At 38.1% G+C, this 115,343-nt stretch carries 120 protein-coding genes, 1 other RNA gene, 1 pseudogene, 1 riboswitch and 1 other annotated feature (2 of these 124 cut by a window edge); of the genes and pseudogenes, 35 read left to right on the top strand and 87 right to left on the bottom strand.

Annotated elements, in window-relative coordinates:
* The 7 genes from PQ474_RS13170 to PQ474_RS13140 all read right to left on the bottom strand — a co-directional run.
* A protein-coding gene (locus tag PQ474_RS13170) for a PRC-barrel domain-containing protein (RefSeq protein ID WP_273843974.1) crosses the window boundary here: on the bottom strand, window positions 1-426 show its 5' portion. 48 nt of this gene lie to the left of the window's left edge; only the first 426 of its 474 coding nucleotides appear in the window; it begins with the start codon at window positions 424-426; its stop codon lies beyond the left edge, outside the window.
* Between the two features lie 44 nt (window positions 427-470).
* The gene (gene recD2, locus PQ474_RS13165) at window positions 471-2,780 is read right to left on the bottom strand and encodes an SF1B family DNA helicase RecD2 (RefSeq protein WP_273843972.1); all 2,310 of its coding nucleotides are present in this window, start codon (window positions 2,778-2,780) and stop codon (window positions 471-473) included.
* Window positions 2,781-2,792: 12 nt separating this feature from the next.
* Window positions 2,793-3,446 carry a tetratricopeptide repeat protein gene (locus PQ474_RS13160; protein WP_273843969.1) on the bottom strand — a complete coding sequence of 218 codons (654 nt, stop codon included), beginning with the start codon at window positions 3,444-3,446 and terminating at the stop codon, window positions 2,793-2,795.
* A gap of 81 nt (window positions 3,447-3,527) precedes the next feature.
* Window positions 3,528-4,637, bottom strand: coding sequence for a tRNA 2-thiouridine(34) synthase MnmA (mnmA, locus tag PQ474_RS13155; protein WP_273843967.1), 1,110 nt, complete (start codon window positions 4,635-4,637; stop codon window positions 3,528-3,530).
* Window positions 4,638-4,654: 17 nt separating this feature from the next.
* A complete protein-coding gene (locus PQ474_RS13150) occupies window positions 4,655-5,815 on the bottom strand; it encodes a cysteine desulfurase family protein (protein WP_273843964.1) in 1,161 nt (386 codons plus the stop codon).
* 226 nt (window positions 5,816-6,041) lie between these two features.
* Window positions 6,042-6,461, bottom strand: coding sequence for a cysteine metabolism transcriptional regulator CymR (cymR, locus tag PQ474_RS13145; protein ID WP_273843961.1), 420 nt, complete (start codon window positions 6,459-6,461; stop codon window positions 6,042-6,044).
* Entirely contained in the window at window positions 6,406-7,101 is a 696-nt protein-coding gene (locus PQ474_RS13140; protein ID WP_337956356.1) for a YczE/YyaS/YitT family protein, read from the bottom strand. Before PQ474_RS13140 ends, cymR begins: the two co-directional genes overlap by 56 nt.
* A 273-nt stretch (window positions 7,102-7,374) precedes the next feature.
* Between PQ474_RS13140 and PQ474_RS13135 the strand changes: the two genes are divergently transcribed.
* Both PQ474_RS13135 and PQ474_RS13130 read left to right on the top strand, forming a co-directional pair.
* A complete protein-coding gene (locus tag PQ474_RS13135) occupies window positions 7,375-8,649 on the top strand; it encodes a replication-associated recombination protein A (protein ID WP_273843959.1) in 1,275 nt (424 codons plus the stop codon).
* Window positions 8,650-8,892: 243 nt separating this feature from the next.
* Entirely contained in the window at window positions 8,893-9,519 is a 627-nt protein-coding gene (locus PQ474_RS13130; RefSeq protein ID WP_273843957.1) for an RsfA family transcriptional regulator, read from the top strand.
* A gap of 217 nt (window positions 9,520-9,736) precedes the next feature.
* On the opposite strand, the gene PQ474_RS13125 is transcribed toward PQ474_RS13130, so the two are convergent.
* The 6 genes from PQ474_RS13125 to ssrS form a co-directional block, all read right to left on the bottom strand.
* Window positions 9,737-10,456 carry a LutC/YkgG family protein gene (locus tag PQ474_RS13125; protein WP_273843955.1) on the bottom strand — a complete coding sequence of 240 codons (720 nt, stop codon included), beginning with the start codon at window positions 10,454-10,456 and terminating at the stop codon, window positions 9,737-9,739.
* Window positions 10,453-11,883, bottom strand: a complete 1,431-nt coding sequence (locus PQ474_RS13120) for a LutB/LldF family L-lactate oxidation iron-sulfur protein (RefSeq protein ID WP_273843954.1) — start codon at window positions 11,881-11,883, stop codon at window positions 10,453-10,455. Before PQ474_RS13120 ends, PQ474_RS13125 begins: the two co-directional genes overlap by 4 nt.
* Window positions 11,884-11,896: 13 nt before the next feature.
* On the bottom strand, window positions 11,897-12,619 hold the full coding sequence (locus PQ474_RS13115; protein ID WP_273843952.1) for a (Fe-S)-binding protein: 723 nt from the start codon (window positions 12,617-12,619) through the stop codon (window positions 11,897-11,899).
* 128 nt (window positions 12,620-12,747) lie between these two features.
* Complete coding sequence (locus PQ474_RS13110) at window positions 12,748-14,526, bottom strand: L-lactate permease (protein ID WP_273843950.1); 1,779 nt, start codon at window positions 14,524-14,526, stop codon at window positions 12,748-12,750.
* Between the two features lie 309 nt (window positions 14,527-14,835).
* A complete protein-coding gene (locus tag PQ474_RS13105; RefSeq protein ID WP_273843949.1) occupies window positions 14,836-15,597 on the bottom strand; it encodes a tRNA threonylcarbamoyladenosine dehydratase in 762 nt (253 codons plus the stop codon).
* A 140-nt stretch (window positions 15,598-15,737) separates the two neighbouring features.
* A non-coding RNA gene (gene ssrS / locus PQ474_RS13100) (6S RNA) lies at window positions 15,738-15,917 on the bottom strand.
* Window positions 15,918-16,059: 142 nt separating this feature from the next.
* Here ssrS and PQ474_RS13095 point away from each other — a divergent pair.
* Window positions 16,060-16,365, top strand: coding sequence for a hypothetical protein (locus tag PQ474_RS13095; RefSeq protein WP_273843946.1), 306 nt, complete (start codon window positions 16,060-16,062; stop codon window positions 16,363-16,365).
* Here the strand turns inward: PQ474_RS13095 and PQ474_RS13090 are convergent.
* The 13 genes from PQ474_RS13090 to PQ474_RS13030 form a co-directional block, all read right to left on the bottom strand.
* On the bottom strand, window positions 16,342-17,574 hold the full coding sequence (locus PQ474_RS13090; RefSeq protein WP_273843944.1) for a homoserine dehydrogenase: 1,233 nt from the start codon (window positions 17,572-17,574) through the stop codon (window positions 16,342-16,344). The genes PQ474_RS13095 and PQ474_RS13090 overlap by 24 nt on opposite strands.
* 116 nt (window positions 17,575-17,690) lie before the next feature.
* A riboswitch (SAM riboswitch) is annotated at window positions 17,691-17,805 on the bottom strand.
* Window positions 17,806-17,867: 62 nt separating this feature from the next.
* Entirely contained in the window at window positions 17,868-19,655 is a 1,788-nt protein-coding gene (gene aspS, locus PQ474_RS13085; RefSeq protein ID WP_273843941.1) for an aspartate--tRNA ligase, read from the bottom strand.
* Window position 19,656: 1 nt separating this feature from the next.
* On the bottom strand, window positions 19,657-20,937 hold the full coding sequence (gene hisS, locus PQ474_RS13080; RefSeq protein ID WP_273843939.1) for a histidine--tRNA ligase: 1,281 nt from the start codon (window positions 20,935-20,937) through the stop codon (window positions 19,657-19,659).
* A gap of 258 nt (window positions 20,938-21,195) precedes the next feature.
* Window positions 21,196-21,424: a binding site (T-box leader), on the bottom strand.
* Between the two features lie 347 nt (window positions 21,425-21,771).
* On the bottom strand, window positions 21,772-22,212 hold the full coding sequence (gene dtd, locus PQ474_RS13075) for a D-aminoacyl-tRNA deacylase (RefSeq protein ID WP_273843936.1): 441 nt from the start codon (window positions 22,210-22,212) through the stop codon (window positions 21,772-21,774).
* A 10-nt stretch (window positions 22,213-22,222) separates the two neighbouring features.
* Window positions 22,223-24,409 (bottom strand): RelA/SpoT family protein, encoded by a 2,187-nt coding sequence (locus PQ474_RS13070; protein ID WP_273843934.1) that lies wholly within the window; start codon window positions 24,407-24,409, stop codon window positions 22,223-22,225.
* A gap of 246 nt (window positions 24,410-24,655) precedes the next feature.
* The gene (locus tag PQ474_RS13065) at window positions 24,656-25,171 is read right to left on the bottom strand and encodes an adenine phosphoribosyltransferase (protein WP_273843932.1); all 516 of its coding nucleotides are present in this window, start codon (window positions 25,169-25,171) and stop codon (window positions 24,656-24,658) included.
* 2 nt (window positions 25,172-25,173) lie between these two features.
* The gene (recJ, locus tag PQ474_RS13060) at window positions 25,174-27,540 is read right to left on the bottom strand and encodes a single-stranded-DNA-specific exonuclease RecJ (protein ID WP_273843928.1); all 2,367 of its coding nucleotides are present in this window, start codon (window positions 27,538-27,540) and stop codon (window positions 25,174-25,176) included.
* Between the two features lie 149 nt (window positions 27,541-27,689).
* Complete coding sequence (locus tag PQ474_RS13055) at window positions 27,690-27,995, bottom strand: LapA family protein (protein WP_273843926.1); 306 nt, start codon at window positions 27,993-27,995, stop codon at window positions 27,690-27,692.
* Between the two features lie 15 nt (window positions 27,996-28,010).
* Window positions 28,011-28,937, bottom strand: coding sequence for a cation diffusion facilitator family transporter (locus tag PQ474_RS13050; protein WP_273843922.1), 927 nt, complete (start codon window positions 28,935-28,937; stop codon window positions 28,011-28,013).
* A gap of 181 nt (window positions 28,938-29,118) precedes the next feature.
* The gene (secF, locus tag PQ474_RS13045; protein WP_273843920.1) at window positions 29,119-30,063 is read right to left on the bottom strand and encodes a protein translocase subunit SecF; all 945 of its coding nucleotides are present in this window, start codon (window positions 30,061-30,063) and stop codon (window positions 29,119-29,121) included.
* Complete coding sequence (gene secD / locus PQ474_RS13040) at window positions 30,053-31,354, bottom strand: protein translocase subunit SecD (protein ID WP_273843918.1); 1,302 nt, start codon at window positions 31,352-31,354, stop codon at window positions 30,053-30,055. Before secD ends, secF begins: the two co-directional genes overlap by 11 nt.
* A 239-nt stretch (window positions 31,355-31,593) precedes the next feature.
* On the bottom strand, window positions 31,594-31,869 hold the full coding sequence (locus tag PQ474_RS13035) for a post-transcriptional regulator (RefSeq protein WP_273843915.1): 276 nt from the start codon (window positions 31,867-31,869) through the stop codon (window positions 31,594-31,596).
* Between the two features lie 150 nt (window positions 31,870-32,019).
* Window positions 32,020-32,505, bottom strand: a complete 486-nt coding sequence (locus PQ474_RS13030) for a COG2426 family protein (RefSeq protein ID WP_273843912.1) — start codon at window positions 32,503-32,505, stop codon at window positions 32,020-32,022.
* A 210-nt stretch (window positions 32,506-32,715) separates the two neighbouring features.
* On the opposite strand from PQ474_RS13030, the gene spoVB reads away from it, so the two are divergent.
* Complete coding sequence (gene spoVB, locus PQ474_RS13025) at window positions 32,716-34,287, top strand: stage V sporulation protein B (protein ID WP_273843908.1); 1,572 nt, start codon at window positions 32,716-32,718, stop codon at window positions 34,285-34,287.
* Window positions 34,288-34,412: 125 nt separating this feature from the next.
* Here the strand turns inward: spoVB and PQ474_RS13020 are convergent, their stop codons facing one another.
* On the bottom strand, window positions 34,413-35,066 hold the full coding sequence (locus tag PQ474_RS13020; protein WP_273843906.1) for a DUF421 domain-containing protein: 654 nt from the start codon (window positions 35,064-35,066) through the stop codon (window positions 34,413-34,415).
* 81 nt (window positions 35,067-35,147) lie between these two features.
* Window positions 35,148-36,437, bottom strand: a complete 1,290-nt coding sequence (locus PQ474_RS13015; protein ID WP_273843904.1) for an ArsB/NhaD family transporter — start codon at window positions 36,435-36,437, stop codon at window positions 35,148-35,150.
* 158 nt (window positions 36,438-36,595) lie between these two features.
* Between PQ474_RS13015 and PQ474_RS13010 the strand changes: the two genes are divergently transcribed.
* A complete protein-coding gene (locus PQ474_RS13010) occupies window positions 36,596-36,973 on the top strand; it encodes a TIGR04086 family membrane protein (protein WP_273843901.1) in 378 nt (125 codons plus the stop codon).
* A 51-nt stretch (window positions 36,974-37,024) separates the two neighbouring features.
* On the opposite strand, the gene yajC is transcribed toward PQ474_RS13010, so the two are convergent.
* The 12 genes from yajC to nadB all read right to left on the bottom strand — a co-directional run bounded on the left by yajC (window position 37,025) and on the right by nadB (window position 48,669).
* A complete protein-coding gene (gene yajC, locus PQ474_RS13005) occupies window positions 37,025-37,288 on the bottom strand; it encodes a preprotein translocase subunit YajC (protein WP_273844066.1) in 264 nt (87 codons plus the stop codon).
* 71 nt (window positions 37,289-37,359) lie between these two features.
* Window positions 37,360-38,499, bottom strand: coding sequence for a tRNA guanosine(34) transglycosylase Tgt (tgt, locus tag PQ474_RS13000; protein ID WP_273843898.1), 1,140 nt, complete (start codon window positions 38,497-38,499; stop codon window positions 37,360-37,362).
* Window positions 38,500-38,512: 13 nt separating this feature from the next.
* Window positions 38,513-39,538 carry a tRNA preQ1(34) S-adenosylmethionine ribosyltransferase-isomerase QueA gene (queA, locus tag PQ474_RS12995; protein ID WP_273843896.1) on the bottom strand — a complete coding sequence of 342 codons (1,026 nt, stop codon included), beginning with the start codon at window positions 39,536-39,538 and terminating at the stop codon, window positions 38,513-38,515.
* Between the two features lie 85 nt (window positions 39,539-39,623).
* Window positions 39,624-39,842: a DUF2905 domain-containing protein gene (locus PQ474_RS12990; RefSeq protein WP_273843894.1), complete on the bottom strand. Its 219-nt coding sequence runs from the start codon at window positions 39,840-39,842 to the stop codon at window positions 39,624-39,626.
* Window positions 39,842-40,840, bottom strand: a complete 999-nt coding sequence (gene ruvB / locus PQ474_RS12985) for a Holliday junction branch migration DNA helicase RuvB (protein ID WP_273843892.1) — start codon at window positions 40,838-40,840, stop codon at window positions 39,842-39,844. The genes PQ474_RS12990 and ruvB overlap by 1 nt, the downstream gene beginning before the upstream one ends.
* A gap of 17 nt (window positions 40,841-40,857) precedes the next feature.
* Window positions 40,858-41,463, bottom strand: coding sequence for a Holliday junction branch migration protein RuvA (ruvA, locus tag PQ474_RS12980; RefSeq protein WP_273843889.1), 606 nt, complete (start codon window positions 41,461-41,463; stop codon window positions 40,858-40,860).
* 127 nt (window positions 41,464-41,590) lie between these two features.
* Window positions 41,591-42,154 (bottom strand): intercompartmental signaling factor BofC, encoded by a 564-nt coding sequence (locus PQ474_RS12975; RefSeq protein ID WP_273843888.1) that lies wholly within the window; start codon window positions 42,152-42,154, stop codon window positions 41,591-41,593.
* Between the two features lie 195 nt (window positions 42,155-42,349).
* Window positions 42,350-43,624 carry a YhcN/YlaJ family sporulation lipoprotein gene (locus PQ474_RS12970; protein WP_273843885.1) on the bottom strand — a complete coding sequence of 425 codons (1,275 nt, stop codon included), beginning with the start codon at window positions 43,622-43,624 and terminating at the stop codon, window positions 42,350-42,352.
* Window positions 43,625-43,755: 131 nt separating this feature from the next.
* Entirely contained in the window at window positions 43,756-44,862 is a 1,107-nt protein-coding gene (gene safA / locus PQ474_RS12965) for a SafA/ExsA family spore coat assembly protein (RefSeq protein ID WP_273843881.1), read from the bottom strand.
* Between the two features lie 268 nt (window positions 44,863-45,130).
* A complete protein-coding gene (nadA, locus tag PQ474_RS12960; protein WP_273843877.1) occupies window positions 45,131-46,237 on the bottom strand; it encodes a quinolinate synthase NadA in 1,107 nt (368 codons plus the stop codon).
* Complete coding sequence (nadC, locus tag PQ474_RS12955; protein WP_273843875.1) at window positions 46,238-47,080, bottom strand: carboxylating nicotinate-nucleotide diphosphorylase; 843 nt, start codon at window positions 47,078-47,080, stop codon at window positions 46,238-46,240.
* Between the two features lie 11 nt (window positions 47,081-47,091).
* Entirely contained in the window at window positions 47,092-48,669 is a 1,578-nt protein-coding gene (gene nadB / locus PQ474_RS12950; protein ID WP_273843873.1) for an L-aspartate oxidase, read from the bottom strand.
* 125 nt (window positions 48,670-48,794) lie between these two features.
* Between nadB and PQ474_RS12945 the strand changes: the two genes are divergently transcribed.
* Together PQ474_RS12945 and PQ474_RS12940 are read left to right on the top strand one after the other, a co-directional pair.
* A complete protein-coding gene (locus PQ474_RS12945) occupies window positions 48,795-49,922 on the top strand; it encodes an IscS subfamily cysteine desulfurase (RefSeq protein ID WP_273843871.1) in 1,128 nt (375 codons plus the stop codon).
* A 5-nt stretch (window positions 49,923-49,927) separates the two neighbouring features.
* Window positions 49,928-50,464, top strand: a complete 537-nt coding sequence (locus PQ474_RS12940) for a transcription repressor NadR (RefSeq protein WP_273843867.1) — start codon at window positions 49,928-49,930, stop codon at window positions 50,462-50,464.
* A 109-nt stretch (window positions 50,465-50,573) separates the two neighbouring features.
* Here the strand turns inward: PQ474_RS12940 and pheA are convergent, their stop codons facing one another.
* The 4 genes from pheA to PQ474_RS12920 form a co-directional block, all read right to left on the bottom strand.
* Window positions 50,574-51,440 (bottom strand): prephenate dehydratase, encoded by an 867-nt coding sequence (gene pheA, locus PQ474_RS12935; RefSeq protein ID WP_273843864.1) that lies wholly within the window; start codon window positions 51,438-51,440, stop codon window positions 50,574-50,576.
* Window positions 51,441-51,454: 14 nt separating this feature from the next.
* Entirely contained in the window at window positions 51,455-51,901 is a 447-nt protein-coding gene (locus PQ474_RS12930) for an ACT domain-containing protein (protein WP_273843862.1), read from the bottom strand.
* A 354-nt stretch (window positions 51,902-52,255) separates the two neighbouring features.
* Window positions 52,256-53,539 carry a GTPase ObgE gene (obgE, locus tag PQ474_RS12925; protein ID WP_273843861.1) on the bottom strand — a complete coding sequence of 428 codons (1,284 nt, stop codon included), beginning with the start codon at window positions 53,537-53,539 and terminating at the stop codon, window positions 52,256-52,258.
* A gap of 9 nt (window positions 53,540-53,548) precedes the next feature.
* Window positions 53,549-54,079 (bottom strand): Spo0B C-terminal domain-containing protein, encoded by a 531-nt coding sequence (locus PQ474_RS12920; protein WP_273843859.1) that lies wholly within the window; start codon window positions 54,077-54,079, stop codon window positions 53,549-53,551.
* A gap of 261 nt (window positions 54,080-54,340) precedes the next feature.
* Between PQ474_RS12920 and PQ474_RS12915 the strand changes: the two genes are divergently transcribed.
* The 5 genes from PQ474_RS12915 (at window position 54,341) to PQ474_RS12895 (ending at window position 57,839) form a co-directional block, all read left to right on the top strand.
* Entirely contained in the window at window positions 54,341-55,186 is an 846-nt protein-coding gene (locus PQ474_RS12915; protein ID WP_273843858.1) for an ABC transporter ATP-binding protein, read from the top strand.
* Window positions 55,119-55,874 (top strand): ABC transporter permease, encoded by a 756-nt coding sequence (locus PQ474_RS12910; RefSeq protein WP_273843855.1) that lies wholly within the window; start codon window positions 55,119-55,121, stop codon window positions 55,872-55,874. Before PQ474_RS12915 ends, PQ474_RS12910 begins: the two co-directional genes overlap by 68 nt.
* Window positions 55,875-56,014: 140 nt before the next feature.
* The gene (locus tag PQ474_RS12905) at window positions 56,015-57,025 is read left to right on the top strand and encodes an aliphatic sulfonate ABC transporter substrate-binding protein (RefSeq protein WP_273843853.1); all 1,011 of its coding nucleotides are present in this window, start codon (window positions 56,015-56,017) and stop codon (window positions 57,023-57,025) included.
* A 405-nt stretch (window positions 57,026-57,430) separates the two neighbouring features.
* Window positions 57,431-57,565 (top strand): YrzI family small protein, encoded by a 135-nt coding sequence (locus PQ474_RS12900; protein WP_273843851.1) that lies wholly within the window; start codon window positions 57,431-57,433, stop codon window positions 57,563-57,565.
* Window positions 57,566-57,695: 130 nt separating this feature from the next.
* The gene (locus tag PQ474_RS12895) at window positions 57,696-57,839 is read left to right on the top strand and encodes a YrzI family small protein (protein WP_273843850.1); all 144 of its coding nucleotides are present in this window, start codon (window positions 57,696-57,698) and stop codon (window positions 57,837-57,839) included.
* Window positions 57,840-57,992: 153 nt separating this feature from the next.
* Here the strand turns inward: PQ474_RS12895 and hemY are convergent, their stop codons facing one another.
* The 3 genes from hemY to hemE are packed head-to-tail and all read right to left on the bottom strand — an operon-like array spanning window position 57,993 to window position 61,394.
* Window positions 57,993-59,402 carry a protoporphyrinogen oxidase gene (hemY, locus tag PQ474_RS12890; RefSeq protein ID WP_390187467.1) on the bottom strand — a complete coding sequence of 470 codons (1,410 nt, stop codon included), beginning with the start codon at window positions 59,400-59,402 and terminating at the stop codon, window positions 57,993-57,995.
* On the bottom strand, window positions 59,392-60,339 hold the full coding sequence (hemH, locus tag PQ474_RS12885; protein WP_273843848.1) for a ferrochelatase: 948 nt from the start codon (window positions 60,337-60,339) through the stop codon (window positions 59,392-59,394). The genes hemY and hemH overlap by 11 nt, the downstream gene beginning before the upstream one ends.
* A gap of 17 nt (window positions 60,340-60,356) precedes the next feature.
* Entirely contained in the window at window positions 60,357-61,394 is a 1,038-nt protein-coding gene (hemE, locus tag PQ474_RS12880) for a uroporphyrinogen decarboxylase (RefSeq protein ID WP_273843846.1), read from the bottom strand.
* 344 nt (window positions 61,395-61,738) lie between these two features.
* On the opposite strand from hemE, the gene PQ474_RS12875 reads away from it, so the two are divergent.
* Window positions 61,739-62,932 (top strand): EAL domain-containing protein, encoded by a 1,194-nt coding sequence (locus PQ474_RS12875; protein ID WP_273843843.1) that lies wholly within the window; start codon window positions 61,739-61,741, stop codon window positions 62,930-62,932.
* A 66-nt stretch (window positions 62,933-62,998) separates the two neighbouring features.
* On the opposite strand, the gene PQ474_RS12870 is transcribed toward PQ474_RS12875, so the two are convergent.
* Window positions 62,999-65,140, bottom strand: a complete 2,142-nt coding sequence (locus PQ474_RS12870; RefSeq protein ID WP_273843840.1) for a transglycosylase domain-containing protein — start codon at window positions 65,138-65,140, stop codon at window positions 62,999-63,001.
* A 140-nt stretch (window positions 65,141-65,280) separates the two neighbouring features.
* Between PQ474_RS12870 and PQ474_RS12865 the strand changes: the two genes are divergently transcribed.
* The gene (locus PQ474_RS12865) at window positions 65,281-65,751 is read left to right on the top strand and encodes an antibiotic biosynthesis monooxygenase family protein (protein WP_273843837.1); all 471 of its coding nucleotides are present in this window, start codon (window positions 65,281-65,283) and stop codon (window positions 65,749-65,751) included.
* Between the two features lie 132 nt (window positions 65,752-65,883).
* On the top strand, window positions 65,884-66,615 hold the full coding sequence (locus PQ474_RS12860) for a DUF421 domain-containing protein (protein WP_420537705.1): 732 nt from the start codon (window positions 65,884-65,886) through the stop codon (window positions 66,613-66,615).
* A 92-nt stretch (window positions 66,616-66,707) separates the two neighbouring features.
* Here PQ474_RS12860 and PQ474_RS12855 read toward each other — a convergent pair whose 3' ends face one another.
* The 6 genes from PQ474_RS12855 to PQ474_RS12830 form a co-directional block, all read right to left on the bottom strand.
* On the bottom strand, window positions 66,708-67,340 hold the full coding sequence (locus tag PQ474_RS12855) for a response regulator (RefSeq protein ID WP_273843832.1): 633 nt from the start codon (window positions 67,338-67,340) through the stop codon (window positions 66,708-66,710).
* A complete protein-coding gene (locus PQ474_RS12850) occupies window positions 67,333-68,391 on the bottom strand; it encodes a HAMP domain-containing sensor histidine kinase (RefSeq protein ID WP_273843830.1) in 1,059 nt (352 codons plus the stop codon). The genes PQ474_RS12855 and PQ474_RS12850 overlap by 8 nt, the downstream gene beginning before the upstream one ends.
* Window positions 68,388-69,185, bottom strand: a complete 798-nt coding sequence (liaF, locus tag PQ474_RS12845; protein WP_273843827.1) for a cell wall-active antibiotics response protein LiaF — start codon at window positions 69,183-69,185, stop codon at window positions 68,388-68,390. The genes PQ474_RS12850 and liaF overlap by 4 nt, the downstream gene beginning before the upstream one ends.
* 14 nt (window positions 69,186-69,199) lie before the next feature.
* Window positions 69,200-70,033 carry a DUF4097 family beta strand repeat-containing protein gene (locus tag PQ474_RS12840; RefSeq protein WP_273843825.1) on the bottom strand — a complete coding sequence of 278 codons (834 nt, stop codon included), beginning with the start codon at window positions 70,031-70,033 and terminating at the stop codon, window positions 69,200-69,202.
* A gap of 98 nt (window positions 70,034-70,131) precedes the next feature.
* The gene (locus PQ474_RS12835; protein WP_273843823.1) at window positions 70,132-70,701 is read right to left on the bottom strand and encodes a PspA/IM30 family protein; all 570 of its coding nucleotides are present in this window, start codon (window positions 70,699-70,701) and stop codon (window positions 70,132-70,134) included.
* The gene (locus tag PQ474_RS12830; protein WP_273843821.1) at window positions 70,682-71,098 is read right to left on the bottom strand and encodes a hypothetical protein; all 417 of its coding nucleotides are present in this window, start codon (window positions 71,096-71,098) and stop codon (window positions 70,682-70,684) included. Before PQ474_RS12830 ends, PQ474_RS12835 begins: the two co-directional genes overlap by 20 nt.
* Window positions 71,099-71,370: 272 nt before the next feature.
* Between PQ474_RS12830 and PQ474_RS12825 the strand changes: the two genes are divergently transcribed.
* Window positions 71,371-72,087: a cytochrome c biogenesis CcdA family protein gene (locus PQ474_RS12825; protein WP_273843819.1), complete on the top strand. Its 717-nt coding sequence runs from the start codon at window positions 71,371-71,373 to the stop codon at window positions 72,085-72,087.
* A gap of 56 nt (window positions 72,088-72,143) precedes the next feature.
* On the opposite strand, the gene PQ474_RS12820 is transcribed toward PQ474_RS12825, so the two are convergent.
* From PQ474_RS12820 to PQ474_RS12805, 4 genes are all read right to left on the bottom strand, one after another.
* The gene (locus PQ474_RS12820) at window positions 72,144-72,869 is read right to left on the bottom strand and encodes an EcsC family protein (RefSeq protein WP_273843817.1); all 726 of its coding nucleotides are present in this window, start codon (window positions 72,867-72,869) and stop codon (window positions 72,144-72,146) included.
* Between the two features lie 262 nt (window positions 72,870-73,131).
* Window positions 73,132-74,343 (bottom strand): ABC transporter permease, encoded by a 1,212-nt coding sequence (locus PQ474_RS12815; protein WP_273843816.1) that lies wholly within the window; start codon window positions 74,341-74,343, stop codon window positions 73,132-73,134.
* Window positions 74,340-75,083, bottom strand: coding sequence for an ABC transporter ATP-binding protein (locus tag PQ474_RS12810; protein WP_273844060.1), 744 nt, complete (start codon window positions 75,081-75,083; stop codon window positions 74,340-74,342). The genes PQ474_RS12815 and PQ474_RS12810 overlap by 4 nt, the downstream gene beginning before the upstream one ends.
* Before the next feature lie 165 nt (window positions 75,084-75,248).
* On the bottom strand, window positions 75,249-75,722 hold the full coding sequence (locus tag PQ474_RS12805) for a PCYCGC motif-containing (lipo)protein (RefSeq protein WP_337956357.1): 474 nt from the start codon (window positions 75,720-75,722) through the stop codon (window positions 75,249-75,251).
* A 195-nt stretch (window positions 75,723-75,917) separates the two neighbouring features.
* Here PQ474_RS12805 and PQ474_RS12800 point away from each other — a divergent pair, with 195 nt between their 5' ends.
* Both PQ474_RS12800 and serC read left to right on the top strand, forming a co-directional pair.
* Window positions 75,918-76,352, top strand: a complete 435-nt coding sequence (locus PQ474_RS12800) for an HIT family protein (RefSeq protein WP_273843812.1) — start codon at window positions 75,918-75,920, stop codon at window positions 76,350-76,352.
* Between the two features lie 230 nt (window positions 76,353-76,582).
* Window positions 76,583-77,662 carry a 3-phosphoserine/phosphohydroxythreonine transaminase gene (gene serC, locus PQ474_RS12795; RefSeq protein WP_273843811.1) on the top strand — a complete coding sequence of 360 codons (1,080 nt, stop codon included), beginning with the start codon at window positions 76,583-76,585 and terminating at the stop codon, window positions 77,660-77,662.
* A 34-nt stretch (window positions 77,663-77,696) separates the two neighbouring features.
* Here the strand turns inward: serC and PQ474_RS12790 are convergent, their stop codons facing one another.
* On the bottom strand, window positions 77,697-77,891 hold the full coding sequence (locus tag PQ474_RS12790; protein WP_273843808.1) for a hypothetical protein: 195 nt from the start codon (window positions 77,889-77,891) through the stop codon (window positions 77,697-77,699).
* A gap of 78 nt (window positions 77,892-77,969) precedes the next feature.
* Here PQ474_RS12790 and PQ474_RS12785 point away from each other — a divergent pair, with 78 nt between their 5' ends.
* The 3 genes from PQ474_RS12785 to PQ474_RS12775 all read left to right on the top strand — a co-directional run bounded on the left by PQ474_RS12785 (window position 77,970) and on the right by PQ474_RS12775 (window position 79,931).
* Window positions 77,970-78,317 carry a YtxH domain-containing protein gene (locus PQ474_RS12785; protein ID WP_273843805.1) on the top strand — a complete coding sequence of 116 codons (348 nt, stop codon included), beginning with the start codon at window positions 77,970-77,972 and terminating at the stop codon, window positions 78,315-78,317.
* A 180-nt stretch (window positions 78,318-78,497) separates the two neighbouring features.
* Window positions 78,498-79,091, top strand: coding sequence for an HTH-type transcriptional regulator Hpr (locus PQ474_RS12780; protein ID WP_273843802.1), 594 nt, complete (start codon window positions 78,498-78,500; stop codon window positions 79,089-79,091).
* 297 nt (window positions 79,092-79,388) lie between these two features.
* On the top strand, window positions 79,389-79,931 hold the full coding sequence (locus PQ474_RS12775) for a DUF3267 domain-containing protein (RefSeq protein WP_273843799.1): 543 nt from the start codon (window positions 79,389-79,391) through the stop codon (window positions 79,929-79,931).
* A 57-nt stretch (window positions 79,932-79,988) separates the two neighbouring features.
* On the opposite strand, the gene PQ474_RS12770 is transcribed toward PQ474_RS12775, so the two are convergent.
* Window positions 79,989-80,579 (bottom strand): YpmS family protein, encoded by a 591-nt coding sequence (locus tag PQ474_RS12770; RefSeq protein WP_273843796.1) that lies wholly within the window; start codon window positions 80,577-80,579, stop codon window positions 79,989-79,991.
* Window positions 80,580-80,803: 224 nt separating this feature from the next.
* Between PQ474_RS12770 and PQ474_RS12765 the strand changes: the two genes are divergently transcribed.
* Window positions 80,804-80,983, top strand: a complete 180-nt coding sequence (locus PQ474_RS12765; RefSeq protein ID WP_035665177.1) for a hypothetical protein — start codon at window positions 80,804-80,806, stop codon at window positions 80,981-80,983.
* A gap of 39 nt (window positions 80,984-81,022) precedes the next feature.
* Here PQ474_RS12765 and PQ474_RS12760 read toward each other — a convergent pair whose 3' ends face one another.
* Both PQ474_RS12760 and PQ474_RS12755 read right to left on the bottom strand, forming a co-directional pair.
* Window positions 81,023-81,109 carry a YjcZ family sporulation protein gene (locus PQ474_RS12760; protein WP_273844057.1) on the bottom strand — a complete coding sequence of 29 codons (87 nt, stop codon included), beginning with the start codon at window positions 81,107-81,109 and terminating at the stop codon, window positions 81,023-81,025.
* Window positions 81,110-81,146: 37 nt separating this feature from the next.
* Complete coding sequence (locus PQ474_RS12755) at window positions 81,147-81,230, bottom strand: YjcZ family sporulation protein (protein ID WP_227937932.1); 84 nt, start codon at window positions 81,228-81,230, stop codon at window positions 81,147-81,149.
* A gap of 196 nt (window positions 81,231-81,426) precedes the next feature.
* On the opposite strand from PQ474_RS12755, the gene PQ474_RS12750 reads away from it, so the two are divergent.
* Complete coding sequence (locus PQ474_RS12750; RefSeq protein ID WP_273843791.1) at window positions 81,427-82,323, top strand: peptidylprolyl isomerase; 897 nt, start codon at window positions 81,427-81,429, stop codon at window positions 82,321-82,323.
* A gap of 265 nt (window positions 82,324-82,588) precedes the next feature.
* A complete protein-coding gene (locus PQ474_RS12745; RefSeq protein WP_273844051.1) occupies window positions 82,589-82,687 on the top strand; it encodes a YjcZ family sporulation protein in 99 nt (32 codons plus the stop codon).
* A 126-nt stretch (window positions 82,688-82,813) separates the two neighbouring features.
* Here PQ474_RS12745 and PQ474_RS12740 read toward each other — a convergent pair whose 3' ends face one another.
* From PQ474_RS12740 to PQ474_RS12710, 7 genes are all read right to left on the bottom strand, one after another.
* Window positions 82,814-83,086, bottom strand: coding sequence for a sporulation YhaL family protein (locus PQ474_RS12740; protein ID WP_273843789.1), 273 nt, complete (start codon window positions 83,084-83,086; stop codon window positions 82,814-82,816).
* Between the two features lie 60 nt (window positions 83,087-83,146).
* Entirely contained in the window at window positions 83,147-84,106 is a 960-nt protein-coding gene (gene yhaM / locus PQ474_RS12735) for a 3'-5' exoribonuclease YhaM (protein WP_273843786.1), read from the bottom strand.
* Between the two features lie 184 nt (window positions 84,107-84,290).
* Complete coding sequence (locus tag PQ474_RS12730; protein ID WP_273843784.1) at window positions 84,291-85,661, bottom strand: sensor histidine kinase; 1,371 nt, start codon at window positions 85,659-85,661, stop codon at window positions 84,291-84,293.
* Window positions 85,658-86,341 (bottom strand): response regulator transcription factor, encoded by a 684-nt coding sequence (locus PQ474_RS12725; protein WP_273843782.1) that lies wholly within the window; start codon window positions 86,339-86,341, stop codon window positions 85,658-85,660. Before PQ474_RS12725 ends, PQ474_RS12730 begins: the two co-directional genes overlap by 4 nt.
* Before the next feature lie 259 nt (window positions 86,342-86,600).
* A complete protein-coding gene (locus PQ474_RS12720; RefSeq protein WP_273843780.1) occupies window positions 86,601-86,918 on the bottom strand; it encodes a hypothetical protein in 318 nt (105 codons plus the stop codon).
* Window positions 86,919-87,313: 395 nt separating this feature from the next.
* Window positions 87,314-88,078, bottom strand: coding sequence for a membrane protein insertase YidC (gene yidC / locus PQ474_RS12715; RefSeq protein ID WP_273843778.1), 765 nt, complete (start codon window positions 88,076-88,078; stop codon window positions 87,314-87,316).
* 29 nt (window positions 88,079-88,107) lie between these two features.
* Window positions 88,108-88,380 carry a hypothetical protein gene (locus PQ474_RS12710; RefSeq protein WP_273843775.1) on the bottom strand — a complete coding sequence of 91 codons (273 nt, stop codon included), beginning with the start codon at window positions 88,378-88,380 and terminating at the stop codon, window positions 88,108-88,110.
* Window positions 88,381-88,601: 221 nt separating this feature from the next.
* Between PQ474_RS12710 and PQ474_RS12705 the strand changes: the two genes are divergently transcribed.
* Window positions 88,602-88,784 carry a YhzD family protein gene (locus tag PQ474_RS12705; RefSeq protein WP_273843773.1) on the top strand — a complete coding sequence of 61 codons (183 nt, stop codon included), beginning with the start codon at window positions 88,602-88,604 and terminating at the stop codon, window positions 88,782-88,784.
* 62 nt (window positions 88,785-88,846) lie between these two features.
* On the opposite strand, the gene PQ474_RS12700 is transcribed toward PQ474_RS12705, so the two are convergent.
* Together PQ474_RS12700 and PQ474_RS12695 are read right to left on the bottom strand one after the other, a co-directional pair.
* Window positions 88,847-90,694: an LTA synthase family protein gene (locus tag PQ474_RS12700; RefSeq protein WP_273843771.1), complete on the bottom strand. Its 1,848-nt coding sequence runs from the start codon at window positions 90,692-90,694 to the stop codon at window positions 88,847-88,849.
* A gap of 174 nt (window positions 90,695-90,868) precedes the next feature.
* Window positions 90,869-91,711 (bottom strand): Cof-type HAD-IIB family hydrolase, encoded by an 843-nt coding sequence (locus PQ474_RS12695; RefSeq protein WP_273844049.1) that lies wholly within the window; start codon window positions 91,709-91,711, stop codon window positions 90,869-90,871.
* Between the two features lie 165 nt (window positions 91,712-91,876).
* Between PQ474_RS12695 and PQ474_RS12690 the strand changes: the two genes are divergently transcribed.
* Window positions 91,877-92,062 carry a hypothetical protein gene (locus PQ474_RS12690; RefSeq protein ID WP_273843768.1) on the top strand — a complete coding sequence of 62 codons (186 nt, stop codon included), beginning with the start codon at window positions 91,877-91,879 and terminating at the stop codon, window positions 92,060-92,062.
* Window positions 92,063-92,138: 76 nt separating this feature from the next.
* Here PQ474_RS12690 and PQ474_RS12685 read toward each other — a convergent pair whose 3' ends face one another.
* Together PQ474_RS12685 and PQ474_RS12680 are read right to left on the bottom strand one after the other, a co-directional pair.
* Complete coding sequence (locus PQ474_RS12685; RefSeq protein ID WP_273843765.1) at window positions 92,139-92,492, bottom strand: YlbF/YmcA family competence regulator; 354 nt, start codon at window positions 92,490-92,492, stop codon at window positions 92,139-92,141.
* Between the two features lie 131 nt (window positions 92,493-92,623).
* Window positions 92,624-93,763, bottom strand: a complete 1,140-nt coding sequence (locus tag PQ474_RS12680; protein ID WP_273843763.1) for a DUF445 domain-containing protein — start codon at window positions 93,761-93,763, stop codon at window positions 92,624-92,626.
* 159 nt (window positions 93,764-93,922) lie between these two features.
* Between PQ474_RS12680 and PQ474_RS12675 the strand changes: the two genes are divergently transcribed.
* From PQ474_RS12675 to PQ474_RS12665, 3 genes are all read left to right on the top strand, one after another.
* Window positions 93,923-94,390 carry a hypothetical protein gene (locus PQ474_RS12675; RefSeq protein WP_273843761.1) on the top strand — a complete coding sequence of 156 codons (468 nt, stop codon included), beginning with the start codon at window positions 93,923-93,925 and terminating at the stop codon, window positions 94,388-94,390.
* A gap of 63 nt (window positions 94,391-94,453) precedes the next feature.
* Entirely contained in the window at window positions 94,454-94,669 is a 216-nt protein-coding gene (locus PQ474_RS12670) for a YheE family protein (protein WP_273843759.1), read from the top strand.
* Window positions 94,670-94,723: 54 nt separating this feature from the next.
* Complete coding sequence (locus tag PQ474_RS12665; protein ID WP_273843757.1) at window positions 94,724-94,894, top strand: hypothetical protein; 171 nt, start codon at window positions 94,724-94,726, stop codon at window positions 94,892-94,894.
* Between the two features lie 88 nt (window positions 94,895-94,982).
* Here the strand turns inward: PQ474_RS12665 and PQ474_RS12660 are convergent, their stop codons facing one another.
* From PQ474_RS12660 to iadA, 10 genes are all read right to left on the bottom strand, one after another.
* Complete coding sequence (locus tag PQ474_RS12660) at window positions 94,983-95,228, bottom strand: hypothetical protein (protein ID WP_273843754.1); 246 nt, start codon at window positions 95,226-95,228, stop codon at window positions 94,983-94,985.
* Window positions 95,229-95,346: 118 nt separating this feature from the next.
* The gene (locus tag PQ474_RS12655; protein WP_273843752.1) at window positions 95,347-95,553 is read right to left on the bottom strand and encodes an alpha/beta-type small acid-soluble spore protein; all 207 of its coding nucleotides are present in this window, start codon (window positions 95,551-95,553) and stop codon (window positions 95,347-95,349) included.
* Between the two features lie 199 nt (window positions 95,554-95,752).
* Window positions 95,753-97,687, bottom strand: coding sequence for an AMP-binding protein (locus tag PQ474_RS12650; protein ID WP_273843748.1), 1,935 nt, complete (start codon window positions 97,685-97,687; stop codon window positions 95,753-95,755).
* A gap of 21 nt (window positions 97,688-97,708) precedes the next feature.
* Window positions 97,709-99,238 (bottom strand): acyl-CoA carboxylase subunit beta, encoded by a 1,530-nt coding sequence (locus PQ474_RS12645; RefSeq protein ID WP_273843746.1) that lies wholly within the window; start codon window positions 99,236-99,238, stop codon window positions 97,709-97,711.
* A gap of 14 nt (window positions 99,239-99,252) precedes the next feature.
* Window positions 99,253-100,032 carry an enoyl-CoA hydratase gene (locus PQ474_RS12640; RefSeq protein WP_273843744.1) on the bottom strand — a complete coding sequence of 260 codons (780 nt, stop codon included), beginning with the start codon at window positions 100,030-100,032 and terminating at the stop codon, window positions 99,253-99,255.
* The gene (locus PQ474_RS12635) at window positions 100,013-100,948 is read right to left on the bottom strand and encodes a hydroxymethylglutaryl-CoA lyase (protein ID WP_273843742.1); all 936 of its coding nucleotides are present in this window, start codon (window positions 100,946-100,948) and stop codon (window positions 100,013-100,015) included. The genes PQ474_RS12640 and PQ474_RS12635 overlap by 20 nt, the downstream gene beginning before the upstream one ends.
* A 15-nt stretch (window positions 100,949-100,963) precedes the next feature.
* Window positions 100,964-101,179 carry an acetyl-CoA carboxylase biotin carboxyl carrier protein subunit gene (locus PQ474_RS12630; protein WP_273843740.1) on the bottom strand — a complete coding sequence of 72 codons (216 nt, stop codon included), beginning with the start codon at window positions 101,177-101,179 and terminating at the stop codon, window positions 100,964-100,966.
* 5 nt (window positions 101,180-101,184) lie between these two features.
* Window positions 101,185-102,528, bottom strand: a complete 1,344-nt coding sequence (locus tag PQ474_RS12625) for an acetyl-CoA carboxylase biotin carboxylase subunit (RefSeq protein WP_273843738.1) — start codon at window positions 102,526-102,528, stop codon at window positions 101,185-101,187.
* Window positions 102,529-102,544: 16 nt separating this feature from the next.
* The gene (locus PQ474_RS12620) at window positions 102,545-103,687 is read right to left on the bottom strand and encodes an acyl-CoA dehydrogenase (RefSeq protein WP_273843737.1); all 1,143 of its coding nucleotides are present in this window, start codon (window positions 103,685-103,687) and stop codon (window positions 102,545-102,547) included.
* A 229-nt stretch (window positions 103,688-103,916) separates the two neighbouring features.
* Window positions 103,917-105,086 (bottom strand): beta-aspartyl-peptidase, encoded by a 1,170-nt coding sequence (gene iadA / locus PQ474_RS12615; protein WP_273843735.1) that lies wholly within the window; start codon window positions 105,084-105,086, stop codon window positions 103,917-103,919.
* A gap of 143 nt (window positions 105,087-105,229) precedes the next feature.
* On the opposite strand from iadA, the pseudogene PQ474_RS12610 reads away from it, so the two are divergent.
* The 6 genes and pseudogenes from PQ474_RS12610 (at window position 105,230) to PQ474_RS12585 (ending at window position 109,056) form a co-directional block, all read left to right on the top strand.
* Window positions 105,230-105,532, top strand: a pseudogene (locus PQ474_RS12610) (antibiotic biosynthesis monooxygenase family protein).
* Window positions 105,529-105,735 (top strand): hypothetical protein, encoded by a 207-nt coding sequence (locus tag PQ474_RS12605; RefSeq protein WP_273843733.1) that lies wholly within the window; start codon window positions 105,529-105,531, stop codon window positions 105,733-105,735. The pseudogene PQ474_RS12610 and the gene PQ474_RS12605 overlap by 4 nt, the downstream one beginning before the upstream one ends.
* A 23-nt stretch (window positions 105,736-105,758) precedes the next feature.
* Window positions 105,759-105,902 (top strand): hypothetical protein, encoded by a 144-nt coding sequence (locus PQ474_RS12600; RefSeq protein WP_273843731.1) that lies wholly within the window; start codon window positions 105,759-105,761, stop codon window positions 105,900-105,902.
* 67 nt (window positions 105,903-105,969) lie between these two features.
* The gene (locus PQ474_RS12595) at window positions 105,970-106,554 is read left to right on the top strand and encodes a LemA family protein (protein WP_273843730.1); all 585 of its coding nucleotides are present in this window, start codon (window positions 105,970-105,972) and stop codon (window positions 106,552-106,554) included.
* A gap of 121 nt (window positions 106,555-106,675) precedes the next feature.
* Window positions 106,676-107,551 carry a zinc metalloprotease HtpX gene (gene htpX, locus PQ474_RS12590; protein ID WP_273844047.1) on the top strand — a complete coding sequence of 292 codons (876 nt, stop codon included), beginning with the start codon at window positions 106,676-106,678 and terminating at the stop codon, window positions 107,549-107,551.
* Window positions 107,552-107,694: 143 nt separating this feature from the next.
* Complete coding sequence (locus PQ474_RS12585; protein ID WP_273843727.1) at window positions 107,695-109,056, top strand: sodium-dependent transporter; 1,362 nt, start codon at window positions 107,695-107,697, stop codon at window positions 109,054-109,056.
* Between the two features lie 125 nt (window positions 109,057-109,181).
* On the opposite strand, the gene PQ474_RS12580 is transcribed toward PQ474_RS12585, so the two are convergent.
* The 4 genes from PQ474_RS12580 to PQ474_RS12565 all read right to left on the bottom strand — a co-directional run.
* On the bottom strand, window positions 109,182-110,390 hold the full coding sequence (locus tag PQ474_RS12580) for an aminotransferase-like domain-containing protein (RefSeq protein ID WP_273843725.1): 1,209 nt from the start codon (window positions 110,388-110,390) through the stop codon (window positions 109,182-109,184).
* 532 nt (window positions 110,391-110,922) lie between these two features.
* On the bottom strand, window positions 110,923-112,737 hold the full coding sequence (locus PQ474_RS12575) for an ABC transporter ATP-binding protein (RefSeq protein WP_273843723.1): 1,815 nt from the start codon (window positions 112,735-112,737) through the stop codon (window positions 110,923-110,925).
* A gap of 10 nt (window positions 112,738-112,747) precedes the next feature.
* Window positions 112,748-114,496, bottom strand: coding sequence for an ABC transporter ATP-binding protein (locus PQ474_RS12570; protein ID WP_273843721.1), 1,749 nt, complete (start codon window positions 114,494-114,496; stop codon window positions 112,748-112,750).
* A gap of 489 nt (window positions 114,497-114,985) precedes the next feature.
* Window positions 114,986-115,343 carry the end of a SpoVR family protein gene (locus PQ474_RS12565; protein WP_273843719.1) on the bottom strand. 1,055 nt of this gene lie beyond the right edge of the window, so only the last 358 of its 1,413 coding nucleotides appear in the window; its start codon lies off the right edge, out of view — the gene reads right to left on this strand; the stop codon is at window positions 114,986-114,988.

Below are 115,343 nucleotides of genomic sequence, written 5' to 3'. Positions count from 1 at the left end.
GCTTTTGACGACACTACGTCCTTCAACTAGGTCTGCGACCAACCCTTCCGTCACTTCATACCCTATAATCGTGCCCACTTCTTCTTGGAAATATACGTCCTCCAGGAGACCTAATTTTTCCCCTTCAGCTGTGAGTAGTGCGGTTCCATGAAGACGTCTCTTCCCAGTCTTTAAAGGAATCGCCCTTTTTTCATGCTGAGTCATCGGTTTTAAGACATGAGAGTCAGAAATCATTACCCCATCTGTCCCTATATTCTCAATAGACGTAACTGGAAGAAAAAGATGCTTTGTAAACCATCCTTTAGGATCTATTAGAAAACCGATCACTGTACCATCTTGATAAAGAAGATCTTGAACGTGTCCATATTCTTTTCCAGTAGATAACGAAATAATCGGTAAACCTTCCACTGTTGAAAAAGTCCGCAAAGCAATCGCCACCTTTCCAAACATCTATAGTTTGTGGCAATATTTCAAGTGTTATGTTGGTTAGCTTTTTCCACTAATAAACTTTGCAGCTTTGACTGTAACATGGAATTTCTAATTAATTCTTCTTTTTGGGTAATAGCCGAATGAATCGCTTTAAGATCTCCACACAGTAATAAATATTGCTTAGCTCTTGTTATCCCTGTATATAATAAATTACGTCTAAGCATTCTCGCGTAATTTCTCACGACTGGCATAACCACAATTGGAAATTCGCTCCCTTGAGCTTTATGAATCGAACAACAATAGGCATGTGTTATTTGATTTAGATATTTTTTTAAATATACTACCTCAATCCCGTCAAAAGAAATAACCAACTGGTCTTGTTTTTCTTGATTTTCTTTTGCATAGAATATGGCAACAATTTCTCCACGGTCACCATTGTACACATTTTCATCTGGATTGTTCACTAACTGTAAGACCATATCACCTGTTCGATAGACGACATCACCAAAGCTTAATTCTCTTCTTTGTTCGGTCTTCGGATTGAATAAATTTTGGAGCATTCTGTTTAATTCTATAATCCCTGCACTTCCTTTATACATAGGAGCTAGTACTTGAATGTCTTTTGCTGTATACCCTTTTTTCATAGCATTTTCACAAATTTGCGCGACAACCTGTTGAACGTGATCGATTTGACAAGGAAAAAAACGGCGATCTTTTTGAGGATCTGGTAAGTTAACTGGCATCGTTCCTTGCTTCATCGCATGAGCTAATTCAATAATAGATGAGCCTTCTGCTTGTCTATATATATCAGTTAAAGGAACAGTTGGAATAACCGTTGAATCTAGAAAGTCTCGAAGCACTTGTCCTGGTCCAACCGATGGCAGTTGATCCTGATCACCCACTAAAACGACTTGCATTCCTTTTGGTACCGATTTTAATAATTGATTCATTAGCCAGATATCTACCATTGAACTCTCATCTACAATTAAGAGTTCTCCTTCAAGAGGCTCATGATCCCCTTTTTCAAAACCTCCGTTACCTCCTTTCCAACCAAGCAGTCGATGAATGGTTGTCGCAGGAAGTTCAGTAGCCTCACTCATCCGTTTTGCCGCTCTACCTGTTGGAGCCACAAGTAAAATTGGAAATGGGTTTGTTTTTGTATAGGCTTTTTCATCTAAGGAAATGCCATGTAGACGTGCATATAGTTCAACAATCCCTTTAATAACAGTCGTCTTTCCTGTACCAGGACCTCCTGTTAAAATCATTAAAGCTGAAGACAATGCCGTTTGAATAGCTGTTTTTTGAGAAGGAGCATATTCCATTTTAAACTCTTCTTCTAGTTTCCCCAACGTTTTTAAAAATTCAGCTTCCGGAAATTCATCTTTTACTTCTTCACTTAAAAGCCTTCGTACACTCGAAACAATTCCTTTTTCTGCAAAGTAAAGGGATTTAATATACACTCTCGTCTCTTCTAAATGAATCACGTCTTCTTCATGCATTAACTCAATTTGCTGTTCAACTTCTTGTGTAGGTATTCTCGTTTCATAAGAAGAAAGCAATGATACAACATGAGGAATCAGTGTGTGCCTTTCAAGAAAAACATGTCCATCCTGAAGGCAAAGCTCTTGAATTAAGAACAGACACCCTGCACGAATTCGGTCAGGATGGTTCCCTGTTATCCCGATTGCGGCCCCTAATAAATCTGCCTTTCTAAAGCCAATTCCTTCAACATCAGCAATTAATTGATAAGGGTTTGTCTGAATAATATCAATCGCTTGTAGACCATAAGCTTGATAGACCTTCATTGACAACTCCACACCGAACCCATGCTTAGATAGTGTCATCAAAACTTGTTCAACACCTTGTTGATCAATGAGTTGCTCATATAAAGCATCCGCTTTTTCTTTTGGTAATTTGGGTACGACATCTAACACAGAGCGACTTTCAACGATACGGGTAATGGCGTGTTCACCTAAGACTTCAACAATAGATTCAGCCGTCTTAGCCCCAATTCCAGGAAACCGATCACTAGATAAATATTGGATGATTCCGTGTTTGGTTTGAGGGAGATCTCTTCTAAATTGTTCGACTTGATATTGAACCCCAAATTTAGGATGATCCATTATTTGACCAAAAAACAAAAAGGTCTCCTCTTGTTCTAATTTAGGTAAAACACCGACAACGGTTAATTTCTTCTCTTTTAAGTCTTCATTCGTTTGTTGTACACGAATGAGCGCAACCGTATAGAAATTTTCCTCATTGCGAAAAACAATGTGAATGACATTTCCTTTTATAAATCCCCGCTCAATGCTTCGTTCTTCTTCAGGTAAAATTGATTCTCCATTATTCACATGTCATCATCCTTACTTGATGGCTTGTTCAATTGTTTTCTTTCCATTCGCTGCTAATGCATGGTCTGGCTGAATAATGAGAGCTTGTTCAAAAACGGCTAATGCGTCTTCTCCTCGCTCGTTATAGGCGTAAGCAACACCTAAATTAAAATAAGCGTCTGCATGTTGATCGTCTAGTTTAACCACTTCCTCTAGTTCCACTATAGCTTCATTAATTTGTTCTAATTGAGCTAAGCATAATCCATATTGAAAACGACCGTCAACGTCTTTTGGCTGAAGTTCTACCGTCCTTTTAAAAGAGGCTAAAGCGTGCGGCAAAGCACCTAGTTGGTAGTAACTCATTCCTAACATGAAATGAACATCTGTTTCATCCAACTTTTCAATGAGTGCTTTTTTAAACATCTTTGTCGCTTCCTCAAATTGATCTTGTTTATAATAAATCGTTCCGGCTCCGTAATACGCTGTAGCCGCGCGCTCATCAAGTCCAATCGCCTTATCAAAGAAAGCCAAAGCCCGTTCATAATCACCTAACACCCCAAGCAGGTTTCCAAAATTGATAAAGCCAGTTGGGTCTTTCGGGTCTTCCTCAATCGCCTCATTAAACATTTTGGCTGCTTCTTCATACTTTTGCTCATTCATATAAGCAATCCCTTTTTCATTTAACATATATATGCCTCGCTTCCATAATCTGATTTCATTTAACGATTAATCATACTTTTTATGATTGAAAAAAGAAAATGCCTATAATTAGGCATTTTCCCACTTCTTAATAACATGATCGATCGTTCCACCACCAAGACAGATTTCACCGTCATATAACACAACAGCTTGTCCAGGTGTAACCGCACGTTGTGGTTCATGGAAATATACTCTTAATGTATCATTCTCTCCCGGATATACCGTTACCTTTTGATCCTCTTGACGATAGCGTAACTTCGCTGTGCAAATTAGTTCTTTTTCTACTGGTACTCCACCTATCCAGTTCATACCGATCGCATCTAACCCTTCGGAGTATAGACCTTCATGATGGAAACCTTGTCCGACATGTAACACATTACGTTCTAGGTCTTTTCCAATCACAAACCAAGGTTCGCCAGCTCCGCCAATTCCAAGTCCTTGTCGTTGTCCGAGTGTATAATACATGAGGCCATCGTGCTGTCCTTTTACTTCACCATCTAATGTTTCCATCTTGCCAGGCTGAGCCGGTAAAAATCCACTTAAGAATTCTTTGAAGTTTCGCTCTCCAATAAAACAGATTCCGGTACTATCTTTTTTCTTAGCTGTCGCTAAATCTGCTTTTAAAGCAATTTCACGAACTTCTTTTTTAGGAATATTTCCAATCGGGAACATCGTTTTCGATAATTGCTTTTGCGAAAGCGCATTTAAGAAGTATGTTTGATCTTTATTGTCATCCACACCTCTAAGTAATACAAATTCTCCGTCTTTCTCTTCTACACGTGCATAATGACCTGTAGCAACATAATTAGCACCAAGAGCCATAGCGTGATTTAAGAAAGCTTTAAATTTGATTTCTTTATTACACATCACATCCGGATTTGGTGTACGTCCTGACTTATATTCTTCTAGAAAATAGGTGAACACCTTATCCCAATATTGCTTTTCAAAATTCACGGCATAATAGGGAATCCCAATTTGGTTACACACCCGAATGACATCTTCATAATCTTCTGTTGCCGTACAGAACCCATTCTCATCTGTATCATCCCAATTTTTCATAAAAATCCCGATGACATCATAGCCTTTTTCCTTAAGAAGTAGTGCTGTTACGGAGGAGTCTACTCCTCCAGACATTCCAACAACGACTCTTGTTTCTTCAGGTCGCTTGTTCACACTCATCCACCGCCTTTCTCCTTCTAGCTGATAAATTCACCTTGTTGTCCGAGCCGTTTTACGATTAAAGCTGTATCTTTAGCAACACGTTCCATCTGTTCAATAGTATTACCTAATCCAAAACTAAACCGAACCGCTGATTGAATCCGCTCACTTGAATCCCCAAACATAGCTACAAGAACATGTGAAGGTTCAATTGAACCAGCCGTACAAGCAGAGCCACTTGATGCAGCAATTCCTGCTAAATCTAAATTCATCAGCAACGATTCAATGTTCACACCTGGGAAACTTACATTCATGACATGAGGCAACCGCTCATATTGATGTCCATTAATAGAAAATAGGACCTCTTCTTTTGTCCATGTATCAATTAAAATCCTTGCAAACTGGTGATAGAGTTCTTGTTTTTCTTTAATAGACTCAACTGCAATCTCCATGGCTTTCGCAAAGCCGACAATGGCAGCCACATTTTCTGTACCTGCTCTTCGCTTCCTTTCCTGCTCGCCACCATAAAGGACGGGCCTTAGTTTGATCCCCTCTCGAACGTATAAGAGACCAATTCCCTTTGGACCATTGATTTTATGAGCAGAAACCGAAAGCATATCTATAGGTAATTCATCCAATTGTAAATCGACTACACCACATGCTTGAACCGCATCCGTGTGGAACACAGCTTGATGATCGTTTAAAAGCTCACCAATGTCCTTAATAGGTTGAATCGTTCCCACTTCATTATTTCCAAACATCAAGGTAACAAGAATCGTATCATCCCTCAGGGCTGTTTGTACATCATTTAGCTTTACTCTCCCCGTTTCATCAACGGGTAAATAGGTCACTTCAAACCCGCGTTTTTCAAGTTCTTGACAGGCATGTAATACAGCATGATGTTCAATTTCTGAAGTAATAATATGATTTCCTAACTTTTGATGTTCCAATGCGTAACCGATGATCGCCATATTATCCGATTCTGTCCCACCACTTGTAAACACTAGGCTTTGTTCGGAAACTTTAAGCTTTCGAGCAATTTTTACACGTGCTTGGTCTAACGCTTGTCTTGCTTGCCTTCCTACCTGATGAATACTTGAAGGATTGCCAAAATACGTATGAAAATAAGGAAGCATCGCTTCTATCACATCTGGATGAAGTGGCGATGTTGCAGCGTGGTCAACGTAAACTACTTCCACGTAAAGTTCACCTTCTTTAAATAAAATGAGTTCGTGTTGTTTCAAAAAGGTTAAGACCGTACCTTTTTGATTTAAAATTACCTTATTCGAAGAGGGCAATGGCTTCTCGCGCTGCACGCCTGTTATGAGAAGAGCGCTCATAACTGGCTTAAGAGCTTGCTGCGGTTCCGCTCATTGCTTCGTGTTGTTTCAAAAAGGTTAAGACCGTACCTTTTTGAAACAACACTTAAATATAAAACATATAATATTCTTGTTCTCCTGAGTCTTCGTAGGTGGCTAGGTCTTCTAGTGTTGTGTTGTCTAGTACATCCTTGACAGCATCGCGGATTTTTATCCAGAGGTTTCGTTTGGCTGGTTCTTCATCATCCATTACTTCTACTGGACTAATCGGGCCTTCGAGAACTCGAATAATATCTCCAGCTGTTATATCTTTAGCGTCCTTTGCTAGCATATAGCCACCATAGGCACCGCGCACACTTTTAACCAGCATGGCATTTCTAAGAGGAGCGATCAACTGTTCTAAATAATGCTCTGATAAGTCGTATTCCTTTGCAATCGATTTTAATGAAATTGGACCATCACCAACTTGTTTAGCTAACGCCATCATGATGGTAAGTCCGTAACGCCCCTTTGTTGATATCTTCATTCTTTTTCCCTCTTTCCATAATTAAATCAAATATTCTCTGGCACTGTGGCAACGTGATCCCTAGAACAGAGCCGATTCCAAAACAAAATAATAAGGTACCAATAAAAACCGTCCCCCCCATCATCCAACCGAGGGTAAGCACAGCTATTTCCATTAATCCTCGAACATATTGCACTTTCCAACCTGTTTTTTCTTGCAAAGCTAACATTAAACTATCACGTGGGCCCGCTCCACACCTAGGAGCTATATAGATCCCAATCCCAAAACCAATAATTAAAATTCCAAATCCAAGCATTAAGTATTGAGCAATCATATTCGTAGGAGTAGATACGATCCACAAAAAAAGGTCTATATAAATTCCTAGAAAAAGCATATTTAAAAAAGCACCAATTTGTGGCCATGACTTTGTTAAGAGAGCTGTTATTCCTAAAACAATTGCCCCCATAATGATCGACCACGTTCCCACTGTTAAACCAAATTGTAAAGTTAAACCCAGATGAAGTACATCCCACGGTGCTCCTCCTAGTTCTGCACGAATCATCATGGCAATCCCAAGCGCCATCACCATCAATCCGAACATAAACGCACCCCACCGAATAAAAAATGTACGTTTACTTTTATCATATCTATCTCTCTCCAAGGGTAACCCTTCTCTCTACATAAGTCTTTGCCATTATAGCATGAAAATCAAACAATTTGGCTACAAGACGCTTAAAACTACCGTTCGATAATCTGTCCACATTTTATTTCTAAAGTCGCGTCGGGCACCTAAGTACCACTCAGTCATTCTAGGTCAGTTGAAGGTACAAACTCGTACCTTTCTCATTTAAACTATTTTCTATCGTAGCGTTTAGTTGGCATTTGGAATTTCATCCATTACACTAACAATAGCATGTATGATGGAGGCTAAAACATGAAGAAACAACCCCTTGCATTTCGAATGCGTCCAAAAAAAATAGAACATATTATTGGCCAACAACACTTAATTGGTGAAGGCAAGCTATTAAGAAGGATGGTAGATGCTGGCCAATTATCATCAATGATTTTATATGGGCCACCTGGAATTGGAAAAACATCGATTGCCAGTGCTATTTCAGGATCAACAGGTACCCCCTCTAAAATGCTTAATGCGGTTGTTAATAATAAAAAAGATATGGAGATTGCTGTAGAAGAAGCCAAAATGTATGGGCAACTTATTCTTATTCTCGATGAAGTCCATCGACTAGACAAGGGCAAGCAGGACTTTTTATTACCCTATTTGGAGAATGGCCTACTTATTTTAATCGGAGCAACAACAGCCAACCCTTTTCATTCCATTAATCCAGCTATTCGAAGCCGCTGTCAAATATTTGAACTTGAACCATTAACAGCTCCTGATATCGAACTCGCTTTAAACCGTGCTTTGCAGGATGAAACAAATGGGTATGGAAGAGAAAAAATCACTGTAGTGGATGAGGCTCTAGAACATTTAGCATTAGCATGTGGTGGAGATGTCCGTTCCGCCCTCAATGGTCTAGAGCTTGCTATCTTGTCAACTTTCCCAAATGAGTTAGGTGAAAAAGTAATTTCCCTTTCTACAGCAGAATCCTGTATTCAAAAAAAGAGTTTTCAACATGATAAAGATGGTGATGCCCACTATGACGTTCTTTCTGCGTTCCAGAAATCGATTAGAGGAAGCGATGTCAACGCCGCACTTCATTACCTTGCCAGATTAATTGAAGCAGGTGATCTCATTAGCATTCATAGACGACTGCTCGTAATTGCCTATGAAGATATTGGACTGGCAAGCCCGCAAGCTGGATCTAGAACTTTATCCGCGATTGAATCGGCTGAACGTCTTGGATTACCAGAAGCCCGTATTCCACTCGCTAACGCCGTAATTGAACTATGCTTGTCACCTAAATCTAATTCTGCTTATAAAGCTCTTGATGCTGCTTTGACTGACATTCGAAATGGTAAAATAGGTGTGATTCCGAAACATTTAAAAGATTCTCATTACCAAGGAGCCACTCAGCTCGGCCGCGGGATGGACTATAAATACCCACATGATTATGAGCATGGTTGGGTTAAACAGCAATACTTGCCTGATGCACTTAAAAACAGCTCGTATTACCAACCAAAACGAACTGGTAAATTCGAAATGACATTAGCTGATGTATATGAACGACTCCATAGAAACCCAAAATAATTAAAATTCTACTAGTCATCCTCTTTGTTGCCAGTTTAATGGAATTTTGTTAACGTGATGGTCAAATGAAAATATAAACTATTTATATATTTCTAGATTCATTTTTTTACACTCGTGAGAGATTACCTCATGAGTGTATTTTCACTACTTTCATCTTTTTCTATCAGCCTTGTATAAATATAGTTTTTTCTGGTTAGAATTTGTATCAACTAGAAAACAACAACTATTTAGGAGATGATAAGAATGAAAGTAAGACAAGATGCTTGGTCACATGAAGATGATGTATTGTTAGCTGAAACCGTCCTTAAACACATTAAAGAAGGAAGTACACAGCTTCGTGCATTTGATGAAGTAGGAGACGAGTTAAACCGGACTTCTGCCGCTTGCGGATTTAGATGGAACGCCGTTGTTCGTAACCGTTATATGAAGCATATTGCAGAAGCGAAAAAAGAGCGCAAAGAAAGAAAGAGAGCTGCCTCTTTCTCCTATTATCCTCAAATGAGACCGATGTGGACAGCACAACCAACTATGGAACAAATGACACAATCACTAGATAGCGAGATGTCGTTGGAATCTGTCGTTCAATATTTACAAACAATGATTCAAACAAACGCACAATCCCCAGCTCTTGAACGCGAGAATGAAAAACTAACTAAAGAAAACCGTGAATTACAAGTACGCAACCAAGAGTTAGAGCGTGAATTAAAGAAAATTAAACAAGATAATAGTATCATTGAAGAGGATTATCAATCTCTTATTCAGATTATGAATAGAGCTAGGAGGATGGCTATTTTAGAAGATGAAGATTCTTTGTCTACTGCAGCTTTCAAAATGGATAAAAACGGAAATTTAGAAAAGCTAGCTAAATAATTTAATCTTTCATGCTGAGCAACATCAAGAATAATATTTCTCACTCTTTGGGACATCCCTTGTTAATTCTTAATGCTATAAAGCAATCATAGAAGGTTAGATTAAGCTAATTCAGTAAAAAACTGCAATGGTTCGAATCCATTGCAGTTTTTTTGACTATATTTTTCAAATTAATGTGTTTCTCCCTAGACGATAAACATGTAAGGAGGCAAAAAATCTACCTGTCCTCCACAACAATGTAACAAGCTCTAACTGGTCCATGGACTCCGACAACTAAATTCATCTCAATATCAGCACTATTACTTGGTCCAGATATAAAGTTTACACAAGAAGGGAACTGACCTTCTTTCTGAGCAAGATCATGAAGCTTTTTTGCCGCCTGTGTCATTCTCGGAACAATAGAGCTCTTAGGTATAATGGCAATATAACTAGTCGGTAATAGACTAACAGATCTACCTTTATTCGCATCACTTAACAAAACAACTGTTCCAGATTCAGCTAATGTCATATCAGAAAATGTAATCCCGATATCTGCTTTTTCTGCTAGAACGATATTTTCTTTCCCTCGTTCAGGATCCCATGTATGGATATCCTTCCCTTTCCTTGTCAAATCAAAGAAAAGAGAATCTAGCCCAAATTCTGCAAATCGTTCATCTTTCCAACTAACTATTCTTTCTCCCTCAAATATGGAAATAACTTCCTCAAGTACTTGCGGTAATGACTCGGCTTTCGTCATTTCAAAACTCGTATGGATTCGTTGGCATTGCTCTTTTAAGCGTTCAACAAGTTGATCCTGAGATTCACCCTTATAGACATTGTACTGTGGTTGTTTCTTCCAAGTTGGCCGAACCACGTTTTCTTTACGTCGATCTCTGCCTAGGCTACTTGCAATGTTATTTAAAAAAGCTTCTTGATTTAGAACTGAACCTCTTGTCATTGCGAATCCCCTCCCTTTTCACGGTTTTTAAACCATTTTCTAAAAGATTCCTTACTAGGTTCAGGGAAGTCACGAATATCTGTCCAAGGTTTAACCGGACCAGGTCCTTTAGAAATTTTGCCATCTTTCACTAATGGACTCATCATTGATGGTGCCATCTTCGTTCCAGCATTATATATCTTTGGTGAACTAGCAGCTAAGGCAAATCCCTTCATTGCCAATTTTTCACCGAACGCTGCTTTCCCTTGTTCCTCAACCATATTACGACGATGTTTGACTAGCAGTTCATGAAGAGGGATCTTCACCGGGCAAGCATCTGTACAAGCAGCACATAAACTTGAAGCGTATGGAAGTTCCTTGTAATCATCATATCCTCCTAGCAACGGTGACAAAACAGCGCCAATCGGTCCAGGATAGATCGAACCATATGAATGTCCACCAATATGGCGATAAATAGGACAAACATTTATACAGGCCGCACAACGAATACACTGTAAGGCCGATTGAAATTCAGTTCCTAAGATTTTAGAACGCCCATTATCTACAATGACTAAATGAAATTCTTCTGGCCCGTCTACATCTTCAGCTTCTTTTGGTCCTGTTAGTCCTGTAATATAACTCGTTAACTTCTGTCCAACAGCACTTCGACAGAGCATGCTTACTAATACTTCTAACTCCTCCCAAGTGGGAACAATTCTTTCCATACCCATAACAGAAATCTGCGTTTTCGGCAGACTAGTAGCGAGTCTTGCGTTTCCTTCATTTGTAACAAGTGAAATACTACCAGACTCCGCCACTGCAAAATTACAACCAGTAATACCGAGATCTGCTGTCAGAAACTCCTCGCGCAGCTGCTCACGAGCAAAAAGAGCTAATTCCTCTGGTTTCGAAGAATGCTGATACCCTTTTTTCACTTGAAACGTATCTCTAATTTGCTCCTTATTTTTGTGAAGAGCAGGTGCCACGATATGAGAAGGAGGATCATGGTCGTCAATTTGCAGAATATACTCACCAAGATCCGATTCAATGACTTCACAACCCACTGACTCCAATGCTTCATTCATACTTATTTCTTCTGTAACCATTGATTTTGATTTAATAATTTTTTTGGCATCTTTTTCTTTAACAATTCTCTTAATATAGTCATTTGCCTCTTCCGCTGTTTGGGCAAAAAAGACATGTCCACCTTTAGCTGTTACATTATTAGCCAATTGTTCTAAATAAAAATCAAGATTTTCTAGCGTATGCTGACGAATCTCTTCAGATAACTCGCGCCATTCTTCCCAATCACCAAGCTCTTCAGCCGCATTCAGACGACCATTCTTCAATCTTTCTTGAGCAGAGACCATCGCATTTCTCATAAAATCATTTTTCAGTCCCTTATCAACCCGTCCAAAAAATTCTTCATTTCCAATTTTCATTGCCATGCTATTTCACCTCCTACTTTGTTTGTTGATTCAATACTTGTGCAATATGCATTACTTTAATTGGTTTACCTTGTCTATCAATCCGACCACCTATATTCATTAGACAACCACAGTCTGCTCCTATTAGTACCTCTGCGTTTGTACTTTCTATATGACTGATCTTTTCATTTACCATTTGCTCTGAAATCGGTACCATTTTCACAGAGAACGTTCCTCCAAAACCACAGCAGTTCTCCTTATTCGGTAAATCAGTGAACTCTAAGCCTTCTACCTTGTTTAGTAACTTCATTGGTGCTTCTTTTACGCCTAGCAAGCGTGTCATATGACAGGATGTATGGTAGGTTGCTCTCATAGAGCAACTAGCTCCTACATCTTCCACTTTTAACACATCAACAAGAAATTGTGTAAATTCAAATGTTTTTTTTGCTAATTGTTCTGCTCGCTCTTTCCATTCTGGCTCATCTTCAAATAAATGAGGATATTCAAGTAACATCGAAGCACACGAGCCTGATGGTGTGACCACGTACTCTGAGTGTTCAAAAGCACGAACCATATTTTTAGCAACTTCTTTTGTTTCCTTATGATATCCACTGTTATAAGCAGGCTGCCCGCAGCATATTTGAGCAGCTGGAAAATCCACTTTACAATCTAGGCGTTCTAATACTTCTACAACGTCTTTTCCTACTCCCGGATAAAAAACATCAGCCAAACAAGTGATAAATAACGAGACATTCATTTACTCTCCCCCTCAAAAGATCAGGTCATCAGATGACTAAACTAAATTTAGTGGGTAACTACTCATAGTCACCCACCTAATATCTACTAATAGTATAATATGTCTATCCTATAATAGAAATACCAAAGTTATGCCACACGTCTATTTTCATCAAGCTCTTTTCTCTTTTTGCTTCCTTGCGTAAACGCATAAACAACACCTAACAAGACAATTGCAACCATTAGCGTACCTAAATTGAATCCAAATCCATTTAAGAACACAAATCCTATACCTCCTGCCAAAAACACGTAAAAGAATGTAGGAATAATCGTTTTTCGTATAATTAATCCTTCTTTTCCAAGTAAGCCTGCAGCTGCTGACGCTGCTACAACATTATGAACACAGATCATATTTCCAGCTGCACCTCCTACTGCTTGAAGAGCAACGACAGTTGAACCCGTTACACCAATATTATCGGCTACTCCGAATTGGAATAATGAAAACATCATATTGCTAATGGTATTACTTCCTGCTACAAAAGCTCCTAACGCTCCAATCGCTGGGGCGACAGCAGGCCAGTTGTCCCCAAGTAAAATAGATACACTCTCAGCTAAAACGATTGGCATACTCTCAAATCCACTAGAATTAACCCCTGAATTAAGAAAAACTTGGACCATCGGCACAGCAAAGAGTAACGCTGGTGCAGCACTAACAACGGTCCCAAACGATTCTTTAACAGCACTCTTATACTCTTCAGGTTTCATCCTATGCAGAAAATATACAATAATAGAGACGAAAATTAGGATTGAACCTGGCAAATGTAATGGTGTACTAGAAAACGAAATCGTTGTGCCAAATAACTCTGTCACATTAATTTTTACAACTTTTAACCAATCTCCAAAAGGAAGTGAGTTCACTCTAGTTAAAACAAGGATCACACCCACAATAATATAAGGCAACCAAGCCATAAATGGAGAAACACGTCGACCTACCTTTTCATTAGACACTTTAAGTCTACCAATCCACTCTGGGTTCCAATTCTCTTTCTTATCAAAATCCCAAACGTTTTTCGGTACTAAAAATCCACGCTTGGCAGCTGGAACAACAATAGCTAAACCAATTAATCCCCCAAATAGTGAAGGAAATTCAGGGCCTAAAATATTTGCTACAAGAGCATATGGAATAGTAAAAGCCAAACCGGCAAAAATGGCAAATGGCCAAACCGCTAATCCTTCTGTAATTGATCTGTTTTTTCCAAAGAACGTTGTTAACATCGTTACCATGAATATAGGAATAAACAAACCAACTAGTCCATGAATAATGGCTACCTCTCCACCAATGGAACGGATATAAGCATCATATGTCAATCCTAAACTTGCTGCTGTTTCACGTACGAGTGCTGATTCTCCTAAACCTGACTCAACCCCTATCAATATAGGTGTTCCAACCGCACCAAACGAAACCGGTGTTGATTGAATAATTAGGGCTACGACTACAGACGCCATCGCTGGAAAACCAATGGCTACTAGAAGTGGAGCTATAATAGCAGCAGGTGTCCCCCACCCTGATGCACCTTCGATAAAAGATCCAAATAACCAACAAATTATAATCGCTTGAATACGACGATCAGGTGAAATATCGGTAAACCCTTGACGGATCGTTTGAATGGCACCGCTTTCTTTCAATGCATTTAATAACAAAATAGCACCAAACACAATCAATAACACTTCTAAAGCTGTAGTAACCCCCCGTATACTAGCTGCCGCTATTTGATTTCCTGGTACTCCCCATATAAAAAGTGAGACAAGCACCGTAATCAGGAAAGACAAGGGCATTGCTCTTTTGGCAGGCCACTTTAATACTACTAAAAACAAAAAAACGGTTAAAATCGGAACAAGTGCTAATATGGCTAATGCTCCTAAACTCATTTTTACTCCCCCTATATGTACACATATCAAACTTCGTAACCTCAGGTCATCAGATGACCTGTTGTAAGTGCTTTCATTATAGTAAAAAGTTCATAAATGATTCAACACATTCTAAAAAATTAAGATATATTACAAAGGTTTTTGTATGAACATACAAAAAGAGGTTCTTTTTAGGGATCAACCGTTTTAGTTCTTTTACTTATCCATCAGCAAAAACGCATCCATCCGAATGCGTTTCCGTTCCATTGTGCATATATGATCATTTTCCATTACCAAAAATCAATAATGACTTAGCTCTACTACATTCTATTAACGATTGATCTCAATATCTTTCAATAACCTCGTAATCACGTGCCCTCCCATAATTAAACCAGCAACTGACGGAACAAATGCATTCGAGGAAGGAGGCATTTTTGCTTTACGAATGCTTCCCGCTTCGGCTGCTTCAGAAACGATCTTTTTACGAATTTCTTCTCGAATTTTAATCGGTTGTTCATCAGAATAAACGACTTCAATCCCTTTATGTATACCATCTTTACGTAATCGAGTCCTAACAACTTTTGCAATAGGATCATGACTCGTTTTTGAGATATCAGCAATTTGAAAACGGGTCGGGTCCATTTTATTAGCTGCACCCATACTTGAAATAATCGAGATCTTTCTCTCTAAACATTGTTTCATTAGATGAATTTTATACTCTATCGTATCACTAGCATCAACCACATAATCAAGTCCATAGCTAAAAAATTGTTCGTACGTTTCCTCTGTATAAAACATCTTTAGAGCTATGACTTCACACTCAGGATTAATATCATGAATACGTTCTTTCATAAGCTCCACTTTTTGTCTTCCAACCGTTGATAATAACGCATGAATTTGTCTATTCACATTTGTAATATCAACATCATCTTTATCAACAAGTACTAGACGACCGACTCCTGATCGAGCTAACGCTTCCGCTGAAAAAGAACCTACTCCTCCTATACCTAATACGGCAACAGTACTATTTTTTAAGACCTGTAATCCATCGTGCCCAATAGCTAATTCATTTCGAGAAAATTGATGCAACATTGATCTGACTCCTTCCAAACTTGTTTACGGAATTGACTATACCATAGCGTTTGGTAAAAGTCTAAATGCGGAAAGTTAAGAAACAACAAAAAAACAACTTCTACAATCAAAGAAATTGTTTTTTCATTGTTATGTATAGAAAGAATCCCAAAAGTGCCGTTTTACCTATGGTTTTTGAACCTGCTCCTAAGCAGGTGGGTGCTCTGTGAAAATGATTTTACTTCCATACGACGAAGGCATGTAATCACACTTTCAACTCAAGCTCCCGTTCCATTACTGTTGGCTCAAAACGTAAACGTATACGTACACCTTAGGAATCTTTCCTTGTTGGGTTTATTGTACCAAAGTCTACTGCATTCGTCAATCAATAAGACAGAAAATTCTGTGTTATAATCATTTTGAAAACTGTTAATCCTATGTTACAGTTATATACTATAAAAAACCTGAGAGGAAGTGCCTTGCATGAATCTCCTTGCTTCACAAACATGCGTGGAAGTACATCAAGAAATAGGTTGGACTGAAAAACGAATTGTCGAAACTACGTTTGATATCAAGTTATTTGAAGATCAGTTAGTTGTTAAGGATGATGTTTTCCCATTAACCTCTATTTTTGATATATCATATCGAAAAAAACCAGAACAAGGGGCAATGGGATTTCTCTACTTACATACAAATCGAGGCGTCCGAACCTATTATATAAAAGAAGATGCCTATTTTTTAGTCAACACCTATCAAAAGCTAAAGTCAGAACGCCCCGAACTGCGTTGAGTGCATTGTTTTTGTTCGTTTACGCAAAGCAACGTCCCCATAGATTGGATATTCCTTAAACGGTGAAGGTAGATTTTTTTCACAGATGATCCACCCTTCACCTTCTGGATGATCACATGTATCAATAACAGCTATCTTTTGATCTTTTACCCAATCCAAAGCTTCTTCTCTTTGTGAATGTTTTATGAAAAGAAGAGCGTGTGCAATTGTCTCTTTTTCCTCTTCCACATCTAAATTTGTAGTTCGATTAACGGACTTTACACGCTCATGAAAAATAAAATCTTCAACCATGCTGTTAGATGTAGCTTCTTTTCCAGCTCCAGGTCCAATAAATAAAAGCTCGTTGATCGATTTACCCTCAAGCGTAATTCCATTCATAACCCCTCTGACGTTTGCTAATGGTTCCGTTAGAGTCAAAAAGGCGGGAGTGACACGACCTTTTACTTCAGATTTAGATACACATGCCTCACCAATTAATTTTATTTTAAATCCAAAACGTTCCCCAATCTCTACATGCCAATCTTCAATCTCAGATACCCCTTTTCTTGAAAAAGTTTCTTCAGTAGGCCATTCTCCAAAACAAAGATGACTTAAAATCCGAATCTTATACCAAGCATCATAACCTTCAATATCGTCAGTTGGATCCGCCTCAGCGTATCCTAATTGCTGTGCTTCAATCAGAACATCCGTAAAACTACGCTGATTTTCAATCATTTCCGTTAACATATAATTAGTCGTTCCATTTAATATGCCAGCTACTCTAGAGATAGAAGTCGTCATTAACGTTCCTTTAAGAGCATTAATGATCGGAATTCCGCCCGCAACTGCCGCCTCGTACCCATAATAAGTCGATTGCTCTTCTGCCATTTTCTCAAGAATGCTTCCTTTTTCTGCTACAAGTTTCTTATTGGCTGTAATGACAGGAATCCCTCTTTGTAACCACTCTGCCGTGTAGGAAAAAGCAGGTTCAATTCCACCTATTGCTTCAAAGATAATATCATATTGACCGATTTGGCAAAATTCTTCCCAATTAGTTGTGACAACCGCATCAACATCTAATGCTCTTTTCTTTTGACGATCTTTTACTAAGATCCCAACAATTTTAATTTCCTCACCTAATAATTGTTCAATGTGCTTACTTGTAGTTGATAGGCGTTCGTATACCCCACTTCCCACTGTTCCATATCCAATTAACCCTATTTGCAACATATTCGTGTCCCCTCTTTCAACTTCTATACTTAATTCTAACTAACACATGGTTGGCCGTTGAATTGAGCCTCTATATGCAAAAAACCTTTCCAATAAGGAAAGGTTTCAGCAGCCTTTACTTATCTTTCAGAATGGTACCATTCTGCTGAATGTAGCACCTTTTTTTGCATGGCTTGCAAAACGGTTGCCGGGCTTCACAGGGTCAGTTCCCTCCGCCTCTCTGGATAAGTTTGATTATTCAAACGTTCATATTAATTTATAGTGATTATATGTTATAAGTTATTTTCTGTCAATTATACATTCACTTTTTCAGTTTTTTTTCCAATGACTGATAAATTTAAGTCGATTAGTTGCTCGACACTTACTCCACTTGGCGCATTCGTTAATAAATCACTCGCACTTGCTGTTTTCGGGAAAGCGATCGTGTCACGTAAGTTTGTACGTCCAGCTAGCAACATAACTAAACGATCCAATCCTAGAGCAATTCCACCATGTGGAGGAGTTCCATATTCAAACGCCTCAAGTAAGAAGCCAAATTGCTCGCGCGCTTCTTCTTCAGAAAAACCTAATGCTTTAAACATTTGCTCTTGAATATTACGTTGATAAATACGTTGAGAGCCTCCTCCAAGCTCATAACCATTTAACACAAGGTCATACGCGTCTGCACGTACACTTGCAGGGTCCGTTGCTAGAAGTTCTAAGTCTTCTTTCTTTGGACTTGTAAATGGATGATGTAAAGCCACATAACGCTTAGCATCTTCATCGTACTCAACAAGAGGAAAGTCAACAACCCAAAGGAAGTTAAATTGATTTTGATCTATCAGATCAAACTGCTTACCGAATTTCAATCTCAATGCGCCTAAGCTATCAAAAACAATTTGTTTTTTATCAGCTCCAAAGAATAATAAATCTCCAACTTCGGCTTGAAGAGCTACTTGTAATGAAGAAACTACTTCCTCATCAAAGAACTTTGCTATTGGTCCCTTTAGGCCTTCCTCTTCTACTTTTAACCAAGCTAGGCCTTTCGCTCCATACTGCTTTACAAAATCAGTTAAAGCATCTATTTCTTTACGAGATAGCTTATCCGCTCCACCTTTAAGGTTAAGCCCCTTGACCGTTCCACCACTAGCTAATGCACTTTGGAATACTTTAAAATCAGCATCCTTGACCACATCAGAAAGCTCGATTAGCTCCATTCCAAAACGAAGATCTGGCTTGTCCGAACCAAAGCGATTCATCGCATCATCATATGTAAGACGAGGGAACGGCAATGAAATATCAATTCCTTTAGTCTCTTTCATAATCTTAGCCATCATGTTTTCCGTCATCGCTAATAAGTCTTCTTTATCCATGAAAGATGTTTCAATATCGACTTGAGTAAACTCAGGTTGACGGTCGGCACGTAAATCTTCATCACGGAAACAACGAACAATTTGATAATAACGTTCAAAACCTGATACCATTAATAATTGTTTAAACAATTGCGGAGATTGTGGCAAGGCATAGAACTCACCGTGATGGACACGACTTGGTACTAAATAATCACGAGCTCCCTCGGGTGTACTTTTCGTCAACATCGGTGTTTCGATCTCCATAAACGTTTCTTCATCTAAGAAGTTACGAATTAACTTCGTTGTCTGATGGCGCAGTTTAAATGTTTCTTGCATGTCTGGACGGCGAAGGTCTAGATAACGATATTTTAATCTGACATCTTCTGATGCATCTGTATTAGCTTCAATTTGAAATGGTAGAGGCTTAGAGGCATTTAAAATACTCACTTTAGTCGCATGAATTTCAATGTTACCTGTAGAGATCTTATTATTAACTGTTTTGGGGTCACGCAAAACGACTTCTCCCTCAACCTCAATTACATATTCATTACGAATTCTTTCTGCAGTTGAAAGAGCTTCTTGATTCACCTCAGGACTAAAAACAACTTGAACGATTCCTGAACGATCACGTAAATCTAAAAAAACGACCTGCCCTAAATCACGGCGTCTTTGTACCCATCCTTTTAATTCAACCTTTTCACCTACTTGTTCTTCTCGAAGCATTCCACAATGATGTGTTCTTCCTATCATCTTACTTACCCCCTACTGTTTTCTCTTTTATATAATTTATGAATGCACCAAGTTCAACTTCAACTTGATCACCTGTTTCCATGTCTTTCACATTAATTTTCCCCTCTGTTAACTCATTATCACCAAGTATCGCTGTGTAACGGGCTTCAAGGCGATCAGCTGCTTTAAACTGAGCTTTCATCTTTTTGTCTAAGTAATCCTTATCTGCACTAAGTCCTGCTTTTCTAAGTTGATGCACAAGCTCGACCGTTTTATCCTTCGCTTCATCACCTAACGAAACGACATAACAGTCTAATTTAGGAGCTGAAGGGATCACTTGATTTTTCGCTTTTAATGCCATAATTAAACGTTCAATACTGAATGCAAATCCGATCCCAGGTGATGAAGGACCTCCTAATTCTTCAACCAATCCCGTATACCTTCCACCGCCACAAAGTGTCGTAATCGCACCAAATCCTTCTCCCTCAGCCATAATCTCAAAGGCTGTATGGTAATAATAATCAAGACCACGTACAAGAGTTGGATCAACCACGTAAGGAATACCGATTTGATCAAGATGATCCCTTACTTTTTCAAAGTATGTCTTTGATTCTTCATTCAAATAATCAAGAATTGAAGGTGCCGTCGACATTAGTGGATGGTCACGATCCTTTTTACAGTCTAAAATTCTTAGTGGATTTTTTTCTAAACGATTCTGGCAGTCTTCACAGAATTCGCTAATATTAGGTTTAAAATGTTTGATTAACGCTTGACGATGAGCGTCTCTACTCTCTTTATCGCCAAGGCTGTTTAATACCAATTTCACTTCTTTTAATCCTAATTCTTCGTAAATACTCATCGCCAATGCAAGAACTTCCGCATCAATAGCTGGGTCTGAACTACCAATTGCCTCTACTCCAAATTGAACAAATTGACGCATCCTTCCTGATTGTGGACGTTCATATCTGAACATAGGTCCATTGTAATAGAGTTTTGTCGGTTGATTCGCTTGTCCATACATTTTTTTCTCAACGTATGATCTAGCGACACCAGCAGTCCCTTCAGGACGTAATGTGATACTTCTCTTCCCTCTATCTTCAAACGTATACATTTCTCGTTGGACGATATCGGTTGTGTCACCAACACCTCTTTGAAATAAATCTGTATGTTCAAAAATAGGTGTTCTTATTTCTTGATAGTTAAATCTGCGACAAACATCTTTAGCCTTTTCCTCGATATACTGCCATAATTCGATTTCACCTGGTAAGATATCCTGCGTTCCACGCGGGATTTGAATACTCATTTTGTTTCCTCCAAACTTTTTGCGATAAATGGTTTCATGTGGTGCTCACCTATAAAGAATTAAAACCTGCAATGCCCGCGCCCTTTCTGAGCCTTGGTTTGAACTAACTCACACAATATTTAAACTGAGCATTTGCTTGATCAGAGTTAAAACCTGGCAATGGCTCCACACGCTGTGCTCATTGCATTTCATTTCCTCAAAAAGGTAAAAGACGACCTTTTTGAGGAAATGAAAAAACTCCCGTCGCTGATGAAAATCATCAGGGACGAGAGTTAAACCCGTGGTACCACCCTAAATTGAAGCAATCTACTGCTTCCACTTTGTACAGTTAACGCCTGCATACGTTTTTTCCTATTAGTCATATGACGTTCAGAAAAACTCCTCATAGGTGTTCATTCGTTAAGACAAATATGGAGGGCTCTCAGCCATGACCTCTCCTCTCTTTCTATCTGCTCCCTTAACTACTGTGCCTCTTCGTCGGAATTGTCTTTGTTTTGTAATTAGTTGTTTATTATCATACGAATGTTCAAGTCAACTGTCAATAGGTTAATTGCGATTTAATTTGTTCTTTAATAATTTAACATCTCTTAATGACAAACCAAATTCTGAAGCTAATTCCATATTAGTATTCTGACTTTCTCTCTCGACAAAGTTATGATAGTCCATATTAAAAAGTGGTTGCAAACTGTTGTGATGCATTTGTTGACGCATACTAGAGCGCATATTTTTCAATCCTTCCAAATCTTTTCTCTTATTTTGCCCTTTTAAAGAGAAAAAATTACATGCCAGAAGAATTTTCTTTTTACACTACTAGAATTGCAACAGAATTTAGCTTTATTTACTTTCAATAATCAACGTAACCGGACCATCATTTGAGATCGCGACGTCCATCATCGCTCCAAATACTCCTGTTTGAACTTTAATTCCTTTTGAACGTAGAATCTCATTAAATTGATTATAAATGGATTCTGCTACATCAGGTTTAGCTGCAGCCATGAAATTAGGACGTCTTCCTTTTTTGCAGTCTCCATAGAGGGTAAATTGGGAAATAGATAATATATCCCCTCCAACGTCGATCAATGAATGATTCATTTTCCCAAACTCATCTTCAAAAATCCTCAAATTTACAATCTTATCTGCTACATATTCAGCATCTTCTAATGTGTCTTCGTGAGTCACACCTACTAATAAAGTTAAACCAAAGTCAATTTGGCCGACCACTTCATTATTCACTGTTACAGAAGAATTCTTTGACCTTTGAAGGACAACTCTCATTTCCTCACCTCTAATGCATCACTCTTCGAACTGAGTATATATCTTTTAGTTGTTTAATTTTATCTACGACTTTGTGTAAATGGTCTATATTATGAATCGAAATGGTCAAGTGAATGGTTGCTACCTTTTGTTTATGATCAGAACGTCCAGAAACGGCATTTATGACCGTCCTTGATTCAGTTATCGCTTGTAATACTTCATTTAACAGACCATTACGATCAAAGGCCGATATTTCAATATCGACATTATAAGATTTACTTTGTTGAACATCGCCTTCCCATTCTACTTCTAGTAATCTTCCCTGTGCCTCTTCATTTTGAACATTTGCACAGTCAGAGCGGTGAATGGAAACTCCACGTCCCTTTGTTATATAACCAATAATCTCATCACCAGGAACAGGCGTACAGCACCTAGAAAGACGAATTAGTAAATTATCAACACCTTTAACCGTCACACCTGAGTTCACTTTCTTCTTTGGTCTATGTGTTTGTACATCGGAAAGCGCAGCTTGTAAAGATTTTTCTTCTAATTCTTGATCTTGTTGCTTCCTTAACTTCTCCGTCATCCGATTCACAATCTGTTTCACGCTAATGCCACCATAACCTGCAGCGGCAAACATATCTTCTTCTCCAGTAAAACTAAATTTATTGGCTACGTCTGAAATATTTTCAGCCGTTAAGACATCCTTTGGTTCAAAATCAAGGGCTCGGATTTCTTTTTCAACGAGCTCTCTTCCCTTTTCGACATTCTCTTCTCTACGTTCCTTTTTAAACCACTGTCTAATTTTATTTTTTGCATGTGATGATTTGGTGATTTTTAACCAGTCTTGACTTGGTCCATACGAATGTTTAGACGTTAGAACCTCAACGATATCTCCCGTATTTAATCGATGATCAAGCGTGACCATTTTCCCATTCACTTTGGCGCCAATACAGCGGTTACCAATTTCACTATGAATCCGATAAGCAAAATCTAGCGGGACAGAGCCTGCGGGTAATTCAACCACATCTCCTTTTGGAGAGAAAACAAAAACCATATCCGAAAATAAGTCCATCTTCAAAGATTCCATGAATTCTTGCGCATCGTTCGTTTCTGTCTGAGACTCAATGACATCCCTGAACCAACTAAGTTTGTCCTCAAACGTATTCTTATTTTGAGAGACTTGCTTGCCTTCTTTATAGGCCCAATGTGCTGCCACCCCATATTCAGCGATTCGGTGCATCTCTTCTGTACGAATTTGGACCTCAAGCGGGTCACCAAAAGGACCTACAACGGTTGTATGAAGAGATTGGTACATATTTGCCTTAGGCATCGCAATATAATCTTTGAAACGACCCGGCATCGGTTTCCAACACGTGTGAATGACACCTAGGACTGCATAACAATCCTTGATGTTATTAACCATAATCCGTACAGCTAATAGATCATAAATCTCATTAAACTGTTTGTTTTGCATAATCATTTTTCGATAAATGCTATAAATATGTTTTGGACGCCCTGATAATTCTGCCTCAACCTGTACTTCTAACAGATTTTCGTTAATCGTTTCCATGACCTCAGATAAGTATTTCTCTCTTTCAGCTCGCTTCTTTTTCATTAAATTAACAATTCTGTAATATTGTTGCGGATCAAGGTAACGTAATGCGGTATCTTCTAATTCCCATTTAATCGTTGATATCCCTAACCTGTGCGCAAGTGGCGCAAAGATCTCTAACGTTTCATTTGAAGTAACACGCTGCTTTTCTGGCGGCATAAATTTCAGCGTACGCATGTTATGCAAACGGTCCGCTAATTTAATCAAAATGACACGAATATCCTTGGCCATAGCAATAAGCATTTTTCGATGATTTTCAGCTTGTTGTTCTTCCTTGGACTTATACTTGAATTTCTTTAATTTCGTTACACCATCAACTAGCATAGCGACTTGTTCATTAAATTCTTTCTCAAGTTCATCTACGGTAACGTCTGTATCTTCAACTACATCATGTAAAAATGCAGCGGCCACTGTGTTGGGGTCAAGTTCTAACCCCACTATTATTCCAGCTACTTGGATGGGATGTAAAATATACGGCTCACCTGATTTACGATACTGTCCTTCATGGGACTTCTCCGCAAATTCATATGCCCTTCTTAAAAAAGCCACGTCTTCTGCATTTAAATACTGACTAGCTTTTTCTAATACTTGATCTATCGTCATGGAATCACCTATTTACGATTCAATATTTCTTTATATTATGGGTAAGTTTCAGACCTATGTAAAGGAAAAAGAGTGAAAAAGTAATGGAAATAATAAAGAGGCTACTGAAAAAGGGGTGGTTTTTCCTTTTTCAGTGGCTACATAATAATATAGGGTGACTCACTCGACATTTTAAGCCTTTAAAAGATTAATTTCGCACAATCCTTTTACAGTGCTAAGTGTCCTAAAGTCACCCTTTTATGATCATTAATTATACGTCATTAAAGAGAACAAGTCATATTGATCCAAACGAGCCCGTCCATCTAAATATCCTAATTCAATCATAAATGCTATTCCAACTACTACTCCACCAAGTTCCTCTACCATTTTAACAGTAGCTTCAATCGTTCCACCTGTAGCTAACAAGTCATCAGCAATTAATACTCGCTGTCCTTTTTGAATAGCATCTTTGTGGATCGTAAGGCTATCTTTCCCATATTCGAGACCATAGTCTACGGAAATAACCTCACGTGGCAATTTTCCTGCTTTTCTTACAGGAACAAAACCAGCTTCTAGCGTGTATGCAATTGGACAACCGACTACAAAGCCGCGCGCTTCTGGTCCGACAACGACATCTACTTCTTTATCTTTACCAAAAGCCGCCATCTCATCAATCGCAGCTTTGTAAGCAGCTCCATCTTGCATGAGTGTTGTGATATCTTTAAAGCGAATTCCTTCTTTTGGGTAGTTTTCAACAATTTGAATATATTTCTTAAAATCCATTTTTACACCGTCTCCTTGATCGTCTTTTCATCTAGTAATTTTTCTTTTACCACTTGTGAGAACCATTGCTTTAAATCCATGTAGGATGAGTATACAAAATCATTCTCTATAAAGGCTTGCTCTTGTTTTCTTCGATATGTCTTTGATTCATCTAAGCTCTTTTTTTCTGGATTTTCAGCTACGTTTAAGATTCCATCGTCTATTGTAACAAAACCAAGCTCACAAAACACCTTTGACATGAAATCAATCGTATGGCGCGACCAACCCTTATATTTGGCTAACTCTTCACTGTGCTTTTTTATATTAAATGATTTTCTCTTTAAAAGAAAAGCATAGAACCACTTGAAATGTTCACGATTAGGATTCGATGTAAAAAATGAGTCCTCCTCATGGTGGAATATCGCATAAATCCGATTTGGTGCTTCATAAGCAGAAAATAGTCTTTTTAATTGCTCTCGTTCTTCTGGTATATCTAATAAAACAACTGTTTTATTAGATAGGTCCTGCTCATTAGTATTCCCATCTATGTGTGTGATATCAAACTGGTGAAGTCCTAATGTATCCTTCGTATTTTCTCGAAAAGCAAGTAAAACTCTGTTTTCTGCAGGAATCGTTGAGAGTCTTTCAATTAATCTGTTTCTCTGAATGCTACGCCAGTCAAATAATTGCCACTCTAAAACCGCAACATCTTCAATCATTAATTGGGGCTTTATATGGTTATTCCATTCATTAATGGACAAGGTCCCAACAGCTGAGACTTTAGCTTGTGCTGTAATTTCCTCACTTAAATAACCAAGATGAAACCCAATTCCATCTAACGTCGCTCCATTTTGAGTGAAGCCTACTTTTAAATGATTAGACTCACTACCAATTTTTCTCATTTGATCCAAATGAACGTCTTGAATTAACACTTTAGGAGTAGGATTTGAAACTCCAAAAGGAGCAAGTTGTTCTAGTTGCTTAATGACATTAACTGAAACATCATCTACACTTGCCACTAAATCAATCGATGTAACCGGCTTAAAGTCATCTACTGTCAATACTTCTCTTGCTTGCTTGCAAAGTCTTGTTCGTAACTCTACTAAATCATCTGCATTCATTGTTAAGCCTGCTGCCATTGGATGTCCTCCAAAATGTGGCAAAATATCACGGCTCTTTGATAACTCTGCAAACATATCAAAACCTTCAATACTTCTTGCTGATCCTTTGGCAAGTCCTTTTTCAGCATCGATACTTAAAACAATTGTCGGTCTGTAATATCGTTCCACAAGACGTGACGCAACAATTCCAATAACTCCTGCATTCCAGCCTTCCCCAGCGATGACTAAAACTTCATTTTCATTAGGGGGGAATTGATCTTCAACCACTTGAATAGCAGCTTCCGTAATGTCGCTCACAACTGCTTGTCTTTCTTTGTTTAAATCATCAATCTCAGAAGCCAACTGTTCCGCTTCTTCATGCGACTCAGATAAAAGCAAAGCAACAGCAGGATCGGCCGAATCAAGCCGTCCTGCTGCATTTATTCTTGGACCGATTCCAAATCCAACATGGTCTGCTTGTACGACTTGAGATGAAATCCCACACTTTTTCTTTAAAGCGATTAAACCAGGCTTCTCTGTAGATTGAAGAGCATGAAGGCCTTCCATTACGAGTAAGCGATTTTCATCTACAAGTGGAACGAGATCGGCAACCGTGCCAATAACAACAATATCTAACCATTCTTTTGGAATTCTTCCGAGTAAGGCATGCGCTACTTTAAAAGCGACACCAACCCCAGCAAGTCCTTTAAATGGATAAGGGCAACCTGGCTTTTTCGGATTAACAATGGCATAAGCATCAGGTAATATAGGTGGAGCTTCATGATGATCAGTTACAATAAAGTCAAGGTTAATTTCCTTTGCTACATTTGCTACATGAACAGCAGCAATTCCTGTATCTACCGTAACGATTAATCCATAGCCTTGTTCCTTCGCTTTTCGTATCGCTGGTTCATTCGGTCCGTAGCCTTCCGTAAATCGATTTGGTATATAGAAATCTACAACGGCTCCAAGTGACTTTAAAGCACAATACATAACTACCGTACTACTCACTCCATCGGCATCATAATCTCCAAAAATAAGAATTTTCTCATTCTGTTCAACCGCCGATTGAATTCGAGTAACGACTCTTTCCATATCATCTAATAAAAATGGGTCATGATAAACCATTTCATCTTTATATATAAATCTTCTTGCTGACTCCACCGTGTCAAAGCCTCGATTAATTAGAAGCTTGGCAACTAAAGGCGCAATATTCAACTCGTTTACTAATTGATCGACTTGACTGGATGCTTGTTCTTTAATTTTCCATCTTGCTTTAGATTTTAACATCAAAAACACCCCTTGAATCTCTCATTATACAGGAGCATTCAAGGGGTTACAACGACCAATCAATGAGGGTGAGCTTGCTTTGTTTGAAGCTTCTGTTTCAGCAACTCTATTTATGTTTAACTAGGAACTATTTCGTCTTAGCACTCCGTTTAGGAATTGCCCTTATCGATTGCTCCCTCTTTAGAAGGTGATGCTGACTCGATCGCATTCGAATCTGTTACACTTTGTTTTTTTACACGTTTTATTTCTGCTTGTAATTGGTAAATTCTAAGCATTCCTACCGTTCCGGCCACAATAGCTCCCATAAAAACAGATCCTAAAATAACAAGAATTAATGGCCATTCTGCATGACCAAATAAATAATTTACTCTTACTGCATCCACATTAATGACGGCAAAAACAGCAATAAGAATGGCGACAATTAATCCAATAATTAAGCTCCACTGTCCCCTCATCACTCCATCCCCTCTCTAAGATTCTAATTTCTTATACGGGTTAATATGCACTAGCACATCATGAACATTTTTCTCTTTTAATAACCGCTCCTTTACTTGTTTACCAATGGCATGGCCTTCTTTTACTGTTATTGATGGATCGACTGCCACTTTAATATCAATGATGACATAATGTCCGTGCTCTCTTGCAAAAAATTCATCAATATTAAGGACACCTTCCACATCATTAGCAGCTTTAATCATTTCTACCGTATCCTCTTCATGCATCACATGGTCCAAAGCATTGTGAATCGATTGTTTCCCTAGAGACCAGGCCATTTTCCCAATTAGGATCGCAACAAAGGCACTAGCTAGCGAATCACCGTATACGAGCCAAGGGATATTTAAATATCCACCAAGTAAAGCAGCCCCTATCCCAATTAGCGCGGCAAACGAAGAGAAGACATCAGAACGATGATGCCACGCATCCGTTATTAAAGCTTCACTCTTATATTTTTTACCCAAATTATACTTGTATCGAAACATTAATTCTTTTACAACGATCGAAAAGATAACGGCATAAATAGCAATAATCTTTGGAACTTCTACCGGTTCAAAAAAAGACTTAAATGCCCCCAAAGCAATTTCAAAACCTACAATAAATAACAATACTGACACAATAATCGCTGCCACAGACTCTGCTTTCCCATGTCCGTAAGGATGATCTCGATCTGGAGGTAATTTAGCAGCCCGGACTCCTATAAGTACAACTACAGAACCGACTACATCTGATGCGGAGTGAACCGCATCCGCCACTAACGCACGACTGTTTGACATAATCCCAATCACTGCTTTAATAGCTGCTAATATGATATTTCCAATAATCCCAACCCATGCAGCGAACCTAACTTTCCGATAACGTACATCTGCTTCAGACAAACAAACACCTACTTTTATCTTCATTTTTAGTCTATGCCTATAATCATAAATGCTGTACTTATTTTACCATCATAAGTGAACATCATTCTATTTTCCAAAAAAATCGGTTTAAATTAAACTTGAATAAAGGTCTTATTACGACACTGAAAACAAAAAGACCAAATCTTTAGTACGCGACTTGGTCTTCTTGGCTGCATTCCCTAATTTATATAGTTGGTTCTCCTTCAGGTTGTTGCTTTGCATTGAACTTATTTTTCTTTATTTGTTTCGCTTTCCAAATCAACCAAAGTTGAGAAGCAAGAAACATGGAAGAGTATGTTCCAGCTACGAGCCCAACGAGTAAGGCAAAGGCAAAAGAACGAATGGCTTCTCCACCGAAAATAAAGATTGCGGCAGCTGCAAATACAACTGTCAAAACGGTATTGATCGAACGAGCTAGCGTTTGAACTAAACTTTTGTTCACAATGCTTGCTAAGTCATTAAAGTCTTTGACTCGTTTGGCCAGTTTCATATTTTCTCTAATTCGATCAAAGGTTACAATGGTATCATTTATCGAATAACCCACAATGGTAAGTACTGCAGCTATAAAAGGAACATTGACTTCTATTTGCAGTAAGCTGAAAACGGCAATGATGAAAAAAGCATCATGCAACAAAGCCACAATTGCAGCAACCCCGTATAAAAACTCAAATCGAATTGTCACATAAATGATGATTCCGACTGACGCAATTAAAACGGCAAATAAAGCATTTCTTGCTAGTTCCTTACCAATAATAGGGTCAACCGTGCTAATGCTAGGCTCTGCCCCATATTTATCACCATAATATGATTGAATTTCAGCTATTTCCGTTGGAGTTAATACACCAATAAAACCAACACTAGCCATTTCATTATTATCACCAGCAAGCTGAATGTCGTCAGGCGTGTAACCTGCACCAATTTGAGAAAAATCCTCACGCACTTCCTCGGCCGTTAATGTATTGGGAGCTAATAAATCTACTCGTGATCCACTTTCAAAATCAATGCCAAGGTTTAATCCTAATGTAAGGAGCAAAATAACTCCTAGCAATGTAAAGGCACCTGAGAAAATAAAAAACTTCTTTCGATGCTTGACGAAATCGATCTCCTTATTTTGAAAATTAAAGCTCACTGATTTCACCTTCCTTTACACCGAACAAACGATATTTCTTATTCAAAGCTCGGCTATTTATCCACAACCCAAGAAGGAGCCTTGAGCCATACACAGCCGTAATAAAACTCATTAATATACTTACTATTAGCATCACTGCAAACCCTTGAACAGAGCTTGTCCCATAAGCAAATAGAACAGAAGCCGCTAAAATCGTTGTAATATTCGCATCTAGAATGGTTGAAAGTGATCTACGACTTCCTGATTTGAACGCAGACATAATTGATTTTCCTGAACGAATCTCTTCTTTAATTCGTTCATACGTAATAATGTTGGCATCGACCGCCATACCCACCCCTAAGATTAACGCGGCAATACCCGGTAATGTAAGAACGGCATTCATCCAATTAAATACAAGTAACACAAGATAAATATAAGTCGTTAACGTGATAACAGCAATAATACCCATAAAACGGTAATAGAAAAGCATATAGATAAAAATTAACACTACGCCAATAAATCCAGCGTATACCGTTTTTTGCATGGCTTGTTCTCCTAAAGAAGCACCAACGGAATTTGAAAATAACTCTTCCAGTTTAACCGGTAACGCCCCTGCGTTTAATACCTCTGCTAAAAATTGTGTTTCTTCAACAGTGAAATTACCTGTAATCGTTGCCGTATTCCCAGGGATCACACCCATGACAGTTGCAGCTGATAAATATTTAGGATCTGCTTTCATCGCTTCATTCACATAAGAGTCCACACCCTCTTCAAAATCAAGCCACATCACTAACAAATTCTCAGCTGGATCTCTTGAAATCATATCTCTTGAAATTTGCTCCATTTGGCGAGCATCCTTAAGTGTTAGGGTCACAATTGGATCATTCGTGTCGGGGTGAAATGTAGCACTTGCACCGTTTTGACTCAAATCAGCCCCATCTACTAACACTTCATCATACACATCTCGAATTGTTAGACTTGCTTCTGTTGCAAGGAGTTCACGTGCCGTTTGTTGATCATCCACCCCTGCTAATTGAACCCGGACTCGGTCATCCCCTTCAATTCGAATATTCGGTTCTGATACACCTAGTACGTTAACCCTTTGATTAAGTGCACTTACCGTAGCTCTTAAAGCATCATTATTAATAATATCTCCCTCATTGGCTGGTTTGACTTTATACAAAATCTCAAATCCACCTTGAAGATCTAGCCCAAGCTTTATTTCCTTCGCAATCCCCATAACAGTTGTACTAATTAAGCCTGCAAGGATTGCAACTATCAGGAAAAAAGCGAAAATTCGCCCTTTTTTCATATTCCTCTTATTCCTCCTTAGAAAAACTCACCATCTGCTAAAAAGATTTTAAGCAGTGTCTTGTTTTTTCTTACCTTTCAATCTCTAGTACATAAAACGTAAATATTAGTAAATCATTCTTAAACCTCAAACTAAGAATGCTTGTCCTTTATTATGTAAAGATGGTCATCTTGAACCCGTTTCATTCCAAACACAATACTACTATTATAGCTTTTCCAGAAATTCACTGTCAATTTCCTCTAACCTTCATATTTAGCAAACCAATCGCTTGGATCAGAATAAGCTTCGATTGTAAGCCAGTTCATAAATGTTTGAGGCTTAAGTGTTAAGACCTCATTCACAAAGTGGTGTAAATGCATAAATTCTTTTTTCTTTCTAAGCTGATGCAGCACACAATTCCAAACATCATCAACGGTAGCACGATCATAACCAAGGAAATGAAGTTCATCTAATTTACTGATTAGAGCAGGTTCAATATCACTACGCCATATTTCAAATTGCTGTTTTTCTCCCATTATTTATCCTCCTCTAGTAACATTGACATCACTAGACATGGCAAACCTTCTCAAATAAAACAAGGCTTGCCATGTCAGCAAGGTCTTTGACCTTTAATAATTTGTCAAACAAGTTTGAGTTCTCAATGATAAACGAAAGGATAAACTTTCTTAAAAGACAGAATACATGAAACTCGTAACGGCAACACCTGCAATTACAACCCCAGTTGCAATCGCCGTAAAGGCATATCGAAATGGAATAAAGAAAAGAATCGCAGCTAGACATGCAGAGTAAGCACCCGTAGTAGGAAGCGGAACCGCTGTAAATAAAATTAATCCGATGGCACCGAACTTTTCTACTTTATCACTTTTTCTCATCGTGCGGTTGTATAGCCAATCATAAAAACGTTTATAAACAGTAAATCTCAACATCCATTTGCTAATCGGTTGAAACAGCAAAAGGATTGGGATAATCGGTAACAAATTTCCTCCAATTCCATAAATGAGGGCTTCCCAATATGAAAAACCCAATTGGTGAGCAACTGGTATACCTCCGCGTAATTCAAGAATAGGTAAGGCCGAAATAAATACAACCAGTAATTCAGGTGGTAAAAATGCAAAATGGTCAAATATAAACTGTTTAATGGCTTCTTTCAATTTTAATCTTCCTCTCTAAAGTTGAGATCTCCTAGGAGTTGTATGCCAATTTTGTGTTGACTACACTTAACGCTTTTATAGTTCTTCTAAAAAAGAAAATGGTGTTTCTGTAATAAACTATCTAACTACTTGTCATGCTTGCCCCACTATTAAGCATATAAATAATAGCGCAAAATATCCATCATTTTTTTATGAAGGTAGGGGCTATACATGACGAAGCAAACATTTCTTAAAGGAGCATTCATTTTAATTATCGCCGGTCTTATCACAAGATTCCTAGGCTTCGTGAATAGAATCGTTGTTGCTAGAATAATGGGTGCAGAAGGGGTCGGACTTTATATGATGGCCGTACCAACTTTGCTCCTCGTCATTACCTTAACACAACTTGGCTTACCGGTTGCCATTTCAAAGTTAGTCGCAGAAGCAGAAGCGAAAAATGATCGACAAAGAATTAAGCGTATCCTTGTTGTGTCACTTACGCTTACGAGTATTTTAAGTATTGTTTTCACAGTAGTCATGATTGCCTTTGCACCATTTGTGGCTAATTATCTTTTAACAGACGCACGAGCTTATTACCCATTAATTGCCATTGCTCCTATTGTTCCAATAGTTGCCTTATCCTCTGTCATGCGTGGGTATTTTCAAGGTCGTCAAAACATGAAGCCCACAGCTTATTCTCAAGTCATTGAGCAAGTTGTCCGAATTACACTCGTTGCGCTCATGACAACAGCCTTCCTCCCAATGGGTATTGAATACGCAGCAGCAGGAGCGATGATTTCAGTTGTGATGGGAGAACTCGCGTCTTTAATTTACATGATCTTTATGTTTAAGCAAAAGAAACGTTTCAGATTGAGACGTCACTTTTTCTCTTATGCAAAAGAAGGAAAACAAACCTTTCGTGACTTAATGGCCATTTCTCTTCCTGCAACAGGAAGCCGGCTGATTGGGTCTATCTCTTTATTTTTTGAGCCAATTGTTGTTGCTCAAAGCTTAGCCCTTGCTGGAGTAGCTACGGTCATTGCAACAAGACAGTACGGAGAATTAGCTGGATTTGTTATACCAGTTCTCTTATTACCAACGTTTATAACCTATTCTTTGTCTGTATCGCTTGTTCCGGCCATTAGTGAGGCGGCTGCCAATAATCATTATAAAACCATTCACCATCGCTTAAACCAAGCGCTAAGATTAGCCTTGTTATCAGGCGGAATATCTGCAGTGATTCTATATGTATACGCTGATGTAATTATGGATTTAATGTATGATGCTCCTACTGTTGCTTCTTACTTAAAGCTAATGGCTCCATTTAGTATCTTTTTATATTTTCAAGGCCCCCTACAATCTACCTTACAAGCACTTGATCTAGCCAAAGCTGCAATGATGAATAGTTTATTCGGTGCAGTAATCAAGATAGCGGCCATATTTGTACTTGCTTCAAGGCCAGAACTAGGAATTATGGGAGCGGCATTAGCGATAGTGATAGGCTTTGTTTTAGTCACATTACTCCACTTTGCTTCTGTTGCGAAGACAATTAGCTTTACCATTGACACAAAGATGGTAGGAAAATCCATTATCCTCATCGGGGCTTCAACTTGGGTCGGTTACCTCCTTTCACAGTTTGCCTTTCCTTCGTTCACTCTATTGTGGCAAACATTATTAGCCATTGGCCTAACTACTGTATTCTACAGCACTTTAATGCTTATTTTAGGCTTAATAAAGCATGAAGAAGCACTACGCATTCCTATTATCGGAAAATGGGTTAGCTCCCTTATCCCGCGTTCATAAAGTCATCAATAAAGAATCTAAATGTTGCCTTTTTCACCTCGTGAGGCTTGGGATGAAAAAGGCAAATCTCATTCTCACTTAAAAGCTCTGCCCTTTGACCAAGAGTCAAGAGGCAGAGCTTTTTATCATCTTTCATCTTTTAAATCCACAAAAAATGTATCTTTGTCTTTTAATGCACAATACGAAATCTTTTTTATATCCCGATATCCCAGTTTACGCATTTGCTGACGTAGCCATAACGGAGTTTGTTTAATTTGGTTTAAATGTTCGTCTTGAACTTTGCCATCTAATATTAATGGCAGTGGCATCATAGGCTGATGCTCTTCACCCTCTTGCTTCTCGATAACGGATAGTTTGCCAGAAGGCTCTAAAATAGCAAATTCCACATCCGAAAGTTTACTGATCTTATTTTGTCTAAGTTGTACGAGAAGGTCATCAAAATTATACCTTTGTTTTCTCATTTCTTTCTCATCAATCTTCCCCTCATTGATTAAGACAGAAGGTTTCCCGTCAATTAACTTTCTTAAGTGATTGTTTTTTAAAGAAATTAGAGCTAATGCTATTTGAATGGTCGATAAGATTACAATCGGTATAATGGAATACATCATCGGAACATCAATATTTTCTATAGATACAACAGCAAGCTCGGCAATCATAATTGAGACAACAAAATCCAAAACAGACAATTGTCCAATTTCTCTCTTCCCCATAAATCGCAGAACAAAGAGAATAATGAAGTAAATGAATATGGTTCTTAGCATGATTGTCATGTAATCCATTAAATTCTCCTCCTTGCGACATATCTAACTTTAGTATGACCGAAGGAGGAGAACACATGATTTGAAGCTTTTGGAAAAAGCCTACATAAACTGACTTAGATAGCGGAAATATAAGTACACAGTAGAAATAATGAAAGATACGATGGCAACTGGCAAGCCAACCTTTAAAAATTCCCAATAACTAAATGGGTGTCTCGCTTTCACTGCCATTCCTGCAACGATTACGTTCGCAGTCGCTCCAATTATTGTCGCATTACCGCCTAAACAAGCACCTAAGGCTAAAGCCCACCACAATGGCTCAAGATTATTCATTCCAAATTCCTGAAATTCTAATATGACAGGAATCATCGCAGCAACAAAAGGTATATTATCGACAAACCCAGATAAAATCCCTGATCCCCAAAGTATGATCAACGCTGTTTTAGGTAGGTCACCTTCTGTAAAATAAATAATCGATTTGGCAATTTCATCAATGATTCCTACTTCCTTCAATCCACCCACAAGCATGAATAACCCGATAAAGAAAAAAAGTGTTACCCATTCAATAGAACGGAAAACCTCTTCCATTTCTTGCTCTTCATGGGTGATTAACATTAATAATAGCGCCCCAACCATCGCAATACTTGTTAAGTCAACTTGGATAAACGGTTGAATAACGAATCCTAAAGTTGTTAAAGTTAGCACAGATACTGATTTAATAAGAAGTTTTCTATCCTTAATATATGTAGTTGGATTAATGGCAAGAATTTTAGCTTGATCCTCTTTAGATATGACCAACTCCTTTTTGTAAAGAGCCACTAATCCTAAAATAACCACGGCAAAGATTAAGATGACTACCGGACTTAGATGAAAAAGAAAATCATTGAACGTTAAGTGGCTCACAGCTTGACCTATCATCAAATTGGGTGGATCGCCGATTAAAGTCGCTGTCCCTCCTATATTCGAAGCCATTACGATTGTGATTAGAAATGGAACAGCCGGAAGCTTAAGTAAGGATGTTAAGGTGAATATAATCGGAACAATTAACAAAACCGTTGTAACATTATTCAAAAAAGCTGATCCAAAGGCTGTTAACGTCGAGATCATAATAAGAAGCGGTACAGGTCTCCCCCCTACCGCTTTCGCTAAAGAAACGGCTACATACTCAAAGAAACCACTTTGACTTGTAATAGAAACTAAAATCATCATTGCCAGTAAAAGAGTAATCGTATGCCAATCTATATGGTGCAAAAAGGCAGCATTAATCTCATATACACCAAATACAAGCATGAGTACCCCACCAAAGCAGGCAATGACAGCTCGATTTAATTTCTCAGTAATAATAAAAAAATAACTACATAGAAAAATGATTAAAGCTAAGGTTACCCCCATGTTTGTACTCCTCTCCTCACATTTCTACCATCTTATGACAAGCTCGTTTGAAACATGTCCAAATTTCACTAGACAAACAAATAATGCGTCTATTTTGAACAAGCCTGAATAAGCTGTAATAAGCAGATGTAATTTTATTATGAAAGGAGAGAAGTGTTTTGACTTATCGTGGATTTATTCCTGCCGTTTTATTTGGGTTAACAACGATTCTCGTGATCGCTCTTTCTTTTAGTCTTGTTGTTTCACTTGTACTAGCGTTTACTTCCTTCACCGAACACTCAGTGAAATGGCTTATAACCAGCGTTGCTTTCATTACTATGTTTTTAGGGGGAACCATTTCTGGGGCGAAAGCTAAGGAAAGAGGATGGATTGCTGGAGCTGTAACGGCCATGTTATTCTCCTTGTTAACATTTCTTATTCAGTATTTAGGGTATGATAATAGCTTTACGAGCGAGCAGTATATGTATCATGGAGGCTATATTGCGGCTGCAGCTATCGGAGGCATTATTGGAGTTAATCTTTCAAGTAATAAGTAATTAGGAAAAAGAAAAGCGCAGCGAAATCGCTGCGCTTTTCTTTTGTACTAATCAATCAGGATTTACAACTTCACGTACAGCTGCACGATCAAAAGTAAGCTTACGGTTATCGTTCACAAGAATGACCATTACATCTTCATCAACTGAGTCAATCGTACCATGTAGCCCTCCAATGGTAACAATCTTGTCCCCACGTTGTAATGAGTTATGCATCTCACGAATTGCCTTTTGCTTCTTTTGTTGTGGACGAATTAGTAAGAAGTAAAAAATCGCAAACATTAGAATTAGTGGTAGCAATGTTCCAAATATCTCCATCATTTTCCCCCCCTTCATTAATTAAACATGTTGAATAGGACAAGCTCAATATACTTTTTGATTCCTTATAGTTAGAAATTTTTCGCATTTGGTTTATTAAAACCATATTGCTCAAAGAACTCTTCTCTAAAATCAAGTAATCGATCTTCTCGTATCGCTTGTCTAACCTGCTCCATTAAGTTTAACAGGAAATAGAGATTATGATAAGAGGTTAGTCTAAATCCGAACGTTTCTTCACATTTTACTAAATGACGAATATAAGCTCTAGAATAATTTTGACAGACATGGCAATCACAATTTTCATCAAGCGGTCTAAAGTCTCGAGCGTATTTCGCATTTCGTACAACAAGTCTTCCTTCGCTTGTCATTAGAGTTCCATTTCTTGCAATTCTAGTTGGTAACACACAATCAAACATATCAATACCGCGAATCGCTCCATCAATTAATGCATCAGGAGATCCAACCCCCATTAAGTATCGAGGTTTATCGGTCGGTAAATGAGGAGTTGTAAACTCAAGGACACGATTCATTACATGCTTTGGCTCCCCTACAGAAAGGCCTCCTACTGCATAACCTGGAAAATCAAGGGAAACCAAATCCTCTGCACTTTTTCTACGTAAGTCCTCGTATTCTCCACCTTGAACAATACCGAATAAACCTTGGTCCTCTGGTCTTGCATGGGCCTTCACGCAGCGCTCAGCCCAACGACTTGTCCTCTCTACTGACTTCTTCATATAATCATATTCAGCTGGATACGGTGGACACTCATCAAATGCCATCATAATATCAGATCCTAATGCATTTTGAATTTCCATTGCTCCTTCTGGACTTAAAAATAACTTATCGCCATTTAGATGATTTCGGAAATGGACACCCTCTTCTTCAATCTTACGCAAGTCACTCAAACTAAAGACCTGAAATCCTCCTGAATCTGTTAGAATCGGACGGTTCCAGTTCATAAATTTGTGTAACCCTCCTGCTTCTTTAATGATATCATGACCAGGTCTTAACCAAAGATGATACGTGTTGCTCAAAATAATTTGCGCGTTCATATCATAAAGATCTTCTGGACTCATTGTTTTTACAGTAGCCAATGTTCCCACAGGCATAAAAATCGGTGTTTCAAAACTCCCATGCGGTGTATGAACCCGTCCAAGCCTGGCTCCTGATTGTTTACATGTCTTAATATGTTCATACGTAATTGCTGCCATGTTCCTTCCTCCTTTAGCGGATAAACATCGCATCTCCAAAACTAAAGAAGCGATATCTCTGTTCAACTGCGTGTTTATAAGCATTGATGACAGGATCCTTACCTGCCACCGCACTAACAAGCATAACTAATGTCGATTTAGGTAAATGAAAATTGGTCAATAAACCATCGAAGCCCTTTACTTCATACCCAGGATAAATAAAGATGGACGTCCAACCAGAAGCCTCTTCATAGTCACCGTGATCTCGAACGATTGTTTCAAGCGTCCGAGCTGAAGTGGTACCAACAGCTATAACTCTTCCTCCATTTTCCTTAACCGATTTTAACAGTCTGGCTGTACCCTCACTCATCTGGTAAAATTCAGCATGCATTTCGTGTTCTTCCACATTTTCAACGCTTACTGGTCTAAACGTCCCTAATCCAACGTGCAAAGTGATAAATGCAAGATGAACTCCTTTTTGCTGAATTTGTTCAAGAAGCTCTGTAGTAAAATGCAATCCGGCCGTTGGCGCAGCTGCTGATCCTCGATTTTTAGCAAAAACGGTTTGATAACGCTCTTGATCAGGAAGCGTTTCCTTTATATAAGGTGGAAGTGGCATTTCTCCTAATTCATCTAAAATTTCATGGAAGATCCCCTCGTATTTCATTTTGAGAAGACGTCCACCATGCCCAGCTTCCCCTGTACATTCCGCAGTAAGCCGACCATCCCCAAAAGAAATAACGGTTCCTTCTTTTACTCGTTTGGCTGGTTTGACAAGCGTCTCCCACTCATCACCCTCTGTTTGTTTCAATAGTAAAACCTCTATACTTGCCCCCGTTTCATTTTTAGTCCCATATAACCTCGCTGGCAATACCCGTGTATCGTTTAACACTAAACAATCGCCAGCATTCAGTTCATCGATAATGGAAACAAAGTCTCGATCTTTTGTTTCTCCTGTTTTTCGATCAAGGACAAGCAAACGAGACGCCGTCCTATCAAGAAGCGGCGTCTGGGCAATTAACTCTTCTGGTAAATGAAAATCAAAGTCTTCTACATTCATATTCTGATTCACCTTTTGCTTTTTTTAATAATCCGTCCATATACATCTTTGTAATCATACCGAATCTCATACTACGTTGCAACACTTAACGAAATCGACCAATGATAAAAAATAATAAAGATAAAACAATACTTATGACGATACTGGTCACAATTGGAAAATAAAATGTTGAATTTTCTCTTTTTATTAAAATGTCACCTGGAAGTTTCCCAAGTGGAATAAATTTTCCGACAACAAGCGAAATCACACCGATAAGAACCAAAAAAATACCGATTGCTATTAAAATTTTGGGAAACGAATTCATTACTTAGGAACCTCCAGATTGAAGTGTTCGTAACAAGCAGGTGTAACGACTCTTCCTCTTGGCGTTCTTTGAATAAACCCGATCTGCAGTAAATAAGGTTCATAAACATCTTCTATCGTGTCAGGTTCTTCCCCAATTGTAGCTGATATTGTGTCTAAACCAACAGGTCCACCACGATATTTTTCAATCATTCCATATAATAATTTATGGTCAATATGATCAAGCCCTAATCTGTCTACCTGTAATTCCTCAAGTGAACTCTGAGCTAATTGCAAAGTGATTCTCCCATTTCCTTTAACTTGAGCAAAATCGCGTACACGCCGAAGTAGACGATTTGCAATTCGTGGGGTTCCTCGGGATCTTCTTGCAATTTCTAAAGACGCTCCCTCTTCGATCTCAGTTTCAAAAACTTCTGCCGTTCTCTTTACTATGATGGCCAATTCTTTTTCTGTATAGTACTCTAAACGAGCTAAAACACCAAAACGATCTCTTAAAGGCGAAGACAACATTCCGGCTCGTGTCGTTGCCCCCACTAACGTAAATGGAGGTAAATCAAGCCGGACAGAACGAGCTGTTGGACCTTTACCTATCACAATATCTAAACAAAAATCCTCCATGGCAGGATAAAGAACTTCTTCAACCATACGATTTAACCGATGTATTTCATCAATAAAAAGGACATCACCCGGCTCAAGTGCCGTTAATATAGCAGCTAAATCGCCAGGGCGTTCAATCGCAGGACCTGATGTCGTACGCATTTGAACCCCCATCTCAGTAGCAATAATACCCGACAACGTCGTTTTCCCAAGACCAGGAGGCCCATAAAAAAGCACGTGATCTAAACATTCTTCACGCATTTTAGCCGCTTCCATAAAAATTTGAAGATTATTCTTAACTTTTTCTTGGCCAATATATTCCTCTAGTTTTTGGGGTCTTATTGATTGATCAAGAACGTTTTCTATACTGTTAGCCTCGGCCGAAATCATTCTTTCTTCCAACGTTATACACCTCCAGACTAAACCTTCAACATCAACTTAAGAGCTTTTTTAATATAACCATCAATTGACATTTCTTCTTCCTCTAAATGAGGACGTACCTTTTTAAGCTCCTTCTCCACATAACCAAGTGCACGCAAAGCCTCAAGCGCTTCTTCTAAAGATTCATTTTCTTTTGACTTTAAAGTTAAGGCAACCGTTTCTTGCTTGAACAAATTAGGAGCAAAATCATCTAGTTTTCCTTTTAAGTCAAGAATAATTTGCCTTGCCGTTTTCTTTCCTACCCCCGGGAATTTCACAAGATAAGTTTCATCTTCCTCTTCTATAGCCTGAACAACATGTTCAGGCTGTCCTGTGGCTAAAATAGCTAACGCTCCTTTAGGTCCAATGCCTGATACATTTAACAATTTCTCAAATAAGGCTCTTTCTTCCTTTGATTTGAAACCAAAAAGTCGAATTAAATCTTCTCTTACATAATGATATGTATAAATGAGCACATCCTGCCCGACATTTGTTTGATACGTATATGGGTTAGGGCAAAAAATTTGATAGGCTAAACCATGGTGATCTACGACAATGTATTGTGTTTCAATATCAACCAATTTGCCACTTATATATTCAATCAACTGCTTACTCCCCTTTATTATGCGAACATTTATTTCTATTTTAGCATAAAAAACGAGAAATCGTCATTTATACAGAAAGAGGTGACTGAACAATTTTGTATTTACAAAATTGTTCAGTCACCTTCGATTACATTTGTTTAGATTTATATTGCCCAAAAACTTGAAGTACTTCTTCGTAATGTTTAAGATCTTGAACTGGGATGCCCCTCATTAGATCTGAATGTTGTTGACTTTTCAATTTAGCAGTATCTAATTGGAAAAAGGATTGAATGACTCTTTCTTTATTTGGTTCGCCTTCATAAATGGAAAGAATACCTTCTTCGGTAATTCCAAAATAACCATTCATTTTTAAAAGAGGGGAAATGTCATCAATTTCCTTTCTAAAAATCATTTCGTTTTCATTCTGGTCGACGAGTACCCAATCTTCATAAAAAGCCCAAAAATCTTCAGTCGACCAAATGGTTTCCTGAACTTTCTCTTGGCTTGTTTCTCCATCTAAATATACACGTTCAAGAATCACATTAATTGTTTGTGGTCCCATTACAGTGACGGTTTTAGACTCTTGACTCTCTTTTTCCTTTTGACTTCCTTCAATTACTGCTGAATTCCAGACCAAAAAACCTGAAATGGCAATGATCACGCAAAGAAAAAAGGAGAATACACTTCGCTGAATTCGTTGAAATTGGTTCATCAGCTTTTCACCACCATCGAATAATTTACAAACTTAACCAAAAGTTACAGAAAAATAACTTCCATCATAGGCTAATGTTGCCCACAAATGGAAGTAACCATTCATTTATTTTTACTTAAATTGACATTTCGATTTTGAACGAATTACGTCTAAAAAAGAGCAGTAGGTTTTAACCCTACTGCTCTTCATTTATTATTAGCGAGAACGTTCAAATGGACGTTGTGCAGCTCGACCTAAATCACCTAGCATTTCTGTAAAGGTTGCGCCAATCTCTTCGAAAGCCGTACCAGTACGTAATCGGTTATCCATCGTTCTAATACGTCCAACTGCATCGTTATCAGTAACAACACGTACATTTTTATTATCAGCTAGACCTTTTGCAGTTCGTTCAACTTCTTTCTTTACATTATCGATATCATCTTTGGCAGTAATACCAATAACAACATCGTTATCATGTACGATAACACGAGCTTCGTCTACACCATCGACATCTTCAATTCGATCTACCATACGTTGAACTGTTTGACCGTCATAATCTTTATGGTAATTTACTGTACCTTGACCTTGGTGAACGCCCGTACGGTTACCAAGCCCCGTTGTTCCACGTCTTGTTTCAGTTCCTCGATCTAGACCCATACCTTGATTTGTTGTGCCTCGTCCCTCCAAGTTCATAGCACCATGACCTTGACGACGGTGTCCTTGAGTAGTCCCTAGAGCTCCAGCTCCTCCACGTGCTCGACCACGTAAAATTCCGTCTTCATCCACCATACCAGGACGGTTTCCACCAGTTAACCCTGCACGTCCTGCCCCTGCATCTGTACCTTGGCGACCGAACATACCTTGTGCACCTTGAGTTCCAAATAAGCCTTGGTTTGTTGTACCCACTGTATCGCGCCCAGTATTGCTATAATGAACACCATCACGATTTCCACGTGTTTGGTAATTGCTCAAATGGGTACGCGCACCTTGACCTCTGCCATCTCTTTCTAAACCGAAGAACCCACCAGCTCGACCTTGACCTACATCTAAACCAGTTGTTCTTCCATATCCTGTAACACCTTGACCAGTATGCCCTGTACCTTGTCCACCAAACAAACCACCTTGGCCAGCGCCAGTTCCTGCGCCACCTTGGCCACCAAATAAGCCGCCACCTAGACCGGTTTGTCCAGTACGACCTTGTCCTTGAGTTGTACCTGTACCAAATCCACCACGCTGACCTAAACCATGTTGACCAGATCTGTCTGTCCCTAACCCAGTGGTCGTACGATTATCACGAGTCATCATGTCTGTTAATGGTCCTTCTCCCTGGTGACGACCTGTAGCGGCCCTACCATCACGCATATCCTGCGCTCTAGCCCCTGTCTGATAATTGTTAGCACCCATATCTGTTGCTTGATTATCTGCGCCACACCCTGCAAGACCACCTAATAGCATAGTTGCAGCCGCGACTGACATAGCGATTTTTTTCATTTTTGAATTCCCCCTTTCACCACTTATCATGGCTTCATCAATGGTTCTTTACACTGTTAGTTCTTGGTTTTGATTCCATAACAAAAGAACCATCTATGTTAGATGGCTCTTCGGTAACACTTTATCTTGAATTAATCATCATAATCATCTGATTCATGATAGCCTTGCATGAAAAATGGATCCTGAGCCGACATCATTTGACCATTTGGTCCATATGTTACCTGATGAGAAGGTCCGCAACAATCATTTGTCTGTCCAGGAAATTGTGGTTGCGACTGATGAGGCATCGCTTGTTGCATCGGCATTTGACTTGTTGGAAAGTATGGCATTTGTTGCTGTGCTTGGTAAGGTGGTTGCATCATTGGTTGCTGCTGTTGTGGATAGAAAGGCATCTGTGACTGGTCTGGCTGATAACTTGGCTGTTGCTGTGGAAAATGTGGCATTGGCTCTTGATATGGTTGAAAAGATGGTTGCATTGGTTGTTGATAAAATGCTTGTTGTGGTGTTGGTCCACACCCAGGCATTAATGGACTTATTGGTTTTAAATGATCAGGCGGACAAATTGGCGGTTGCATTTGCGGTTGCATTTGCGGTTGCATTTGCGGTTGCATTTGCGGCGGCATTTGCGGTTGCATTTGCGGTTGCATTTGCGGCGGCATTTGCGGCGGCATTTGCGGCGGCATTTGCATTGGTGGTTGCATCATTGGTTTCATTTGCGGCATTGGTTGTTTGGGCGCATAGTGTTTAGGTGCATACGTTTCCTTTTTGATAGGCTTAACTTCTGTTTTAGGTTTAACCATTTCCTTTTTCGGTTCAACCTTCTTGGACACAGGTGGTTTTTGAACGGTCGGCATTTTTGGTTTTGGTTTCGCCTGTTGTTGAGGTGCATAAAAGTTTACATTTGTCTGATAGGTATTCACGTCAATTTTCTTTTTAGTTGGTTGCATCATTTGTTGTGGCATAACTGGCATTTCCATATGTGGTATTTGCGGCATTTCCATTTTCGGCTCTTCTTTTACTTGCGGCGCTATTTGAACTTCTTTCTTCGGTTGTTCTTTAACTTGTGCTTCTTTCTTAACTGGCACACTTCCTGTTGGCACTTTAATTTTCATTCCAGGCATTATCATATCTGGATTCGACAGTTGAGTATTGGCTGCCTTCAACTGCTCAAAATCGACTCCATATTTTTGTGCTAATTTCCAAAGAGTATCACCTTTTTGTACAATATGAATTTTCACGTTTACATCCCCTCCTCAAACCGTTCTTTACATCCTATGTGGCTGTAGGCGAATTGACACGCAACTTTACCTAATTAAAGTTAATTAAAATCAAGGAAAGACTAATAATTCAAGGGTCTCAGCACAGCTTATGTCGGAAAAAATAGGTTTATGCCTAATCAGAATAAAAAAGGCCAAAGAAAAAGGATTCTTACCTTTCTTTGGCCTCGAAAGTAAACATGTATATGACTCCCGTTTTACCTTCTTGCATATTTTGTTCTGTTTACACTCAAGAAGGACGATCAAGCATCCTCTTTAGTGCCAAATTCCCTTCTAAAGTTGTTGTTTCATCAACTGTAATTGGATAATGAAGATTTCCAACCATTAACTCTTCTAAAGACCAAAGAAGATGATCTAGATCAATCCTATTCATTGTTAGACAAGGACACATGGTCGGATTTAAAGAAAAGATTTTTTTATCAGGATGTTGTTGCGCTAAGCGGTTAACTAGATTCATTTCCGTCCCAACAGCCCACGAAGTACCAGGTGCCGCTTTTCGGATCGTTTCAATAATATAATGAGTTGATCCATTCATATCGGAAGCTTGCACAACTTCAAATGTACATTCAGGATGAACAATGACCGTTGTTTCTGGTGATGTAAGCCTTAATTCTTCAATTTGGGCAACTGTAAATTTCTCATGGACAGAACAATGCCCTTTCCATAAGATCACCTTCACATTTTCGATTGGACCTTCACAAACAAGTTCATGCTTAATTGGATCCCAAATAGCCATTTCATGCAATTCTATCCCAAGATCGTAAGCAGTATTCCTGCCCAAATGCTGATCAGGGAGAAATAACAATCTTTGTTTTTGAGTAAATGCCCATTCAACCATCGCTTTTGCATTCGACGATGTGACGGTTGCTCCACCATTTCTTCCGCAAAATGCCTTGATCGCAGCTGTACTATTCACATATGTTAACGGCAAAATAGTGTCCCCGTAGACTTTTTGTAATTCAATCCATGCTTTCTCCGTTTGAGCGATGTCTGCCATATCAGCCATAGAACAGCCAGCTTTAAGATCTGGTAAAATAACGTGTTGATTATTAGCTGTTAACATATCAGCCGTCTCTGCCATAAAATGAACGCCACAAAAGACGATATATTCAGCGTCTCTATTTGCTTTTGAAAGTTGCGCCAACTGAAGAGAATCTCCTGTAGCATCAGCAAATTCAATGACTTCATTTCGTTGATAGTGATGACCGGGAATAAATAACCGATTGCCTAAAATACGCTTTATTTCATAGATCCGTTCACGTTTTTCATCATTTGACATTTCTCTATACATTTCAGGTAATCGATCAAGTGTAGCTACTTTTTCTAGAAAATTCATTTAATATGCCTCCCCTTCTAATAAGAAACTCAAGTCGATGGATTTGACAGAATGTGTTAAGCAACCTAAAGAAATATAATGAACACCACAACCATTAAAAGAAGGTAGAGATTCCAGGTTAATTCCCCCCGAGGCTTCAGTCGTAATTCCACTTGGTACCAGTTTTACATATTCTTTAATTTTTTCTGGAGTTGCGTTATCAAACATGATCACATCGACCTTAGCTTCTATTGCTTCAAGTACTTCTCGTTCATTTGTTGTTTCCACTTCAACTTTTACCATATGGCCAATTTTTTCTCGTACTGCATTTACAGCTTTTTGTATTCCTCCCGCAGCAACTAGATGGTTCTCTTTTAAAAGTACTGCATCACTTAGATTTCTACGATGGTTGAAACCACCACCACAACATACCGCATATTTCTCAAGCATTCTTAGTCCGGGCGTGGTCTTTCTTGTATCACAAATACGTATGCTCTTGTCCTCTAATGCACTTATGGCTTTCGTGGTCATGGTTGCGATACCAGACATACGTTGCAAAAGGTTTAATAAAACTCTTTCACCCGCCAAAAGTTGGATCACATTTCCTTCCATACTGGCTATGACGTCACCCTTTCGAAATAGTTCTCCATCGGCAATATGACACGTTACCGTAATGGTCGGATCTAATATGTGATAGCCTACAGACAAGAGAGCCATCCCTGCCATGACACCATCTTCTTTAGCTTTGATATAGGCTTTTCCTTTTGCATTAGATGCAATAGAAGATTCCGCTGTAATATCTACTTCACCTAGATCCTCAATAAAAAAATGCTCAATCTGGTTTCTTAACATTAATTTATTCACTCTCTCTCCCCCTACAAGCTTGTGCTTACGATTTTCGTTTGTTTCCTTTTAGTCACAGTCGTCAAACCGTCTTTTTTAGAAATAAGCAAATAACGCCCCATCCACTTATTGTCGTCCCGCTCTGGATTATCGGTACGATAATGTCCTCCTCGGCTCTCTGTTCTAAAAAGAGCAGCCTCTGTTATCAATGAGGCGATCACTATCATATTTTTACGCTCTACCAAGTCACTGTTATCACTGTTATAGATGCTGCTAGCCTTTTCTACAAATGGTTTTAGCCATTTTTTCATCTGTTGCAACCCTTCATTGTTCCGCTCTATTCCAACTAAATGGGTCATCTGTATTTGAATTTCTTCTTTACTAGGCAAATCCCCACTTGGATCTTCATTTTCATTCATTCTCACTAATAATAGATTAGGTGCATACGTGGTTTGAGAATGTGACAAAATATGTGTAACCATTTGTTCAGCAAAAACCATTCCCTCTAATAATGAATTGCTAGCCAACCTATTAGCCCCATGAACTCCAGTACAAGCTACTTCACCTACAGCGAATAATCCATCTACTGATGTGCGCCCAACTGTATCTGTTTGAACTCCCCCACTTATAAAGTGTGCTCCCGGAGCTACCGGTAGGAGAACGTCTTTCGGATTAATCCGCAATGCCCTACACCGTCCTGCGAGTCCTGGAAACCTTTTGGAAAAATGATTAATATCTCTACAATCCAGATATATTTTCCTCCCGCTTCTTAAAGCTCTGTGAATCTCTCTACTAACTACATCTCTAGGAGCTAATTCTTTAGCTGGATGTTTCTCCATTAATCGATTCCCTTTTTCATCAATTAATTTTGCTCCTTCGCCTCGAACAGCCTCACTAATTAATTCAAAAGCATCGGATCCTCTATCCGCTAACAAGGTTGGGTGGAATTGGATAAATTCCATATCTCTAAGAACCGCTCCTGCGCGATACGCTAATGCAAAGCCATCTCCAGTCGCTTCTTTCACATTTGAAGTGTGCTTATACAGTTGCCCTAAACCACCGGTAGCTAGAACGACCGTTGTTGCATATATCATTTCTTTATTCGTTTTCACACCTATTACGCGTCCATTATTTAAGATGAGCTCGTATACGTGTGTATGATCAAGAATCGTTATTCTATCTTTAACAGCATTTAATAAAGCTTTTGTAAAAGCCTCACCCGTCTTATCTCCGTTAACATGAACGATACGCCTTTCTTGATGAGCTCCTTCCATTCCCAGAAGAAGACTACCATCACTTTTCCTGTCAAACGGAACCCCTAATTCTATTAACTTCTTCACCATTTCAGGTGCTCGTTTTACAAGGATTTCGACATGATTATAATTATGATGGTCTTGCCCTGCTTTGATCGTATCCATCAAATGCTTCTGCCAATGATCTTGGGGGCCAATCGCAGCTGCCATCCCCCCTTGCGCCCAGCTTGAATTACTTGTTTCCGCATTAGACTTTGTGATAATCATCACATTTAAATGATCAGCTAATAAATGGGCTGTCATAAGGCCAGCAATACCGCTACCAATGACGATAACATCTACTGTTTTATCAGCCATTTTCATTCCCCCATGTAATTTACAGTTGTCTTGTCACCTATCTTTACATAAAATAAGAATTGTGACAAGCGGTTTTTAACATTTAATTAAGGAATTAATTGGATCGATAAAGGAGGGATAATGAGATGATTTATCTTGACTATAGTGCTACCACACCTATGTCTTCATATGCTTTAGAAACATACAATCAAGTTGCTACTGATTTCTTTGCGAACAGTCGTAGTTTGCATAGGGAAGGGCTTGAAAGTGATGACGTGTTATCCTTAAGTAGGCGAACGATTGCCGAATTATTATCTGTAAGACAAAATGAGATTTATTTTACTGGTTCTGGTTCAGAGGCCACCTTTCTTGCATTATCGGGATTAGCCTTTGCTAATCAGCATAAAGGTAAAACCATTATAACAACTGCTGGTGAACATCACTCTGTTCATCAAACCATGTCGTATTTAAAAGACCATGGCTTTCACATCATTCATGTACCTGTTAATGAATATGGACAAGTTTCGACTGATTCATTACGTTCAGTTCTCTCAGAAGATACCATTTTAGTGTCGATCGCTCATGCTAATAGTGAGATTGGAACGGTTCAGGATTTAGTATCTTTAGGTGAATTATTACAAGAAAATGGTATACTTTTTCATAGCGATTGTGTTCAGACTTTTGGTAAACTTCCTATTCCAACACACTTATTAACAAGCGCTAGTTTTTCTGCACATAAGTGCTATGGCCCTAAAGGTGTTGGTGCAGCTTATCTAAATAGCGACACCCATTGGGAACCCTTCTTTCAAGGCACAACTCATGAATTTGGCTTTAGAGCAGGTACTGTTGATGTCCCTGCTATCGCAGCGTTTGCAGCAGCCATTGATGAATATTCCCCATTGGTTGCAGAGGATATGAAACGTCTTACCCATTACAGACAATTAGTCTTAGACGCGTTTCAAGGAGAGAATCGAATTTATTTTGAGGGGCACCCTACGAACCGATTGCCTTTTCACATTAGTATGAGGATGAAAGGAATTGAAGGGCAATTAGTAATGCTAGAATGTAGTCGCAAAGGATTTGCTATATCAACAGGATCTGCTTGCCGTGTAGGTGACAGCCATCCATCTAATACCATGATGAGCCTAGGACGCAGCATAGAAGAAGCACATGAATTAGTAAGAATAACATTCGGACGCTGGACAACAGAGGAAGAAGTTTATAAACTTATCAACAATCTAAAGCAATTATTGATCGAAATTAAAGGGGTATGATGTAGGTGGCACAAGGAAAAAAAATTCTCGGAGATGAGCGAAGAGACTTATTGATTAAATGGCTTTCGAGTAGCGAACAACCGCTAACTGGAGGAGAATTAGCGAAAAGAACAAACGTAAGTCGGCAAGTTATTGTTCAGGATATCTCGATTCTAAAAGCAAAAAAGTACCCTATTATCGCAACAGCACAAGGATATATTTTAGTTCAAACTCGTCCTACACAAAGGGTCAGCAGAATCATAGCTTGCAAACATTCCCCCAAAGAGACAAAGGAAGAATTATTTATTTTAGTTGATCATGGAGTTACTGTAAAACAAGTCATTGTCGAGCATGCAATCTATGGAGAAATTACCGCATCCCTCATGCTTACGACTCGCCAAGACGTTGAAAACTTTTGCTCGAATATTGAAAAAACCCAATCTGCTCTACTGTCAGAGCTAACAAATGGCGTTCATCTACACGTCATTGAAGCAGAGAACAACGATCAACTCGAAAAGGTTGTTCAAGTACTAGATGATAAAGGCTTCATATTGAATGACTAAGACAAAACCCCTTACCTGTTTTTAGGCAAGGGGTTCATTTAATGAGAGAGCCGTTCTTTGATTACCACCCAACTTCACCTACTAAGCAAGGGCTGCTCCCTCTTATAAATCATCTCATCTTTGCTTCATTTTTAACTAGAGTGTAGCATGGATAACTTCCAAGAATATCCACTCCACAACCAAGCGCTTGTAATTCTGAAACAACTCCCGGTATTAATACATCATCCATTAATCCTTCTACATCAATAATAAAGAAATAATTCCCAAGTCCCGTTTTAGTTGGTCTTGATTCAATTTTGGTTAGGTTTAATTTTCTCCAAGCAAAAGCAGAAAGGACTTGATGTAAAGCTCCTGAGAAATCAGACGGCAACGTAACCATTAGCATTGTTTTATCCTCTGTATGCAAAGGTCCTGAAAAACGGATGGCTTCCGCATTCTTACTTAACACAACAAAACTTGTTCGATTGTTAGGAAAATCATGAATATTTGAATGAGCTATATGCAAATCGTATGCTTTGGCCGCTCCTTCATTAGCAATGGCTGCAATGCCTAATTCAGGGTGCTCTTTAACAAACTGAGCAGCTGCACCTGTAGAATTCATGTACTCCCATTCTGCATTGGGATATTGTTTTTGCAAAAATTCATGACATTGTGCAATCGCATGTGGGTGCGAGACTATTTTGTTAATCTCTTTTGTCCCCTTATTAGGGTTGATTAGCAAATGTTGTTCAATTGCAACTGTTATACCTCCTACGATAGGTAAACGTTGCTTATGAATTAAATAATCAAGTGTTAAATTTACTGACCCTTCTATGGCATTCTCAATCGGGACTACAGCAAAATCCACTTCACTGGCTTCAACAGCATCCATACAGGTTGGAATGGTACGAAACGGGATTAACTCTCCCTGTTCAAACATCCCCCTTGCCGCTACTTCTGTAAATGTTCCTCTTGGTCCTAAATAAGCAATTTTCATTCTGTGACTCCCTCCTAAGAACCAGTACCTACTAGTTCTACCTTCTTCACGGATTCCAAACTTTCTAGCCAATCCATTAATTCATCTAACTCTAATTTCATCGGCGTGGTATCAATTGATAATGTCATATGCGCTCTTCCTTGCAAAGGAATTGTTTGATTAATCGTCAGCACATTGGCACCGGTTTCAGCGATTTTACCAAGCAATTGTGAAAGAGAACCAGAACGATCAACTAAGATAATGGAAAGTGTAATAATTTTTTCTCTAACCATTGTATTAAAAGGAAATATTCCATCCTTGTATTTATAAAAAGCACTGCGACTAAGTCCTACCTGATTTACGGCTTCATTTATCTTTTTTACTTTGCCTGATTGAAGGAGCTCTTTTGCAGCTAGCGTTTTTTCCATTGCATCTGTTAGCATATCCTCACGTACTAAATAAAATGATTTTCTTGTTGTCATACTTTATTCACCTACTTTCAAGATGCACTATCACCCTATTATAAAATTGACAAAACTTTTTGACAACAAGTCTTTTCAAAAAATGTCTATTATCAACGAAAAACTGTCCCTACTGGAGGGACAGTTTTTCGACTATTTATGTTTCATTCGAGTCAAAACTTCTGTTAGTTTAACAGGAAAACCGCCCTGTTGAAACCATTCATTTTTTATGGTCATACATGAGTTTGCATTGGCTCCGCACGCTGCGCGCTCTTTCTGAGAAGAACACTCAGAAAAAGTTTAAAACATTGCAGCGGCTTCGCTCCATGCGTCGGTACTGTTCCAACAGGGAAAACTGCCCTGTTGAAACAGTACCTAGTCAATAAATTCAAATTCGAATTTCATGATGCGAACTAGGTCGCCGTCTTTGGCTCCTCTTTCTCTAAGGGCGTCATCTATTCCCATTCCGCGCATTTGTCTAGCAAAACGTCGAATTGATTCATCATGAGAAAAGTCAGTCATTTTAAATAATTTTTCTAATCCTGCTCCTGATAATACAAAAGTTCCGTCATCATCTCTAGTAATTACGAATGGCTTTTCTTCTTTTTCATGACGGTAAATAACACGTGTTGAATCGTCTGTTTCCTCATGAAGCGGGAATTCAGGTGTTTCTTCAATTTTATTAGCAATGGTTAAAAGTAAGTCACGTAGACCCTGCTTTGTAATGGCTGAGATTGGGAAGATTGGATAATCATCCTCAAACTTTTCCTTAAAGGCTTCAAGGTTGGCCTCAGATTCAGGCATGTCCATCTTGTTAGCCACAATAACTTGAGGTCTCTCTAACAGACGCATATTATATTGTTTTAGTTCATCATTAATTAAGAGGTAATCTTCATAAGGATCTCGTCCTTCTAGAGCAGACATATCTATTACGTGGACAATGACTCTTGTACGCTCAATATGTCGTAGGAATTGGTGACCAAGGCCAACTCCTTCATGTGCCCCTTCTATTAGACCTGGTAGATCTGCCATGACAAAACTACGGTTATCTTCTGTTTCAACTACACCAAGATTTGGGGTAATTGTCGTGAAGTGATAATCGGCAATTTTCGGCTTTGCTGCAGATACGACAGATAAAAGCGTTGACTTTCCTACACTCGGAAATCCCACTAGCCCAACATCAGCTAACACTTTCAACTCGAGAATAACGTCTCGTTCTTGCCCTGGCTCACCATTCTCAGCTATTTCAGGAGCTGGATTAACCGGTGTAGCAAAACGAGTATTCCCTCGACCCCCGCGTCCCCCTTTCGCAATAACCGCTCGTTGACCATGTTCAGTTAAATCGGCTATTACTTGTCCCGTTTCATCATCAACAACTGTCGTTCCAGGTGGAACTTTTACAATCATATCTTCTGAATTTTTTCCGTGTTGGTTCTTTGGACGTCCATGTTCTCCGCGAGGGGCCTTAAAGTGACGCTTATAACGAAAGTCCATAAGTGTACGCAGACCTTCCTCTACTTCAAAAACAACACTCGCTCCTCGTCCACCATCTCCACCAGCAGGTCCACCATCGGGTACATATTTTTCTCTGCGGAAGGAAACTTGTCCATTACCACCGTCTCCACCTTTTACATATATCTTTACCTTATCTACAAACATCTCTTCACCTCAACTTCTCGTAAAACTTGCTGTTAACACACATTCGTGCTCATTCATTTCCACAAGCTTTACGTTTGACTCCCATTTTTTTAAAAATGATGGCCAATCTTCTTTCTTTTGTAATTTTCCTTGAAAATCAAATGTCAACTCACATTTATGCTCCGTAAATAAAAACGTTATGAGTAAGTTATTTTCTGTATCTATCGTGCACTCATTTGTTAGTTTCTCCGTAATTTCTTCACATAATCGCAAAAGATGCACTTCATTTTTTTCTAATGAAAATACTTCTCCAGCTACATCTATTTCTAGTTTCATTTTGCTGCTGAACCAATTATACGTTAATAGAAAATACACAACACTTGTTGCTTGTATTTCTGATATTTTACTTTCGCAAATCGATTGTTGCGTCACCTGTTCAATAATTTCTTCGATGCGATCATAACGTTTAAGTGCTAAGTTTCCTTTTATTAACTGCATAACGTTCAACCAATCATGACGCGTCTGCCTAAGCGCTTTTAATACATCTAATTGGTTAGTCATCTCAGTTCTCTCCTTGTCCTTCCCGAAAATATAGAGCTCGCTCATCTTATTTACATGGATTATCTTACCACAAAGTTAGAGTCAGAAACCATGTTAAGCGAAATACACTCATAAATGTACACTTTTTTTGATTCAAGAGAAATCTTGAACATTTGTCTAAGTATTGACAGATAATCTTCTACTACATATACTAAGTAAAGTTAAAACCAACTAAAATGATGTGAATTATAAATTTACTATATATTCATAAGGAGGATGAAAATGGCAGAAGTCAACATAAACCATGTCGGTAAGACGTTTGAGAATAAGACAGAACAGACGACCTACACTGTATTTGAAGATATTGACTTACATGTGAAATCTGGTGAATTTGTCTCTTTGCTCGGACCCTCTGGTTGTGGAAAATCAACGTTACTAAATATAATTGCTGGTCTTGATCAAGCAAGTTCTGGAACTGTGTTAGTAGGCTCTAAAGAAGTGAAAGGCCCAGGAGTTGACCGAGGTGTTGTGTTTCAAGAGGCCGCTTTAATGCCTTGGATGACAGTCCTTGATAATGTCATGTTTGGCATAAAAAAGCGTTATAGCAAAGAAGAAGCACGAAATAAAGCTATTGAATATCTGAAACTAGTGCATCTTAGCAAATTCATAGATTCCTATCCACACGAACTTTCAGGTGGAATGAAACAGCGTGTATCCATTGCACGAGCACTAGCTATGGATCCGGAAGTTCTTTTAATGGATGAGCCATTCGGAGCACTAGATGAACAAACGCGTTCCATGCTCCATAAAGAAGTCCAATATATTTGGGAACAAACGGGAAAAACCATTATTTTCGTTACTCATAACATCCGTGAATCCATTTTGCTGTCAGATCGTATTGTTTTAATGGGTGTAAGACCAGGTGGAATCATAAATATCTTTGATGTCCCCCTTCCAAGACCAAGAAAACCTTCTGACGAAGCATTTGCGCGTATTGAGGAAAATATTAGTAAACAACTTGCTGGAGAAATTGAAAAAGTCATGAAGGAGGAAATGGGTGATGATTACCATAGTCAGAAGGCTACTCTTCTTTACAGCTCTCATCGCGATATGGGAGATCATATATAGGCTTGATGCCTTTGGTACAAGAATGTTTCCGTCTCCTCTCCTCTCTTTCGTGGAGCTTTATAAGGGATTTTTTGAGACAGGAATTTTAACTGTCGCTCTTACGACAAGTTTAGGCCGTATTGGTCTCGGGTTTGCTTTAGCTGTCATCATCGGTTCCCTTCTTGGAATTATTTTAGCTACTTCTAAACTTGCCGATGAAACGTTAGGTTCGCTTGTTGTGGCGTTACAATCTGTACCAAGTATTGTCTGGTTACCACTCGCACTTGTCATGTTTCAAGGCGGAACAACAGCTATTCTTTTTGTTATCGTTTTAGGTGGAACTTGGCCAATGACAATGAATGTCAGAATGGGAATCAAAAATGTGCAGCCTTTATTAATTCGAGCTGCGAGAACTATGGGATATAAAGGCACTGAGTTAATATGGCGTGTCATGATCCCAGCCTCCATTCCCTCAGCATTAACAGGGGTTCGATTATCATGGGCTTTCGGTTGGCGTGCTCTTATGGCTGCTGAATTACTCGGACGTGGCGGACTTGGTAGAACACTGCTTGACGCCAGAGACTTCTTTAATATGGAACTCGTTATTGCCATTATGATTATTATTGCCGTCATTGGGTTAATTGTTGAGTATTGTATTTTTAATCCAATCGAACGCAAAGTTCTAACTCGCTGGGGATACGCGAAATAAAGAAAAGCCCGTTTTTTACCTTTTTCTTTATTTTAAGCAATGTGCAAAGACGCTGCCATCTTCGAATATACAAAGGTTTTTCTTTAAGGATTAGCTTATGTTCTAACCATTACACAAAGATAAAAAAGGGAGAGAATAATATGAAAAAATGGTTTAAAGCAACAGGAATCGCTTTAGTAATTGGAGCATTAGCAGCTTGTGGTGCAGGAAATACAAGCGGCACATCAGAGACAGAGAGTGATGTCCGAATTGGTTACTTTCCAAATCTTGATCATGCTGCTGCTATTGTTGGAAAAGAAAAAGGTTATTTTGAAGATGAACTAGGTGAAAGAGGAGCAGAGTATACTCACTTCCCTAATGGAAATGACTTCATTGAAGCACTTGAAACTGGAAATCTTGATATCGGTTATGTCGGACCAGGTCCAGCTATTAACTATTTCTTAACCGGTGGAGATATTGTTGTACTTGGTGCTGCTGCTAATGGAGCTACATTGATCGTGGCTAGAGACGGATCTGGAATTGAAACTCTTGAAGATTTTGGTGGGAAGTCATTCTGTACTCCTGGTAATGGATGCACACATAACGTTCAGCTTGAAATGATGCTAAAAGAAATTGGCCTAGAATCCAACCGTGTTGGTGGTACAGTAGAGCATCAATCTCGCATTGCACCAGCAAATATGGTGGCGATGTTTGAACAAGGACAAATTGATGCTGCAGCTGCTCCAGAACCTTGGGGAACTTACCTTGTTGAAGAGTTAAATGCACATGTAGTAGCGGAATGGGATAATGTCTTTTTAGGAGAAACTCTACCAAGTGTAGTCGTAGTAACATCAAAGAGATTCCTAGAAGAAAACCCAGAGGCAGTTGATGCTGTCTTACGCGGACATCAAAAAGCAGTAGAGTTCACTCAAGAAAATACAGAAGAAACACTTACAACGATTAACGATCATTTGTTCGACTTAACTCAAAATCGTTTACCTGAAACAGTCCTTGAAAAGGCTTGGAATCGTATGGCTGTTACAACGGAAACACATGCAGACGCTTTACAAGCATGGGCTGATGCTTCTTACGAATTAAAGTTTATGGATAAAGAACCTAATCTAGATGGTTTTGTTGATACTTCTCGTCTAGATGCTATCTTAAATGAATAGAAATGAAGAACCTGCTCGAATTCCGGTGAATTCGAGCAGGTTTTGTCTACTGTCAATACTTTTATATAATTAGGCAATAAAAATTCAAATTTATAGTTTACAAAATCGCATAGTTTGGATATAATTCCTTATGAAAGCAAAATTTGAGAGCAAAGGAGGTTGAACAAGATGATTAAAGGAATTTCGAAATTAAACACAATTTCATATATCATACGTTCATACCCTGCTAGCCTCAATCGATTTAGCTTTTGATATCCATTTATCAGAATAGCAAAGCGCAGGCGAACGTTTCCCCTGTGGTTTATTATACTTTTATCACAGGAGCGTTTTCCTGTGTTTTTTTTGTCTATTTCGACTGGTAAATAATGGATGTAATTCAAATTTATTAAAAAGGTGGTGATTACTATGACATTTACTTTTTTACTGTTTACCATATCAATAAAAAAACGCAAATATACTGGTGAAGACTTAGAACGCTTAGTACGACAACAGAAATTAGCTGAATATCAGGATCAACAAATTCATAAATTAATGCGTTAATTTAAATAAAAAAATAAAAGGAGGTAATGAAAATGATTTTTCTTAAAGGATTAATGTTACAAGGTTGGTATGAGCAGGTGAAAGGCCTCACCTGACTATTTAAGAGTTTCTTTGGGAGGGCTATAAAGCTATGACATTTCATTTTATCTTATTTACGATTACAATTAAGAAAAAAACGTATACAGGTGAAGAATTACAACGTATAGTCGAGCAACAAAATTATCAAGCAGAGCGTCAAGAAAAATTAGATCATCTGCGATATTGGAATCGTTAATCAAGTCAGACGAATAGCCTGTAGGCTATTCGTCTTTATGTTTGAATACGTTGAGTTTCATATGGAATTTGCCACTATTAATTACAAAAGAGGATAACTCTAGAGCCTCCTTCTAAAACTTGGAATAAAGCTTCATTATCCTCTTTCATTTGATTATCTTTTTAAAATCTGATCTACTACAGCTTCACCTTGGTCAATACAATCTGGTAATCCAATCCCTTCGTATCCTCCACCAGCTAAATACAAGCCTGATACATTTCGAGCCATATCTTCTTTTATCTTGCTCATTTTAAAAGTGTGACCGACATTGTATTGAGGCATGGCTTCTTTCCAGCGTGACACAATGAAAAATTCTGGCTGTTTCTCAATTTTCATTATTTGTTTGAGATCATAAAGAACAGCACTTAAAATTTCCTCATCTGACCGTGAAACAATCGCAGAATCACCCGCTCTTCCAACATAGGTACGAAGCAAAGCATACCCTTCAGGCGTTGAATGTTCCCATTTCTTATGAGTCCAAGTACAAGCTGTAATGGCATGGTTACTTTTCTTAGACACAACGAATCCTGTTCCCTCAAAAGGAATCGTAATGTCTTCTTCTTTAAACGCCATTGCAATTGTCGCTACAGTTGTTGCCTCCATTTGATCTAGATAATCAAAATAAGGGTAATCAGCTAATAGTTTTGCCGAAACTTTTGGTGGGGTTGTAACAATGACTTCATCGTAATGTTTAATATCCCCATTTTCAAATACTATATGGAATTGACCATCTTGCTTATATATCTTTTCTATATCACTGTTCTTATGAATCGAGTTCCTATCTAATTTAGATTCTATTGCTTCGACAAACGATTCTAAGCCGTTCCTGAAAGTTAGAAACATCCCCTTAGCTTTCTTTGGTGTTTCTACTTTTGGTGAAGTTTTCTTAGGCTTAGAAAATTTCATACCTCGAATTAAACTACCATGCTTTTGTTCAACCTGCTGAAACTGTGGAAAAGTTGCTTTTAAACTAAGCTTATCGAGATTTCCAGCATAAATCCCTGATAGAAGAGGTTCAATCAGATGATCCACCACTTCATTTCCAAGTCTCCGTCTGAAAAAGTGTCCTAAAGAAATATCTTCGTCTTTTGCCGTTATTCGCGGATAGAAAAAATCACCAGCTGCACGTAATTTGCCAATAGGCGAAAGCAAACGAGTATTAACAAATGGCTTTATTTCAGTAGGAATTCCCATAATCGCTCCACCAGGAATCGGATATAACTGATCTCCTTTTAGAACATATGCCTGTCCAGTATCATTAAAGAGCAAGTCATCTTCTAAGCCAACTTCCTTTGCAAGTCGAGTCATACTTTCCTTCCGGGCAAGGTAAGAGTCTGGTCCGCGTTCTATGACAAATCCATTTTCCCGTTTCGTTTCAATTTTCCCACCTAAGCGATTTGTTTTTTCATATAAATCATAGGCAATGGCCAATCCTTTTTCTTTAGCTTTTTCTAGTTTATGTGCTGCTGCAAGTCCTGTCATTCCACCACCGATTATAGCAACCCGTCTTCCCTCATCCCTCACTAGATTCACCATTCTCTGCAAGTTTTTTCTTCACGACTGTTGCTAGACACTCAAGGAATTCAGGCTTTGCATTTGGCATTTCTGGACGATAGTAGTCAATGCCCAGTTCATCTGTAACGGCTTTGCATTCAAAATCATTATCATAAAGAACTTCTAAATGGTCAGCTACAAACCCTACTGGACAATAAACCATTGACGTATAACCATGCTTCTCATGAAGATCTCTTGTTAAATCCTGGACATCCGGTCCAAGCCACGGATCAGGAGTATTCCCCTCACTTTGCCAACCAATTGTATAATGTTTAATTCCAGCTTCAGCAGCAATCAGATCAGCGGTTTCCTGTAATTGCTGTGGATATGGGTCTTTCATTTGGGTAATTTTCTCAGGAAGACTGTGAGCAGAAAAAATAACACAGGCTTTCTCTTTATCTTCAATCTTCTCCATTGTATTCTTGACTTGTTTAACCCAATAATTAATAAATAGGGGCTCATCATACCAACTATCTATACTATAAATCGTTGGACCTGAGATATTTTCAGACTCCGCCTGTGCTCTTCCATTATAAGATTTCACACTATAGGTAGAGAAGTGAGGTGCTAAGACGAGGCTTACAGCTTCCTCGATTTCATCTTCTTTCATTTGTTTTACAGCATCTTCAATAAATGGATCAATATGCTTCAATCCAAGATAAGATTTAAATTCAATATCATTAAAATCTTTATTCAATTGATCTTGAAGACCATAAGCTTGATCCTCCGTAATTTTAGCTAAAGGGCTAATTCCTCCTATAGCCTCGTAACGCTCTGTCAACTCTTCTAGCGCTTCTTCCGAAGGCTTTCTGCCTCTTCTGATATGAGTATAATAAGGTTCAATTTCTTCTTTTTTTCTTGGCGTTCCGTAAGCCATGACAAGTAGTCCTATTTTTTTCTTAGTCATTTCAGATTCATCCTTTTTTATTTATTCATTGAATAATCATGTACAAAAGCAGTAAGACGCTTTAATGTTTCTGGATTTACTTCTGGGAACACACCATGACCTAAATTAAAAATAAAGTTAGGGTTTTTCATGCCTTGATCTAAGATAGCTTTCGTGCGCTCTTCAATCACTTCCCAAGGTGCTAAGAGAATGGCTGGATCTAAATTTCCTTGAACGGTTTTCTTAATACCTAAGTCTCTAGCTTCTTGAACAGATAAGCGCCAATCCAAACCAACTACATCTAAAGGCAAGTCATTCCACTCATTTGCCAAATGACTAGCCCCCACACCAAACATAATAAGCGGTACATTCTCTTGTTTTAATTCTGCAAATATTTTGTTCATTACAGGTTTTACAAACAATCGATAATCCGAAACATTTAGTGCACCAACCCACGAATCAAAGATTTGGATAGCCTGGGCACCAGCTGCGATTTGTGACTTAACATATGTAATGGTCATTTCCCCTAACTTGTCCATTAGTAAGTGCCAAGCTTCCGGTTCAGCATACATGAATGCTTTTGTTTTATTATAATTTTTTGATGGTCCACCTTCGATCATATAACTAGCTAATGTAAAAGGAGCTCCTCCAAAACTAATGAGCGGGACAGTCAATTGCTCTCTTAATAATTTAATCGTATCAAGAACATACGGTACATCCTGTTCTGGGTGAATCGTACCTAGTCTCTCAACATCAGCCTTGGAACGGATCGGATTATCAATTACAGGTCCAATTCCTGATTTTATCTCAACATCTACACCAATTGCCGGTAACGGTGTCATTATATCTTTATATAAAATAGCTGCATCATTGTCGTACTGATCCACTGGTAATTTGGTTACATACGCACATAGTTCTGGTTGATGAGTAATTTCAAAGAGTGAATATTCTTCTTTGATTTTTCTGTATTCAGGTTGAGATCTTCCTGCTTGTCTCATATACCAAACAGGGACATGATTATGCTCTTCTCCTCTACATGCTTTTAAAAATGTATCATTAAATGTGTTCTGATTCATTATGCCACTCCTTCTTATTCCTTCTTATTCATATTTTACTTGATAGCGCATGAAAATGCATTTTCTACACCTTTTAAGATTTTGGAGAAAGGTATATTATAAATGACAACTTTTTATATAAGAAAGCTTTCATCTTTTTCCCTTTTTTAAGATACCTTTACTATAGTGATCCATTAATCTTCTGTATAGACCATCATTTAAACTGTCATAAAATTGATGAATCTTGCTCAGTTTTTAACAAGAAAACGTTGTCAGATTTTCGCACAAACCTAAACCACGAAACCATTCTTTTGTTAGAATAGATACCAACCACTACTTAGATTAAGTGAGAACGGGAGGAAATAATGAAAAACTCTTTAACATTACCTCTTTCTGTAAAAAGCATAATCCCTTACTTCCAACCTATTATCGGTGCTGATCAACGTTCTGTAATAGGATATGAGATCTTAGGCCGATATGTAAATCATGAGTCTGTCCTAAGTCTAGGAAGTTTTTTTCACAGAGACAGCATTGATATTAAAGAAAAATGCTATGTAGACAGATGGGTACGTACCAAGGCTTTAGAAGTATTGAAAGATGGTTCACACAATCAAAAACTTTTCTTCTTTAATATTAGTCCTGATTTGTTCACGACAGAAGAAGACCACTTCTTTTATGAACAACTTCATACATTTCAACTAACTAGCATTTTACAGCCAGATCAAGTTGTATTAGAAATCACAGAAACCGATTATTTTATGAATGAAACACTTTTTTTAAGTAGATTAGAAAAATATCGCACACTTGGCTGCAAAATTGCTGTTGATGATTTTGGCAGAGGGTTTAGCAATCTTAAGAGGGTAGCCTTACTAAAACCTCACATTCTTAAAATAGACCTACACATCGTCCAAAAAAGTATTGAGAGCCAATCTCATAGGGATATTTTACATTCACTGTCCATTTTGTCGCAACGAATTGGTGCTCAACTGCTTTTCGAAGGCATTGAAACAACCCAATTGCTTGAGACTGCCTGGAAACATGGAGCTCAATATTACCAAGGATATTTATTGGCTAAACCTTCCCCAAGCCCGGCTGTAACCATTGAATGTACGCATGTGTTTCGTGACCAACTTGAAAACATGATTCAAAAAGAAATATCCGCTCTTCAACTCAAATACAACTTTGAAGAAAAATTAAATCATCTTGTAAAAGAAAGTTTGCCCACAATAAGTCTTACTAATGATTATGATCAATTTGTCGAACACATATGTAGACGATTACCAGATCTCTGCTTTCGTGTTTATATCTGTGACCGTCTAGGCTATCAAATCTCAGGTAATCATTTAAGAGATGAGTCAAATAAATGGAATGTGTTCCTCAAATATTTAAATAAAAATTGGAGTTGGCGTCCTTACTTTCTACAAAATATCGTAGCGATGGAGGTCAATCAAAAAGGGTTTCTCTCCGATGTCTATACAGATATTGAAACAAGTGCATTAATTCAGACATTCTCTTATCCCGTACATAAAGATATCTATCTTTTCATAGACATCATGTAAAAAAGGTTGTTAAAAGATGATCTTTTAACAACCTCAATATTCATTTTTTGGGAAGGTATTATACATTTAATGTACACCAAATTTAAATTTCACATCCGCTATATTAGAAGACTCCCCTATTTGTTCCGTTACGGAATCGTAAGGAACGATCTCATACCGTTTTGACGTAAAAGGGTTTGTACGATTAATAAAATACTGATTGTCACCAACAACTGTTGCTATTCGCTGCTTCACATCATTGTCGACTTCATAAATATGATAATAAATTCGCTCATCATCACTGCCCGTCCAGTTCAAACGAATACTTGATAAGCCGCGTCCTCCCATTGAAAAAGTCGCCGTTAAATCGGTGACTACTGGTAAGCGAACTGGTGGATCTAGCTCCTTAACGTCAGCCGGTTTAATGAAGGCCACTTCTCGAAGTTCAGTAGGAAGTTCATTTAGAATGTCCTTGAATAAAATCGTTGGATAAGAGCTTCCACCATTAAGATAACGCTCGCTTGAAGTAATATCGTATCCCATCCATACAGAACCCACTACCGCCTGATTATAGCCAACAAACCAAGCATCCATTGTAGCACCAGCTATTTCTGAGTAAGAGGTCGTACCTGTCTTCCCTGCCAACGGAGCCTGAAATTCTCCTTGACTACCTGTTCCTCGTTCCACAACAGACTCAAGCATTCTAGTCATATACCAAGCTGTTTGCGGTGCAAGTACTTCTTCTTCCACTAACGATTCTCCTTTTAGCCTTTCACCATTCTCATCATAAATTGCCTCAATAAAATATGGCTGTACCCTCTTCCCCTCTTTTGCAAAAGCTCTATAAGATGAAGCCATTTCAAGTGGTGTTACTCCTTCTGTCAGACCGCCAAGGGCAATAGCTAAACCACGATCTTCTATGTCAAAGTGAAACCTTTTTAACACATCAATTGATTGATCCATTCCTAATTCATTTAACAACCAAACTGCTGGCGCATTGGCTGAATACGTTAGAGCATCGTGCATGGTCATTTTCCCCGAGTAAACTTGATTATAATTACGAGGGGAGTAACCATCATAATCGCTTAATTCATCCATTAACATTGTATAAGGGTGACTTCCATGCTCTAACGCAGGAGCGTATACGGCTAATGGCTTAAACGCTGAGCCAGGCTGTCGCTTAACATTGACGCGATTAAGACCTTTTCTTACATACTCACGCCCTCCCTGAACAGCAAGTACTCCCCCTGTTTCAACATTTATTAAAACGATAGCCGTTTCCGCATCGTTATTTCCACCAGGAAAATAACGATCTTCTTTCATTTTTTGAAAGGAAACTTCTTGCATATGTCTATTAATCGGAACGACTATTTCATAGCCTCCCGTGAGCACTTCTTCATTAGTTAAATGAAATCGCTCAGCGGCTTCATCGATGACCATATCTATATATGTAAGATAGGCATCATTTACAGACCATTGATTTAGAGCAATCGTGACTGTCCTACCTCGTAATTTTTTTGCTTCTTCCGCACTTAATTTCCCTTGCCTCTCCATCACAGTCAAGACGAGATCACGCCTTTGTTTACTTCTCTCAGGACTTGTTATCGGAGAATAGGAATTAGGTGCTTTAGGCAATCCAGCAAGGAGAGCACCTTCTTCTATAGTTAACTCTTCTACACTTTTATTAAAATACAGTTTTGATGCTGCTTGAATCCCATAAACTCCGTGCCCAAAGTAAATTCTATTTAAATACATCTCTAAAAGTTCATTTTTGCTATATCGCCTTTCTAAATTCATTGCAATCAAAACTTCTTTTGTTTTTCGTAACAAAGTCTTCTCATTCGTTAAGAAAACATTCTTAGCAAGCTGCTGTGTAATCGTGCTACCTCCTTCAACGCTTGCTCCTGCTAAAACATCACGATATAAGGCACGACCAATTGAACGAAAATCAATTCCTTGATGCTCTCTAAATCTTGTATCCTCAATGGAAATAAACGCATCTTGAACATGTTCAGGAATATCGCGAATGGACACAAGTTCCCTATTTTCAATAAAAAGCTGAGTAACCAATTCTCCATCTTGATCCACCAAAGAGGTTGTCGCCTTCATAACTAACTTTTGATCATCAATTGCATAATTCCCTACTAGTAAAATAATTAAATAAATGATAAGAGCTAATAGAACTGACCCTAAAACACTAGATAATCCTATAACTAATTTCCTTTTCATGTCACACCTCCCCTGTAGTCTTACTATACCCTTTCAGAAGCAGTTCATAACAGTTGCAACTTAAAACGATATTAGGCTACACTTATCTACGAATCAACGATAATAGTTGTTTCACAATAAACGATAGGAGGATTCTCTCAATGAAAACGGCTACTATCCTTAAAGATGCTAATGACACAGTTCAATTAGAAGGACTTCGTTTACAAGGGGAAACAGGGAATGATCTCTATGTAGAAGATTCAATAGATCATCCAACTGCAAAGCACTATGAGATTTTTGGTGAGACAGGTTCTTTTAAAAAAGAAGGATACGTTGTGATGAACAACATCGCTGTTGTAGAAAACGGAAGAGGGACTTTTGAAGAACGTTTTCGTAATCGAGCAGGTTTAGTAGAAACAGAGCCCGGATTTCAGGCAATTCGTATTTTACGACCACTAGACGATGATACATATGTAATCATGACGGTTTGGGACAATGAGGAATCCTTTAAAAGTTGGCAAACGTCCAAGTCTTATGAAAATGCTCATAAAAAACGTGGAACACAAGCCGCTTTGGCAACAAGCATATTTCCACGTCCTTCTTTTGTAACCACTTTTTATTCTAAGGGGTAATTAAGCCTGTACTAACTCCCAACTTTCACCTTATTCTTTGGTAGAAAAGAGTATTATTATATTTAGTCAGCACAATGTAATAAAATCCATCCAGCTTACACATACTTTCCATTAAAAAGGATGGAGATTGTTCTGGATATTACCAAAGAATTAATCATTCTTTTCTTTAGAGTGATCACTATTTTGCCGCTCATGCTCTTTGTGACTCTTTTAATGGGAAAACGCTCGATTGCCGAATTACCCGTATTTGACTTTTTGATCGTCATTACACTTGGCGCTGTGGTCGGTGCTGACCTTGCCGACCCTGCCATTAAGCATATTCATACAGCTGTTGCTGTTGTATTGATTGGTCTGTTTCAAATCTCAGTCGCAAAAGGGAAGATTATTAACCGAACATTCGGTAGGCTCATCACGTTTGAACCTACCATCGTGATTCATAATGGGGTTTTTCTTGTTAATAATTTAAGAAGAATTCGTTACTCGATTGATAACATTCTCCAAATGTTAAGGGAAAATGATGTCTTTGATGTCAGCGATGTAGAGCTAGGTATTGTCGAGGCAAATGGCCAATTAACAATCCATAAAACAGCTTCAAAGTCTACTGTCACCTTAGGAGACTTAGGGCTTGATAAATCCTCGACTGATCTATCTTTTCCTGTTGTCATTGATGGAAAGATTTATAAAGATGTATTAGAAACCTTGGATTTAGATGAAGAGTGGCTCCGTCAGAAATTAACGGGGGTTGGTGTTAGCGATATGACAACTGTGTTCTTTGCATCTTTAACGAAGCAAAAAGAGTTGCACGTTTCCTTAAAAGATAACCAACTACAACTACAGAAAAATTTACCCCCTATTTTTCATTGAATTTTGTGAGCAACTACATTCATATCACTTATATCATGCTTAAAACGATCCAAGAGAGCTATGCATCCGGAACAGCTCTCTTGGATCGTTTTCTATTTCGCTAAACCGAAGCGATGAGCATATACAGCCATTTGTGTCCGATCCTCTAACTCTAATTTTTGTAAAATGTGACTTACATGTGTTTTAACTGTCTTGATTCCAATAAATAGATATTCCGCTATTTCTTGATTGCTTTTGCCTTCACCTACTAGTTCAAGTACTTCTCGTTCTCTTGGAGTAAGATCATCATGTAAATGTTTGGGCTTACCATTCCTCATGCGGTCCATCATTTTGTTAGTTACTTTCGCTTCAACCACTGGTGTTCCAGCAGATGCACTGCGAATTGCATCTGCGATTTCAATAGCTGATGATGTCTTTAATAAATAGCTAAAAGCACCAGCTTCAATCACAGGATATACTTTCTCATCATCAATAAAGCTTGTAAGGACAATGATCCTAGAAGAGGGGCGCTCTTTCGTAATTGCAGCTGTTGCTTCTATTCCGTCCATTTTCTCCATAACCAAATCCATTAAAACCACATCCGGTGAAAGAGCCAAAGCCTTTTCAACGCCTTCAACCCCATTGCTCGCTTGCCCAACTACACTCATATCTGGCTGTGTTGATAAATAAGCTGATAACCCCATTCTGACCATTTCATGATCATCCACTAAAAGCACTCTAATCATCCTTTTCCCCCTTCCAAGCAATTGGAATATTCGCTTCGATTTGTGTTCCTTTATTTGGTACAGAAACGATTTGGAGAGTTCCTCCAATCTCGGTAACCCGCTCACGCATGGTATGTAAACCATAGGAGCTTTGTTGTGCCGTCTTCGGATCAAAACCAACTCCATTGTCTATGAGTTTAACTTTCACGTCTTGGCCCGTCTGCTTCAGTTGGAATTCGAGTTGATTAGCTTTGGCATGTCTTAATACATTTGAGATTGCTTCTTGAATCATTCTAAACAGTTGATCTTCAATGCCTTTTGGAATCGTAAGTTGTTCTTCAATCAATACATGTACGTCCATTTTATATTTTTGTTTTAATTCATTAAATAATTGATTTAACCCGTTCGCTAAGCTTTTTCCTTCTAAATGAGCAGGTCTTAAATGTAGTAATAACGCTCTCATTTCAGCTTGTGCTGTATTGGCCATATTCTCAACCATATTCACTTGCTCAATAGTGGAACCAGACATATGTTGAATGTTTTGTTTAATGGCGGCAGTCATCATTGAAATGGCAAATAATTGTTGACTAACCGCATCATGAAGGTCTCGTGCTAATCGCTGCCGTTCCTCTGTTACCGCTGCTTTCTTAACCGTTTCTTGCATTTGTGCACGCTCAGAGGAAAGTCGTTGAAGAGAAGCTACTTGATTTTCAATATTTTGAGCCATCCCGTTTAAGCGGTTGGCAAGCTCTCCAATTTCATCTTCCCCGTCTACCTCAACTCGGTGTGAGAATGTTCCTCTTTCGTAACGAAGTGCACCATGCACCAACTGATCAATCCTTTTTCTTATTGGCATTGCCTGAATATAGCCACTTATTAAACCGGTGATGAGAATGATCATAACGATCCACAACGCAATTGGAATTCCCAATAATTGCCGATCAAAAAGAAGCAATAGACCACGATTGTCTTCATATGTAATGAAGAACAGTATAAAAAAAGAGGTTAATCCCGTTACAATACAACTATGGCGGATAAACTGCCATTGCAACCGTGCTAACTGTCTTTTCATATTGCCCTCACCTTTACTTCCCCGATGACCGTTGACAATATAAGCTTGACGCGCCTTGGAGCTTCTTTATATTGACGAGTCGCCATACTTAATTGCTGATTAATCCCCTCATGTTTCTCATGAAATAATGAAACTTCTCCAATAATGGTAGAAGATTGGATGGTGACAGCTAAGTCCTCTGGTATATAAAAGTCTATTTGTCCAATGATGCATTGAACAATAATGACTATCTCCCCCTCTGGTATGATCGCTTTTGATAAATCAATACGAATGTCTCCGATCCCATTCCAAATGGTCAAGTCGTTTAGATCAAAGGACTCACCCGTATAATGAATATCACCTATAAAACTTCTTCGTATAATCGGTGTAAAAACGATACGCTCTCTATCTTCTTCTGCTTCTAGATGTCCTTTGGGTTTCATTGAGTCTGCTTTTTCATGCTGCTTTTTTTCGATTACTGTCTCTTCTGCTTGCTTTCTCAAGTCTCTTTTTAATTCTTTTGCCTTTTTCGTCTTAATTGGAGACCTGACCAAACGAATCCCATAGTAAAGGGCTAAAATAGCAATTAGCAAGGAGAGAAAATTCAGACCTAGTAATTGATCAAAGAAAATGCTCATACTCACTATAAAGAAAAGCATACTTAAAAAGGTATGCTTACGCTTATAAAAGAAAAGGCCTAACATGAAAAAAATGAGTGGGGCAACGAAGGTTCCTGATGAAAGGTTCATTGAATTAAATAAAAGGTTAAGCCCAATGATGACGATGATTATTCCAAAAATAGTTTGTTTCTTCATGCTCCCACCCCTTTCTATCTTTCCGTTACACGAATATCTCCTGACGTTGTGCTTACCGTTACTTCAGCCGCACTATCACCTATTTTACCAGTAAAACCAGGATCGACAAATATTTTTCCTGATACAGTTTTCATCGTTAGATTCGTATTCTCTTTATACAATTCTATATTGACATCACCTGAAACGGTCTTTACACTAGTTCTGTATTTTCCCTTTAAACCTACTCGAATATCTCCTGATACTGCGTTCACATCGAGTTCACCTGTCAGTTTCTCAATCAAACTATCACCAGAGACATTGTTTAATTTTACTGTCTCACCATCTATATGTTGTATATGAATATTTCCAGAAGTCGTATTAATGTCTGTCTTAGTAGCTGAAAGATCTCTCGTCAAAACATCTCCTGATACGGTTTTAACCCTCCAACTCGATAGATTCAAGTCATCATTTATATGGACATCCCCCGAAACCGTTTGAACCTTTAGAGCATTCTCATATCGAATAGGCAATTGAACATGCACTTTGTTTCGTCCCTGAAAATTAAAGGAAAACAACTTAAATCCCTCTTCTTTTATTTCAAGTTTTAATGTATCTCCTTGCTGCCGTGAATGAATATTCACCTGCTTATCGTCATTTGAAAGTTCCACGATGATCTCATCACCACTATACCTTTGAATGTCCCAATCTAGACTCGTACTTGTAAGATCAATGGTCTGAAAGGAATCAACATTTTCACTATATCGGTTTCCTTCATTTAGTGTCTTACCAGACGAAAACAAAGAAGAAATAGTCAGTGATAAAAAGCCACAGCCTATAACAATTAATCCTAACCCTATAAACTTTTTCATTTACCTACCTCCTGTCTCGCTCCCCTTTATACTATATAACTTTTCATCATTAGCCTAGAAAAAAGGGAATGCCTAACATGATAACCCTTCCCTTTCTTTCATGATTGTATTTTTGCTTTTAACAAATTAAGTTCATTCTCAATATCGACATCCTGTTTTTTCTGATCCCATTCATCCTCATGTTTGCTTGATGTTTTATATTGTTCGGATTCCTCAAATCTTTCCATCTGATTCCTCGCTTTTTTTTCTAGCCTTACATCTACATTTCTTTCTTTTATTTGTTCATACTTGATTTGACTATTCTCAAGCTCCTCCTTCTGCTCCTTTAAGTCTTCTCTCGTTTTATTTATTAGTTGTTCATATTGCGTCATTCGTTCCCAGACTCTCTTTTTGCTAACTAGGATTTTTCGAGCAAGTTCATCTTCACCTGCTTGAATGGTCATTCTTGCTTGCTCTTCCCTTCGAAGAAAAAGTTTCTTGGCTTCTGCTAATTGATGAACTAATTTCTTTTCATGTGTTTCTTGTTTCTTAATGGTTTCTTCTAACTGATCCATCTCTCCTTGGATGTCACGCATGCACTGCTTAGCCATTAACATCGGATCTTCCAATTTTTCTAACCCCTCATATACGTACGCTTTTATGATACTACTAATTCTTTTCATGACCATTTTTTGCTCCCCCTTCCCCGATTAGTTGGGCAAATTCCTCATCAATATTGTCATAAGTTGAACTTGATTTAACTGAGCGGGAAATCTCAGATTCTTCGACTGTCTCCTTTGTTTGGAGCATTTTGTATCCACCGTAGACAAGGAACGCTCCAATGACTAAACTAACAACACCACCGATACCTCCTAGAAAAATGACAGTTCCTAACGCCACCAGTAAAATGCTCATAATAGACCATTTTCCTTTATCTCTAGAAATGGAGTAGCCCCAATAAATGAAGCAACCACCAATCACAAGACCGAACAACCCACCTAAATTTATTCCAAGCATTCCAAGCAATATACTTGCTCCTATGAAAACGAGAAGAATACCTCCAATTACTTTTCCTGTTTGTTTCATAATACTTATCCTCCTTCTTTGAGCTACTTTCATTGTAAGATCATTGTTCTTTTATGAAGACGACCTCCAGAATGGTTTGCTCTCCGCCCTAAGACTGATCTTTTTCTCAACCTTTTGACCTTTCGGTGAACGTTTTTACTTTTAAGTACTAGTAAAGGGATAATTAGCTATAATGAAAAGAATGAGTTTAAATATTTGATTCATAACTTTCTAGTGGACTAGAATAGACTTTAGTAAGCTCTTGTTTTTAGATTTATTAAGGATGTGTTGATATGACTGAAGTTACGATATGGCTTGCCTTCCTAGCTGGTATTGTTTCCTTTTTATCACCTTGTATTTTCCCATTAGTCCCTGCTTACCTAGCACAGCTAACAGGAACCAATGTAGTTGATAATCAAATTAGTGCAGAGAGAAAACTTATATTATCTCGAAGCATCGGCTTTGTTATCGGCTTCACCTCTATTTTTCTTCTCCTAGGAGCTTCCTCGACTTTTATCGGTCAAGCCTTCTGGGGCAATAGACAATTGTTTGAACAAATTGGTGGGATTATCATTGCCGTTTTTGGTCTTCAGATGATGGGGATCATCTCGATTCGAATGCTTATTAGCGAGAAAAAACTTCATGTGAAACCTAAGAAAACAACTAGTTTCGCCAACTCCGTCCTACTTGGATTTTTATTTGGAACTGGTTGGTCACCATGTATCGGGCTTGTTCTAACATCGATTCTTTTATTAGCTGGGAGAGAAGAAACGATGTGGGCTGGGATGTTCATGCTATTTATTTATTCGATTGGTTTAGGTATTCCTTTTATCCTCGTAGCCCTTTTATGGTCTCGTTCCTTAGATAAGGTTAGACGACTAAATAAATGGCTTCCTGCTATTCAAAAAGTAAGTGGAGGCATTATGGTTGTTCTCGGAATTTTACTTTTCACTGGACAATTTGCCGTTATTTCAGCTTACCTAGCAAGGTTCGTACCGTTTTCCATTTAATGTAAAAAGAGGTGGATCGACCGATTTAATTATCAGTCGAATCCACCTCTTTTATTTCATTCCGAAAGCCACCTAATCCGATACCCATTCATAGCCGTCTCACCAAGCACATCTATAAAATGGTAATTAGCAACAGCTCCAACTACTGCTCCAACGCCCGGAATCAGTTGTAACATCTTAGGCAAGTCAATATAATCACGATAATCAAGTTGAAACGCCTTCCAGTCGAAGGTAGCTAAATACTCCTCTTTTTCAGGCAACCTCTCTTTTTCGAAATCCCACTTTTCTAACTTCTCAACTAACAGCGAGCGCTTCTCTTCTCTTGCAAATGCCAATTGAAAAAGATAAAGCACAAATAAACGTTCTCGATAATCTCTCACATCATACCCATAGGCCGCTGCCGTATCAAATAAAAATTTCATCTTAATACTTAAAAGTAACGGAAAATCAACCATTCCGAGCAAGATTCCTCCTGCTCCTGTTCCAGCTCCTTCAAGAGCCGCTGTTCGCTTATAAGATTTCATGATACTAAATACTTTCTCTTCGCGTTCTTTTAAGCTTAAGGCTTCTTCTGGTTGTTTCTTAGTCGTATATTCAGAGCCAACTAATGTAGCATGAACCATATTCTTAATACTAGCTGTAACTACACTATGAACTTTCTCGGGTATTAATTTGTTCATCTTCATTTGTAAGCCTTTTGTATAACGTCCTACCATTGAAGGTCTTTTTTCTAACTTTCGCTTCCACCTCGAAAGCTCCTCAGCAACCTGTGTTTCATACATCGAGACCACTCCTTTACAGAAAAATTATCTCTTCTGAAAAACTATAAGCATATAGCAAGGCCACTTACTTTTGCTGTCTTTAATCATGTATAGGCTACTTAAAGCACTTTTGAGTACTTATATTTTTCTTTCACGCCTGTTTTACGTACCTAAACCTCTCTTTAAATACTTGTTGCCATATTTAAGCATATCGTACTCTCTATTTCCACCTGTAATGAAAACAGAAGGTTCTGCATCGGTCAGTTTCTGTTTTAAGTCATGACTACTTTCTTCTTTTATGAATGAACTTCTGACTGCCAATAAAGCTATAGGCCCCACCTATTAATAAGGCGGCAATTGTAATTTTCCATGTTGACGTAACAATAAGAACTCCAAGTTGAATACCTGTCATAATGAGAAGCAACCGAAACGATAGTTGAGTTAAGGCATCTTTTTTCTCGTTAAGTTCAACTGGGTAAAGGTCGACCCACATATTTGTATCATAGTGATACCAAAGAGTGGATAGTTGGGTCGTCACCATATGCATAAATAATAGAAAGACAAGTAGCTGTAGCCAACCACTTGGTAAAGCAATCAAAACAACGCTAGATATCAGGATAAGTCTAATATAGATACCACCATAATCATTTGAACGTAAAAAAGATCTAACAAACAAGAAGTGGTAAACTGATTTGTTAGAATCGGTGATCCCCTTCAATAACCAGCTTAAATAGTTTCTAGGTCGAACTTTATTCTTAAGTTGAGGGACATCCGTAAAAGAATTAGCAATACGGTAAAAGAAGAGCAGCATACTTTGCTCAACTTCAACCAGATGGTCCCACTTAATTGATAGCTGTTGCGCTAGCTTTTTATAATACAATTGATAAAGACCTAACATGATCACAAATATTGCCGCAATAAAAAGGACATTAGCTCCTGAAAAAAGGAAGAACGTAAAAATGATATTAACAATCCCTCTTAAAAGGAAATGAGTATTTCTCTCATAATCACTTTGAAACCGTTGTTCTTCCCAACTAGCAAAGATATTCCAGCCTTTTGCCATAATTAATATCCATAAAACAAGAAGTAAACTGCCCGCATCACTGGCTAAGTACTTTCCAAATAAAGGTGAAAGAACAACTAGGACTAATAATATTACGGCACTTTGCAAAGCAAGTGAGTACCATTTTGATGCCTGAAAATAAGAACCTAACTTAGATTCATAAGGTAACAGAAACACAACATCAGCTTGTTTTACAAATGTACGAACACCGCTTCTCGTTAACAAATGGGCAAACACAGCGACAAAAATCCATACAGCAGGAAATGAATCGGGTAACCAATCTAACAACACACTATAATAATAACTACCTATGATAATCAACACATATAATGTAAATAAGAATCCGCTATTTCCTATTAAGCGCAAATAACGAATGGCCATATTCCAATACGCGCTAACCCTCTCTCGCCATAACGTCATTCCATCCTTCATCGTAAATCTTCCTTTGTCATCTCAATATATATATCGTCTAATGTCGCATTCGGAAGCTTTAATTGATCACGCATCTCCTTAAGTGTTCCTTCTAACACCACTTTTCCTTGATGTAAAATGACAAAGCGATCACAATAGCGTTCAGCTGTTGCCAAAATATGTGTAGACATGAGAACAGCTGCCCCTTTATTTTTCATATCACTAAGAAAGTTTAAGAACGATTGAATGCCAAGAGGATCTAATCCGACGATTGGTTCATCTACGATATAGACAGGTGGCTCAATCAAGAAAGCACTCATAATCATAACTTTTTGGCGCATCCCTTTGGAAAAATGACTTGGGTACCATTTTTTCATCTTCTGCATTCTAAATTCAACTAAAAGTCGTTCTGCCCGTTCTTGAAAAAGATTTCGGTCAAGCCCATAAGCAAGCGCAGTTAACTCTAAATGTTCCCATAAAGTTAACTCATCATAAAGTATGGGTGTTTCAGGTATGTATGCATACGAGCGTCTATAGTCATTTACATGATCTTGAAACGTTCTTCCCCCTATTGTAACCTGGCCCTTTTCTGCTTGGAGCAAACCTAAGATATGTTTAATTGTTGTACTTTTCCCCGCTCCATTCAAACCAATTAAACCAACGATCTCTGCTTTTTTGACCGAAAAACTAACGTTATGTAATACAGGTTTCTTAGGATGATATCCACCCGTAAGGTCTTTTATTTCTAAGACATCTGTCATTTTCACAACAACTCCTTCATCTTCTTCTATCTTACCAAAAGTAGGGAAAGATTCTCTACTCAAATGACAAAGGCTTGCTTCGTTCGACATGTTTTCTTTTAGAAACGTTCTCTCTTTCACTTTTTGAAAGAAACCTCCTACGACTGTAGGAGGTTTCTTTTTACATTAAAGGCTTGGTGTAGCAGTTGGGGCTGCATAGCCTTCCTTATAACGTTCGTCAATAAAATTTCTAATTTCTTCAAATCCGGCTCCTTGATCATGTAACTCCATTGAAAAAAGAGCAATCTCTAGACAGACTCCGCACTTCGCCCCATGGTCATCCCAGACAACTGAACCGTCTTCTTTATGCTCACTTATAAAGCAATCATACGTATGTCGATGCCCGACAGATCCCCCACAACCACAGTAACATGGAATTTGTTCTAATAAATCTTGATAGTGGGGAACTTCTTTATATATATCTACAATTGATTCATGGTAATGGTCTAAAAACTTTGGATGTTCATTTGTAGAGGCTGTTATTTCATGAAGATCCCCGATAGAAATTTCATGTCCAGTATGCACCTCATCAGAAGCTTGATTCACTGATTGGCAACCTACCAATATGAAAACGAACAAACTAAGCAAAGTAATTATCATTCCTAATTCTCGCATTATATTCACCTCGGATTTGAAGTCAAGATGAAATCATTATAGCATAACTCCCCTCTTCGAAATGAAAACATCTTGTGAAGAAATAGAACCTCTTTCCTGTATTGGTTTCTCTGCAACTTGAATGAGGACAAGCACTCATGTATAGTTGTTTTATACTAAATAATGGGAAAGGTGATCCTAATGACGCTTGATCAAAATTGCGTGTTCTGCAAAATTGTAAACGGTGAAATTCCAGCTTCAAAAATCTATGAAGATGAGCACGTGCTTGCTTTCTTAGATATAAGTCAAGTAACTAAAGGTCATACACTTGTAATACCCAAAAATCACCATACTGATCTATTTGATTTACCTCAGGAAACTTCAAAGCATATTTACTCGGTGGTGCCTAAACTTGCTTCAGCAATCAAACAAACCTATAATGCTGAAGGTTTAAACATGGTTAATAATAACGGAGAAGTCGCTGGACAAACGGTCTTCCATTACCATGTTCATTTAATTCCTCGATATGGCAAAGGGGATGGCTTTGGAGCTGTTTGGAAAGATCATAGCGCAGAATATAAAGGTGAGGACCTCAAACAAATGGCTACAAAAATCACCGCTTTTATAAAAAAGTAGCTAGCCATACTGACTGTAGAAATAGTCGATACATTCATTGCTCAACAATGGCAAGCTCTTTTTAAGAGGTTGAATTAAGGGTCACTCATACCTTTTAAATTCATCCTCTTTCTTTATAAAATGAAAAATTTCAGAAAACATAAAAAAACAATCCAAACAGATCGGAATTATGGTACGATAATGAGAATCTTAGTGATTAACGTGGTGAAGAGATAAAGGAGTGGAGAGAGATGAAAAACGTTTATAATTTTAACGCTGGGCCTTCAGCCTTACCTAAGGCTGTATTAGAAAGAGCACAGTCACAATTGTTGGATTTTAAAGGCACTGGGATGTCTGTAATGGAACTCAGTCACAGAAGCAAGGAATACGAGGAAGTTCATCAAAATGCAATCAACCTTTTAAAGGAATTGTACGACATTCCTGAAAACTATCAGGTTCTTTTTCTTCAGGGAGGAGCTAGTTTACAGTTTTCAATGTTCCCTATGCAATACCTTAAAGAAGGCTTGGTTGGGAACTATATCTTAACAGGATCTTGGTCAGAAAAAGCTTTAAAAGAAGCTAAAATGATTGGTGAGACTAAAATAGCTGCATCATCAAAAGACAATCATTATAAGTCTATCCCACAATTCTCTGACTTTCAATTTAATGAAAATGATGCCTATGTGCATTTAACTTCTAATAACACGATTTATGGGACACAATGGGCCGAGTATCCTCAGATCACACATGCTCCACTTGTGGCAGACATGTCTAGTGATATTCTCTCTCGTCCAATTGATGTTCAAAAGTTTGGCCTCATTTATGCTGGCGCTCAAAAAAACCTAGGTCCATCTGGTGTCACTGTAGCTATCGTCCGTGATGACCTACTTAGTGAGAATGTTGACCATGTACCAACAATGCTTCGTTACCAAACGCATGCAGAGACAAATTCTCTCTATCATACGCCTCCTACTTTTTCTATTTATATGCTTAACGAAGTCCTTACTTGGGTAAAGGAACAGGGTGGCGTCGAAGCAATTGAAAAACGAAACATGGAAAAGGCAAAATTAATTTATGATGCTATTGATGAAAGCAACGGTTTTTATCAAGGTCATGCGGAAAAAGAAGCACGATCTCTAATGAATATTACTTTTAACTTACCAAGTGAAGAACAAAACAAGCAATTTCTTGCAAAAGCAAAAGAGCTAGGGTTTGTCGGTTTAAACGGACATCGTTCTGTTGGTGGTTGCCGTGCCTCTACTTACAATGCAGTACCTTTAGAAGCTTGTCTCGCTTTGCGTGATTATATGAATTCTTTTCGAACAGAATAGTTATGTAAGTGGTTAGGATTCATTCCTAACCACTTTATGAAGAAAAAATAAGGAACAGCACAGAAGTTCCGCTAATTAACAAAAGTGTTAATAATACAAAAAAGGAATTTCTAAACTGTCCTCTCTCTTCTTCATTTCGCATATTTCCAACTAATCGAGAAGAAACATAAATGAAACCGTACGTGGATAATAAACAAATAGAGATTAATAACAGGATTAGTGCCTCCATTTAGCCCCCTCCTTATCCTTTATCTATATGCAAAAAGGATATTGAAAAGAACAATTACTTAAAAGGCGGTTGATTAGAATGAAAACAAAATCATTACTTATGGGAATTGTTGCAGGATCTGCTATCATAGGTGGTTTAACTCTGTTAACAACACCTAAAGCAGGGAAAGAAATGAGGGTTACTTGTAGAGAAAACATTCAAAAAGTTCGTAACGGTTTAGATCAATTGACTTACGATAGCAAAAAAGCTTCCTTACAGCTTAAACAGACAATTCAAGTAGGAAAAGAAACATTTTCTACTGTAGGAGAAGAAATCAAAGGTTCAATTGATGATTGGAAGACCGATGTCGAGCCTTCCCTCGTACAATTAAAAGAAGATATCGAAGCTTTGCAACAATCGGTTAACCAAACAAAGAAGATTACTTAAAGTATCAAGTATCCTTTAAAAGTTAAATCAGATTAAATTTTCAAAAAGTTTATAATACACTAATATTTCTCTTCCCTTTTTGTTTAATTGTTGTCATAATGTAGAGAAGAAAAAATATTCAGAAATAATATTAAAACTTAGACAGAGAAACTAGAAATACAAAAAATAGGGGGGAGAACGATGGATCAACAAATACCTAGCTCATTAAAACAATCAGTTATGTTTAGTCACAAGGTAGCGCAATTAAGTAAAGCACTTTGGAAATCTGTGGAGAAAGATTGGCAAACATGGATAAAGCCATTCGATTTAAACATTAATGAGCATCATATCCTGTGGATTGCTTATCACTTAGATGGTGCATCAATCTCAGATATTGCCAAATTTGGAGTTATGCATGTTTCGACCGCATTCAATTTTTCAAAAAAATTAGAAGAAAGAGGTCTACTTCATTTTTCTAAAAAAGAAAATGACAAGCGTAATACCTATGTTTGTCTTACAAGTGAAGGAAATGACTTATTCTTAAAAACTCTTGAGGCTTATCAACCAAATACATATGGTGTATTTGAAGGAGCCCTTCCAATAAGAGACCTCTACGGCAAATTCCCAGAATTATCGGAAATTACTAGTATACTAAGACATATATATGGACCAGACTTTATAGACATCTTTGAACAATCGCTCTCAAAGTTTAATGACGATTTCGAAGAAGAAGATGGCCGACTTACTAAATTAGATCATGGAGAAAAGAAAAGTTACTCTAATGAAGGAGCATAGTTCTTCTTTTAAAAAAAACAACTAGTAGTTCCTTTAAGCGTGTTGGGATGCCACTTCCCAATGCGCTTTTTTATCGTTGCAACATACATCTAATTGCGTATCCATTCCTCTTTTATTCATTCTTTTAACATAGTAATTATGTCATCTTCTTATCTCTATAACGTTAACAATTTTTTCTCTAATTGTCAGGAATTCTATTCATTATTGTCGAAATCATTTTATTTTTGTCGATACTATTGATTTTTCCTTCAAATGAGAGTAAATTTATCACTTAGATTGAGGAGGTGCAGCATTTCTATGAACTGCTGGAAAACTATACGTGTAAACCGTGAGTACGGTACGTTGCGCCTAATGATGTACTCTGGATGCACGATGCTTTTTTCATTTTTATTTTATTATTTAGTAGTAAGTATTTTAATTCCGACCCCTGAACTAACTAATATTGGTCTATTGTTTTTTATTTTTAGTATTTTAATCTTAGTTTTTATCCATAAAGGACTCCATTTAATCCCTATTTGGTTGTGTGGAAAAAGAGCTACTTTCAAAGTTCAATGGGCTTATCTAATCCCGATTTTAACAATAAAAACATCGAAACCATTATCTCGTAATCTTTATTTAACTGCCTTATTAACACCTGTATTTGTCATAACGACGATCGGAGCCTTTGCTTCAGCTATGTTTCCGATGTATATAGCAATTATTTCCATTCTAAGCTCAATCCATTTTGGTCTTGCTTTTTATGATATTGTTTATGCATCCTATCTGATTAAAGCTCCTAAACGAAGTTATGTAGAGAACCATGAAGAGGGATTTCATATTCTCATTAAACAAGCTGTGTAACAAATAAAAAAGGATGGATAAAGCATCTATAAATATGCTTTTACCATCCCTTTTTGTTTACTCTACAATCATCTCTAATTCAATTATGTCTTGCTCAAGGTCAAAACGAGTAAAACGAAAATGCATGGTGTCCTTTTCATTTACTCTAATTTCAGTGACTTTTATTTCGACCAGTCGATCGACAGGGTACGTCACGACCCAATCCGCGAAATCAATCCAACCACTTATTAGTTGGAGAACTTGTTCTACTGGTAAGCTCAATAAGCCTAGCGAAAAAGTTTCTACTTTTAATAATAAATCACCATTAGCTACAACTTCCGGTAAAAAATTTACCGTAACAGGAATTTCCTGACCTAATACTCTAAAGGCGGATCGGAATTGGACTTTATCTTCTTGAAGTTCAACCATATACGAAATCTCTGAAGGAGTTTGTTCAATTCTTGATGCAATCAGTGAATTCAGACGTCCTTTATTCGTTTGAATGGTAAAAGTAGCTTCATCCATTGATGGTGATTGCTGAATAAAATGATCCTCCGACACTTCTGGAAAGTGTTTGTAAAAAAGCAGTACGACTGTAATCACTAAAAGAAGTACCAAACCACTTAGAGTAAAAAAAGCAATTTTCCATTTATTGGCGTTTTTTCTCATTCGTTCACACCTTTCTTGACTTCCTTTATTGTATGGTTCAAAATTGTTTTTTTCAATAATGACGTGACTCTCCTCTTACAACGTGTGGCTAAGATCATCTCCTCCTGCATTTCGTATTATCTTGAGTTTGATTTGTGAAAACAAATTTAATTAAGCATTTATCTATCTTTTTTTCAGGATTTTTGATAAAGTTTATATATCATTGCTCGTCAGGAGGCAACTGCATGCTCTTCTTTACTGTACTTTTTGCATTATTTATTTTGTTCGTTATTAATTCTATGACAGATGCTTTATGCTTAAAGCGGGAAATCCCTTCAGAAAAGCAACCTAAATTATTTCGAACTATTAATATTCTCATGACTATTTTATTAACCTCAACATATGTAAAAATCTTATTCACATAAAAAGAGTGAGTGACTTAATGTCCTCACTCTTTTTTTATATTAGTACATCCAAGATGCACCGATGATTACTAATAGGATAAACAACACTACTAACAGCGCAAATCCTCCGTGATACGTGTGAGTCATGTTAATCCCTCCTTATTTTTGGATCGTCTTGTTATACTTATAGCCAAGCTGCCCCTACAATAACTAGTAGGATAAATAGCACTACAATTAACGCAAATCCTCCGTGGTGTACATGTGACATAGTGACACCTCCTCATTGCTTTGTTAAAATATCCTATGCAAGCTCGAGTAATTTGTACTGGGCACTTACCTAACTTTTCAACTAATTACGACTAAAGATATTGAAATTCTTTCTCTCTAAAACGAAAATATGGTATAGTTATGTCTGTGAATGATACAGGCTCAGGCTTGAGCATGATACCCGAGGAGTGGAATAAATGAAAAAACAAATGATTGCTGTTGTAGGCCTTGCATGTATGACAGCTTTAGTAGCTTGCAACAACGACGAGGGAAAAACGAATGGAACACCAGTAGCTGTTGTTGCTGGACAAGAAATAACAGAATCAGAATTTGTTGATACCCTCAAGGAGAGATATGGCGCTCAAACGCTTGAAATAATGATTCAAGAAATGATTTTAGACAATGCCATTGAAACTGTTGGTGTAACAGATGAAGAAGTTGAAGAGGAATTGAATACTCTTCGTACTGAACTTCGTGCAGAAGACAATGATGCACTATTAAATACGTTGGAAACACAATTTAACCTTTCGTTTGAAACGGTTGATGATTTTATTGATGAATACCTACGTCCACATCTTGTTGTTCAAAAATTAGCCACTGAAGGTGTAGAAGTAACAGAAGAAGAGAAACTTGCTTTTTATGAAGAAAATGAAGAGCAATTTCCTGAGAGAATTAGAGCGAGTCATATTTTAGTTGAAGATGAAGGAACAGCTAATGAAGTGTTAGAAAAGCTAGAAGCCGGAGAAGACTTCGCAGAACTAGCCATCGAATATTCTACTGACCCTGGTTCAGGTGCACGAGGTGGAGATCTTGATTTCTTCGGTCGTGGTCAAATGGTTCCTCCATTTGAAGAAGCTGCGTTTGCATTAGAGATTGATGAAATAAGTGAACCTGTTGAATCAGATTACGGCTTTCATATTATTAAATTAACAGATCGCCAAGACTCTTATCAGGACTATGCAGATCAAATTGAACAAACATTAATCGCACAACGTTCTAAGTCAAGAGAAGCTGTTATGGCAGAGCTTCTAGAAGAGACAAATGTAGAAATTAAAGACAGTCGTTATGCTGATTTGTTTAAAACAGAAGAATAAGTAAATTTTTTGGGGGTGTCTCAACTGGTCTATTTTTGACCTTTTGAGACATCCCCTCAGCAATATAGAGGCCACTTATAAAGGTAATGTTTTTCACCTTTTTTCAATGGCCTTTAAGCGATGCGCGGAACGTGTGGTGCCATTGCTGTTTCTGCTCCGGCTTATAAGACAGTCCTCTTTTCCGCTTGTGCCTAGAACCAAATCTAGGCCTCTGCATATGTTGTCATTAAGGGATGACCTAATTCAGAAGGAAGGATGATGGATGATGTCAGGAGCCGTTTCACCAACTCATGGTTTTAGCTTTCCTCTACTTGTCGTACTGTTTATCTTGCTTATTATCATTGGAACAGCATACGTGTGTTAAAAGAGTAACAGAGGCCATTGAAAAAGGTATGTTTTTCACCTTTTTCAATGGCCTCTGATTAACATAACGGGTTTTTAAATTATTGAATGAGAAGAATTCACTCTAGGAACGATTCTGTTGCCCATGTTAGTTCATTCCACGACGCTCTTTTTCTTCTTCCATTCGAGCTATATATACATTACCTTCATTTTCAATCCATTCTTGTTCTGTTCGTTTATCTTCAAGTGTATACTTGACTGATAAATATCCACTATAGACAATGCCGGCAAGGACAAAGTAAACCCACCATGGGCTAGACAGTAAGACATTTCCGACTGTTGTTTGTGTGAGAATAAATCCAACGGCAAGGGTTGCTAGTAGGAACAGTGCTAATCGTTTACTTGATGGTTTGTTTTTCATGTTTTCCCCTCCATGCTTATATCTTTACTTTAAGATATGTACAAGCATGACAAAGTAGAACTAATAATCTAAAGGTGGCTCATGAAAACTTGGTTTGTAAAAGCTGCGATTGTCCATTGCAAAAACGCGTTCAGAGAATTCTCCTGGTTGAACCCGTTCTAACGCCCTGTCCATCATGTTCATTTTTGCATCAATGTTATCAATCATATGCAAAACTTCTGCTTCACGGATGACAGGTACTTTTGGACTTCCCCATTCCCCTTTTCCATGATGGCTCAAGATTAAATGCTGAAGCATCAGAACTTCCTCGCCATCAATCGTTAATTCCTTAGCTGCTTCTGCTATTTCTGTAACCATAATAGAGATATGTCCAAGCAATTTACCTTCTAGTGTATATGCCGTATCAATAGGTCCTGAAAGTTCTCTAACTTTACCAAGGTCATGCAAAATAACACCAGCATACAGTAGATCTGTGTCTAATGTCGGATATAGTTCAGATAAACTTTTGGCTACTCTAAGCATGCATACAACATGATAAGCAAGCCCTGACACAAACTCATGATGATTCTTCGTCGCAGCTGGAGACTCTAAGAATGATGGCTGATGTTTTTTTAATAAATGACGAGTAATCCTCTGGATGTTAGCATTTCTCATGTCAAATATATATTGATTAATCTCTTCTAACATATCTGCTGGTGAAACCGGTGCAGATCGAACAAAATCAGCTACGTTCACTTGATCCATAGCTGATGTAGGACGGATGCTACTAATCTTCATCTGCATTCGACCACGATAATCCGCTACTTCCCCATGAAGGAACACAATGGCTTGACTAACAAATGTCACTTCATCATCAGGTGAACACCCCCACAATTTTGCTTCAATGTCACCAGTTTGATCACTTAGTATTAAGGTTAAAAAAGGCTTACCGTTACTAGCAGTGCCTTTTGTTGCTGATTTAATTAAGTAATAGGACTCAACTCGATCTCCTACTTGTTGAAACCGGATCCCCTTGCTCATTTGCTGTCACCTCATCTTAATAATTTCATAATCTTATATTTTAGTATAGCATAATTTAAACGTTCGCAATGGGAATTAGACTGGTATCAAAAAATGGACCCAGACTAGATAAGTCTGGGTTTGATTGGCTTACAAAATATAGTATTCAAGTATTAGACTAACTTGGTAAAAGTTGTTTTAGAGGCTATTTTTTCTTTTTAGTCTTGTTGATAACATGGTTTCCTTTAGGGAAAGTGATGGTAAACTTCACACCAACCTCACTGTTTTCAACTTTAGGACTTCCACCATGTAGTTCTGTGATTCGTTTAACAATTGCAAGACCAAGACCAAACTTCCCCTTATTTCCTTTGTAAAATGGGTTAAATAGTTGAGGTAAGTCTTTAGTTGGAATGGGATCTCCGTTATTTTCAACGGTAATAATAATCGCATCGTCTGTTGTTATTGCTTTTATCCAAATGCGATCCCTTGCATAGCGTAATGCATTCTCAACTAAATTTTCTAGCAGAACTTCAAGTTGTTCCAAATCACATAATAACTCGGTTTTAGCGCCATCCACTAGAATTTTGACATCTTCACGTTGCACCCGGAATCTTTCTTCTATCTTAAAGGCGATTTGCCCAAAGAGAATCTTTTCGTGCTTTGGACTTTCCTCTTTCAAAGAGTCTAACTTCGTATAGTAAAGCATATCAATGACACGTCGCTCCATACGATTAGCCTCTTCAATGATTACATCCATCGTTCTTTCCATGTTTTCTTTAGGTAATATGCCATCTTTAACAGATTGAGCATAACTTTTTATGACCATGATTGGTGTCTTGAGTTCATGGGAAGCATGCTGAATAAACGTTTTTTGTGACCTGTCGTATAGGTTGAGATTCTGACGCATTCTCTCAAACTGATCTGAAAGTCTTTGGAAATCTTCGTCCCCTTTCCATTTAAGAGGTTCCTTCCAATCACGATTGGCAATTTGCTCTAAATGATTTCCAAGCACAATAAGTGGTTGTCTTAAATAGTGCTTTAACCACATTGCTGGTAATAAACTTAACGCACTAGTCAGCAGCAAAATATAGGCTAGTCTTTCCCACAAGCGGTTCACCATCTGATCACGATACGTGTCCCACATATAAGAAATATGAAAAGCAGGGTGTTCATCAATTTGAGCTTTTGCAATTACATAAAAAACGGTTGCCCCTCCATATTGTATCTCATAACGCCCTCGACTGGCTTCTTGCTTATACGCATTTTGTGCCATTTCCTGCAATACGTCTTTAGGAGGTGGGTTTCCTTCAGGAGGGAGTCTTGGAGACTCATAAATGAAAAAATGGCCCACCGAACCAGCTTCTCGGTCTGTAAAATCACTTTCACTTCTAGGGTTAATTAAATCCCATAGAGGATAAGCTAGCCTGAATTGCTCGTGTTCAATAATACGATACGTTTCTTCTGTTAAGGCCCCTCTAATCGAAATAGGGTAAATAATGATGATTGAAAGTCCTACCAAAACAATAATTGAAATAAACGCAAGCCATATTCGTTGCGTTAAATTCACTTTAATCATGAAGAAAGAATCCTATAGCCGTATCCATATAACGTTTCTAAATGAATTCGCGGCATCTTCTTTCGAACTCTTCGTACAACGTCATCGACAGCACGCTCTGATCCAAAGTAATTTTCTCCCCAAACATGTTCAATTATTTTTTCACGTGAGAATGCCTTTCCAATGTCCCCTGTTAAAATTAAAATAAGGTCCATTTCCTTCGTTGTTAAATCTACTAAAGGATCATTTTGTGCTTCTTCGTCCACGACTGTTCTTCCAACCGGATCTATAATATATTGATTTAATTCAACTTTCTTTTGTTCTTGTGTCGTTGTCCCGTAGACACGGTTCAACAGCTTTTTAGCTCGTATAATTAACTCTTGTGGTAAAAATGGTTTCGCTAAATAGTCATCGCTTCCCATCTCAAGTCCTAGAACTCGATCTAAATCTTGGTCTCTAGCAGATATAAATATAACAGGCGTGTCCGCTTCTTCTTTTATCGCCTTTAGAAGTTGATAGCCATCTGTTCCTGGTAACATAATATCGAGAATCCAAAGATGAGGCTGCTCTCCTATGACATCACGAGCAGCATCTCCATCATTGAAGACAAGTACATTCCAACCCTCTTTTTGCAAGTAAGCTTTTAATACTTCTGATAAATTTTCTTCATCTTCTACGAGATAGACGAGATATTCACTCATACCTCATTCCTCCTTCTATAGAACCTACTTTTTAGAATTCTTAATAGACATTGTATCCTATTTTAAGCTGTGACACGAGTTCTAAGCACTATCTACCACAATAATTATGTACATTTACATTCTTTCTCATAATCCACTTAATAAAACATTATTCGATATTTCCCGGGTAAAACTGCCAAAATTATTACATACATTCATCATTCGTGAAATTTCATTTCCTCAAAAAATGACTCCGTATTAGAGTCATTTTCGGTCAATCTTATCGAATTATAAAGCAGCTAGAGCTGTTAAAGCCGCTAGAGGTAAAATCAAGCGGTTCCAACCTCCTTGGTCTAGCAAATGGTGCATACGGATAAGGATAAAACGGAAATGATTTATAATAGCCTGGGTAATATGGAAATGCTGGCGGATAAAATGAATATCGCTGGTCATCTTCTGCTTGTCTTGCTAAAGGCTGCTGTGGTTGGTGATAAGAGGCTTGCTCGGGTGAATATTCATACATCAACTGCGCATTTATTCCTTGCATAAGTTGTGCTAAATCCATATATTGTCCAGTTTCATCAATTGGTACCATCAAATAAACATGTTCATCATCAACATATTTAACAATCCTACTATAATTATGTTGGCCGTGTACTTGTATCTGTACTGGCTTATTTAAATGCTCCTACACTGTGACATCATATTTTGAGATTGACTCGTTACAACCATCCTCCTTTTGATACATTAGCCTATTCAACATAGCGCGTATAGGTGATTGCTGTTCTGTATATCATTCTTTTTATCGACCTTTCCTACCAAAAGCAAGAGACATAGGACTTCATTCAACTCTTTGACTATCTCGATCTGTAAAACTAGATCCTAAAGGCTTCAATTGAACCCTTTAGCTATCCTTTCAATCCCCCAAAAAAGAGGGCTTTATGCCCTCTTCATCGACTTTCTAACAAAAAATTCAACTTTCTTTACAATTTATTACGTTTTACTTACTTGTACCGTTTGTTGTTCAAACTTCGTAACTAGAAAATACGTTTGAATGATCATAAATACATTTCCCACGACCCAGTACAGGGAAAGAGCCGCTGGTAAGGTTACACCAGCTACAATGATCATTATGGGCATAATATAAATAATCATTTTCATTTGATCATTTAATTGAGCAGAAGTCATCTTTACTTGAATAAAAGTTGTCATGCCTGCAACAAGTGGCAATAAATAAAACGGGTCTGGATTCCCAAGGTCAAACCATAAAAAGTTGTGTAAGGCAATTTGCTCCGTTCTCATAATAGCAAAATAAAAGGCCATTAAAACAGGGAGTTGCACAAACATTGGCAAGCATCCGGCCATAGGGTTTACCCCATTACTCTTATAGAGAGCGAAAAGTTCTTGTTGCATTTCTTGCTGTTTCTTTGGATCTTTTTTTGATGCTTCTTTATATTTCTTTTGAAGTTGCTCCATCTCTGGACGAAGTGCTTGCATAGCACGTGTACTTTTTTGCTGCTTTAATGTTAAAGGTAACAAACATAAACGAACAAAAACAGTTACTAAAACAATCGATAATCCGTAACTTCCATTAAATAGTTCGGCGACATAAATAAGAAGCCAAGACATTGGAAACACAAAAAAGTGATTCCAAAAACCTTGTGTTTCAGCCGTTATAGGTACTTTTTCAACTGCACCACAAGCTGTAAGAAATAGGGTTAAACTTACTATCATAAATAAAAACATATATTTTTTCAAAAGATTTCCTCCTCGTGTTTTTAATATCCTTAGATAAAAACACGTAGAGGCTTCTCTTCATCATCTTGGCTATGATGATCACTATTTGAAGGGATTTTTGGTTTATATTGCTTTCTACTTAGGTGGATGAGCATTGGGCTTACTGGTTCTTTGACCTCAGCATATACAAATTGATTTTTCCAGTCTGTACGAAGCTCCCATTCTATTAATAGAATATTCGCTTTTGTCATTGCCGCTACTAATAAAACTGTCATAACAACACTTATCCACAAAGTAGTCATATCGGTTATAATCTCAACCATTGTCATCCACCTCCTTCTTCGTAATTATATGTTGATAATATCACAAAAACATACGCTTACCAAGCGTACAGAAAAAGGAATTTATTTCAACCTCTTTACTAGCCTTTACTATTTAACTCAAAAAATTCTCCTCTTGTCAATGTAAGCGCTTTACAGTAAACTATAATTCATATAAACGTTTTATGTCTTCTACTTTACAAAGATCAACGGGGTGAAATCATATGTACGAATATTTTTTAACAGTCTTTAATCCTTCCGGAGAAATAGCGTTTGAAGAACGTTTTGAAGCTGAGTCTGATGAGGCTGCGAAGAAAAAGGGAGAAGCATTACTCTCTGAAAAAAACTATTTAGAACATACTCACCGATTGACTCGATCTGGTAAATTACTATTATTTCACCGTTAAAAGAAAAAGAGGATGTTACAAAGGTACTTTGTAACATCCTCTTTTATTTACGGAGTCTAATATTAATAAAATCTAAGCAAATCCCCATAAAGAAGTTTATCCGACAATTTTAATTCTAGTGCTCCTCTTTCTCTAAAAGGGTCACAATTCAATTGATCTAACTCTTTGCCATCTATTTTTCGGTAACAGCTTCCCTTCGTGTACACAACATGATCCGTTATGACACTTCCGTCTCTTAGAACCGCATACGAAGATCGTTCAGGCGCAAATAAATCTGTACCAAATTGTACATCGAATGTCGTATCTAAACCAAGTAAATGCATAATAGTTGGCTTGATATCAATTTGACCCGACACAGTGTGTTTGATTTCATTGTTTGTATGTCCAGGAATATGAACATACATCGGCACTCTTTGTAATTGAACTTGGTCAAGATCTGTAATCTCTTCTTTGTTCAAAAATAAACTCATGGCTTTGTTATGATAGTCCGAAATACCATAATGATCGCCATACAAAATGAAGATAGATTCTTCATAAATCCCCTCTTCTTTTAACCGGTCAAAAAATTGCTCTAGAGCATGATCCATATAACGAACGGTTGGAAAATAACGATTTAACGTACCGCTATTTGAATCAAATTCATTAATAAAACGATCTTCTTCCTCTAATTCAAATGGGAAGTGATTGGTGAGCGTAATAAATTTTGAATAATAAGGCTTTGGTTGACTTTTTAATAGTTCAATAGACTGTTCAAAGAAATCTACATCTTTTAATCCCCAACCCACTGAATTTTCTTCATTCACATCATAATAGGTGATATCAAAAAACTGATCATATCCGAGTGAGTCGTACATAATATCACGATTCCAAAAGCTTTTATTGTTTGCATGCAAGACAGAGGCATAATATCCAGATTCTTTTAGAATTTCAGGCAAAGCATGATACTCATTTCCCGCATGTGTGAAAAAGACAGAACCACTATCTCGTGCGAATAAAGAATTGGCTACTAAGAATTCAGAATCCGACGTTTTCCCTTGCGCTGTTTGATGATAAAAATTGTCAAAATAATAGCTATCATTAATCAAATCATTTAAGAACGGCGTAATTTCTTCCCCATCAAGCGTCTCGTTAATCACAAAGCTTTGCAAAGATTCTAATGAAAGCACAATCACATTTTTCCCTTCTGCAATCCCGAATAAGTCAGGATCTGGGTCTTTTAAATTGTCCTTTCTATAATCAAGGATTTCCGTAATATCCGAACTATCAGCAAAAACACGTTGCGCTCTTGATTGCGATTGGATATACCCATCATATACATGATAATTTAGAAGTCCAATATTTTTAACCAACATCTCGCGGTCAAAGGACCGAGTTAGTAATTGTGGTCTTTCAATTTGAGCAATACCTAAGTTGACCATAAATAAAACAAACGCTAATGTGACTATATAAATACGTTCACGCTTTACTGGTGCTTGAATGGGGACTACCCGTATAACAACCAAGAAGATAAGAACCATGATATCTAGTAGTAATAGGAGGTCTGCAAATTTAATAAGCTCTGTTATACTTCCCGATAAATCTTTTGCATTACTCGTTTGAAATAAAACAGGCCATGTAAGAAAATCCGAGAAAAATCGAAAGTACAATAGATTCAAATATACTACGAGCGTAGCAATAAAATTAGTTAAAATGATGACTATATTTCGAGTCATACCTGTAAAAAAGAAGCTCAATCCGATTAACAGCACCGCCGAACTGACTGGGTTAATCATTAACAAGAATTCTTGCAATACATTCTCTGATTGAATATTAAATCCGCTTTTGTATAAAATGTATGTTTTTAAACATAAAAAAAAGACTGCTATCAAGAAAAATTTATACGTACCTAATTTGGCTTTCAGTTTAGCCATCTTTCTTTCCCCTTTCAATTAACAAAAAATTTACAATTCATAACTATTCCTTCTAATATCTTAAACTTTTCTTGTAGCAAGTCAATATAAATATTTCCTTTCCCTTTATAGATACGACTAAAAAAGCACCCCCCTAAGGCTGATGCTTTTTACATATTAGTGTTTTAAGTAGAGTTATATTTTTAATCTTAATTGCTTTCTAAAAACTTCTCGAATCATATAGGAAACCCCATTTTGCTCATTTGAACGCGTTAGCCAGTCAGCAACTTCTTTTACCGAATGAGTAGCATTCCCCATCGCAACACCGAGCCCCACTTGGTTAATCATATCAACATCTGAATCATCAGATCCAATCGCAACCATCTCATCTGCTGAAATTCCAAGATATTGCCCTAATGTTTGTAGACCTCTCGCCTTTGAAACGCCAGCACTCACGATATCAAGGCATCCTAATGCAGATTCAAAAACCCTAACACCGGCTACTAATGACTCTAATTGTTCAACGGCTCTGCGTTCCTCTTCTTTGTGAAAAAATTGAACTTGAATTTTAGGAGGGGCAATTGGTTCTTGCATAAGTTGGTCACACACAGAATCAACAAAGGTAATTGGATAAAACAATGGATCCCCTACCCCAATGGTCATTTTCGCAATTAGATGATTTCTTTGTCTCACTTTATTTCCTATTGAATACGAATCATGCATAACTCGAATATGACATTCGTAGCGTTCGAGGATGTCAACAATTTGAAGTGCTTTTTCTTCTTTAATTCTTCGCACAAAAATCGGTTCCTCTGTGGATGAAGCAATAAAAGCACCGTCACTTGTGATTAAGCAATTATCTACTTTAAGTGATTTAGCAATTTTTTTTGCAGCTGGAAACGGCCTAGATGTGGCGAGGGTCACATACACCCCTTTATTCTTCACATATTCAATGGCATCCTTAGTTTGCTTTGTAATCCGCGCATTTGATTTAAGAACGGTCCCGTCGATGTTTAGGGCTAGCAATTTGTATCTCATTGTCGTAAAGTCCCCCTTCTTCATGTTGTCCATAATCAAGCATCCTTGGATAGGCTTGCTCTTTATACATAAGACTATGAGAATAGACGACTTATTAGAACCTAGACGCACACGTAAATCTTTTCTATACTTATTTGAAAGCAATAACTACTTAAGGAGTTCATAATGAAACGAGTCTTGTCATATTATTATTTACCAGTCGTTTTTTTCTTGCTATTATCTTTATCTCAATTAACGGAACGAGATAGTAAAACCATCTTCTTAACGATTCTTGCCTCCGTTGCTATTGGTTTATTTTCCGGTTTCGTTTTACATCTGGTGACATTGGTAATGAAGAAAGTCTCAAAATAAAAAAAAAGCCGACCCCTTTTCACCTGGTCCTTGGCCACTTAAGTGGTCAGGGGCAGGTGAGTTGGGAGTCAACTCTTTATTCTTGTCCAGAATCTCCGTAGATTTCTTCTAGAGGCTCTGTAATGATTTTGTTGATGTCTCCAATAATGACGCTTAGACGTTGCTCAGCGTCCATTAATTTTGAGATTAATTCATGTTGCTGAACAAGCTCAAATTGTTGCTGTGCTTTTTGTGCTTCTTCCTCTGTAATTTGAATCCCTTGCATTTGCTTTTGTTGAAGTTCAAGTTGAAGCTGACGAAAATTGTTCAACATTCTTGATGCCACTTCATCTGCTGCAATTTGTACATGCAAAGATTTCAAACCTGTAAATTCTTCACTTTCTGCAAGCGTGCGCTTTAATTCATGGGCCTTATCGTAAACATTTGACATATGTACGTCCTCCTAAAAAATTAGTCTTACCGACTATAACATGTTCAATAAAACATTTCATCCGATAAGCCATGATTGAAAATAGTAAATACACATTTATTGACAAAATCCTTATGTTTAGGATAGAAAAATCAGCCTATAAAAAGGACAATAAAGCTTTGTATAAATCCAATAATACCACCTAATAATGCACCAAGATACGTAATCATTTTAAATTCTCGTTTCGAAATGGATAGTACAAGTTCCTCTAAACGCTCTACAGAAAAAGTTTGTACCTGTTCACTAACGATATCCTCTAAATGAAAACGTCTGAGCAATTCTTCTAAATGTGTAGACAGTAAATCTAAAGTGAGGTCTACTCCCCTTGGAATTACTTGCTCCTTTATAACATCATGGTAGGTACCACTCCATTGTTTCATTGGTTGGTCCAGCCATTCAAAGACAGGCACATTGGATTCTATCGTTCGAACAATAAAGGAAACGACTTCTTTTTCATTTAAGTGACTTTCGATGTCCTTAAACCTTTTCTGTTGAATCTTATTCCATTCCTGTTCTAACAGTTCAACAAGTAATTGATTCGTCCCTTGATCTCGTAGAAATTTTAAAAGCTCTGGCTGGACTTTATCAACTAAGCGATCATTCCCAAGAAACATGGATATCATGTTACCAAGCGTTCCTTTTTGAATCAGAAAACGATCAATCATGACACTAAGTTTCTCTTTCCCTTCAGGACTCTCAAGGAAGGACTGTCCACGCATAAGAATGTATTCTGCTGTTGTTGGTATCATTGTATTTACTTTTTGTTTTATTGCAGAGGGTAATAACTGTTCCAATGTCTTCTCACGATTATTCTCAAGAAGTCTTATGTAACCCTTTTTTACAACATCCTCTGTTTTAGTTAAAAGAAACTGTCTGGGGTTTTTCATTCCAACATGTTGCTCAATTAACTCGGTACCACTTTTTTCACTAATCAACAGTTTTTGTACTTCCGTCTTTAACCAACTTGTCATTGCTTCAGTAAAAACTGTACTTTTTAGCTTTTTCCCTAACCCTTCTGCTGTAATTAAATAGTCAACAACCATTTTTCCTAGCTGTTTAGCGAGTTCATCGTGTCGTTTAGGAATGAGACCAGGAGTAAAAGGCACCCTCCAGGATCCCAATCTAATTTCTTTATAAGGTCGAAATAACATTTTTATTGCTAATGAGTTCGTTAATCCCCCTATAACCGCACCAATGATCACCATAAAACCGATAAGATATATTGTTTGCAATGGTCTAACACTCCTTCAACATTCACCAATTAGGCATCTATCACATAGTATAATATACGTCGTTTTTCCTCGCTAGTTCTCAAGCATTGCTTTAAAAATATGAAACCCTTATTAAGAGACTGGGTTATCGTTTTCCCATCTTAAAAGGAGGTAAAAAGCATGAAGATTATCTCGTTAAAAAGTCAGCAATGGGAACAATATCGCAGACCCGTTTTGAACTTTGTCAAACGCTACGATCCTTGTGGCTTAAAATCTAATTATTCTTGGCTCTTCAAAGTTAAGAAACATCATCTACATCATCATGGAACGAGTATTCAATTAGCTTTTTGGGAAGGTAAAATTATTGGCCTAGCAGCCGTATCAGATTATGGCACAACTCAATCAACATTTATCGTGGCGCCTAGGTTCTTAAAAACTCAAATTCCGGTTAACCTGTATACCTCTTTGATTGACGAATTAGGTGTTTGTTATACTAAGATTCATTATGATGATAAACAAAAAATCAAATTTGCCTTACAAGCTGGGTTAGTATGCTTCGCTTATTTAAAAGGAGAACAAGACGATATCTATTTATGGTTCGGTGGGGGGCATTGGCATACAACCGATATCACGGAAAAAGAAGCTTAACGTCGAAATAGATCCTCATGGTATAATGAAGTAAGCGCTTTTATTGTGAGGAGGGGATTGAAAATGTTATCACATTTTCAATGGAAAGAATTACGGAATAATCTTGTACGGCGGGAGTGGGCCTTTTCTTTTTTCTTTGAAGGAACTTACTTAACTGGTGTTTACCATAAGGATGGTTCAATCGATTGGGGCAACGTAGAAATATCAGATCAAAAAAAGAAAACCTTAGAACCACAAATTCATGATTTAATGTTATTTCATGTATATGAACAACATTAATTTATGCATAATTGTAACAAACTAAAACCACTCTAATGAGAAAGGAGTGATTTTATGACAAATAAAGAAAAAGGATCTGAATATGAAGGTCGCGATAAGAAATTTGTAGACGTAGATCGGATGATTAATGAGGGACTTGGCGGCGGTACCGTACACGGGCATCAATCAGGACTAATTGAAGAGTCTAGAGGAGACCTTGAACAAGAAGATCCTCCTAGAACGTAATATAAAAACGAACAGTGGGATGGTGGCTAAAGTCACCATCCCTTTTGTTCCTCAAGGAAAGACCTTGCGGCACATTTTATACAACATTCTATTGCTCTTTTACTAAGTAGACGGACGTCTTTCCACACTGGCTACAAATGATATAGTGTGGACAAAGCTCATCTCTTTCATCATTTGCAATTCCATTATTCATTTTATTTAAGTCAATAGGCATATACGCTTCGTATTTTCCATAGTAGTCCATAACTCTTCCATAATCGATTTGCTCTTTTTGACAAATGTCACATGTGAGTTGTAGTGAATTTAATCCATTGCAAATTGGACACATTCCCATGTTCCTTACTCCTTGTTCTTTAAGATTCACTCTTCTTTATCCGTATTGGAATATTCTCCTTAAAGTTGCAGAAAAATAAGGGGTGAGCGAACTCACCCCTTAAAGCCATGATATAAAATTATTGTTGTGTTCCGCCCATTTGTTGTTCAGCCATTTGAACTAGGCGCTTAGTGATCTCTCCACCTACAGATCCGTTAGCACGAGCTGTAGTGTCTGCTCCAAGGTTAACACCAAACTCAGAAGCGATTTCATACTTCATTTGGTCAAGTGCTTGTTGTACTCCAGGTACTAACAATTGGTTCGAACTGTTGTTGTTACTTGCCATGTGTCTCACCTCCTTGTGTACTTATAGTGTGGTTTTTTTGTTGAATGTTATGTGAAAATATTATTGATAATTTATGGTAATTACCAAGAATGTCTTTTAGTTGCCTTTACAATGGGTCAAAAACATTATAAAGACTACTGAAAAAGGTTGATTTTCACCTTTATTAGTAGCCTCTCTAAATTAGCGTTATCATCTTGCTTCATTCTTTTAACTCAGCTATTTTATTAAGAATCGTTTTGTTTTCTATTGCAGACACATCTCCTAATGGATAGTGTAAGTAAGCATTTTTTAACATTCGTCTCATGACCTTCCCGTTTTTGGTCTTAGGAAGTTCCCTTATAAAGTGAATTTTCTTTGGTTTGAGTGCTTTCCCCATTTTAGATCCCACATATTCAAGAAGTGTCTGTTCCAATTCAATTGTTTCATGAATCTTCTTTTGTAAAACAACAAAACATACAGCCGCGTCTCCCTTTTGTACATCCGGTACTCCAATGACCCCAGCTTCATGCACAAGGTCATGACTAGCTAACACCGTTTCCATTTCACTTGGGCCCATTCTCTTTCCTGCCATATTAATGATGTCATCCGAACGACCTGTTATTTTAAAATAACCGCTTTCATCAACAATGACCCAATCTCCATGTACCCAGGTGGATGGCCATCTTGACCAATATGTTTCAATATAGCGTTTTGGCTGTTCCCAAAAACCATTAGTCATTCCCACCCATGGCCTCGTTAATACAAGTTCTCCTACCTTATTTTGTACTGGCTTACCAGCGTCATCGTATACGTAAGCTGCCATACCAGGTAGAGCTGCGTTAAAGGTACTTGGCGTAATAGGACGAAGCAAAATATTCCCTAGAATTCCACCAGCGATTTCTGTTCCACCAGAATAATTAAAGATTGGGACTCTTTTTTTACCGACCTCTGTAAAAAGCCATAACCATGAATCATCATTCCAAGGTTCTCCTGTTGATGCAATTACACGTAAGCTCGGAAGCTCATTAGCTGGCAGTCCTTTTTCTCCGTATTTCATCAGTGTCCTAATTAGAGTGGGCGAAATTCCTAGATGGGTGACTTGATAACGTGAGACCAATGTCCATAATCGATCTGGCTTAGGAAAGTCTGGGCTCCCTTCATATAAAACAATAGTGGCTCCATTTATTAAACCTCCATATACTAAAAATGGCCCCATCATCCACCCCATATCAGTGTACCAAAACAACGTGTCCTCTTGCCTAAGGTCCATCCCAATCCCTGCATCAAAAGCTGCTTTAATTGGAAATCCTGAATGGGAATGCACAGTTCCTTTTGGTTGGCCCGTAGTACCTGAAGTATAAATCAACATTAATGGGTCCTCACTCTGCATCATTTCTGGTGAAAGAGTGGGATCTACTGAATAAAGGTCCTCCCATTTATATTCTCTCTTTTCTTCTTTTCTTGGAAGCCCTAATCGACCAACCACAACCACACGTTCTACTAGAGGACAAGACACCAGTGCATGATCTAACTCCTCTTTCATTAAAACCGAATTCCCTTTTCTTTTAAATCCATCGGCTGTAATAACAAGCTTTGCTTTTGATGCAGCAATACGCGTTGCGATCGCTTCCATTCCGTATCCAGAAAAAATAGGAGTAAAGATGGCCCCAATTTGAGAAACTGCCATCATCGCTATCACAGTTTCTGGCAACATGGGCATATAAATGGCTACTACATCTCCACGTTTTAAATTTAAACGTTTAAGCCCAAAAGCAACTTTTTGGATCTCACCTGAGAGTTCTTTAAAGGTATAACGCTTACCCTCTCCGTCTTCCCCTTCCCACACTAGGGCTTCTTTTTCCTTCATTGTAGGATGTTTTGCCCACTTATTTATCGACAAGTCCATTGCATTTAGTTTCCCATCCACAAACCACTTCGTCCACTCAATTCCTCTTGATTCGTCAATCACTTGACTGTAAGCCTGATACCATGGAATCTCCAGTTCCTTTTCTACTTCTCTCCAAAACCAAGCTGGTTCATCTATCGATCTCCGATAAAACGAATCATAATCATTAAACCCAAGCTTTTGCATCCATTTAAATAATCTTGTGCGTTCAATAAAATCATTAGAAGGGATCCAGTATCTTTCAGTCATATTCAAAGCTCCTCTCCAACATCAGACAGGATAAACTGGATGTTTCCGCTCCGTAAATTGAATTTCCTTTGATCCATAAGCTTTAAAACGTTTCACTAATTCTACGCGCAACGCATTGCCCTCAACAATACCATCGATCACCATTTCAGATGCTAGTCGATACACATCAATATTTTCTTTGTATTCCTCTCTTTTGGATTGAATAAAGGTCATTCGTTCCTCTTCAGGAAGTTCAGCAATTTTGTTGGCATATACAGCATTGACTGCTGCTTCTGGTCCCATTACCGCAATTTGCGCTTGAGGCAGGGCTAGGCAACAATCTGGTTCAAACGCGGGTCCTGCCATGGCATACAAACCAGCGCCATAAGCCTTTCTCACAATGACAGAAATTTTTGGCACCGTTGCTTCGGACATTGCTGCAATCATTTTAGCCCCATGGCGAATGATGCCAGCTCTCTCCACCTTCGTTCCAATCATAAAACCAGGGATATCTGCTAAAAATAAGAGTGGAATGTGATAGGCATCGCAAAGAGTGATAAATTTGGCGGCTTTATCAGCTGAATCAGGAAATAAAACTCCACCTTTCGCTTTCGGTTGATTTGCAATAATTCCAACTACTTGCCCATTCAATCGAGCAAACCCTGTAATTAACTCAGGAGCAAATAGTTTCTTTATTTCAAAAAACGATTCATCATCAATTAAACGCTCGATAAGGTCATACATGTTAAATGGTGCATTTTGGTTCGATGGAATTAACTCTTCAATTGATTGTTCAAATTCTTTTACGGCTTTGAACTCAGAAGTTTTTGGTTTTTCTTTATAACTCGCGGGAAAATAATTAAGGTACTTGCGTGCAAGTGAAATGGCTTCTTCTTCTGAAGCTGCAAGAATATCTCCACAGCCCGAAACGGAACAATGCATACGTGCCCCTCCCATTTCTTCGAGAGAGACTTTTTCTCCGATGACCATCTCAGCCATTCTTGGAGAACCTAAGTACATAGAAGCATTCCCATCAACCATTATGACCGTATCACAAAAAGCTGGAATGTAAGCTCCACCCGCTGCAGATGGACCAAATAAAAGGCATAACTGTGGAATTCGACCGGATAACTTTACTTGATTATAAAATATCCGACCTGCTCCTCTTCTGCCTGGGAACATTTCTACTTGATCTGTGATCCTAGCTCCAGCAGAGTCAACTAAGTAAAGCATGGGAACATGGAGCTTCTCTGCAGTCTCTTGAATCCTGATTATTTTCTCAACCGTTCTAGCTCCCCAAGAACCCGCTTTCACAGTAGAATCATTGGCCATTACACAAACCGTTTGACCATTAATCGTACCCATTCCCGTGACAACTCCATCAGCTGGCAATCCTTCTGCCATAGCATTAGCAAAGAAACCATCTTCTAACTCAGTTTCCACGTCAAATAAAAGCTTGAGGCGCTCACGGACAAACAGTTTCCCTTTTTCATTGTTCATTTTATGGTATTTAGTCGATCCCCCTTTAGTAATTTGATCGACGTAATCTTTATATGATTTCTTAGCATTCATATCCCTAGTCCCTCCTACTGCCCTTTGTAATGAGGTTTTCGTTTTTGTTCAAAAGCTAGCAGTCCCTCTAGCCGATCTTCTGTTACAATTGTTTTTTCGTACGCATTGGTCTCAATCGTCAAGGATGTATTTAAATCTACTTCAATTCCTAAATTAATGGCTCTTTTGGCTTGTCGAACTGCTATAGGCCCATTTTCAGCAATTAAATGAGCTATTTTTAATGCTTTACTAATGACTTCTTCCTGCTTTTCTACGTGCTCAACTAATCCTACCTCTTTCGCTTCTGCACCCGTTATTTTGGTAGACGTGAAAATCATTTCTTTCGCTTTACCTGTACCAATCAAGCGGGATAACCTTTGAGTTCCCCCTGCTCCTGGTATAATGGCAAGAGATGTTTCTGTTAATCCATATTGACCAAGTAAACTGGCAATCCGGATGTCACAAGCCAAAGCCAATTCTAGTCCCCCTCCGAGGGCAGTTCCATTCATCGCTGCGAGTGTAGGTTGCTTTAATGCCGCAATTCGGTTGATGGTCATTTTAATTTTCTGAACCGAGAAACGTACTTCTTGATCATTCATTCCCTTTCGTTCCTTCAAATCTGCTCCTGCACAAAATACGCGTGTATGTGCACCCGTAAAAATAACTACTCTAATCGATGAATCATTTTCAATACTTGACAAAAAATCATTTAATTCTCGCAGCAATTGGATAGAAAGAGCATTTGCTTTCTCTGGTCGATTTAGTGTTGCAATGACGATGCCGTTTGGTTTCTCCTCAATAAGCAGTGTTTTCATCGACAAAACCCTCCCTATGATCTTGAGCCATTGCCAGTTGCAAATGATGGCTAGGAAGGTTTCTTCCTAACTTTCTTTGAATCCATTTCGCACTTTCCAATAATTTCTCAAGGTCAACTCCCGTCTTTGCACCTAATCCTTCAAGAAGATAAATCAGATCCTCAGTTGCGACATTCCCCGAGGCCCCAGGAGCATAGGGGCATCCGCCAAGTCCAGCGACAGAGCCATCAAATGCTCGGACCCCTAACTGATAGGCCGCAAACACATTCGCTAAAGCTGTTCCCCTTGTATCATGGGGATGAAGGGCCATTTTCTCTAACGATACTTCTTTTGAAATGGCTTGGATGACATCTTCTATCTGATTGGGTGTCGCAACCCCAATCGTGTCTCCAAAAGAAATTTCTTCTACACCCGCCTCCATTAACTGGTAAGCAATTTTCCTAGTTTGATTGACATCCACGTCTCCTTCATATGGACATCCAAAAACCGTAGATACGTAGCCTCTAATTGGTTTGTTTGATTTTTTTGCACGTTCAATTACTGGTTTAAGCACCAAAAAAGTCTCATCAATCGATTTATTTATATTTTTTCGATTGTGCGTCTCACTTGCCGATAAAAATACAGCAATCTCATCAATCCCTACTTCTAATGCTCGATCCAATCCTCGTTCATTTGGAACTAGAGCTCCAAAAATCACATTTTTGTTTTTTTTCACTCCCTTGACTACTTCACTCGCATCAGACAAAGCAGGAATCCATTTCGGATGCACAAACGAAGTCAATTCAATATAAGAAAGTCCAGTTTCTGCTAGTTGGTCAATCCAGTCAACCTTATCTTGCGTCTCAATCCACTTTTTTTCATTTTGTAATCCGTCTCTAGGTCCTACCTCTCTAATTCTTACTGAAAGATTCGTCAATGCCTCCCTCCTCACTTAGCTCTCAAGTTCAATCAAGACTTCATCCTCGTCGATAAAATCTCCCTCTGCTTTTTTGAGGGCCTTAACTATACCACTTTGTAGAGCTTCTACAGGGATTTCCATTTTCATTGATTCTAATATTGCCACTTCTTGCCCAGCTGAAATTTTATCCCCTTCTGCTACAAGTATTTTCCATATATTACCTGCCATCATTGTTTTAATTACATTCATTTCCATCATCCTTTTTTATAATGTTCTCCGACAAACCCTGTTGTTACTTCGCCCAATTTAAAACTGGAATGCCTAAATATTTCTTGAAGCATCGGGATATTTGTTTTTATTCCTTCTATTTGATAGTCTGCTAAAGCTTCTTGCATTCTCCCAATTGCCTCTAGTCTTGTTGTCCCTTTAACAATCAGTTTAGCAATCATAGGATCATAGAAAGGAGTCACAACACTGCCTTCTTCCACGCCATACTCATGACGAATATGGCTAGCATAAGGCTTCCTTAGTTTTGTAATAGTTCCTGGTGACGGATAAAACGTCTTCGGATCTTCTGCATAAATTCTCGCTTCAATCGCATGACCATCACGTTTAATCTCTTCTTGACCGAACTGGAGCTTTTCCCCTGCTGCAACCCTTATTTGCCACTCAACCAAATCTAGTCCTGTCACCTCTTCCGTAACCGGATGTTCCACTTGAAGACGGGTGTTCATTTCAAGAAAAAATATCTGTTTCTCCTGGTCAACCAAACATTCAATCGTTCCTGCATTTGTATAACCAAGGGCTCTTGCGGCTGTCACTGCCAACTTCCCCAGTTCATTTCTTAATGCCTCATCAATAAACGGTGAAGGGGATTCTTCAATTACCTTTTGATTCCTTCTTTGGACGGAACAATCTCGTTCCCATAGATGAAGAACCCGACCATATTGGTCTGCTAGTATTTGAACTTCAATGTGCCTCGCTTCGTCAATCGACTTTTCTAAGAACATTTCATCATTGCCAAAAAACATTTGTGCACGCTTTTGGTTAGAGGCGAACGCTTTTATTAATTGTTCATCATTTTCGACTAATTGCATACCAATCCCACCACCACCAGAGGATGCTTTTAACATTACTGGATAGCCAATCGCTCCGGCTGCTACAATTGCTTCTTCTACATCCGCAACAGGGGAGTCCGTTCCAGGAACTATAGGAAACCCTGCGTTTTTCATCGCTTTACGTGCGGCTACCTTCTTTCCCATTAATTCAATCAATTCTACACTTGGACCAATAAAGATTATCTTTTCTTCTGCACAGCGTCTCGCAAATTCAGGATTCTCAGACAACAACCCATAGCCTGGATGAATGGCTTCAGCTTGACTTTCTTTGGCGACTTCAATTATTTTATCAATATTTAAATAGCTCTCACTCACCTTAGGTGGACCGATTAAGAAAGCATGATCCGCTTTCTTAACATGAAGTGCGTCTTGATCTGCTTCCGAATAAACGACAACCGTCTCAATACCTAGTGATTTACAAGTTCTGATAACCCTGACCGCAATTTCACCACGATTTGCGATTAATATTCGCTTAAACATCTCATCACCGCCTTCATTAACACCCTAATTGTCTAGCTATTACGAGTCTTTGAATTTCTGAAGTTCCTTCTCCGATCTCAAGCAACTTAGCATCTCGAAGCATTCTTTCAACTCCATATTCTTTCATGTACCCATATCCACCATGAATTTGTAGAGAATGGTTACAAACTCTTGTTGCTGTTTCGGATGCAAACAATTTTGCAAATGCAGCTTCTTTAGAAAAAGGCTTTTTTTGATCTTTTAACCAAGCTGCTTTTAATACCATATTTCTCGCCAACTCAATTTCCATCGCCATATCTGCCAATTTAAACTGGATTGCTTGGAAATTTGAAATCGTTTTTCCAAATTGCTTTCTTTCTTTTGCATAAGCAAGTGCTTTATCAAAAGCTGCTTGAGCAATTCCAATACCTAAAGCACCAATGGAGATTCTCCCTCCATCTAGCGTATAAAGAAATTGTTTAAACCCTTTTGTTGGATCTCCTAGTATGTTTTCTTTTGGAACCTTGACATTTTCTAAGACTAATTCACATGTATTGGAAGCTCGAACACCCATTTTTTCGTAATTACAACGAATCTGAAAACCCTCAGTTCCAGTCGGCACGATGAATGCTGAAATGATATTTTTTCCTCTATCGTCCATGCCTGTTTTCGCCGTAACAATCACACACTTTGCATATCCGGCGTTTGTAATCCAACATTTCTCCCCATTTATCACGTAGTACTCTCCATCTAACATGGCCGTCGTTTTCGTACCTCCTGCATCAGATCCAGCATTGGGTTCAGTTAGACCAAATGATCCTAAAGATTCACCTCTTGCAAGGGGAACGAGATATTCTTGTTTTTGTTGTTCCGTTCCAAAGTAAAAAAGTGGACTTGCTCCAAGTGACACAGCTGCAGCGTAACTTAATCCCGTACCTCCGCATGCACGCCCAATTTCTTCAACGGCAATTGCGTAAGTAACAGTATCTCCACCAACTCCTCCATATTCCTCTGGAAACGGTAAACCTAATAAACCTAACTCCCCCATCTTTTTAAATACCTTTTCGGGGAAAATTGAATCTTTATCCCATCTCTCAGCGTTCGGCTCAATTTCCCTTCTGGCGAAATCTCTAACCATTTCCTTTACTATTTTTTGTTCTTTTGTCCATTCAAAATTCATCTAGCTTCCCCCTCGATAAGTAGTGAGCGATCGCTCAGTTCAAACAACTACTTCTCTCCACTATACGTAAGCTATATCTTGATCATGACAACAATGTAAGCGTTACCATAATCCTATCATAAATAACATACCAATTGGTATAAAAAAGTGTATATGACCAAAAACTAATCCATTTCATAAAAAATGACATTACCTTAACTTAGGTAATGCCATAAACGTTCATTTATTCTTATTCAAAAGTACCTCTCATTATTATCTCTTTATTTCTAACCATCGTTCTTCCTTTAGCCAAAACAGTTTCAACCTTAAGATTATTTGAAAGTAAGACGAGATCAGCATCGTTTCCTATAGTAAGCTCGCCTTTCTCTTTTAATTTAAGGATAGAAGCTGGGTTCTTTGTAATAACATGTAACGCTATCTCTAGTGGAATGTTTTCCTGTAGTACGGCGTCACGAACTTCATTAAACAAAGATTGCATGTCGCCTATCTTCAATCCGATAAACTTCCCTTCAGAATCAAACGCAGGTAGACTTCCCTGCGCATCAGACGTAAATGTAATTTGACTATGAGAAACCCCTTCATCGAGCATCTTCTTAAGAGCCCTACTACACTTCGTCTCACCTTCTTCTAAAAACCGGGGAATGGTACTTGTCGTAAAATCAACATATCCCCCTTTTTTAGCGTAGACCACACCCGCTTCAAACAATTCTACATTTCGATTTATATGTGTCGGGACAAATTGACTGATTGGAATATCAGTTGTTTCAATAACCTCTTCAAGGAGAGCAAGCTTTTGCTTTCCATCACCTACATGGACATTTACAATTCCACCCTTACCTGACAACATTCCTCCGACTCTTGCTTCTGAGGCAATTCGGCTCAACTCATTTACAGTTGGCTGCGACGACCGATGGTCTGAAATAGCCACCTCACCGACACCAATGATTGAATCAATTAACAAGAAATCACTTTGGATGGATCCCGTTAATGATTTAATTGGTACTTGATAAGAACCTGTATGTACAAAGCAGGAGATCCCTTCCTCGACCAGTCCTTTTGCCTTAGCAATTAGATCTGGCATCGTTCTCGTTGTCCCATCAGTCCCAATTACTCCAACAATCGTTGTCACACCTGCTGTCGTTGCTTCGCTAAGCATTAATTCAGGTGTTCGCGTTTGATAACCACCTTCTCCCCCGCCGCCAATAATATGGACATGACTATCAATGAAACCTGGTACAACTAAATGGTTATTTGCTTCTATTTCATTCACTTCTATATTTAAAGAAGTCACATCAATATGATCGTCAATTGAAATAATTTTTTCTCCTGCAATCAAGATATCCTTCTTTCCTATGTAATCAGGTGTATATACCTCACCATTTCTTATAATTGTAACCATTCTATCCCTCCTGTTCTTATAGATTGTCCCATATTTCTCTGTTTTTGTTTACTCCCCTGTGAAAAAACAAAAAGTTTTTATCAACCTGTTTAAAAGGGATAGGATTAAGATGTTGTAAAGAGAATAAAGGAAGAATTCAAAAAATGTATATTGTACACTCAACCTTTAAAATACCTGAAGAAAAAGCTCAAGAAGTCATTTCCATTTATCAAAATCGCTCAAGGTTAGTTGATCAAGCAAAAGGGTTTCAGTAATTTCGACTCTTACAAAATGACAAAAGAAAAGGCGAGTTAACGGTTCATCTTGAATGGGATACGAAAGAGAATTATTTAAGGTGGGTTCGAAGCGAAGAGTTCAAACATATTCAGAACTTGAAAAAATACCCTGATCAAGAATTAGCTGCAGTCATTCCAGAAGTTAGACAATACGAGGTAGTAGCAGAATGACTAAATTTCCATTTCAACAATTCCCCTCTTTAGTAGATGAAATTGTTTCATCCATTTATGATAAATACCCCGAGCTTGAAGAAAAATTTGGGAGCGCGGGAAAACTAAATGCCGAGAAAATAACGAGCATCATCTTAATTATCTTGAAACCGCTTGGATTATGGGTCAAGAACGGATATTTACGGATTACGCTCTCTGGTTAAATAACATCCTTTTCAGCCGGGGTATGTTGACAGATCACCTAATTGATAATTTTGAACGTATTCAATTCGCAATTCAACATTTAGGTGAAGACCGTTTTGCAGCTTACGATCAGTTTCTAACTGCTGCTATTCCTTACCTTTTAAAAGAGAAAACTAGAACAGGTTAATCAGTAACTCAGTGAGAATAATATTAATGATTGAAATATGAAACCTAACCATAAGGAAGACCGTAGAATGAAAGGATCGAATGAGAAGGAGTGGTTTAAATTGGGTTTTATCATCTTAATTGGAATTGTCATTATCGGCATTTTATTTTGGGTTACTAGCTACAATTCTCTTGTTAAATACCGAAACTGGGTTGAAGAATCATGGGCTCAGATCGATGTTCAGTTAAAACGTCGTTTTGATTTAATCCCAAATCTTGTTGAGACCGTGAAAGGTTACGCAAAACATGAACAAGAAACACTCGCAAAAGTTGTAGAACTACGTAATCAAATTACCGCTCCACAAAACAGCAGGCAAGAACAAATTGAGGCGAATAATGAATTATCGGGTGCATTAAGACAACTTTTCGCTCTGAGAGAAGCCTATCCCGATTTAAAGGCAAGCAGTAATTTCAACATGTTGCAAGAAGAACTTTCCGGAACAGAAAATAAAATTGCTTATGCCCGCCAGCTCTATAATAAAACAGTTATGGAATATAATACCAAAATACAATCCATACCGACTAATTTAGTCGCATCCGTACATGCATTTACGAAGCGTGATATGTTAGAAATACCTGTTGAGGAACGTGAAAATGTAAAAATTCAGTTTTAAGGGTGTTTTACATGGGCACTTGCCGCATTTTGCGCCTACTTATTTTCTCATACCTTTTTTAACAGTGCTTTAGTAAAAACTCCCTTTTAGCTATTTTTAATGAAATGGGGAAATAATTATGATTCTCTATAAACAAATTGAACGGAATAAGCGTAATACCGTCTTTATCGTTTTCGGGTTTATTGTCTTTGTGTTAGCTATAGGGGCGTCATTAACGTATATGATTTCAGGAGATTACTATAGTGGAATGATTCTTGCTACCATTATTGGCGGTGTCTATACAGTAATGATGCTCTTATCAAGCACGAATGTAGTGATGAGAATGAATCATGCGAAAGAAGTTAAATCCAAAAACGATGACCCTTTTTTGTGGCATACCGTAGAAAACCTTGCAATGGCTGCTCGCATTCCTATGCCTAAAATCTATATTATACAAGATCAGAGCCCGAATGCATTTGCGACTGGAACTTCTCCAAAAAAAGGCGCAGTTGCAGTCACTACGGGATTAATGAACCGCTTAAATCGTGAAGAAATTGAAGGCGTCCTTGCACACGAGGTCGCACATATTCGTAACTTTGATATTCGCTTAGCAACCATTGCCGTTGCACTTGTATCTGCCGTTGCTATATTAAGTGATTTAGGGACAAGAATGATGTTTTTTTCAAGAGGGAATCGAAACCAAAAGCAACACCCTGCTGTGCTAATTCTAGCACTATTGCTTTTAATTCTTGCCCCTATTGTTGCTACTCTTATCCGCTTAGCCATCTCTAGGAATAGAGAATTTTTAGCTGATGCAAGTGCTGCAGAGTTAACACGTAATCCGCATGCTCTTGCTTCCGCACTTCAAAAAATAACAGGAGAAGCTACTCCAGTTAGGGAAGCTTCAAGCACCTCTGCCCCTTTATATTTTGCAGATCCGTTAAAAAAGAAAGCCGCCAATCTTTTTTCTACACATCCACAACCACAAGAAAGAATTCGTAGATTGCAAAATATGTAGCTAGTTATCCTCCTGAGATGACTAGCTTTTTTACTTTCTTTCACAAAAAAAAATCATTGTCAGAAAATTTACTATTCATTTTAAATTTAGTGTGATATAGTATATTCACAAAACATTTTAGCAGATTAAAGGAGGAATACGTCGTGTCGATAAAGCAAGAACCAGGACGCGAACAGTGGGCATCAAGGCTTGGATTTATTTTAGCTGCAATGGGCTCAGCTGTGGGACTCGGAAACGTTTGGCGTTTCTCATATGTAACAGGAGAAAATGGAGGGGCTGCATTTTTACTAATTTATATTGCTTTTATCATTTTAATTGGTATCCCGATCATCATGGCTGAATTCACTATCGGTCGAAAAGCTCAAAGTGATGCAGTAGGTTCTTTTGAAAAGCTAGCACCAGGAAAACCTTGGAAAGTAGCTGGTTTAATGGGGGTAGCCGCAGCATTTTTAATCTTATCGTTTTATGGTGTCATTGCGGGTTGGATTACTTACTACTTTACGAATTATTTGACTGGTACATTATGGACAGCACCAGCTGAAGGTTATGAATCTTTCTTTGTTTCTTTCATTACTAATCCAGTGAAACCATTATTTTGGCAATTTTTATTCATGGCTTTAACAATCGGAATTGTATTTGTTGGAGTTAAAAAAGGAATTGAACGTTCTAACAAAATTTTAATGCCATTATTAGGAATTCTTCTTATTGCTTTATCTATTTACAGCTTAACACTTGGTGGTGCGCAAGAAGGACTTGCTTTCTTGTTCACGCCAGATTGGACTGCATTAACAGATCCTAATATTTATTTAGCTGCATTAGGTCAAGCGTTTTTCTCTTTAAGCTTGGGAATGGGTGCTCTTATTACTTATGGTAGTTACCTTTCCAATAAAGAGCGTCTTCCTGGTGCTGCAGCAAGTGTTGCTACTTTAGATACATTATTTGCTATTATTGCAGGTTTAATGATTTTCCCTGCAGTCTTTGCTTTAGGAATGGACCCTGCAGGTGGACCTGGGCTAGTATTTATGGTCATGCCGGATGTATTTGACAGTATTGGATTTGGTGGTAGTATTTTTGGGCTTTTATTCTTCTTCTTATTAGCTGCAGCTGCATTATCTTCAGCTGTATCATTATTAGAAGTTGCGGTTGCTTATTTCATTCGCAAATTTTCGTGGTCTAGAAAGAAAGCATCCCTGATTATTGGTTCAATCATTTTTGCACTAGGTATCCCGTCTTCTCTTGGTCAAGGTGTCCTATCTCATATTCGCATTATTGGTGATCGTGATTTTCTTGACTCATTCGACTTTATCGCATCAAATATCTTCCTTCCACTTGGCGGATTAATTATTGCGTTATTTATGGGCTGGGGCTGGAAGAAAGCCGACGCACTTCGTGACTCCGACTTTGGGGAAACAACACTTGGTCACATTTGGTTATTCTTACTAAGATTTATTGCACCAATTTTTATCTTCCTTGTTTTCTTAAGCTCGATTGGACTATTTGGATAAGAAACAAAAAAGCAGGACGAATGAATCGTTCTGCTTTTTTATTCGTGCTAAGTTGGAAAAGGACAATAGTGCAAGCCCAAAAAAGAACCATAAGTCATTCATTATGGTTCTTGTCTTACTGTAAACTACTCACCAATTTCAACTAGATGCTTATTCATCTCAGTTGATATAACATGAGTAAGCAAGTTCATACCTTGTTTAATCTTTTCTGGCGTAGCATGTGTGAAATTTAATCTCATTGTATTTTTCTTTGGATTGCCTGCAAAAAATGGTTCTCCAGGAACGTAAGCAACCCCATGCTCAACTGCCTTATCTAATAAGGAAGTCAAATCAATTCTTTCATCCACCTCAATCCAAAGGAACATTCCTCCTTTAGGCTTAACAAAATGGACATTAGGCAGATTGGCTACTTCAAGACATCTAACCATTATTTCCATACGACTCTTGTAAACTTCAATCAAGTGCTTGATATGAGCATCTAAATCATAATGAGTACATAATTCATATAAAGCTTGCTGAGATAATGAATTCGAATGTAAATCGTTTGCTTGTTTGGCCTGTGCCATCATACGAATAATTTGATAAGGACCAGTAATCCAACCTGTTCTTAGTGCAGGAACGGCTGTTTTAGAAAACGTACTTGTGTACATAACGCGTGTGCCATCATCAAGGGCAGCAAGTGGAGTATATACTTCATTTTCCGTGAATTGAAGTTCCCCATAAGGATCATCTTCAAAGACCACCACTTTATAACGATGAACTAAATCAATTAACTGCTTACGTCTCTCTAATGCCCACACACGACCTGCGGGATTTGAAAAAGTCGGAACCACATAAACACATTTTGGATGATATTGCTTTAATTTTTCTTCTAAATCGCCTGGAAGCATTCCATCATCATCAGATTCAACAGCTACTACTTCGGCTTCATAGGATTTAAATACTTGTAACGCCGCTAAGTATGTTGGATCTTCTGTTAGAACTACATCACCAGGACTTAACATAATTCTCGAAAATAAATCAATCGCCTGCTGTGATCCCGTTGTTATGAGGACTTCATCAGAAGTAAAACCAGAAATACCCTTTTTAGCCATTCGGTGTAAAATAACTTCTCGTAAAGGGCGATACCCTTCTGTCTCCATGTATTGTAATGATTTCTTCCCTGTCTTAAAGACACGGTTGAACGCATCTTCAATTCCTTCTAGTGGAAATAAATCATCATCGGGTAAACCTCCAGCAAAGGAAATCACATTTCCTTGACCAACAATTTTTAAAATATCTCTCACTGCAGAAGATTGCAAATGACGAACGCGATTTGCAAAAGCATACTTCATGATGGCACCTCTATTATTATAAAATTTAGAATATTATTTATATACTACCTGATCTCATCTAAATGTCAACAAAAACAACTCAGAATGAAGAGCAAAATTAACATCTAAAGTATTTCTCTATAATTTCTCTTACGATTATTATACTTTAAACTGTCAAATAACCTCTTGTAACCCTTCTGCCATGTGAGTTAATGATTCTGCTGAAGAAGTAATTTCCTCCATTGAAGCCATTGTTTCTTGAGCAGCCATACATCGTCTTTAGCACCTATCCTCTAATCACACAAAAACAGAGACCAATCTCTTAGGATTAGCTCTCTGTTTTTCCAAAAAACCTTTTCAATTGTCTTAGTCGTCCATTTCACTCGGCGAACCTCTCCTGTATAAGCATCAAGTCAACGTCTACATTACGGTCATCTCAAACTTGATTTCATCACTTAGCTACTTGAGTAATCGATTCAGTAGATTTTGATAGAGACCAGCTTCTTCTAACAACTCAATATCCATTTTGTACTGAGGTGTTTCCTACGCCCTTTTAAGCTGAGTGATCCACCATTGCTGCGTATTGTGATTTAACAAGATTATAATAGGCACCTTGAGACTCCATTAATTCTTTATGTGTTCCTGCCTCAAGTATATTGCCCTGTTCCAATACAACAATTTTATTAGCATCGCGTATCGTTGATAGACGATGAGCAATCATAACAGCTGTTCTACCTGAAAGTAATTTCTTTAATCCTTCTTGAACTTTTAATTCAGTCTCAGTATCAATACTTGCCGTTGCCTCGTCTAAAATTAAAATTCTTGGATTAGCGAGAAGTGCTCTTGCAAAAGACAACAACTGTCTTTCTCCAACAGAGAGCACATTTCCCTTTTCTTCTACTTCTGTTTCATATCCCGCTTCTAATTTTGCGATAAATTCATGTGCACCAATTGCCTTTGCCGCTTGAATGACCTCTTCATCTGTTGCGCTTGGTCTTCCAAAACGTATATTATCCATAATCGTTCCTGCAAAAATAAACGTGTCTTGTAAGACATAACTTACGTTTGAACGAAGGTCATCTAATCGAATATCTCGTAAGTCCACTCCATCTAGTGAAACTCGACCTTTCGTTGGATCATAGAAACGACTCATCAAATTAACAATGGTTGACTTCCCTGAGCCTGTATGGCCCACAAGAGCAATCGTTTGACCTGCTTCAAAAGTTAAATTAATTTGATGAAGGGCCTTTCTTGATTCATCATAAGCAAACTCTACATCTTCAAATACAATCTTACCGTTTACATCCTGCAGAGATTTCGCATTCTGCTTCTCTGGAACAGAAGGTTGTTCATCAAGAAATTCGAAAATTCGTTCAGAAGATGCCATCCCCACTAGTAATTGATTGTAAACTTGACCTAGCCTAGAAATTGGTTCCCAAAACATACCTAGATAAAAGGCAAATGAAACAAATACTCCAATAGTAAGGGCACCTGACTGTATTAGCGTCGTTCCATACCAGATTAACACCACAGCCCCAACGGCACTTGACATCTCTACAAATGGTCGAAAAATGGCATTCATACGTGTTGCATGTTTCCAACTTTCATAGTTATCTGTGTTAATGTTATTAAAGAAAGCCATGTTTTCCTTTTCTTGGGCATACGCCTGAGTCACTCGAATTCCTTGGATACTCTCATTAAGGTGTGAATTCATTTTCGATTGTCTCACCCGTACCGTTTGCCAAGATCTACGAATTTTCCTTCTTAATTTCGTGGAAATAAAAAACATTAATGGAAGGACAATTAATATCAATACCGCTAGTTCTGGACTAAGCATAAACAAAATGATCACAATTCCTACTAACATGACAATGTCCATTAATAAATTGACGACTCCATTTGTAAACAGATCTTGCATCGAGTTCACATCATTAATTACCCTTACAAGAATTGATCCTCCCGACCTCTGATCAAAAAATCGGTGCGACAAGCGTTGGATATGATTAAAAAGAGCTGTTCGAATATCAAAAATCATATGCTGGCCAATTTCATTCATCCAACGTATTCGAAATACGTTTGCTACCCACGAGATTGTGTATAAACCAAGAACCACGCCGGCAAAAAGATAAAGCAAGTTTTGATCGCCAGGGATAATAGCATAGTCAATGGCGAGGACACCGATAAAAATAGGGACTACAATCCTAACGGCAGTGACAATAAGCATTACAAAGATCGTTTTAGGCAGTAAGGTCCAAGCGTATGGCTTCATATAGCTAAACAATCGAGCCATTTGTGACCAGTTAAATGGCTTTTCGATGATTTCTTCCGTTGAATAATGAAATCTAGATCGTTTTTTTGTTTGTTCCATTTATATCCTCCTATGCCTGCTGCAAGACATACTCCTGGTCTTGATTTTGAATATCATAGATTCTGCGGTAAATTCCATTTGAATTTATTAATTCCGTATGTGTTCCTCTTTCAGAAAGTTCCCCATCCTCAAGGACAAGAATTTCATCAGCTAGTTTCACAGAGGAAATACGATGGGCAATAATGAAAGTGGTTCTCCCTTTCATTACTTCGCGGAATGCCTTTTGAATTTTCACTTCCGTCTGCATATCGACGGCACTCGTTGCATCATCAAGAATTAAAATCTTCGGATCCATAATAATAGCTCGAGCGATTGCAATCCTTTGCTTTTGTCCACCAGATAACCCTAACCCACGTTCTCCAAGAACGGTATCATACCCCTTAGGAAGAGTCACAATAAACTCATGAGCATCCGCTCGTTTAGCCGCAGCAATAATGTCATCCATCCTCGCATCAGGCTTTCCATAGGCCAAATTATCACGGATCGTCGATGAAAAGAGGAATGTCTCTTGTAGGACGACCCCAATTTGACTACGAAGATCTTTCAGAGAGTAATCATCAATGGAGCGCCCGTCGATCAGAATCTGCCCTGAGCTTCGTTCGTAATACCTTGTAATTAATTGAATAATGCTGGATTTACCTGATCCCGTTGCTCCAACAAGACCTATTGTCTTTCCTCTTGTCGCCTCAAATGAAATCCCTTTTAAAGCAGGTAAATTCTTTTCTCCATATGTAAGCGATACATCTTTAAAAACGACTTCTCCAACTAAATTAGGCTGCTTTGCATTAGACGTTACTAGGTCCTTCCGTTCGTCTTCATCCAAAACTTCTAGTAAGCGTTCTCCCGATGCCTTCGATTGTGAGAACATATTAATGATAAAACCTAAGTTCATAATCGGTCCAATGATATACCAAATTAAACTAAAAAAGGCTACAAGTTCTCCCGGTTGGAGACTTCCCTGTATCGTTAAATAGCCACCGTAGGCCAAAAGCACGACGGCAGATAAATTCCCAATTAACTCCATAAGTGGAAAGTAATTAGCCCAAATTTTTGAGATATCTAAGTGTTTTTGTCTATAGTCTTCGTTCGACTTAGCAAACCTAAAAATCTCTTGATCTTCTTGAGATAACGCTTTTACGGTGTGCATTCCACTAACATTTTCTTGAACTTTCGTATTAAGACGCGCTAAAGACTTACGAATTCCGCGAAATCCTGGATGAACTCTCTTATCAAATTTGGCTACAACAATTGCTAAAAATGGTAACATTGCCATTGTTAAAAGGGTTAAGGGTACTGAATAATAAAACATCACTGCAATACTAAAACCAACGAGTAAGATAAAGTTCACGACTTGAGCACAGCCAAACGATAAAAAGAAACGAAAGGTTTCCACATCTCCTGTTAACCGTGACATTAAATCGCCTGTTTTCGCATTGTCATAATAGCGAAAAGGTAAAAACTGTAGCTTTTTGTATAAAGAATCACGTAAACGATGTACGGTTGTAATACCAAATAAATCTCCAAAATATTGATGAATGTATACCGCTAATCCTTTAATGGACATCACTCCAATAATCGCTATCACTAAGTATGGAATTAAATCATAATTTTCCGCTCTTACTGCATGATCAATGGTAAATTGCAAGATCACAGGGTATAGAACGGTCATACCGGTAACGAATAATAGAGCTAAGAGTGACCATATAAAATAAGACTTAAATGGCCAGTAAAACTGTTTTAGCCGTTTAAAAGTATCCAAATTAATTCCCCACTTTCTTATAAAATATTTCAACATGCGAATATTTAGGTTTACGAATAATTAGGACAAACTCCATATTACCTCTAATATCTAAAGTAAGTCAACATTCAATTATAAATTTTCAGTCATTTATAAATGAATCAAACTCTCTTACTATTGTAAAGAAATTCGAATTAAAACAGGTAAGCCCTTGCGACAGAGCTTACCAACGTCCTAAAGTCTTTAACAATCAGTTTAACCTTTCGATTTAGTTATAATGACTACACTCGTATCGCTTTTTACAGAAGATTACTCAGAAACAGGTTAAAATGGGTTGCTGTATTCTAGCTTTATATCCTTCTTACTTTATCACCCCTATAGCCGTGGCAATGGCCCCTCTCGCTGCGCGCCTTCTGATAAGATCGCTCAGAAGACTTAAGAACTAGCAGCGGTCCGCTCATTGCTTCGAGTTTTTATGAAAAGGTAATGTTCGACCTTTTCATAAAAACTCTATAAATATTTGCGGTGAACTTTTTTTCCGTCGTAGACGAAGGAGATTTCTTTTTCATTAATGACCGATTCAATGTGGACAGGGCGGCCCCATAGTTGGTGAAGGTATGGAAGTACTTTCTCTAAATATCCGACATCGAGTTCGGTCCCTTCGAAGTTGTGCTTAATATATAGTTCGCCATTTTTAAGGTAGTCTCCGTCTGTTACCACTAGATATGGAAATCCTCCATTTACTCTAGAAAGGGCAAGCTGGTCTCGTACGTTCTCCCAGGCTTTATCGACTACTTTGTAATCGGCACCTTGTTTCTGGAAGAGATACATATCTTCTCGCATGACAAGATCTTTAGTTAGATAGTTG

Origin of the sequence: Halalkalibacter alkalisediminis (assembly GCF_028610705.1) — a bacterium.
Classification (GTDB): domain Bacteria; phylum Bacillota; class Bacilli; order Bacillales; family Bacillaceae_D; genus Halalkalibacter; species Halalkalibacter alkalisediminis.
The sequence above is the reverse complement of the archived record's forward strand: the minus strand, read 5'-3'. Positions and strand labels throughout refer to the sequence as shown.

Excerpts from the sequence above, each read along its gene's own strand:
- PQ474_RS13160 (WP_273843969.1), bottom strand. The coding sequence starts at position 3,446 with ATGTTAAATGAAAAAGGGATTGCTTATATGAATGAGCAAAAGTATGAA.
- mnmA (WP_273843967.1), bottom strand. The coding sequence starts at position 4,637 with ATGAGTGTGAACAAGCGACCTGAAGAAACAAGAGTCGTTGTTGGAATG.
- cymR (WP_273843961.1), bottom strand. The coding sequence starts at position 6,461 with ATGAAGATATCAACAAAGGGGCGTTACGGACTTACCATCATGATGGCG.
- PQ474_RS13135 (WP_273843959.1), top strand. The coding sequence starts at position 7,375 with ATGAAGAAACAACCCCTTGCATTTCGAATGCGTCCAAAAAAAATAGAA.
- PQ474_RS13130 (WP_273843957.1), top strand. The coding sequence starts at position 8,893 with ATGAAAGTAAGACAAGATGCTTGGTCACATGAAGATGATGTATTGTTA.
- PQ474_RS13125 (WP_273843955.1), bottom strand. The coding sequence starts at position 10,456 with ATGACAAGAGGTTCAGTTCTAAATCAAGAAGCTTTTTTAAATAACATT.
- PQ474_RS13120 (WP_273843954.1), bottom strand. The coding sequence starts at position 11,883 with ATGGCAATGAAAATTGGAAATGAAGAATTTTTTGGACGGGTTGATAAG.
- PQ474_RS13115 (WP_273843952.1), bottom strand. The coding sequence starts at position 12,619 with ATGAATGTCTCGTTATTTATCACTTGTTTGGCTGATGTTTTTTATCCG.
- PQ474_RS13110 (WP_273843950.1), bottom strand. The coding sequence starts at position 14,526 with ATGAGTTTAGGAGCATTAGCCATATTAGCACTTGTTCCGATTTTAACC.
- PQ474_RS13105 (WP_273843949.1), bottom strand. The coding sequence starts at position 15,597 with ATGTTGCATCAATTTTCTCGAAATGAATTAGCTATTGGGCACGATGGA.
- PQ474_RS13095 (WP_273843946.1), top strand. The coding sequence starts at position 16,060 with ATGAATCTCCTTGCTTCACAAACATGCGTGGAAGTACATCAAGAAATA.
- PQ474_RS13090 (WP_273843944.1), bottom strand. The coding sequence starts at position 17,574 with ATGTTGCAAATAGGGTTAATTGGATATGGAACAGTGGGAAGTGGGGTA.
- aspS (WP_273843941.1), bottom strand. The coding sequence starts at position 19,655 with ATGATAGGAAGAACACATCATTGTGGAATGCTTCGAGAAGAACAAGTA.
- hisS (WP_273843939.1), bottom strand. The coding sequence starts at position 20,937 with ATGAGTATTCAAATCCCGCGTGGAACGCAGGATATCTTACCAGGTGAA.
- dtd (WP_273843936.1), bottom strand. The coding sequence starts at position 22,212 with ATGAGAGTTGTCCTTCAAAGGTCAAAGAATTCTTCTGTAACAGTGAAT.
- PQ474_RS13070 (WP_273843934.1), bottom strand. The coding sequence starts at position 24,409 with ATGACGATAGATCAAGTATTAGAAAAAGCTAGTCAGTATTTAAATGCA.
- PQ474_RS13065 (WP_273843932.1), bottom strand. The coding sequence starts at position 25,171 with ATGGATTTTAAGAAATATATTCAAATTGTTGAAAACTACCCAAAAGAA.
- recJ (WP_273843928.1), bottom strand. The coding sequence starts at position 27,540 with ATGTTAAAATCTAAAGCAAGATGGAAAATTAAAGAACAAGCATCCAGT.
- PQ474_RS13055 (WP_273843926.1), bottom strand. The coding sequence starts at position 27,995 with ATGAGGGGACAGTGGAGCTTAATTATTGGATTAATTGTCGCCATTCTT.
- PQ474_RS13050 (WP_273843922.1), bottom strand. The coding sequence starts at position 28,937 with ATGAAGATAAAAGTAGGTGTTTGTTTGTCTGAAGCAGATGTACGTTAT.
- secD (WP_273843918.1), bottom strand. The coding sequence starts at position 31,354 with ATGAAAAAAGGGCGAATTTTCGCTTTTTTCCTGATAGTTGCAATCCTT.
- PQ474_RS13035 (WP_273843915.1), bottom strand. The coding sequence starts at position 31,869 with ATGGGAGAAAAACAGCAATTTGAAATATGGCGTAGTGATATTGAACCT.
- spoVB (WP_273843908.1), top strand. The coding sequence starts at position 32,716 with ATGACGAAGCAAACATTTCTTAAAGGAGCATTCATTTTAATTATCGCC.
- PQ474_RS13020 (WP_273843906.1), bottom strand. The coding sequence starts at position 35,066 with ATGGATTACATGACAATCATGCTAAGAACCATATTCATTTACTTCATT.
- PQ474_RS13015 (WP_273843904.1), bottom strand. The coding sequence starts at position 36,437 with ATGGGGGTAACCTTAGCTTTAATCATTTTTCTATGTAGTTATTTTTTT.
- yajC (WP_273844066.1), bottom strand. The coding sequence starts at position 37,288 with ATGGAGATATTTGGAACATTGCTACCACTAATTCTAATGTTTGCGATT.
- tgt (WP_273843898.1), bottom strand. The coding sequence starts at position 38,499 with ATGGCAGCAATTACGTATGAACATATTAAGACATGTAAACAATCAGGA.
- queA (WP_273843896.1), bottom strand. The coding sequence starts at position 39,538 with ATGAATGTAGAAGACTTTGATTTTCATTTACCAGAAGAGTTAATTGCC.
- PQ474_RS12990 (WP_273843894.1), bottom strand. The coding sequence starts at position 39,842 with ATGAATTCGTTTCCCAAAATTTTAATAGCAATCGGTATTTTTTTGGTT.
- PQ474_RS12975 (WP_273843888.1), bottom strand. The coding sequence starts at position 42,154 with ATGAACCAATTTCAACGAATTCAGCGAAGTGTATTCTCCTTTTTTCTT.
- PQ474_RS12970 (WP_273843885.1), bottom strand. The coding sequence starts at position 43,624 with ATGAAAAAAATCGCTATGTCAGTCGCGGCTGCAACTATGCTATTAGGT.
- nadA (WP_273843877.1), bottom strand. The coding sequence starts at position 46,237 with ATGAATTTTCTAGAAAAAGTAGCTACACTTGATCGATTACCTGAAATG.
- nadB (WP_273843873.1), bottom strand. The coding sequence starts at position 48,669 with ATGGCTGATAAAACAGTAGATGTTATCGTCATTGGTAGCGGTATTGCT.
- PQ474_RS12945 (WP_273843871.1), top strand. The coding sequence starts at position 48,795 with ATGATTTATCTTGACTATAGTGCTACCACACCTATGTCTTCATATGCT.
- pheA (WP_273843864.1), bottom strand. The coding sequence starts at position 51,440 with ATGAAAATTGCTTATTTAGGACCAAGAGGAACATTTACAGAAGTAGCG.
- PQ474_RS12930 (WP_273843862.1), bottom strand. The coding sequence starts at position 51,901 with ATGACAACAAGAAAATCATTTTATTTAGTACGTGAGGATATGCTAACA.
- obgE (WP_273843861.1), bottom strand. The coding sequence starts at position 53,539 with ATGTTTGTAGATAAGGTAAAGATATATGTAAAAGGTGGAGACGGTGGT.
- PQ474_RS12920 (WP_273843859.1), bottom strand. The coding sequence starts at position 54,079 with ATGACTAACCAATTAGATGTATTAAAAGCGCTTAGGCAGACGCGTCAT.
- PQ474_RS12915 (WP_273843858.1), top strand. The coding sequence starts at position 54,341 with ATGGCAGAAGTCAACATAAACCATGTCGGTAAGACGTTTGAGAATAAG.
- PQ474_RS12910 (WP_273843855.1), top strand. The coding sequence starts at position 55,119 with ATGATTACCATAGTCAGAAGGCTACTCTTCTTTACAGCTCTCATCGCG.
- PQ474_RS12905 (WP_273843853.1), top strand. The coding sequence starts at position 56,015 with ATGAAAAAATGGTTTAAAGCAACAGGAATCGCTTTAGTAATTGGAGCA.
- PQ474_RS12900 (WP_273843851.1), top strand. The coding sequence starts at position 57,431 with ATGACATTTACTTTTTTACTGTTTACCATATCAATAAAAAAACGCAAA.
- PQ474_RS12895 (WP_273843850.1), top strand. The coding sequence starts at position 57,696 with ATGACATTTCATTTTATCTTATTTACGATTACAATTAAGAAAAAAACG.
- hemH (WP_273843848.1), bottom strand. The coding sequence starts at position 60,339 with ATGACTAAGAAAAAAATAGGACTACTTGTCATGGCTTACGGAACGCCA.
- hemE (WP_273843846.1), bottom strand. The coding sequence starts at position 61,394 with ATGAATCAGAACACATTTAATGATACATTTTTAAAAGCATGTAGAGGA.
- PQ474_RS12875 (WP_273843843.1), top strand. The coding sequence starts at position 61,739 with ATGAAAAACTCTTTAACATTACCTCTTTCTGTAAAAAGCATAATCCCT.
- PQ474_RS12870 (WP_273843840.1), bottom strand. The coding sequence starts at position 65,140 with ATGAAAAGGAAATTAGTTATAGGATTATCTAGTGTTTTAGGGTCAGTT.
- PQ474_RS12865 (WP_273843837.1), top strand. The coding sequence starts at position 65,281 with ATGAAAACGGCTACTATCCTTAAAGATGCTAATGACACAGTTCAATTA.
- PQ474_RS12855 (WP_273843832.1), bottom strand. The coding sequence starts at position 67,340 with ATGATTAGAGTGCTTTTAGTGGATGATCATGAAATGGTCAGAATGGGG.
- PQ474_RS12850 (WP_273843830.1), bottom strand. The coding sequence starts at position 68,391 with ATGAAAAGACAGTTAGCACGGTTGCAATGGCAGTTTATCCGCCATAGT.
- liaF (WP_273843827.1), bottom strand. The coding sequence starts at position 69,185 with ATGAAGAAACAAACTATTTTTGGAATAATCATCGTCATCATTGGGCTT.
- PQ474_RS12840 (WP_273843825.1), bottom strand. The coding sequence starts at position 70,033 with ATGAAAAAGTTTATAGGGTTAGGATTAATTGTTATAGGCTGTGGCTTT.
- PQ474_RS12835 (WP_273843823.1), bottom strand. The coding sequence starts at position 70,701 with ATGGTCATGAAAAGAATTAGTAGTATCATAAAAGCGTACGTATATGAG.
- PQ474_RS12830 (WP_273843821.1), bottom strand. The coding sequence starts at position 71,098 with ATGAAACAAACAGGAAAAGTAATTGGAGGTATTCTTCTCGTTTTCATA.
- PQ474_RS12825 (WP_273843819.1), top strand. The coding sequence starts at position 71,371 with ATGACTGAAGTTACGATATGGCTTGCCTTCCTAGCTGGTATTGTTTCC.
- PQ474_RS12820 (WP_273843817.1), bottom strand. The coding sequence starts at position 72,869 with ATGTATGAAACACAGGTTGCTGAGGAGCTTTCGAGGTGGAAGCGAAAG.
- PQ474_RS12815 (WP_273843816.1), bottom strand. The coding sequence starts at position 74,343 with ATGAAGGATGGAATGACGTTATGGCGAGAGAGGGTTAGCGCGTATTGG.
- PQ474_RS12810 (WP_273844060.1), bottom strand. The coding sequence starts at position 75,083 with ATGACAGATGTCTTAGAAATAAAAGACCTTACGGGTGGATATCATCCT.
- PQ474_RS12805 (WP_337956357.1), bottom strand. The coding sequence starts at position 75,722 with ATGATAATTACTTTGCTTAGTTTGTTCGTTTTCATATTGGTAGGTTGC.
- PQ474_RS12800 (WP_273843812.1), top strand. The coding sequence starts at position 75,918 with ATGACGCTTGATCAAAATTGCGTGTTCTGCAAAATTGTAAACGGTGAA.
- serC (WP_273843811.1), top strand. The coding sequence starts at position 76,583 with ATGAAAAACGTTTATAATTTTAACGCTGGGCCTTCAGCCTTACCTAAG.
- PQ474_RS12790 (WP_273843808.1), bottom strand. The coding sequence starts at position 77,891 with ATGGAGGCACTAATCCTGTTATTAATCTCTATTTGTTTATTATCCACG.
- PQ474_RS12785 (WP_273843805.1), top strand. The coding sequence starts at position 77,970 with ATGAAAACAAAATCATTACTTATGGGAATTGTTGCAGGATCTGCTATC.
- PQ474_RS12780 (WP_273843802.1), top strand. The coding sequence starts at position 78,498 with ATGGATCAACAAATACCTAGCTCATTAAAACAATCAGTTATGTTTAGT.
- PQ474_RS12775 (WP_273843799.1), top strand. The coding sequence starts at position 79,389 with ATGAACTGCTGGAAAACTATACGTGTAAACCGTGAGTACGGTACGTTG.
- PQ474_RS12770 (WP_273843796.1), bottom strand. The coding sequence starts at position 80,579 with ATGAGAAAAAACGCCAATAAATGGAAAATTGCTTTTTTTACTCTAAGT.
- PQ474_RS12765 (WP_035665177.1), top strand. The coding sequence starts at position 80,804 with ATGCTCTTCTTTACTGTACTTTTTGCATTATTTATTTTGTTCGTTATT.
- PQ474_RS12760 (WP_273844057.1), bottom strand. The coding sequence starts at position 81,109 with ATGACTCACACGTATCACGGAGGATTTGCGCTGTTAGTAGTGTTGTTT.
- PQ474_RS12755 (WP_227937932.1), bottom strand. The coding sequence starts at position 81,230 with ATGTCACATGTACACCACGGAGGATTTGCGTTAATTGTAGTGCTATTT.
- PQ474_RS12750 (WP_273843791.1), top strand. The coding sequence starts at position 81,427 with ATGAAAAAACAAATGATTGCTGTTGTAGGCCTTGCATGTATGACAGCT.
- PQ474_RS12745 (WP_273844051.1), top strand. The coding sequence starts at position 82,589 with ATGTCAGGAGCCGTTTCACCAACTCATGGTTTTAGCTTTCCTCTACTT.
- PQ474_RS12740 (WP_273843789.1), bottom strand. The coding sequence starts at position 83,086 with ATGAAAAACAAACCATCAAGTAAACGATTAGCACTGTTCCTACTAGCA.
- yhaM (WP_273843786.1), bottom strand. The coding sequence starts at position 84,106 with ATGAGCAAGGGGATCCGGTTTCAACAAGTAGGAGATCGAGTTGAGTCC.
- PQ474_RS12730 (WP_273843784.1), bottom strand. The coding sequence starts at position 85,661 with ATGATTAAAGTGAATTTAACGCAACGAATATGGCTTGCGTTTATTTCA.
- PQ474_RS12725 (WP_273843782.1), bottom strand. The coding sequence starts at position 86,341 with ATGAGTGAATATCTCGTCTATCTCGTAGAAGATGAAGAAAATTTATCA.
- PQ474_RS12710 (WP_273843775.1), bottom strand. The coding sequence starts at position 88,380 with ATGGTTGAGATTATAACCGATATGACTACTTTGTGGATAAGTGTTGTT.
- PQ474_RS12705 (WP_273843773.1), top strand. The coding sequence starts at position 88,602 with ATGTACGAATATTTTTTAACAGTCTTTAATCCTTCCGGAGAAATAGCG.
- PQ474_RS12700 (WP_273843771.1), bottom strand. The coding sequence starts at position 90,694 with ATGGCTAAACTGAAAGCCAAATTAGGTACGTATAAATTTTTCTTGATA.
- PQ474_RS12695 (WP_273844049.1), bottom strand. The coding sequence starts at position 91,711 with ATGAGATACAAATTGCTAGCCCTAAACATCGACGGGACCGTTCTTAAA.
- PQ474_RS12690 (WP_273843768.1), top strand. The coding sequence starts at position 91,877 with ATGAAACGAGTCTTGTCATATTATTATTTACCAGTCGTTTTTTTCTTG.
- PQ474_RS12685 (WP_273843765.1), bottom strand. The coding sequence starts at position 92,492 with ATGTCAAATGTTTACGATAAGGCCCATGAATTAAAGCGCACGCTTGCA.
- PQ474_RS12675 (WP_273843761.1), top strand. The coding sequence starts at position 93,923 with ATGAAGATTATCTCGTTAAAAAGTCAGCAATGGGAACAATATCGCAGA.
- PQ474_RS12670 (WP_273843759.1), top strand. The coding sequence starts at position 94,454 with ATGTTATCACATTTTCAATGGAAAGAATTACGGAATAATCTTGTACGG.
- PQ474_RS12665 (WP_273843757.1), top strand. The coding sequence starts at position 94,724 with ATGACAAATAAAGAAAAAGGATCTGAATATGAAGGTCGCGATAAGAAA.
- PQ474_RS12660 (WP_273843754.1), bottom strand. The coding sequence starts at position 95,228 with ATGGGAATGTGTCCAATTTGCAATGGATTAAATTCACTACAACTCACA.
- PQ474_RS12655 (WP_273843752.1), bottom strand. The coding sequence starts at position 95,553 with ATGGCAAGTAACAACAACAGTTCGAACCAATTGTTAGTACCTGGAGTA.
- PQ474_RS12650 (WP_273843748.1), bottom strand. The coding sequence starts at position 97,687 with ATGACTGAAAGATACTGGATCCCTTCTAATGATTTTATTGAACGCACA.
- PQ474_RS12645 (WP_273843746.1), bottom strand. The coding sequence starts at position 99,238 with ATGAATGCTAAGAAATCATATAAAGATTACGTCGATCAAATTACTAAA.
- PQ474_RS12640 (WP_273843744.1), bottom strand. The coding sequence starts at position 100,032 with ATGAAAACACTGCTTATTGAGGAGAAACCAAACGGCATCGTCATTGCA.
- PQ474_RS12630 (WP_273843740.1), bottom strand. The coding sequence starts at position 101,179 with ATGAATGTAATTAAAACAATGATGGCAGGTAATATATGGAAAATACTT.
- PQ474_RS12625 (WP_273843738.1), bottom strand. The coding sequence starts at position 102,528 with ATGTTTAAGCGAATATTAATCGCAAATCGTGGTGAAATTGCGGTCAGG.
- PQ474_RS12620 (WP_273843737.1), bottom strand. The coding sequence starts at position 103,687 with ATGAATTTTGAATGGACAAAAGAACAAAAAATAGTAAAGGAAATGGTT.
- iadA (WP_273843735.1), bottom strand. The coding sequence starts at position 105,086 with ATGGTTACAATTATAAGAAATGGTGAGGTATATACACCTGATTACATA.
- PQ474_RS12605 (WP_273843733.1), top strand. The coding sequence starts at position 105,529 with ATGACTAAATTTCCATTTCAACAATTCCCCTCTTTAGTAGATGAAATT.
- PQ474_RS12600 (WP_273843731.1), top strand. The coding sequence starts at position 105,759 with ATGTTGACAGATCACCTAATTGATAATTTTGAACGTATTCAATTCGCA.
- PQ474_RS12595 (WP_273843730.1), top strand. The coding sequence starts at position 105,970 with ATGAAAGGATCGAATGAGAAGGAGTGGTTTAAATTGGGTTTTATCATC.
- PQ474_RS12580 (WP_273843725.1), bottom strand. The coding sequence starts at position 110,390 with ATGAAGTATGCTTTTGCAAATCGCGTTCGTCATTTGCAATCTTCTGCA.
- PQ474_RS12575 (WP_273843723.1), bottom strand. The coding sequence starts at position 112,737 with ATGGAACAAACAAAAAAACGATCTAGATTTCATTATTCAACGGAAGAA.